Genomic DNA, 113,387 nt, shown 5'->3' with positions numbered 1-113,387 from the left:
CGACGGCCACTCGCTTCATACTAATAGCCAATCCGTGATTGCTTAGTCTCGCCGGCCAAGGCATGAATTCTCGGCGCAACTTTGCTGCTTCCGATCATTCGTCCGCGTCGGCCGGCAGCGAGTTTCATCGGTAAGCGCTCTGACCGGGCCAGCACTGATTTAGCTCAGCCCCCGGTCGGCGCCGGCCGCGATATGCTCCAGCATGGCCTGGCGACCGAAGGAGTGGTCATGGATATCACGACAATCTTGAGCAGCCCCACCGATCCGTTCGTTGGCCAACCTGACATGCTGATGGGTGGAATGGCGCACGACCTCGATAGAATGCTTGCGGTAATCGCGTCCGGTCTGGTCTCGATCGAGCGTGGGCCGAATCCGCAGCAACTGGCGCGCATCGTGAGCGGCATGAAGCACGCCATCCGGAATGCCGCCGCCCTGGCCGACGATATAGCGGATCTCAGCGCCCGTAGCGGCGTGACGACCAACCGGGTTTCGGTTGAAGCGGTGATCCAAGACATGCAACCACGGGTCCGCGAAATCCTTGGGGAGAGCGTGGACTTTCGGACAGAGATCGCACGTGATCTCTGGCCTGTACGCGTCTTCCCCGATTATCTCCAGTTTGCGCTCTCAAATCTCCTGGCTAACGCCGCCGACGCGATGCCAAGGGGTGGCGTGCTGGTCCTGCGGGCCAACAACACGTTCCGAAGCACGGCGAGCCGCGCAGGCGCAGCTGGCGACTTCGTTCGGCTTGAAATGATCGATTCCGGTGAAGGAATCCCGTCCGACGTTCTGACCCGCGTTCTCGATCCGTTCTTCACGACGAGGCAGTCGCTCAAGAGAACCGGTCTCGGGTTGGGCCAGGCCCGAAGGTTCGCGACCCAATTTGGCGGTGATATCGCGGTCGAGAGCGACCCTGGCGCTGGAACCCGAGTCATCCTGCATCTACCGCGAGCAGCGCGGGGCAGTTTCTGATCCGATACTACCGCGGAAGTATCGGGCGCTCTTCCAGACTCAGCCGCGCTGTGGCCGCGTGTCACGCCGCCCCTGACAAGCGGCTTATCCACGCATCACCATCCCGGTCCGCGTTCTATTGCCCTCACGGCCATCCCGACCTGGCTTCAACCGCGGCGGCGCGCATGGCGTCAGAGTTTGCCGCGCGCGTCGAGGTAGGAGCGTCGCAAGTATCCGAGCTTGCGCTTGCCCGTTTTTCCTTGAAAAACAGCCATTGCCTGAATTCATTGCCCTCTTCTCGCAACTTCGGTTCGGCTCCCTACTGACTCAGGTCAGAATGGGGCATATCGTAGAGTGGGACATTTTCACCGGCCCGAACATGCATTCGTGGGGAAATGAACCTGCTAACTGGCCACGCAAGAACGGTCGCGAAGAGAGGCAATCGTGCAAGGACCTACAAGCTCATGGGACTGGAGCAGCAACATGCGCGGCTTCTCCGATCGTCACCTTGAATGGCAAGCCGATGGGCCAAACAATTTTGCGATGAACCACTCGAGTTGCCGCTCGCTCGACTCAGCGGCTTTGGAAATCTGCGCACGCCGTACCGGTAAGGCGCGCTACCGCCCGAGCAGCACTTTCGCATCCGCGCGGCCGCTCCCGAAAGTCTTCGTCGCATGCGGCGTCAGTCGGCCAATCGCCTTCGGATGACCCCCGCGATCGCTCTTGAGTGGCTGTTTTCCGTGGCGCCATGGGCCATACGGCTTGGTGCACTGATCGTCGTGCCCTTCCGACGATCACCAGTCGCGACTCAGAGCTGGCTGCTTCTCTTTTTTGTGGCTCCGTGGATCGGGCTCGTGTTCTATCTTGCAATCGGCCGTCCATATCACCCCCAGTGGCGCCGCCTGCGGGTAGCGCAGCTATGGCCGATCATGCACCGGTCCGTCTCCAGCATCGCTCGGGTCGCTCGACCTGCCGCCCTCGCCCAAGACGTAGCATCGACTGCGTCGCTCGTCAGTTCGATTGGCCAGATGCCCCCGTTACATGGCAATGCGGTCGAATTCCTCACCGACTATGACGAGACGATCGATCGTCTCGTCGATGACATCGCGCGCGCCGAGCGTCACGTTCACCTTCTGTTTTACATCTTTGCCGCTGATCGAACGGGCAGGCGGGTGATGGCCGCTCTGTGTGATGCGGCGCGTCGGGGCGTGGTGTGCAGGCTGCTGGTAGACGCGATCGGCTCACGCAGGTGGGCGGCTCGCATCAGACGCGAGCTCCAACCGGCGGGTGTGGAAGTGCAAGAAATTCTGCCCATTCGAATCCTTGGTCGCTCCTCGCGTTTCGACCTGCGCAACCATCGCAAGATCGCTGTAATCGACGGGCGCGTAGGCTATATCGGGTCTCAAAATGTGATCGACGCCGATCATGGGTTCGGCTGGCCGAACCGCGAGGTCATGGTCCGGGCGCGTGGGCCGGTAGTCGGCGAACTGCAGGCCGTATTCGTCGCCGATTGGTTCCTCGAGACGCAACAGGAGCTTGTTGACCACCACCTTTACCCGCCCGCAGAAGATGCGGGAACGAGCCTTGGACAGGTTCTTCCGAGTGGTCCCGACATCAAGCAGGGAGGTGTCGATGAGCTATTTGTTGCCCTCATACACTCAGCGCGGAATCGCGTCGTGATCGCGACGCCGTATTTCATTCCTACTGACCCCTTATTGAAAGCATTGCAGATCGCCGTACGGAGAGGCGTGGAGGTGAGTTTATTGTTGTCTGCCTACTCAGATCACCCCCTGGTTCATCTCGCCCAGCAGTCTTATTATTCTGAACTCATCGACGCCGGTGTCACGATCCATCTTTTCAAGTCGGGATTCCTTCACGCCAAGCACATGAGCATCGACGAGACAGTGGCTGTCGTCGGATCGTGTAATGTGGACATTCGGTCATTCGCGCTCAATTCCGAGATCAGCATTGTGCTCTATGATCGGGCGGCAGCGCTTGCGCTTGGCCGAATCGAACGCGATCGATTACAACAAAGCGATAAAATCAATACATGTATGTGGGAGTGCCGTGGCCTGGCACGTAAGTGCGCTGAAAATATTGCCCGCCTCTTCAGCCCTTTATTATAATTTCCTTGCAACTTGTCGGCCACAAATAATCCAAACATCGCAAGATTCATCGTAGCCATACGGCGAAGGCCGCGGGGAAGTTATCTCTTGGCGATTTCCTGGTCGGCGATCAGCGTCTCGAGGTTCTCGATGCCGCAGTTGGTGAACGCCATGATGCCGCCTTCGTGCTCGGGGCTGTAGACTCAGATCAGCCCATCTTCCATATCCATGCCGAGAGCGAGAACAGTAATCTCATCTTCGGTCTTATCGAGTTCCTGGGCGACCAATCCGATGGTTCGCACAGAATGGACCTTGTTGACGTGGGCCATCAGGCAGCGAGCCCGAGCCGGGCGGTTTGCCAGTTCCACGGCAGAAGCTGGGGGCACCTCAAGGTTTGTCATATGGACAGCGGCAGTCGGAACAAATGGTCAACAAAAGCCTGAGCGTTGCCGCAAAGTATATTAAGTTTCGTGGGTTTGTGAGGTTGGACGAGTTGGAAGTTACCGGATCACCTCTCGTGATGTTTCACCCGCGGAGCTCGTAGTAGACGATCTGCCATCCATTCTTGGGACCGCGCCACTGGGTGATCTGAAAGCTATGGGCTTGTGCAGACCCGTCCAGGACGCGGCTACTCCACCGTAGCGTTTCATCGTAACTGCTTCCGGACGATAACGCACCCGCTATGCGCCGAATGGGCAGCTTGGCGGGGAGCCTGCGGATGCGTCGGCCATCGTTGCCGACAAAGATAACGTCTTCGGCCACGCTTCGTCTTGGAACAGCCAACCAGTCGACCTGTTTGCCGGCCTGCTCCTGTCGCAAAACAGACGCGATCTCTTTCGCATCGCTAACGGCTTGGATTTGGAGCTGTTCATTGGTGAGTTTTGCCGAGCACTCAGGTTCGATCGCTTGTAAACTTTCTGCCGCTAATGCCTTCGATCCATCCCGACGATAGTCGTCGATTTCCCAGCGCCACCCCTCAGCACTGTTCCGCCAAAGCGTCTTATATGATCCAACTCGATTTCCGCCATCGTACAGCCCGCCGATAACAACTGCCGACCCGCTCGGATCACAGGACGGAAAGACAAGTTCGGGTCTGCGCTCGGCATGGCTCTCGACACTCATCATTGTGAGCCACCACCTTCGGCTACTCTCGGCTGCTTGCAACATGCTGGCCACAGATGGAGAGCGCGCGGTTTCGGGCGCATGTTGTATTGGCCAGGGGTCGCTTTGTGGACCGAAACTGCGTGCCGCTGCCTGACGGCCACTGGCAAGTACAGCTTCCGAGTAGGCCCGCTCCGCCTCCAGCGCGGAATTCGGCGAACTTGCCGCTAGTAGAAGCGCGAAGATCATGGCGAAATCCTACTCCTCAATCAACGTGTCGAGCGATGTACGGGCATCTGCGCCGGATGGTTGAGCGCCCGATAGAGCGTGGCATGATGACACTTCAGCAGCTTCGCCGCTTCGCGCACCGATGTGCCTTCGCCGACGAGACGCTGTCCGAGCGCGATCTGGTCCGGAGTGAGCTTGGGCTTACGCCCGAACTTCACGCCGCGCGCCATGGCTGCCGCGCGGCCGGAACTGGTACGCTGGTGGATCAGCTCGCGCTCGAACTCCGCGATGCCGGCGAACACGGTGAGCACCATGCGTCCCGCAGGCGTGGTCGTGTCGGCCCAGGGCTCGGCGAGCGAGCGCAGCCCCGCTCCCGCCTCGTTCAGCTTCTCGGCGATGTCGAGCAGGTCGCGCGTCGAACGCGCTAGGCGATCGAGCCGGGTGACCACAACCACGTCGTCGTCGCGCAGCTGCTCCAGCATCCGGTCGAGTTCCGGTCGGGCGCGCTTGGCGCCGGACACCTTCTCCTCGAATGTCCGCCGGCATCCGGCCGCCTTCAGTGCCGTCTTTTGAAGCGTGAGATCCTGATCGTCGGTAGATACGCGCGCATAGCCGAGGAGCATGTCGCAGATGTGCATTGGAACACGGCTGATTAGCAACAGACATTTGCGACAGCGTCCGCCCTCGTGTGTAAACGCTCGCGCTAAGTGGCGGCATTCTGATCGCGCTATTTGTCGGCGAGCGTCGCTACGCGGCTACCGGCTTGGTCTCGGCCGATCGCACATAGGCGTAGAGTGTTGGCTTGGAGATGCCGAGCATCGAGCAAATCTTGGCGATCGGCATCGTGTTCTCGTGGTAGAGCCTGACGGCCAGGTCGCGCTTGTCCTTGCCGAGTGCGGCCGGCCGGCCACCCTTCTTGCCGCGAGCGCGGGCTGCGGTGAGACCGGCCTGGGTCCGCTCGCGGATCAGGTTGCGCTCGAACTCCGCCAATGCCCCGAACAGGTGGAAGGTAAGCTTGCCCGACGTGGTGGTCGTGTCGATCGCCTCGTGCAGGCTCAGCAGCCCGACCTTTTCCTCGTCGAGGTAGGTCATCCATCCGATCAGATCACGGAGCGAGCGGCCGAGCCTGTCGAGGCGCCAGACCACCAGTGTGTCGCCGGCGCGAAGCAGCTCCTTCACCTTTTCCAATCCAGGGCGAGCGGCAGTCGCCCCGGAGGCCTTGTCGGTGATGACCTTCTCGCAGCCGGCAGCCTTCAGCGCATCACGCTGGAGGTCCAGGTTCTGCTCGGCGGTCGATACGCGGGCGTAACCGATTTTCATGCGTAGGGCCGGTGGCGCCCCGATCGGGCGCGGTTTGGGAAGAAAGTCGTCATCGGCAGGTCTATGTTGCCCTAGTTTTCTTTACCGGGTAGATTTACGTCGAACAGGCCGGTTTGGCAACGCGAGCGGACTCGCATGGCGATGGGCAGGCAAATCTCCGTTTTCCTTACCTGCGACACGGACCGTCGGCGGTGACGCATCCGGCGCTTGTCCCGCCGCTGGCGATCGAGCGCTACCGCGTCCTTGAACCGCACCTCGCCGATGGCATCCCGCTCGCGGACCTCGCCCGCACCGGCACGCTGAGCGAGCGGACGTTGCAGCGCTGGCTCGGGCGCTACCGTGCCGAAGGACTTGCCGGTCTCGCGCGTCTGCCGCGCAACGATCGGGGCAGGCTGCACCTGCCGGAACATCTGGTCGAACTGACCCGCACTCTCGCCACCAAGCGCCCGCGACCCCCGGTCGCCGCCATTCACCGAAAGGTGCAGGAACTCGCCATCGCGCATGGACACCGAACCCCCAGCTATGCGGCCGTCGCGCGTGTCGTCAGGGCGATACCGGCAAGCCAGATCGCCGCAGCCTCCGATCCGGCCGTCTACCGCGACCAGCACGAGCTAGTGCATCGGCGCGAAGCCGCGACCTCGAACGAGATGTGGCAGGCCGATCATACCGTTCTCGACATTCTCGTGCTCGATGATGCCGGAACCCCGGTGCGTCCTTGGCTGACCGTCATCGTTGACGATCACAGCCGAGCCATCGCCGGTTACTTCCTCAGCCTCGATGCCCCCAGTGCCCTCAACACGGCGCTCGCCTTGCGGCAGGCGATCTGGCGCAAGCCCAATCCCGAATGGATCGTCAGCGGCATTCCCGAACAGCTTTACGTCGACAACGGCTCGGATTTCATCTCCGAGCATATCGAGCAGGCGTGCATCGCCCTCAAAATCCGCCTCATCCATTCGCTGCCGGGGCGTCCTCGCGGGCGCGGCAAGATCGAGCGGCTGTTCCGCACCATCAACGACATGTTCCTGCCCGACCTGCCCGGCCACCTGATCGCGGGCAAGCCGCTGTCGGCGCCAGTGCTCACGCTCGACGAGCTGCGCGCCCGCTTCGAGGCGTTCGTGTGCGGCGTCTATCATCGTCGCCCGCATGGCAGCACCGGCGAACCGCCGATCACGCGCTGGCAGAAGGGCGGGTTCCTGCCCGCAATGCCCGACAGCCTTGAACAGCTCGACATGCTGCTCGTGCACGTGCCCAAGCCCCGTAAAGTGCTGCGCGACGGCATCCGTCTGATGGGCAGGCGCTATGTCGAACCCACGCTCGCGGCCTTCGTCGGCGAGCAGGTCGAGGCGGTCTATGACCCCCGCGACCTGACCGAGATCCACGTCTACCACCAGGGCCGGTTCGTCTGCCGTGCGCTCAGCTCCGAGCACGCTGGGCACCCGTCGTTGCGCGCGATCCAGCGCGCCCGGCGCGGCGCGAAGGAGCGCGACAAGCAGGTGCCTGCCCCCACGGAGACCTTCGATGGCGACCAAGAGGATACGGCTTCCCGGCCCACCACCTACCGAGGGCTCCGGCTCTACGCCGCTGACGATTGAGTTCCTGGTCGAGCAGCCGTTCCTGGCGACCCGCGAACATGCCCGGTTCGTCGAGTTTGCCGAAGCCTGCGCGCACTACCGCTATATCGGCGTGTGTCATGGCCGGCCGGGCGTCGGAAAGACGCGATCGGCGCGCGAGTTTTCCAGCTTCCCCGACCTGGGGGAATATGCCGCGCTCCGTCCCATTGCCGCGCTCCTTGGCGAAAAGGTCGCTCGCTGCCGCGCCGTCTTCTACACCGTGTCGGTCAGCAACACGCCCAAGACGATCGACGCGGTGTTGGGCCTCAACCTCATTAAGCTGGGCTATGCCCGGCTGACGGTCGCGGGCGGCTCGCAGGACGAAATCACCCATGACGCCGCCCGCATCGCCTGCCCCCTCGTCATCGTCGACGAGGCCGACCGCCTGACCATAAAGTCGCTCGAACATCTCCGCGACATGGCCGATCGCCACGGCTTCGGGCTGATCCTGATGGGTATGCCGGGCTTGGAGAAGCGCCTCGCCCGCTATGCCCAGCTCTACTCGCGGATCGGCTTCGTCCACGAGTTCAAACCGCTTACCGAGACCGAAATGCGGCTGCTGCTCGCGACCCACGCCGGCGATTTCGGGATCAGCTTCGACCCGGCCCAACTCGACGCGATCGAAGCGCAGGCAGCCGTGATCCGCATCACGCGCGGCAACTTCCGGCTCATGGAGCGCCTGTTCGCGCAGATGCGGCGGATCATGACCCTCAACCGCGTCGAGGAGGTCACCGCTGACATCGTTCAGGCCGCGCGCGATTGCCTCGTCATCGGACCCGGCAACTGACAAATAGCGCGATCAGAACGCCGCCATTTAGCGCGAGCGTTTACACTCGTGGCGTGACCGGTCAGGGCCGCTGTCGCGAAACTTGAGAGTTACGCGACACCTCGCACGTGTCGGCCATAAACTATACGCTCCCGGACAGGGGGTGATCGATGGCCAGACGCGATCTGTTAACGGGCGACGAACGCCGCGCGTTGTTCGGCGTGCCCCTCGACCATGCCTCGCTCGCCAAGCATTACACGGTTGCCGATGAGGACCGGCCACTGATCGAAGCGAAGCGCGGCGACGCCAACCGGCTCGGCTTCGCGCTGCACCTCGCCCTGCTGCGTCATCCCGGCTTCGGCATACGCCACGACGATGTCGTCCCCGATTTTCTGATCCGGCACCTGGCCGCGCAACTCGACATCGCGCCCACAGCGTTCGAGGGCTACGCGCATCGCGCCCAGACCCGGCTCGAACACGCCTGGGAGGCGATGGAGCGTTTGCGCCTGCGCGCGTTCGAGGCGGCCGACGTCCCCGGCGCGCTCGGCGCAGCCACCCGCGCGGCGGAAGCGACCGAACGGGGCAAGCCGATCGCCGCGGCAGTGCTGGGCCATTTGCGTGCTGCCCGGATCGTTCTGCCCGCGCCCGCCCGTATCGAGCGGATCGGGGTGGCGGGGCGCGCCATGGCGCGCCGCCTCGCGGCCGACACGCTGGTCGATGCGCTTGCTCCGGAGCAGGTGACGGGGCTGGATGCGTTGCTGATCGTGGACCAGGATCGCAGCACGACGCCGCTCGCGTGGCTGCGCGACACGTCGGACAGCCCGACCGCGCGCAATCTCGCCGGCATTCTCGCCCGGCTCGCGCACGTGCGCCGGCTCGGGCTCGACCCGGGCATGGCCGGCCGCATCCACGAGCACCGCTTCGAGCAGCTCGTGCGCGAAGGCCACGTCGCGCCCGCGTTCCTCCTGTCCGACTACTCGCTCCGCAGAAGGCGCGCGACACTCGCCGCAGCCGTCATCGACCTGGAAGCGCGGCTCGCGGACGCCGCGATCGAGATGTTCGGCAAGCAGACCGGCCTCCTGTTCGCCAGGGCCAGGGCCGCGCAGAAGCGCGGCATCGAGGCGACCACACGCGACGTGAACCGGCTCATGCGGCTGCTGGGCGCCACGGTCGGCGCACTCCGGGTCGCGCGCGAGGACGGGTTGGACGTCTGGGCGGCGCTCGACGACGGGGTGGGCTGGACGAGGCTTCTGGACGCCGAGAGCGAGGCGACCGCGATCGCCGACCTGACTCGCGACGAGCCGCTGATCCGCGCGGCGGGGCGCTACATGACGATGCGGCGCTACGCGCCCGCGTTTTTTGACGCGTTCCGGTTCAAGGCGGCAGGCTCGCGCGACGGCGTGCTCGGCGCGATCAAGGTCGTGCGCGCGCTGAACGCGACCGGGCGGCGAGACGTACCGGCCGATGCGCCCATGCCGTTTTCCAGAAAATGGAAGGCGGCGATCACCGAGGGCGGCGTCATCGACCGCCGTCGCTACGAAACCGCCACGGTCGCGACCGTGCGCGAGCGGCTCCAATCGGGCGACCTGTGGGTGGAGGGTACGCGCGAACACCTGCGCTTCGACAGCTATATGCTCCCGCCCGGCAAAGCGGCCGAGATCGCGCTCACGCTGCCGTTCGACACCGACGTCGGCCGCTACTTGGAGGGGCGCGCCAGGCTGCTCGACTGGCGGTTGCGCCGGTTCGCAGGCTCGCTGAAGCGCGGCACGCTCGACGGCGTGGAGCTGCGGGGCGGTAACCTCAGGGTCAGCCCGCTCGCGGCCGTAACGCCCGCTGCGGCCGACAGGCTGGACGCGGCCGTCGACCGGCTCATGCCCCGCGTGCGCATCACCGAGCTGCTCGCCGAGGTGGAAGCCCGCACCGGGTTCCTGTGCGCATTTCCGGAACTGCGCTCGGGCCGCGCCCACTCCAACCCGCAGGCCGTGCTCGCCGCGATCCTGGCAGACGCGACGAACCTCGGCATCGAGCGCATGGCCAACGCCAGCCAGGGCGTCACCTACGCCCAGCTCGCCTGGACGCATGGCTGGTACGTATCGGAAGAGAATTACGCGGCAGGGCTGCGCCATCTGGTGGACGCGCAAGCCGCGCTGCCGCTCACGCGCGTGTGGGGCGACGGCACCGCGTCGAGCTCGGACGGGCAGTTCTTCCGCTCGGGCAGGCGGGGCGCGGCCGGCAGCACCAACGCGCGCTACGACCGGGAGCCGGGGCAGAAGATCTACGCCCATGTCGCCGATACCTACGCGCCCTACCATGTCCGGCTGATCTCGGCGACCGCGGCGGAGGCGCCCTATGTGCTGGACGGGCTGGTCGCGCACGGCTGCGGCATCGAACCCGCGACCCACTATGCCGATACGGGCGGCGCGTCCGACCACGTGTTCGCGCTCGCGCACCTACTCGGCTTCCGGTTCGTGCCCCGCCTGCGCGATCTAGCCGATCGCCGGCTCGGCCTGTTCCCGGGCACGGCCCGCCCCGAGGCGCTCGCGAAGCTGATCGGGCGCCCGTTCAACATCGCTGCCATCCGCGAAAGCTGGGACGAGATCGTCCGGCTCGCCGCGTCCGTGAAGGCCGGCGTGGTGCTACCGTCGGTCATGCTGAAGAAGCTGGCCGCGTACCGTCGCCAGAACCGGCTCGACTTCGCGCTCCAGGAGCTGGGCCGGATCGAGCGCACCCTGTTCACGCTCGACTGGCTAGAATCCAGGGCGCTCCGCCAGCAGTGTCAGGCTGGGCTCAACAAGGGCGAGGCGCGTCACACGCTCGCCCAAGCCGTGTTCGTCCACAAACAGGGCCGCCTGCGCGATCCGCAGTTCGAGAACCAGGCGCTGAAAGCGTCCGGGCTGACGCTGGTCACCGCCGCGATCGTGTACTGGAACACGCTTTACATGGGCCGCGCCGTCGAGCATCTGCGCGCCAGCGGCGAGCCCGCGCCCGACGAGCTGCTCGCCCATGTAGCCCCGCTAGGCTGGCGACACATCAGCCTGACCGGCGATTACCTCTGGCAAAACGCCGCTGCCGAGCTCGATCAAGACGGCTACCGCGCACTCAACATCGCCGGCGGACCCGGAGCCAAGGTGGCCTGAGCCGCCCTGTTCGCTACCTGTTCAGCTTACCGCTGTCCGTGTCACAAACCTTGAGGTGCTCCCAAGCTCATCGAGCCGGCTAACCGAGTGATCGGCGACGCGGGCGAGGACATCGGCGAGCCAAGCCTGCGGGTCGACGTCGTTGAGCCGTGCCGTCTGGATCAGCGAGTAGGCGATCGCGGCGCGCTGGCCACCGCGATCCGAGCCGCAGAAGAGCCACGATTTACACCCGAGAGGTACACAACGCAGCGACCGTTCCGCGGCTTTGCTCGAGAGGCAGACTCTGCCATCGTCGAGGAAGCGGGTGAACGCGCTCCAGCGGCGCAGCATGTAGTTGATGGCCTTGGCAACGTCGTGGTTGCGGGAAATCTTGGCGAGCTGCGCGTTCAGCCACTCGTGAAGTTCGGCCATTCCAGCCTGTCAGGCGCTGATGAGCATCCCGGGCGTCGGTGTGCAGACCTCGGCTGCGTTGTAAGCGTGGCGTGAGGACCGCAGTTTATGCGGCTTGGGCTGTTGGCTGATCTGTCTGGGGCACCCAGTTCCACGGCATCAGCTCGTCCCAGCGGGTGGCGGGCCAGTCGCCGGCGACCCTGGCGATGACATCGGCGATATAGGCCTGCGGGTCGACGCCGTTGGCCTTGCAGGTCTGGATGACGGTGTAGATGGCGGCGGCTCGCTCGCCGCCTGCGCGCGAACCCGCGAACAGCCAGTTGCGCCTTCCCACGGCGACGCCGCGCAGGGCCCGCTCCGCGATGTTGTTGTCGATCTCCAGACGCCCGTCACCCAGGAAGCGGCACAGCGCCGGCCAGCGTTTGGTGCCATAGGCGATGGCTTTGGCCATGTCGGACTTGGGCGACAGGCGGCGAAGGGCAGCGTCGAGCACCTCGCGCAAGGCGTCGACCAGCGACTGGCTTCGTTCCTGTCGCGCTCGACGGCGTACATCCGGCGGCTGACCACGCACCTCCGCCTCGACGGCATAGAGCGCGCCGATGCGCTCTAGGATATCGGTGGTCAGCGGCGTGGAGAGGCGCTCGTGCAGGTCGAACACCTTGCGCCGGAAGTGTGCCCAGCATGCCACCTCTGTGACGCCACCGCGGTACAGGGCGTCATAGCCCGCATAGGCATCGGCCTGGAGAAAGCCGCGAAAGCCGGCGAGATGCGCCTGCGGGTGCGCCGCGGTGCGGTCGGGCGTGAAGCGATACCATGTTGCGGGCGGTGTCGTGCTGCCGGACGCCTGGTCGTCGGCGGCGTACACCCACAGCCGCCCGGTCGCGGTCTTGCCACGGCCGGGTTCGAGCACCGGCACCGGCGTGTCGTCGGCGTGGATCTTGTCGGCCTTGAGCACCTCGTCACGGATACGGCTGACCACCGGGTCGAGCAGTGCTGCAGCTTGCCCGGCCCAGCCCGCGAGCGTCGAGCGGTCGATCTCGAGCCCCTGCGCGGCCATCATCTCGGCCTGGCGGTACAACGGCAGATGGTGGTCGAACTTGGAGACGACGACGTGCGCCAGCGTCGCGAAGGTCGCCTTGCCCCGCGCCACAGCGCTGACCGGCGCGGGTGCCTGGACGATCTTCTCGCAAGACCCGCAGCTGTATTTGGGGCGGACGTTGCGCACGACCCGCCAGCGCACCGGCACGATGTCGAGCATCTCGTGCGCGTCCACGCCCAGCCGGCGCAGCGCACCACCGCAGTCCGGGCAGGTGCAGATACCGGACGCCGGCTCGTGGACGACCTCCTCGCGCGGCAGATGCTCCGGCAGACTGCGGACCGGTGCCAGGCGCGGCGCTACTCCAGGCACCGCAGTCTCGACTTCCGAAACATCCCGCTCCGTTTCCAGCTCTTCCAGCGCCAGCTCGAGCTGTTCGATCTCGCGGCCCAACTTCTCGGAGGAGGCACCGAACTGCATCCGCCGCAGTCGAGCGATCTGCCCGCGCAACGTGTCGATGAGCAGATCGCGGGCGGCGAGCGCGGCATTCGCCCGGGCGAGCGATGCCTCCAGTGCGGCGATCCGCGCGGTGGCATCAGCAGGGGAAACAGGCGCTTCCAGCACCCGCATTTCATAACAGATCACGCATCGACGGGCGAGAAAAAGCGTCGCAAAACCGCCGTTTTCACCCCGCCAGCGTCGGCGTGAACGTCCGCTCTGGGCGACGCCAGTCGATGCCCTCCAGCAGCATCGACAATTGTGCCGGCGTCAGCGTCACCGTGCCCGTCGCGGTCACCGGCCAGACGAACCGACCCCGGTCGAGCCGCTTGGAGAACAGGCACAGGCCTTGCCCATCGAACCACAGCAGCTTGACCAGATGACCCCGCTTGCCCCGGAACGCGAACAACGCGCCCGAGTGCGGGTTCTGGGCCAGCACCTGCTGCACCAGTACCGCCAGGCCATCGAACCCTTTGCGCATGTCGGTGACGCCACACGCCAGGAACACCCGCGTCGGCAACGGCGTGGGGCTCAACGCAGCACCGACAACACTCGCGCCAGCGCGCCGGCGTCCACCGACCCGTCCACGCTCACTCGGACGCCACCCGGAAATTCGATGCAGATGAGGCCAGACGTGGATGTCGCCGGCTGCGGCGCAGGTGCGGCGACATCGGCCACGCGCACCTCGGCGAATGCCGGCAGCGCAGGCGCGACCCCGCCCAGCTTGCCCAGCCGCGCCTGCTTGCGCCACGTATAGATCAGGCTGCTCGACACCTCGCGCCGGGCGATGACATCACGGACCCGCACGCCCGGCCGGAACGCCTCGGCCAGGATCTCCAGCTTCTCCGCGTCCGACCAGCTCCGTCGGCCCGATACCCGGCCGACCACCTCCACACGACCAGTCGTACGAGCGCTCGTACGACCAGTCTCAGAACCGAAAACTTCCCGCACCGCCCGCGCCCTCGTCAAAGACGATAAGCATCCCGGCTACGGCCAAACGGGCAAGGCGGCCCTCAGGCCACGCTTACGCTGCGTTCGCCGCCGCCGTCGATGAAGCGGGTCGGTTCAAGCGGTCGCGGACAGCCGGCGCCTACTTTGGCCTCGTCCCACGTCGGCACCAGTCCGGCGAGCTCGACTGGACCGGCCGGATCACCAAGCAGGGCGACGGCACCGTCCGCGAGCTCCTCTACGAGGCGGCGAACTCGATCCTGACGCGCACGCGGCAGACCTTCGCGCTGAAGACCTGGGCGCTGAAGATCGCGAAGCGGCGCGGCCTCAAGAAAGCCCGGGTCGCGCTCGCCCGCCGCCTCGCCGTCATCATGCACGCCATGCTCCGCGACGGCACCTTGTTCGAGGCCTGAAATGCGATAAGTTCCCGTTCGCCAGCGGTGATGCTCTCCAGCTGACCCGATGGCGGTGTCCCGCGAGGGAACGCAGGGACGGACGATCTGCGAAGGTTATCAGATGGGCTCCCGAGCCCGCTTCGAGTCAATGCAACGTCCGGCCTTGTGAGACCCGATACAGCACGACCGATCCTCGGATCGGCGAGTGCGGACAGATCCTTGAGACCCTCAAGGGACAACCGCCGAGCGACTGCAAATTACAGATCTACGACCTAGTCGAAGCGCGGCGCAGGCTGGCCGATGGTCACGGCGTGACCGAGACAGCCTTCGCGATCGGCTATACCAGCGCCTCTCAGTTCAGCCGCGAATACAAGCGAGCCTTTAGACGAGCGCCGGTTCGGGACTTATTCATCCCAAATAGATAACACGGCAAGGCAGCACAACCTACTGACTATTTTATTAAGCTGCGTCAAGCTTGGCGTCGCGACTCGATCACGGGCTCGAAGAAAACGGGTTATTGCATGTAAGACTTGGGGGGTAAGCTCTCAGGCGACGTTCGATCATCTCGTTCGCGCAGAAGCCAGTAGGTCAAGCCAAGCGCCACCGTAGTGGCCGCCAGCGCGGCAATCTTTTCCGCGCCAACCTCCGGGTCCAGTATGACGAATTTGCGCGCAAGTGCGATTAGAGCGATCAGGAGGACGGTCTTGACCTGGATGATATTATCCTGGCGCAGCGCGACACGAACGATTGAATGCTTGAACTCCATCGCGATTAGCAAGTTCATGACCATGCCAAACACGCTCTGGAAGATCCTATGGTCGATCGGATTGAAGCCGCCCATGATGAGGAGCGTAAAGACAGCGCCGATTAGCTGGATCAACGAGACCACGATGATAACTGCGATTACCGCAGACAGGATGAGCGCGACGACCTGCTCGAAGCGTCCATAGAAGTTGAGCAATCGCCATTCATCCAGCAGGATCTGGAAAGACGTTTTGCGATTCACGTTCATGAAAGCGCTATCCTTATACCGCTGTCGGGAAGGGTGGTTGATCTAATGAGCTTCTCACAGCGAGGTCGTCCGCCTTCCCAAGATGCAACATTATCTGTCTCGCTATGCCGATAGCGGCGGCAAAGGATTCGCGATACAGATATACATTCGGGAAAGCGTTCAAGGCGCTAATCTCATTCTCGCGTGAGCACGTAACCACCAGATCGAGCGTCGGCCGGAACCGGTGAACGGTTTTTATTATGCGGCGTGCCGGCGAAATCCGGGCAAAGGTTAGAACGACCAAGCAAGCGTCTTCCAATCCTGCAGCTTGCAGCGTTTCCGGTCGGCTGGCATCGCCATGATGCACCGGGGCGCCAGTCGCTCGCGCCGCTGCCACCTCCTCGTCATCGGACTCCAGAAGCAGGTGACTGATACCTGCCTGCGTTAGTATGCGGCTCAAGTCACGGCCGAGTTCCCCCGCGCCGCATATGATCACGTGGTTCCGCAATGACTTGGCAGTCGTTGCAATGGCTCCCTCCTCTGCCTGCGGCGGCGGCTTGAGGCCACGCGAACGGCTCAGGAGAAGAGCCAGCATGTCATGCATTCGGATCAACAGCGGGGCCAGTGCCATGCTCAACACCAGCGCGAGCAGCATTGGTTGTACCACCGAAGCGGCGATCAGGCCTTGCTGTAAGACGATTCCGAGCAGCAACAGGGCGAATTCGCCACCATGCCCAAGGAGAATGCCGGTGCGCCAGGCATCGAGCGCGGACATGCGTGTGGCGCGCAGGGCTAGGGTGTTGAGGATGATCTTAATCGGAACCAGTGCCAGTAGCCAGGCCATTGTCGCGCCAGGCGTTGTCACTACCTGCGCGAAATCCAGGCGCGAGCCGATGCCAACGAAGAACACGCCCGAAAGCACATCACGAAAGGGGCGAAGATGCTTTTCCATTCGGTGCCGGAAGTCGCTCTCGCCCAGCACGATGCCCGCAAGAAAGGCGCCGAGCGCGGCCGACACGCCGATGGCATGCGCTCCGGCCGCAGACGCCACTACCACGCACAAAGAGCAGAGAACGAAAGATTCTTCGTGGTCGCGGCTGGCCACCCAACGGAGCAGACCATGCAAAAGGCGGCGCGACCCGAGGGCGCACACCACAAACAGCGCGAGAACCGCTAACACTTCGATAAGGACATTCTCGAATTTCGGATCCCCGCCCCGTGCCCATATTGCCATGATCGCCAGAAGGGGCACTGCGGCGAGATCCTGGAAAACGAGCACCGCGATGGCGCTGCGACCGTGGCGAGTTGTCAATTCGCCTTGATCCGCCAGCTGCCGACTGACCAGGGCCGTCGAGGACATTGCCGCCGCGACACCCAATAAGCTGGCATCTCGGGCGGGCAGCCCGAGCCAAGTCAGGCCAAGTGCCAAGGGGGCCGCCACGACGACCATCTGAAGGGCGCCGGCTGTCAGTACGGTTTTACGGATCAGCCAAAAATGACCGAGAGAGAATTCAAGTCCGACGAGAAACAACAACAATGCGACGCCAAGCTCTGAAAGAAAGTCAAGCGCGCCTCCTGGAATTAAGATTCCCGCGGCGGACGGACCAAGTAAAGCGCCAACCGCCAGATAGCCGGTAAGAGTAGGCATTCTCAGAATCGCTGCCACAACAGCCGCAAAAGTGCATGCCGCAAGCAGGCTGAAGGAAGTGATCAGCAGATCTTGCATCGGCCGTGCCAGACCGTTGGAGATAGTGCGCCGTGTACTGGCTTCGGCGGGCCCACGGCGCGGGGCCAACCCGGCAGGCAGTCGGCCAAAGCTCTTGCGCGCGTCGAAGGGTGGCGGCTGGAAAACGAGACTCGCCGGGACAGGGAGTTGGCATCGCCTAGCGCGCACATGGATGAGAGTTCCAGCAGACTGGCCACCTCGCGGAACAGCGTTGGCGTTTTATGTCTTGCCGCGTATGATTTAAAGGAGTGGCTGGACACTGAGAGACTTGGTCGCTTCATCGGCACGAAGCATTTTGCCAAGCCCAATCCGCCTAGATCTTTCTTAGACCGCGAGATGAGTTTTGCAGACGCTGACCGATCGTCACGCTCGAAGTGATTCACGGGAAGATACCCGTCTGGCCATAGCATGCGGCAATCTTGTCGATCGCAACGATCATTGCGGCGGTCCGCAGGTCTGTGCCATGCCGCCCTCTTGCTTCGAGCAATTGGGCTAAGGCGCTGGACATTGCGTCCTCAAGTGCCGAATGCACTAGATCAATCTCGTCTGCCCCCTTAAGTGTGGCGAGGACGGGTGGTTCGATTTTGCGACCACTCGCGCCGGCAATTCTGTGATAGGCCCCCTGATCAAATCTCTGCTCAATGCGCCCGAAGCGTACATGAGCGAGGTTCTTCAGCCACTCAAGGTAGGAGGCCGTAACCCCTCCTGCGTTCAAGTAGATGTCAGGTATGATCATCACACCGCGCTCGGACAGCGCGCGATCGGCGTCTGCGGTCACTGGACCATTGGCCCCTTCCGCAATGATGCGTGCTCGCAAGCGCTGCTGATTGCCAGGGTGGATTGTATTTTCGAGTGCTGCCGGCACAAGTATGTCACAGTCGAGCTCAAGTCCCAGCATCGACGAAGGCAGGTCTTGAGCGCCAGAAAACCCCATGATGGAACCAGTTTGGGTTCGATGTTCCATCACATCCGGTATATGCAGGCCAGCCTCCCTGAATATTGCTCCATCATGCTCGATGACACAGATGATCTTCGCGCCACCATTTTCAAGAAATGTCGCTGCATGCCCGCCGACGTTGCCCAATCCTTGCACGACGATTCTTTTACCTTCGAGGCCTCTGGTCAAACCCAGCCGCGCCATTTCGGCCTCTCGAGCGCAGGCTTCCCTCAGACCATAGAACACGCCAAGACCGGTCGCCTCGGTCCTGCCACGCAACCCACTCAAGGTTATAGGCTTGCCCGTCACGCACGCCAGCGCATTCAGATCCGAGTGGTTAATTTGCTGATAGGTGTCGGCGATCCAGGCCATTTCCTGCGGCCCCGTCCCGTAGTCGGGTGCCGGAACATCGCTGGCAGGGCCGATCATGTTGCGGCGGAGCAGCTCGAATGCGTACCGGCGCGTGATCCGTTCGAGTTCGGCTGCGGAGAATTCGTTGCGGTCGATCTGGATCGCCCCCTTTGCCCCTCCGAAGGGCACGTCCATCAGTGCGCATTTGTATGTCATGAGCGAGGCTAGGCCAACGACTTCCTCAAGCTCGACATTGGGGCTGAAGCGAATGCCACCCTTGGTCGGCAGCCGGTGGTGACTGTGCTCTGCGCGCCAGGCATTGATGACCCTGACGGTTCCGTCGTCTCTCCTGATCGGAAACGCGAACTGGCAAACCGTGTTGCAAGTCCGTATTTGCGAGAGCAGCAGGGGGTCGTGCAGGGTATGGCCGGCTGCCCGGTCGAAGGCCTGGTCTACTTGCTGATCGAGGCGGATACGAGAATTTTGGGAATCATTCATCTTCCGGAGGCTCCGTATCTCGACGCTGGCATCATGCGACCAGATCAAGACCCGGGGCACCTACGTCGCCCTTCCATCGAATCGCGACGATACAGGATTGCTCGCCGGAAGTCGCTAATCGCCAGCTTTCTGGTGAAGCGCCAATAGCGCTGGGTAACCCGACCACCGGACAGAGTCCGGATCATGGTACTCCTACGCTTTCGGGCGAAGAACCTGCTTTGGTCCCGATAGCGTCCAACTAGGAGGATCGCTGGCCGGAAACGACTCAATGATAGCTTCCTCCACCGGGTCCAGTTCATCAGCGGGCTGCTCGTCTCGCATCGAGGCTAATTCGGCCTGTGTCCTGTCATTCTCGGCAGCCTTCACAGGCTGTGTGGGTTTCTCGGAAGCAGACATCATATTGGTCCCTGGTTGGAGTTCAGTTCGTTGCTTTTTATTGGCTTCATTTTCCCGTGGCACGGTCAAGCTCGCCGAAGCTTCAGACCGAGGCCGATGAGAACAAATCCGGCAAACATTGCATAGGCCCCGATCACCCACGCGGCCGAAGGCAAGGTCGTCAGGGGATCAAGGACCAGCAGGATGAAGATCGCGATCCCAAGAAATACCGAGAGGGCGCCTGAGAGGCCCATCAACCACTCTCCCCTGATTTCCTTGCGAAGGCTCGTTGCGGCAACCATCTCAAGGGCGCCCGTCACGATCGCCCAGATCGCCAGCATGACAAGAGTGACGAGAGCGTAGCCGACGGTCATGACCTCGGGCATCAGCACGAACAGGATCGCGGTCGCGATGCCAATGATCCCGCGGATCACATAGGCCCACCAGCGCTCCTCCTTACGCCGGGCGCCGCGCACCGCCGCGACCATGGAAAGGATTCCATCGGCACCGGCATAGGCGGCGAATACCATCGCAAAGGCGAACAGGGCGCTGAGCGGGAACAGGAAGGATACCACGCCAAGCGCGAGCGCGAGGACACCGCGAAAGACGATCCATCCCCAGTTGCGGCGCAGTGTCCCCAACATCTGCTGACCGACCGCGTCGGACACGCCGGAAACGGCATCGACTTTGACTCCAACCATAAGGCCTCCTTTTTTGGCACCCTAAAGGGCGCATGATGTGACGTCGCTATGCTCGTTCACGCTCCCCCATGAGGTTGAGCAGGAGCTGGAACAGGTTTATGAGATCCAGGTAAAGGGATAGCGCCCCCATCACCGCGAGCTTCTCAGCTGATTCTGTCCCCGCATAGGCGAAATATTGACTCTTCAAGCGCTGGCTATCCCAGGCGGTAAGGCCGGTGAAGACCAGCACGGCAATGATCGAAACGGCGAACTGCAGCATGTCGGAGGCAAGGAACAGGTTGATAAGGCTCGCGATGACGACCCCAAAAAGCCCGACCATGAGGAAGGTCGACCAGCGCGAAAGGTCGACGTTGGTCGTATAACCCCACAGGCACATGGCGGCGAACAGGGCGGCCGCCGAGAAGAACGCCAGCGCGATGCTGGTGCCGGTGAATACGAGGAAAACGCTGGCCAGCGACAGCCCCATGACGCCCGCGAATGAATAGAATACGACCCGCGCACTGGCGGCGCTCATCTGCTCAACGCGGAACGAGAGGAACAGGACGAAGGCGAGCGGGGCCAGGATCACGACCCATTTGAGGGGCGTGCTGAAAATAGGTTGATAGAGAGCTGGTGTGCTGGCGACGAGGAAGGCGACAAGCCCGGTAACGACCAGTCCCAAGGCCATCGTGCGATAGACACCAAGCATGTAACGGCGAAGACCGGCGTCGTAAGCGATCGCGCGCGGCGAGGCGCCACGCAAATCCGCGCGAGAGCTGTCAAAAGGTGTGTTCATCTGCATATCTCCAACAGATGTTGCAGCAACCGAGGCAGCATGTGCCGGTCCGGTCCTGCGCCTTCCTGACACGGTGCGGCAGCCGGTTGAAACGTACCGGTCTTTTGTAAAGCTCATCTGTAAAGCTCATCAGGCGCTGCACGGCGACCGCGCTCACGATCGGCAACCCGATCGCGCCACCCTGCCTCTGGAGCACTGAACCAAGCGAGATCATGGGCTGTCCGTCCCTGCCGACGTTTTCCTCTTCTCTTGGACGGTCCCGTAGCGAATCGGTCGCAATCGCCTGCTGATCTATATCACCTCGTCGCCGCATTTCCTGAGGCAATGTCTGACCGCGCGCCATGCGATTGTGCGCGCATCGGCATTCACATGGCTGAAGCGCCAGGAAGTGCGGGAAATGTCTTGATGGTCGAAAATCGCCTTCCTAGCTATGCCGAAAACGACCGTTCCCCGCGAACGGGAGGGTCGTCACATCATGATCTGCTTTGGAGGTAATGCATGCATTTCCGTCCCCTGCACGACCGTGTCGCCGTGCGTCGCATCGAAGCCGAGGAAAAGACGGCCGGCGGCATCATCATCCCGGATACTGCCAAGGAGAAGCCCCAGGAGGGCGAGGTCGTCGCCGTCGGGCCGGGCGCCCGCGACGAGACCGGCAAGCTGGTCGAGCTGTCCGTCAAGGCCGGCGACCGCGTCCTCTTCGGCAAATGGTCCGGCAGCGAGGTCAAGATCGACGGCGAGGAACTGCTCATCATGAAGGAGAGCGACATCCTCGGGATCGTCGAAACCGAAGCGTCGTCCAAATAGGGCGGCGCACCCACAGAAATCCACGCGAACATAGGAGGAAACGATACAATGGCTGCAAAGGAAGTCCGTTTCTCGACCGACGCGCGTGACCGCATGCTGCGGGGCGTGGACACGCTTGCAGACGCGGTCAAGGTGACGCTCGGGCCGAAGGGCCGCAACGTCGTGATCGACAAGAGCTTCGGCGCGCCGCGGATCACCAAGGACGGTGTCACGGTCGCCAAGGAGATCGAGCTCAAGGACAAGTTCGAGAACATGGGCGCGCAACTGATCCGAGAGGTCGCGTCCAAGACCAATGATCTCGCCGGCGACGGGACCACGACCGCGACCGTGCTCGCCCAGGCGATCGTCCGCGAGGGCGCCAAGGCGGTCGCCGCCGGCATGAACCCGATGGACCTGAAGCGCGGTATCGATCTCGCCGTCGGAGCCGTCGTCGACGATCTCAAGGCGCATGCGCGCCGGATCAGCGCGAACAGCGAAATCGCCCAGGTCGCCACGATCTCCGCAAACGGAGACACCGAGGTCGGCCAGATCCTTGCCGAGGCAATGGAAAAGGTCGGCAACGAAGGCGTCATCACCGTCGAGGAGGCAAAGAGCCTCGCGACCGAGCTCGAAGTCGTGGAGGGCATGCAGTTCGACCGCGGCTATCTCTCGCCCTATTTCATCACCAATCCCGAGAAGCTGCGGGTCGAGCTGGAAGATCCGTACATCCTGATCCACGAGAAGAAGCTCTCGAACCTGCAGGCGCTGGTGCCCCTGCTCGAAAAGGTAATCCAGTCGGGCCGCCCGCTGCTGATCATCGCGGAGGACGTCGAGGGCGACGCCCTGGCCACCCTGGTCGTCAACAAGCTGCGCGGCGGCCTCCAGGTCGCGGCCGTCAAGGCGCCGGGCTTCGGCGATCGGCGCAAGGCGATGCTCGAGGACATCGCCGTCCTCACCGGCGGCAATGTCGTCAGCGAGGACCTCGGCATCAAGCTCGAGAACGTCACCGTCAACATGCTCGGTCGCGCCAAGAAGGTGGTGATCGACAAGGACGACACGACGATCATCGATGGCGCCGGCCAGAAGTCGGACATCGACGGCCGCGCCGCCCAGATCCGCCAGCAGATCGAGACGACCACCTCCGATTATGATCGCGAGAAGCTGCAGGAGCGGCTCGCCAAGCTCGCCGGCGGCGTCGCGGTGATCCGTGTCGGCGGCGCCACCGAGGTCGAGGTGAAGGAGAAGAAGGACCGGGTGGACGATGCGCTTCACGCCACGCGCGCCGCGGTCGAGGAGGGCATCCTGCCCGGGGGCGGCATCCCGTTGCTGCGCGCGGTCAAGGCGCTGGAAAGCCTCTCCGCGGCCAACGACGACCAGAAAGCCGGCATCGAGATCGTCCGCCGCGCCCTGAAGGCGCCGGCGCGCCAGATCGTCGACAATGCCGGCGAGGACGGCGCCTACGTGGTCGGGAAGCTCGGCGAGGGATCGGACTACAACTGGGGCTTCAACGCTGCCACAGGCGAGTATGAAGATCTCGTCCGGGCCGGCGTGATCGACCCGGCCAAGGTCGTGCGCACTGCGCTCCAGGATGCGGCGTCGGTCTCGGGATTGCTGATCACGACCGAGGCGCTCATCGCGGAGCTGCCGAAGGACGAAAAGCCGGCACCGGTTCCCGCTATGGACTATTAAGGATTGGGGGCCGCAAGGCCCCCATCCGAACACCGAGTACCTTTCGTCTAGGCGGAGTCACCGGTCGCGCTTTTCGCCGACCGGATCTCGGCCAGTTTCGCGGCCAGTTCGTCTTGCCGAAAGGGCTTCATGAGGCGCGGAAACTCCGGAGTGATCTCGCTGCTCTCGGCATAGCCCGAGACGATCAGGACGGGCGTGCGGGCCCGCAGCGCGCTGCCGAGGGCCGCGCCCGACATCCCTGTCATCAGATGATCGGTGACCACGACGCTCGGGTTCATGCCGCTGTTCACCAGCGCCAGCGCGTCCTCCGCCGATTTCGCCTCGGTCACCTCATAGCCGATCGCGGAGAGCATCTGGCTGACGCTCGAACGGACGAGATCGTCATCGTCGACAAGAAGGGCGGTTCCCTCCTGGGGCAGCGTTCCCTCGACCTTTGGCGCCGCGCGCTGCGGGGTCTCCGTCGACACGGGAAGCAGGATGTCCACCCGGGTCCCGGCATCGGGAACGGTCGTGATCATGAGGGTTCCGCCGAGTTGCCGCGCAAGACCGTGCGCCATCGAAAGGCCAAGACCTGTTCCCTTGCCCGGCCCCTTTGTCGAAAAGAACGGCTCGACGGCTCGCGTGGCTGTCTCCTCATCCATGCCGATCCCGGTATCCGAGACCGCGAGGCTGATATAGCTGCCTGGCCACCCACACCGACGAGCATATCGAGCAGATCGCCGAGCTGATCGCCCCGCAGGGACGTTTTGCGCTCATCGACGACCCCAAGACGCTCGATGTCGTACCGTTCAAACGCAAGTCGGTGTCGACCCACTGGGAGTTTATGTTCACCCGGTCCATGTTCGAGACTGCTGATATGGAAACGCAGGGTCAGATCCTGTCGGCCATCGCCAGCCTCGTGGACGCCGGCGAGGTGCGCACCACCCTCACCGAACGGTTCTCGCCGCGAACCTCAAGCGCGCGCACCAGGCGCTTGAGAGCACTACCGCACGCGGCAAGATCGTCATCGAGGGTTGGCAGTGATGCGGTTCACGCTCACTCAACGTCCGCCGCCCCCGTGGCCCCCGCTGCACCAACTGAAAGGGAACAAGCCTCGGCGTTATCGATGCCAGCCATGTGCGGTTGTGGGCGTCGCTTTCGCTGGGTCACTGATATCTACAATCGTAAAAGACCGTGATGTTTCGAGATAGCAGACGCGGTCCGGCGTGGCGCGGGATCTGGATATCGAGGATGAACCCAGTCTCGAGGTGCAGGGGCACGACCTGCACATCGAGGGGAACGGGCGTGATGCCATCCTGAATGAGAGTCTGCAGCCGCAGCGCGGTCTTGTCCGGATCGCCCGCGAGCGGCCGGAAGCCGTCGAAGCGGCCGCCCTTTTCCTCGACGCCCACGATGATGCGGGCTGCGCCCCGGTTCAGAAAGGCTACGACATCGTCGAGCAGCCGGGACTTGGCCTCCGGCTTGTCGATGTTCACCTCACGCTTGAAATCGAGGTCTTGCCCTTCCTGCAGGCCGCCCTCGGCGAGTTGCGCGACCGTGAGCGAGTCAAGAACCCGCCGGCGGCGCTCCGGCTTGGATGGTTCGGTCACACTGATCCTGACCATCGCTCAACGGCTCTCCTGAAAGCGCCGCGCGAGGCGCGCCGACGCCCCGCTCTTGGCCGCGAGCCGCGCACCGTAGCGCATGACCGTCTTGGGGTCCCGCCAGCGATAGGCCTGCATGATCGCCGGCAGGCTCTCGCCGGCGGCGAAATTGTCCTGCGCCACGCCAACCCTGATCGAGTGGCTCGACACCGCTTTCACCCAGCGCTCGAGCTCCGCTTCGCTCATTCCTCCGAGCAGCTTCTTCTCGAAAGCGGCGCGGATCAGCCGGCGGTAAATCAATGTGATCGTGTTCGGGTGAAGAGCCCCCTCCCCCACCGACCGAACCCCTCCGTCGAAATAGGTCTCGACCCGCCGGAAAAGCGGCCCGGTCTTTATCCCTCCTGCCTGCCGCCACTCCTCGATCGCCTGCATGGTCGCCGGTGACAGATAGGCGAGCGCGCCGGCCCGTTCGCGGTCGGTCTTGCTCGTGCCTATGAACAGGGTTCCGGATCCATCGGGGTCGGGCCCCTCGATCGCCTCGCACAGGATCGCGACCAGCTCGGAGCGGCGGCAGCCGCTGTCGTACGCCACGCGCAGGAGCGCGCGATCGCGCGCGCCCAGCATGTCGCGCCGGGAGGCCTTGAGCAGATGGGCGAGACAGATTCCGGTCGCCGGGTCGTCGAGGTCGCTCACCTCACCCTTGAACCGGATACCCCGCGCCTGCCGCTGTCGCGTTCCCAGAAGCTTGCGCAAGCCCTTGAGCTCGAGCCGCACCAGCGGCGCCGCGGTTGGGTCCTCGAGCCCGGCCATGCGGTAGGCCCAGCCTATATTCACCAGATAGCGCTCGATCGTCGCGGGCGCCCGCCGCTTCAGCGGATTGCGCGGATCCTGTTCGACTCCCGACAGAGCCCGCAGATAGGCAGCGACCGCATCAGCGTCGGCCCGGGCGGTCGTCAGGCCACGCCGCCGGCACCACTGATCCCAGATTCTCAGGTCCGACAGGAAGGCGCGGATCGTGTTGACCGACCAGGCCCGGGCGGCGGCTGCGACCAACTGGGGGTCGGCAAGCCGCCGCGCCGGCGCGAGCGCCTCGACCTGCGCAACGACCTCGCTGATCGGCGCCGTCTCGGCACGAACCAGGCCAGGCTCAGCCATGGCTACGCGCGAAGCGCAGGGTCTCGTCGGTGCGAACGAGCTGCACGGCCCGCCAGGGGGCGGAGGCGGGCGCGTGCCGCGCCTTGATGGCACCGGCCCGCTCGAGATAGCAGATGGCGCTGTTCATCCGGCGCGGCTCCCATCCCAGCGTTTCGGCGAGCTGCCGGGTGTCGACGGCCCGCTCCTCGCCTGTCACCATCCGGTTGGCGAGCGTGCGCGCGTCCTCGCTTGGGCTGAAGGGCATGAACGCCTCGTCGAAGTCCACAAACAGCGCCGGTTGCGGGGCATAGTGCCCGCTGATGTTCATCTCGCGCAGGTAACCGGCGTCCTTGAGGTCGAGCAGCCCGATCCGCAGGTCATCGGCAGCGATGCCGAGAGCCGCCGGCAGATCGGCGAGGGTCACGATGGGGTCGACGGCCGTCGCGTTCGCGCTGGTCTCCACAATGTGCTTGCCGATCGCGATCGCGGCGGGGGACCAGCCTTCGAGCCCACTCGGAGCCTTCTGCACGTAACGCGGCGCGTCCCCGAGTGGTGGCTTGCGGCTCACACCATGCAGCCGGTCCACCAGGCCCTTGAGGTCCGCCTCACTGGCGGGATCGATCTTGAGGAACAGCATCGCCTGGAGGAAGGGCGAGAGCTTCGCGGGATCGAGGTCGACGACCAGCGGCACGAACCGGCTCTTGCCGCCGACCTGCTGGACGAGGCCGACGTCGATCTCCTTGGCCACCCATGGCTTGGTGATCGACGTCTCGGTCAACACCACGACGAAGTGGGTCATCGCGCCGAGGCCCTCCTCCATCTTCTGCCGCAGGCTGTCGCCGGGCTCGATCTCCCACTCGTCGAACCAGACGTCGACGCCGTTCGCCATGAGATACTCGGCGACTGGACGGACCCGGTCCTTGTCCTCGCTGGCGTGGGCCAGATAGATTTTCGGGTGCTTTGCCCCGTCGGCGGCATTCATGACCTGAACATCTCCCGGGTCGACACCCAGACGCTTTTCGAGAAGACGCGCGAAGGCGGGCGACCCGGTCGTGCGGATCGCAACCCTGTTCCCCGACAATCGATCGACGAACACATTGGCGTGACTACCAGTCTCGGGATCGACGATCGAGGCAGCGGCGCCCCTCGCCTTCTCCTCGAGCGCCTGCATCCCGAGCTCGATCGCCTTGGCTTCAATGTCCGCGGCAAACTTGCGGGCGTCGAACGGCCTTCCATTGTGGGTCAACTTGATCATCCGCTGTTGCGCTGAACGTAGCGGCGCAGCTGGACCAGATCCTCGTCGGCGAGTAGGATCCCCATCGTCGGATAGTCGTCCTGCAGCGACTTGCGCACGCGGCCGTCGTGAACGCATGGGATCAGCAGCGCGAAGGCGGGGTTGAAGCGGCGGCGCTCCCAGCCCGCGGCCTCCTCGAGCTTCCTGGCGTTCCCGCCCAGTTCGGGCTGGTCGAGCAGCAACCGGGCGAGCACGACCGAATCCTCGACCGGGTCGTGCCCGGTGATCGCCGGATCGCTGGCGATGAACAGCTCTACCGTTGTGCGCACGCGCGGCAGGTGCGGCCCCAGCACGCGCGAGAGCGTCACGAGCCCATCGGCTTCGAGCTCGGCCAGCGCCATCCCCAGCGTCTTGCGGCTCTCCTGCGGGAACGCCTCGAGCAGCTCGTCGCCAAAATGCGTCGGCAGGCCCTTGGGGCTATGCTCGGCCATATGGCGGCCGAGCCGCTGCGCAAGGTCACTCAGATGATCGTACACGCCGCGTCTTCCCTGTTGCGCCCCGGTGCGGAGGCCCGCCGGCGCACGAACAGCCAGCTCCTATTCCTTACCGGGATATAGAAGCTTCAACAATGGGGTGTTGATAAGGGTTCATTATCAACACTAGGCGTGACTCCACGCTATACTCAAAGGGCGATCTCGGGATATGCTTGGGGATGGCTCGCCGCTCTTCCGCGCTGACATCGCTGCCGTGGAGCGACGGTCTCGCCGCGGCGCTCGAGCAGGCGAGCGCCGCCGTCGGGCGGCTCGATGCGCGGACTTCCGCCACTTCGGGTGCTCGCGCGTGGCAATTGCGCGCCGCCTGGACCGGCTACGCCGCCGCGCTCCAGCTCCAGGGCCACGAGATCGACGAAATCGATGTTTTTTCGTGGGGCTGCGCCCTCCCCGTCCCCGGCCGGCCACGGATCGCGACGCTCGACGATCCCTTCGAAGGCTTCGCCAGATGGCAGGCCCAGTTCGCCGGAAACACCCGGCGCCACTGGCGCGAGGACCTGGGCGCGCGGGTCGAACCCGACCCGAGCTACGCCGGCCCCCGGCTGATCCGCGCGCTCGAGGCTCTGCGGCAGATCAGCATCGCCGAGAAATCGAAGTGCAGCATACGCACGGCGGCTGTGCAGCGCATCGGCATGGGTCCAGAAAGCGCGGCTTAGCTCTATACTGGGTGCGATCTCGGGTGCAGTCATTCTCTTTCGCCGGAAAACCGGTGAAGGGGCCGTTCCTGGTAATGATCGTCGCAGGCGAGTATCCGGAAGCGCACGGCTACGCACCATTGCGCGCATTTGCCCAACCGATTTATTCGGGCCGTCGCTTCATCCCGGTCAATTCCGAGTTCGAGCGAGACGTTCTGCGCGCGCTTCTGGAAGCGAGGCGCGAGCTAGCCGAGGAGGGCCTTGATATCTTTGTCGAGAAGCCCGTCTTTGATCACCTCACTCCCGCCGGCCCCTGCCGCCCCGACTTCCTGATCGAAGCGCGTTCAGGCACGACCGGCGAGATCAGGCAATGGATCTTGGAGGTGCTGGAGTTCGGCGAGCCCGAGGTCCACCAACGCGAAAGGCTTCGGCGAGTAGCGCCACTGTTGACTGTCACCCCGGCCGACCGCAACGCGGCGCACCTGGTAGCCCGACTCTCAGACGCCTTCGCCCTTTAAACGATCAGCTCCACCTCAACGTGAATCCGAACGAACTGACGATCGCGAGCGTCACGGGCGTCGAAAGCAGATAAAGCTTCTGCCACCGCCACCAGGATTTGGGGAGGAACAGCGCCACATCCTTGGCGCTGCGAAGCTGCGCCCAGGCCTTCTCGCGCCAGAGGCGACAGGCGAGAACAAGGATCGCCAAGGCCATTGCGATCGCGCAGCACAGAGCGGTCGCAGTATAAAGCGCCATCCAGTTGATCATTTCAGCATCGCTCAGATGCGCCATGGTCTACCCCATCGCTGCCAAACGAAGTCTCGCCTGTTCAACTGCGTTCCAACCCGCCGCGCGACTTATCACTTTTCTTTATCATCATGCTTCTCCGGTTTCTGCCGGTCCGCTAGCCTGACGCGCTTGACCGACGCCGCTTCGGCCAACGCATGCAAAGAAGCACGGCCCCGCCAAGCCAAAGTCCGAGGCCGCCGAGCGCAAACCCTAGAAGCCATGGCGTGTTGAAGTCCTCGTGATTCTTCCAATCCATGATGTGAAGGCTCCAGAAGAAGTCATAAAGCCGCCACGTGCCTGTCCTCACCGCCGCAATCCGGCCGGTATCGGCCGCCACGAAGATCCGAGTGGAGTCCGGATCGGCGAACGTCACACGCCAGGCGGGAAGCGTGCCGCGATATTCGGGACTGGCGCGATCGATCAGTTCCACGTTCACACTTGGGTGATCGTTGCTCCGCCAGGCGGCCCTCGCTACCGCTTGGGCTTGCGCCGCAGTTGGGGCGGGCAACAGTGCGCCCGTTCTCGCGTCGAACAGCCGCGTCCCTCGGGCCGTTGTCGCCTCAGCGACCGGGCGGCCAAGCCACATGCGATAGCTCACGGTCTCGATCCGCGTCCCGGTCGCCGCGACGATCACTGATGGTGGGACGAGCGCCACGCCGCGAGGCAAGGGCGCCACGGCTTTGCGGTCCACAAGGTGATCGCCATGCACTCGATCGATGGGCAAGAAGCTCATCAACGCGCCGCTCGCGAACCACAAAAGAAGCTGCGCGCCGACAATGATCGCGAGCCACTTGTGAGTGCGGCTCGCGAGAAGGTGCAGCCGAAGTTTGGTGCTTCTCAGGGTCGAATCTCCATCCTTGCGTGTCTCATTTCGTGCCTGCCAGATTCTTCATCATCCCGCGTGGCCGACAGGTGCGCCCGCGACCAGCGCTTGTACGGCTCAGCCGTCATCCCCGAGAGTTAGCGCACGAACGCCACCGTGTCCCAGACAGGGGATCCGGTGCGTCTTGCCCCCCGCCGGCTCGGCCGTCAGCTTACACCATGCTTGATAATCCAGGGCTGCTGAGCGGGCGTGAGGCGTTGCGCCACCCCTCGCCAGTTCGGGGCTTGCCGTTAAGGGCCTTGGCTCACCTCCGATTCCTCCGCGCCGGGGCGATAGATGACAGCCGCTGCACATCTCTCCGTAGAGGCCGACACCGACTGACACCCGTTGCGCCGACGCAAAATCCGGCCGCGCCCTTGGCAATCAGCCCGCTGGCACGGCGGTCGAACAGGTCAGTTGCTTGTCCGGCTTACAGATAGCGCCCGATCGCACTGCCCGGGCTCGGTCACGTCCTGAACTTCGGTGACGTTCAGGACGTGGCTGCGATCTCGATCGGTGGGCGGCCCAGCTTTTCGAGGGCGATCGCGTGACGGGCTAACCAACGACGGGATCTTTGACCCACCCCAAGGCATCGTGCAGCTCTGATATGTCGGCGTCGATGATCGCGTACAGGTCTTTATCTTCCTCGCGAAAGAACATGCGCGCCTTCGCTTCGTCTTCGGCAGGGGGAAGCATCGCTCCCAGGCGCTCCGGCCATTTCGCGTCTATGAATCTCATGAGCCGCTTCCAGGCCGCGGATCGGGTCTGATGGAGGCTCAGGACGGGAACGCCGTTTACTACAATCGCAAGGATCGTCACCTGCATGGTCACATACGCCCCCTCGATTTCGTCATGTTCGTGATGATCTTGCGGAGGAGGACAACGTCTAACCTCCTGGCAGCATGTTGTCGTGTTCTCGAGAACCCTCGCTAACCGGCCCGTCCGTCTGATGGCCTGCCATTCGAGCATTTCCTGTGAAGGCCAGTCCTGCAATCTCCCGCTTCCAACGCAAGCTGGGGAAGAAGGCGGGAACATGGGCCATGTACTGGCGGTAGCTATCGCCGTAGGTCGCGAGCGCGTATCTCTCCTCATGCTTAGCCAAACGAATGTACATCACCACCAGCACCGGAAACATGGCAAGCGTCAGAAGCGTCGGCCATTGTAGCAAGAAACCGAGCATGACGAGGATGAACCCTACGTATTGAGGGTGCCGCACCCGGGCGTAGACCCCCGTCATTGCCAATTCGTTTTTGCGCTGACTCGTGTGAAGCGCCGTCCACGCGATCGAGATTAGCCAAAAGCCTACACCAATCAGCACAAAGCTGGCGATGTGGAACGGGCCGAAATGCGGATTGATGCGCCAGCCGAACATCATTTCCAGGATGTGGCCAGCATCGTGGCTCCACCAGTCGACGCCGGGGAAATGCGACTGGAGCCACCCCGACAGCAGGAAGATGGTGAGCGGGAAGCCATACATTTCGGCGAAGAGCGCGACGATGAACGCACTGAACGCGCCGAAGCTGCGCCAGTCGCGCCGCGTTGCCGGCTTGAAGAAGCTGAACGCAAAGAGGATGAAAACGGCGGCATTGACCAGCGCGAGCCCCCACAGACCATAGCCATAGTCGGCGTGCGTCATCGCGACTCTCCTTCGATGCGGCCGTTGGGATTGGCCGGCAAGCCGGCGGGTGCCTGGCCGGGCTCATGGCCATGCTGATGCCCACCTTGGCCGTGGTGCATGAACAGGTGCATGAGCGGGCAGGCGAGCAGGATGAGATAGGGCAGCACACCCAGGAAGTGCGCGGTATGCTCGGTAATGAGGAAGAAGCTGGCGACGAGCAGGAAGCCGATCAGAACGATCTTGCCGCGCTTGCGCATGCGATGGTCATGTTCGCCCATATGCCGTTCTCTTCTAGTCAACCTCCAGCCTGCATAGGCTCGAGTCCAAGGAGCAAGGTATAAGTAGAGAGCGAAGTCCGAAGGGCATCGCGCAAGCATGGGTAAGGTGATCGATCGGATCGGCCACCGGTGTTCGCGCGACGCAACTGTCGGGAGCAGCAGTCGTGCTGCGGCTTTTGCGTATAGGCGTGCGGCGTCCGCGAATCAAAGCTGCGCTCACGAACATAATCGTGAGAGGCAGGCCCGCGTCCATGCACAAGAGAAAGAAACGGCACCATTCCCGCAACCAGTCCGGCGTGACCGTCCTCGAGCGCGAAGCAAGGATCGATCTGGCTAAGCGCCCGGCCGATGGTCTCGGCGTCGCCTTTCTCGGCGCATCGGGAACGGTCACAGGGTCGCGTTATCTGGTGGACGATGGTGAAACTCAGATCGTTGTCGATTCCGGCCTGTTTCAAGGACCCAGGGATCTGCGCCGCCTTAATTGGGCGCCAATTCCACCCGAAGTCGCCGATGTCGGCCAAGTCCTGCTGACCCACGCTCATCTCGATCACTCGGGCGCGCTACCGCGCATGGCGCGCCTGGGCTGGGACGGTACCGTCCTTGCCACCCGGGCGACCGCGGCCCTGTGCGAGCTCCTTCTTCCCGACAGCGGTCATCTGCAGGAAAAGGATGCGGAGTTCGCCAACCGGCACGGCTTCTCCAGGCACCAGCCGGCGCTGCCGCTCTACACCCAGGCTGACGCGCGTCTGGCATTGCAGCTCTTCCGGCCGATCGAGTTCGGAGCGTGGCATGCAGTCACGGACGGCATCAGGGTGCGCTATCATCGCGCCGGCCACATCCTCGGCGCGGCGTCGATCGAGATCGACTGGAAGGGGCGGACAATCCTCTTCTCAGGCGACATCGGCCGTTACGGCGATTCGGTGATGAAAGATCCCGAGCCGCCCGCGCGCGCCGACTATGTCCTGGTGGAATCGACCTATGGCGATCGGCGCCACGAGCAGGTCGATCCGACAAAGACGCTTGGAGATCATGTCGAACGATGCGTCGAGAGAGGAGGGACGGTGGTGATCCCGGCCTTCGCCGTGGGACGGGTCCAGTCGCTTCTCTATCATTTCTCGCGTCTGCGCGCGCAGGGACGCCTCCGCGACATCCCGATCTTCCTCGACAGCCCGATGGCGATCAACGCGAGCGGGCTGATGTGCGATTTCATGGACGAGCATCGCCTGGCCCGCGCCGAGTGCGAAGCGGCGTGCAGCGTCGCGCACTATGTGCGCGAAGTGGAGGAATCCAAGGAACTCACCGCCAACCCCGCCCCAAAGGTCATCATCTCGGCCAGCGGAATGGCAACGGGCGGCCGCGTGCTCCACCATCTCAAGCGCTTCGCGCCGGATGGGAAGAACCTCATCCTCTTCTCGGGCTTCCAGGCGGCGGGCACCCGCGGCGCCGCCATGATCGGCGGCGCCCGGACGATCAAGATCCACGGCGAGTATATCCCGGTCGAAGCCGAGGTCGCCAACCTGACGATGCTCTCGGCGCATGCCGACAGCGACGAGCTCATGCGCTGGCTCGGCTCGCTGCACGAGGCCCCGCGCCACGTCTATGTCACCCATGGCGAGCCGACCGGCGCCCACGTCCTGGCGAAGCGTGTCTCGGAGGAACTGGGCTGGGCATGCAGCGTACCGGCGCTGGGTAGCTGGGGCATGCTCGCGTGAAGCCCGGGATCATCGAGAACGCCGAAGCAGAGTCTGTCGCGACGACGCTGCGGGCACGCCGCATCGGCCTGTCGGGTGCCGGTAGCGATCTGATCGCGGTCATGCGCCACGACTGTCCCGTCTGCCGCTCGGAAGGTCTTGCGTCCCGCGCGCAGGTCGCGCTGCGCGCCGGCGGGCGGGAAATCGTCGTCTCGCTGCTGCACAGTTCCGCGGAGGCTCCAGCGCCCGGCGAGATCGGCCTCTCGGAATCCGCATGGCAGCGGCTCGGCGTCAGCGAGGGCGATCCGGTCGAGATCGCGCACGCCCAGCCTCTCGCCTCGCTCGCCGAAGTGCGTCGGCGTATCTATGGCAATCGTCTCAGTGACGGGGCTTTTTCAGCGATCATCACCGACATCGCCGAGCGACGCTATAGCGATGTCCATCTCTCGGCATTCGTCACGGCCTGCTCGGCGGTCCCGCTCGATACGGACGAAACGATCAGCCTGACCAGGGCGATGGTCGATGTCGGCGAGCGATTGCAGTGGCCCGGAACGGTCATCGTCGACAAGCATAGCGTCGGTGGATTGCCGGGCAATCGCACCACGCCGATCATCGTCTCGATCATGGCCGCGGAGGGCCTGATCATGCCCAAGACATCGTCGCGGGCGATCACCTCGCCGGCCGGCACGGCGGACACGATGGAGGTGCTGGCACCTGTCGACCTCGACGTTTCCGCAATCCGCAAGGTGGTCGAGCGCGAAGGCGGCTGCATCGCCTGGGGCGGCGCCGTCAATCTCAGCCCTGCCGACGACGTGATCATCGGCGTGGAGCGCGTGCTCGATATCGATGCCGTCGGGCAGATGGTCGCCTCGGTGCTGTCCAAGAAAGTCGCGGCCGGTGCGACCCATCTGGTCATCGACATCCCGGTCGGGCCGACCGCCAAGGTCCGCGGAGCCGCTGCCGCCGACACCCTCGAGCGCGCGCTGAGCTCGGTCGCCCAAGCCTTCGGGCTTCGCACGCGCGTGATGCGCGGCCCCGGCGCGGAGCCGATCGGACGGGGCATCGGTCCGGCGCTCGAGGCGCAGGATATCCTTGCCGTGCTCCAGGGGCAGCCTGGCGCCGAGGATCTCGCCCACCGGGCCTGCGAGCTGGCGGGAGGACTGCTTGAGCTCGCGGACGCGGCCCCGGCCGGCGAAGGCTATGCGCGTGCGCGGGCGTGCCTCGAAAGCGGCCGGGCCTGGGCCAAGTTCCAACGTATCTGCGAAGCGCAGGGCGGCATGCGGGCTCCACCGGTCGCCCGGTTCCAACAGGATATGATCGCTCCCTATAGCGGCCGCCTGGTGAGTATCGACAATCGCAAGCTCGCGACGGTCGCGAAGCTTGCCGGCGCGCCGATGGCCAAGGCCGCCGGCGTCGCGCTGCAGTGTCGGCTGAACCAGATGGTGGATGCCGGGGCTCCCTTGAGCACCATTCATGCCGAGAGCCCGGGCGAGCTCGATTATGCGGCGGCCTATGCGGTGAGCGACGGGCCGATCTTCGGGATTGAAGCGCTATGAACCGTCCCGTGCTGTTCGCGCTGTCTGGCAGCGAGGCCCTGGCACAGCCGCTATCCGCCGCACTCGATGCAGAGGTCGGCACGATCGAGCATCGTCAGTTTCCCGACGGGGAAACCTATCTCAGGGTCGTAAGCGACATCAGCGACCGCGACGTCATCCTGCTGTGCAGTCTCGATCATCCGGACGCCAAGCTGTTGCCGCTGCTGTTCGCAGCCGACACCGCGCGCGATCTGGGCGCTCGCAGGATCGGGCTCGTCGCCCCCTACCTCGCTTACATGCGCCAGGACATACGCTTCCATGCCGGCGAGGCGGTGACGTCGCGAACCTTTGCCGCGATTCTGTCCCGCCATCTCGACTGGCTGGTGACGGTCGATCCGCATCTCCATCGCTATCATGCGTTGTCGGAAATCTACCGCATCCCGACCCAGGTTGTTCATGCCGCGCCACTTCTGGCCTCGTGGATCAAGCGCAATGTCGCTCGTCCGCTGATCATCGGTCCGGACCTGGAAAGCGAACAGTGGGTCTCGCAGGTGGCGGCCGATGCCGATGCTCCGTTTCTCGTGTGCGAGAAAATCCGGTCCGGCGACCGTGACGTCACCATCTCGATTCCGAATGCCCCAGCGTTTCTCGATCGCCAGCCGGTGCTGGTCGACGATATCGCCTCATCCGGCCGGACCCTCGCCGAGGCGGCGCGCCAGCTGGTCGGCATGGGGTTCGCGCGACCGGATTGCGTGGTCGTGCATCCGCTTTTCGCCGGCGATGCAGCGCAAGTCCTGGGTGGGCTCGTCGAGAGGATCGTCAGCACGAACGCTGTTGCGCATACCTCTAATGATATCGACGTGATGCCGGCGATTGCGGAGGCCGTTCGTCACGGAATTTGAACGGTGCGCTGCGCGTCAGTTCTTCAGTACTCAATGCTCAATGCACGATGAAAACGAACGCCCGGCAAACGCCGGGCGCATTCCCATCCATTGACCCTACACGAGCCCGAACCAATCTTCCGGGAACTTCGCTTTCGGAGAAAGTCGCGGCAGGAAAGGAGGATATGTCATGTCGCACACACGCTCTTTCCTTGATCCCTTCATCGTTGCTCGGACCCGCAGCTTGAGCCCGAAGTGAAGCCCGCCATCCTTGCATCCTGGGCGTCCGATCGCTCCGCCGTCGAGGGCCAACCGGCCCTCCGTCGCCCGCCAGCATCCCGGTGCCGGTCGACGATGTGATGGCAGCGCTGCGCTGGCTCGATCGCGCTGAGCGCGGCGCGGGCCTGGCATCCTTGGTTCGTCAGGAACAACCCGGTATCGGTGCCATCCTCGCCGGGAATATCGAAACTGCGACACGGAAGGCGGGCGATCTCTGCGATGATCAGCCTTCGATCTCAAAACCCTATGATCACCGGTTCGTGCTGAATCGGATTCGCCGTGCCGTAGCGGCGCGCGAGCGGAGCTGCGATCCGCCCCGGACATCGGCGTTACGGCGCGCTGCTGACACAGAATAGCGATTATCAGCTTCTTGCCATGACAACATGACGCGTCGAGCTTAGGAGCAACCAGCGCGCTCATCCCCCAAGAGGCGTGCCCACTCCCGGCGGCAGCGTCTTGCGGCGCCTTGCCGCCGGGAGACCAGAGGGAGCGCCGCCCCGTTCGCAAGAGCGGTCATCTCGCAAAGTTCGGCACATGATGCCGGGTCGCTTACCCCCCTCTCGCCGAGCACCTGCCTTGCCTGTTGTGATGCGGCGGTATTTCGGCCTTGACCTTGGACCATGGTCCTACCCGTAGAAGGTCTCCCCTTTGAAGCTGTGCCCGCTGGGGTGCGCAGCAATGCCAACACGTCCGGGGGGCCATGGAGAGCAAGCGCGTCGTTCATGTCATTGATGACGAAGAAACAATCAGGAAAGCTGTAGGATTCACATTAAGGACAGCGGGATTTGCCGTCGAGACCTATGGCTCGGGAGTCGACTTTCTGAAAATTGCAGATGAAGCTGAAAGAGGTAGCATCGTTCTCGACATGCACATGCCGGACATGAACGGTCTACAGGTTCAGGCAGCGCTGACGCAGATGGATATAAGCATGCCAGTCGTGATGCTGACCGGCAACGGAGACATTGCGCTTGCTGTCCAAGCGATGAAGGCGGGTGCTGTCGATTTCCTGGCCAAACCTATCGAACGGGCGCTGCTGCTCGATGCGATAGACCGAGCGTTCGCGCGCATCGACACGGCCGAGGGGCGCGCTCTCGAAGAAGCCGAGGCATGCCGACAGGTCGATCTACTGACACCGCGCGAACGGGATGTTCTCGAAGGCCTTGCGCAAGGCCTTCCGAACAAGACCATCGCCTATGATCTGGGCATTTCTTCACGGACGGTCGAAGTCCATCGCGCGAGCATCATGTCCAAGCTTGGAGTCCGTACCCTTGCCGAAACCTTGCGGATCGCCTTTGCGGCTGGAATGGGAAGGCCGCTGTAGGTAAAGGCGGCCAGGGCTGCTGCGGTTGAATCTCTGCGTGTCACCTGATGGCGCGGACATAGTGCCTGCCGGGATGCATCGACGTTGTTCATCAGCTTTTGGCGGAATTTTCGTGAGCCCAGGCGAAGGGTCGCGCTTGATTGCTATCGCGAAAGGAGATGAAACTCTTCCAACAGCTGGGCGATCTCTGTGCCTTCAAGCTTCTTCATCAACAGCTTGCGCAGGAAGGACGGGCCGGGAATGTCGATCCCTTTGCCATCCCTGAGCGGCCCGATTGTGGCCAGAAGCGTGCGGATATCATAGGTTGAGTTGAACACTTCCGGCACGCCGCGTTCGACCTTCATCAGCGTGTAGACGGCCTCCATCGGCGTGCGCACCGAATATTCCGTCGTGAAGATACAATCACGCTGCTTCGACTCGGCAAACTGGCCGACAAAGGCGAAGTTGACCGCGCCCTCGGGCACCACGTCCGGCCGGTCGCCGGCCTGGCGCGGCATGAAGAAGGCGGTGATGTAGGGCATCATCACCGGCACGGTCGTCGCCCCCGTCGCGGCGAGCCCAGGAATATCCTCGACCGGCACGCCGAGATGATAGAGCCATTCTTGCGTGATCTCCTCGCCCGTACAGTCCTGCATCGGCTTCTTCACATAGTCGCCGGGTCGGTCGACGAACAAGGCATAGAACCAGGCGACGATCTGGTCCTTCGGCTGCTTCCTGAAGTGGGGTTGCCGGCTCACCGTCCAGCTCAGCAGCCAGCTCGAGTCCTTGACCGTGATGATGCCGCCGGTCACCACCGTGCCGCTGAACGGATCGCGCCTGGCGATCTTGCGAATGTACGCCGGAATGCGCGCGTCGAGCGTGGTGATGGTCGCCGACGCCCATTTGGTTTCCGGGATATGGGATCCAAACACGTCGGGACGACCAAAGGCCGGGTCCTTGGCCGCGATCCGGCGCCACAGGTCCCAGGCCGGCGCCGGCCCCTCATTCAGCCTGGCCGGTGTATGATGATCGCCATTGTCGGAATTCTCGGTCAGCGATCCGATGGTGATGAAGACGAGGTCGTCGGCGCCGAGATCGACGCCGCCTTCGACCCCGTTTTCGATCCAGGCAATCCGGGTCGCCTGTTTGCGGCCGGGCCGGATGTCGAAATCGACGTCGGTGACCTCGACGCCGTAGCGAAACCTGACGCCGCGATCCTGCAGCCAGTTGACCAGCGGCAGGACCATCGATTCATATTGATTGTAGCGGTTGAACTTGAGTGAGGAGAAATCCGCCAGACTGCCGATATGGTGGATGAAGCGATGGAGATAGAGCTTCATCTCAAGCGCGGAATGCCATTCCTCGAAGGCGAACATGGTGCGCCAGTAGAGCCAGAAGTTGCTCCTGAGGAAATCATCGCCGAAGACTTCGTTGATCCGCTTGTTCTCCATCTCCTCCCGCGTCGCGAGGAAGACGGAGATCAGATCTCTTCGCGCGCGATCGCTGAGTGTCAGCAAAGCCTTGTCAGGCACATCCTGGCCCTGGTTCTGCGTGACGCGCTGCAGCGAAAAATTCGGATCGTCCTTGTTGAGCCGGTAGAATTCGTCGAGCACACTCGCATCCTCGATCTCCAGCGAAGGGATCGAGCGATAGAGATCCCAGAGGCATTCGAAATGCTCCTCCATCTCGCGCCCTCCGCGGATGACGAACCCCTTTTCGGGGACGTCGAGGCCGTCGAGCGCGCCGCCGGGAACATGCAGCTCCTCAAGGATGGTAATACGCTCGCCGGCGACGCCGCCGTCGCGGATCAGGAACGCCGCGCCCGCTAGTCCCGCAAGACCCGAGCCGACGAACCAGGCCGTCTTCCTGTCAGCGCCCTCAGGTTTGCGGGGGCGCACGAAAGCTTCGTAGTTTCCGCTACTATAGTGCATGGCGAACTCCCTCTTCGATCCCGACGACAATGGCGGTTCTGCGGTTTCTTGCTGAACAGCAGAAGTGCCTGCCCTGCATTCATTCTCGCCGATGTCGCCCGCCGCTCAGTTCGACGACTTCACTGGTGATCTGATCCTGACGCGTGAGGCGCTCCTCGAGGCGCAGGGCCTCGCCCTTGCGATCGATGTGGCTGCGGGCGGTCGCCATGGTGCGCAGCCGTGCCTCATTCTCGGCGACGAACGTCTCGACCGCAGCCGCGCAGATCTGGGCGAAGACATATTCCGCGGTCAGGTCGCCGATAAGGTCCGCCGCGTTGATATTGACGAGCGGCGGCAAATCCGCCGTGGACGCGGGGAAAGTGTCGAGGTCGAGCGGCAGGAGGCTCGCGCGCACGATCGAGACGCCCTTGCCGCTGCTCCAGACCGGATAAGCCATGGTGATGGGCACCGCGCCGGTCTCGTCCAGATAGTCGTACAGCGCGTCGATGATGCTTGTCGCGAGTGCGGGCAGCGCATCGGCCTTGCTCGGCATGCTCGCGCTCCATGCGATGCGCAGACCGCGCTCGGTCGCAAGCGTGGCCGTGCGCGCGCCAATCAGAAGAATATGCCTGTCCTGCATGTCGGCCGCGGCGCCGTCGAGCAGCTGCTCCGGAAAGGCCCCGGCAAAGCCTTGCTCCGCACCGAACAGGATAAGGCCGCCTCTCGCACCACCGACCGCCCGCGCCGGAAAACGCGCCAGTGGCTCGTCAAGGCGGCGCGCCTGGCCAATGGCGGTGCGGGCGGTCTCCGCATAGCGTCGCACCGCGGGCAGCAGCGCGCGCGCCTGCTGCGCCCGCTGCGCGGCGATGCCCTGCATGGCGTTGACCACCGCACCGAGCTGGCGGACGGTCTCGATCCGGTGGCCGATCTCGGCGAGGCGATCGCTCATGATGCAGAACCGGCCGGCTGGCTTTCGATCAGCGCTTTCACCGTCGTTATCAGAGCGGACCGCTGCGCGGTGTCGATCTGTCCAGTCCGCTCGATCTGCGCGCATAGATCGGGGACGTGATCGTCGATCCAGGCGGGCAGCCGCGCGCGGAGCGACGGTATCTCCGAGACCACCATGCCATCGAGCAACCCTTCGCCGAGCGCCACGGCCAGCGCCACCTGGTCGACGACCCGTAGGGGACTCGACAGCGGTTGCACGAGCAAGGCGCGCAAGCGCTTGCCCCGTTCGATCTGGGCGCGGACACGCGGCTCGGGCTGCTCGCCGAAGCGGGTGAACATCTCGAGCTCGAGGAACTGCGCATAGTCGAGGCGCATGGTCCCGCTCGCGTCGCGCAGGACGCGAAGCTGCGTCTTGCCGCCGACCCGGCTCACGCTCGTGCCCACGTCGATGGCGGGCTTGTGCCCCTGCGCGAACAGCTTCGCGTCGAGAATGATCTGACCGTCGGTGATCGAGATCAGATTGGTCGGAATATAGGCGCTGACGTTGCCGGCATCGGTCTCCGCGATCGGCAGAGCCGTGAGCGAACCGCCCCCCTTCTCCGTCGAGAGACGCGCCGCACGTTCGAGCAGGCGGGAATGGAGGAAGAAGACGTCGCCTGGATAGGCCTCGCGCCCGGGCGGCTGTCCGATCAGCAGGGCGATCTCGCGATGGGTCGCGGCATGCTTGGTGAGATCGTCGAGCACCACCACCGCATGGCCGCCACCATCCCGAAAATACTCGGCCATCGTGAAGCCCGCGAACGGCGCGATCCATTGCAGCCCCGGCGCCGCGGCGGGGCTCGCCACGACGAAGATGGTGCGATCCGGCGCGCCATGCCGCCGCACCTGATCGACCACGCGCGCGACCGCCGAGCTTTTCTGGCCGATCGCGACATAGACGCAGATCATGTCGCTGGTGCGCTGGTTGATGATCGTGTCGACCGCGAGCGCCGTCTTGCCGGTGGCGCGGTCACCGAGAATGAGTTCGCGCTGCCCCCGGCCGATGGCGAACATCGCATCGATTGCGAGCGTGCCGGTCTGCACCGGCTGGACGACGAGGTCGCGTTCGATGATCGCCGGCGCCGGCCGTTCGACAGGATCGAAGCGCCTGGCCCGGATCGGCGCGCCCCCATCGAGCGGACGGCCGAGCGGATCGACGACTCGGCCAAGCAATGCCTCGCCAACCGGCACGCGCACCACCTCGCCCGAGCCGGTTACGGTGTCTCCTGCCTCCACCTGTGCGGCATCGTCGAGCAGCACGCAGCCAATCCGGTCCCGGTCGAGCGTGTGGACGAATCCGGTCTGGCCCCGGGCGAGATAGAGCAATTCGTCGAGGCGCGAGTCCGGAAGGCCCGAGACCATGGCAACGCCGTCGCCGATCGATTCCACCCGGCCAATTGCATCGACACGCGGCCCGAGATTGGCGCGCGCGATGCAGCTCTGGGCCTGCGTCAGCCAGTCTTCAGGCGATCCGGGCATGATTGTCCTCATTGAGGCTCTCCACCATGGCGTCGAGATCGGCGCGCCAGCTGTTGCGCACGACGGCGTGGGGCGTGCGAAGCTCCGCGCCGGCGATGAGATCTGGATCGACCGCGAAGATCGGGGTCGCGGTATCCGGCAGGATTTCGCCAAGCGCGCGCGCTACCTGCGTCTGCAGATCGGCCGTCAGCGGCGCGGGCGTCGCGACGGTGACGGGCCCGGCGGCCGCCAGGCTGAGGCGATCCGCCTCGGAAAGGTCCCCGAGCCGCGCCTTGAGCGCGTCGACCATGGCCTGCACCGTCTGCTCGGGCGGGAGACGAGCGAGCAACGTGCCTGCCATCGAGGCGGCGAGGCTCGCTGCCTTTTCCCGCCACTGCGCCGCCACCCGCCCGCGTTCGGCATCGATCGCCGCATGGCCTTGCTCGACGACGGCGTCCGCCTCGAGCCTGGCCTGCGCGAGGAGGCGCTGGCGCTCCGCTTCGGCCTCGGTCCGGATCTCGGCGCGGCGAGCCGCCGCATCCGCGACGAAGCCGTCATTCTGCGTCTTGAGCGCCTGCGCTTCGGCCTGTGCCCGGTCCTTTGCCTCCCGCGCTTCGTCGAGCAGCGCCTGGGCCGATGCCTGGCGGGCAGCGATGGCATCCATCACCGGACGGAACAGGAAGCGTCCGAGCAGCCACACGAGGATGAGGACATTGACCGCCTGCAGCGCGAGCGTCCACCAGTCGATCCGCATGTCAGGCGAACGGGTTGGCGAAGAGCAGCAGCAGCGCGATCACGAGGCAGTAGATCGCCATCGTCTCGATCATCGCGAGGCCCACGAACAGCGTGCGCGAGATGGTGTTGGCGGCTTCGGGCTGGCGCGCGATCGCGTCCATCGCGGCGGCGACGGCCCTGCCCTGCCCGAGCGCCGGGGCGATTGCGCCGATCGAGATCGCGAAAGCGGCGCCGAGGATGCTGGCGAGATGGATCCAGTTCATGCGGGGGACTCCTGTTTGGATGGCGGGCGGGCGCCGTTCTCGCTGATAGCGCTGCCGATAAAGACCATGGCGAGCGCGCCGAAAATGTAGGCCTGGACCGCGCCGGTCAGCATTTCGAGCGCCATCAGCGGGATCGGGACGAGCAGCCCGGCCAGGCTCAGCACGACGCCGATCATGAAGACACCGCTCATGACGTTGCCGAACAGGCGCACCATCAGCGAGAAGCTGCGGGTGAAGAGCTCGACGATATTGAGCGGGGCGAGCAGGATCGAGGGGCGCGCGAAGGTCGCGAGATAGGCCCTGGGCCCGAGCGCGCGGACGCCGAACCAGAGCGTCGCGCCGAAGACGATCAGCGCCAGCGCCGCGTCGGTTTCGAGGGTCGCGGTCGGCGGCTCGACGCCGGGGATCAGCGACGACCAGTTGGCGACCAGCAGGAACAGGAACAGCGTGCCGATCAGCGGCAGATAACGCCGCGGCTCCGCCTCCATCGTCTCGCGGATCTGGCCGGCGACGGTCTCGACGACCAGCTCGAGCGCCGCTTGGGCTCGGGTTGGGCGTAACGCAAGGCGGCGGGTCAGCAGCCAGCTTCCGATTGTAAGGACGGCCATGATGCCCCAGGTCGTGGCGACCGGCTGGCTGATCGGCACCGGACCGATCGCGAACAGCACATGGCTTTCAAGTGGTGACGCGAATATCATCGGGCGCCTCCGAGCCGGTGGAGCATGATCTGGCGCCCGCCCATGAAGCCGGTTGTTGCGGCAAGAAGCGCCGGCCACCCTTGCCGGCTGGCGATGACAAGAACCAGAATAGTGACGGCGAGGCGCCCGAGCCTGAGCAGGATCGCGCGCGATGCCGGGCCGCCATGGGTGACGAGGTCGGCTTCTCTGGCGATGGCCGCGAAATGGGCGAGGCCGACCGCAAATCCGAGGGCCAGGAACAGAATGGGGGAGAGCTGGCTCATTGCCGGTGCATCCAGCGCCAGCCCGACCAGCAGCCGAGGGCGAGCCCGACGAGCAGGAGCGGCGCGGTCCAGAAGATGCCGCTATCCAGCCGGTGGTCGAGCCAGCGGCCGATCGCGAGACCGACCAGCGCGGGCAGGACGATCTGCCAGCCGAGCACGCCGATCTGGCCGAGATTGCGGGCGACGGAAGGAAGCCGCTGCGCAAGCCGCCGCCGTTCCGCGCGGGTCCGGATGGCTTCGACGATCGGCTGCTCGGGCTTGTCCGTGCTCACAGGCCGATCTCCCGGCCACCACCCTGCAGGGCCTCGACCATATGGCGGATCGCCTGCATCCTGAGCTTCGCCGACGCGGTCCGTTCGGATCGTTCGCCCTCGTCGCGCTCGCGGTAGCGCGCGAGCACGTCATGCTCGAGCGTTCCAAGGTCATCGCCGACATGGCCTTCGCGCGTCGCGACCGCGACCTCCGTGCCGTGGCTCACGGTCAGAATGCCGTTGCGCACCGCGCAATAGCCGGGAGCGCCATCGGGGCCGCGCCAGGAGACGATCGAGACGCCAAGCGCGGTCAGGAAATCGGCATGGCCCGACAGGATGCCGAAACTGCCGCTGGCATCCTCGGCGCGAACCGACGCGACATCGGCGTCGACGAGGATCGCGGTCGGATCGGTGATGCGCAGCTTCATGCGCCCTGCCCCACGCGAGAGCGTGCCTCTTCAATATCGCCCACCATGTAGAAGGCGCTTTCGGGCCAGTCGTCGGTCTCGCCCGACAGGATGGCCGCGACGCCCTTCAGGGTATCAGCCAGCGCCACCGAGCGGCCGGCCTGTCCGGTGAAGGCCTGGGTCACCATGAAAGGCTGGGTCAGGAAGCGCTGGAGCCGCCGCGCCCTGCCGACGATCAGCCGGTCTTCGCGGCCCAGTTCCTCGATGCCGAGCAGCGAGATGATGTCCTGGAGCTCGCGATAATGCGCGATCGTCTCGCGGGCCTGCTGGGCGAGCGCGTAATGATGATCGCCCACGACCTGCGGATCGAGCAGGATCGACGAGGACCCCAAGGGATCGACCGCGGGATAGATGCCTTCGGCCGCCATGGCGCGCGAGAGCAGAATGGAACTGTCGAGATGGGCGGAGATGGCGGTGACTGCCGGGTCGGTGAAATCGTCGGCGGGCACATAGACCGCCTCGATCGCGGTCACCGCAGCCCCATGCACAGAGGCGATGCGCTCCTGCAGCGCGGCCACCTCGCTGGCCAGCGTCGGCTGATAGCCGACGCGCGAAGGCATGCGTCCAAGCAGGCCCGACACCTCGCTGCCGGCCTGGACGAAGCGGAACACATTATCCATGAGCAGCAGGACGTTGCGCTTCTGCTCGTCGCGGAAATGTTCGGCGATGGTGAGCGCGGTCAGCCCGACCCGCCAGCGCGCGCCCGGCGGCTCGTTCATCTGCCCGAAAACGAGCACGGTCTTGTCGATCACACCCGAGCCGCGCATGTCGGTGAGCAGCTCATGGCCCTCGCGCGATCGCTCGCCGATGCCCGCGAACACTGAGACACCCTCGTAGCGGGCGACCATCGCGTTGATGAGTTCCATCACCAGCACGGTCTTGCCCACCCCCGCGCCCCCGAACATGGCGGCCTTGCCGCCCTGGGCAAGCGGTGCGAGCAGATCGATGACCTTGATGCCGGTCTCGAACATCGCCGTCGCCGCGCTCTGCTCGTCGAGCGGTGGGGGTGCGCGATGGATCGGCCTCAATGGCACATCCGGTCCGAGCGGCGCGCCGCCGTCCCCCACCTGCCCGGTCGGCGTAAGGAGCCGCCCAAGAACCTTGTCTCCGACCGGAACCGCGATGGGTGCGCCCAAGGCCACCACGCCGACATTGCGCGCCAGACCGGAGGTCGGCTGAAGCGCGACGGCGCGGACGGTCCGATCATCAATATGGCTCTGCACTTCCGCGACCAGCGGGCCTGACGCCGCATCGATGCGCAGTGCTTCATTGACTGCGGGCAGCGGCCCTTCGTCGAACTCGACATCGAGGACGGGACCGCGCAGCGCCGCAATCCGGCCGAGCCTGGCTATGGACGGTATCACGCCCATGCCGGTTGCCGGGTCAGACCATAATCATGCCCGACCGTGCCGCGATCATGACGGGACGGGTAGAAGTCGCTGCCCGCGGGCACGACATGGACGACAAGCCAAAAGTGCATTGGCTGAGCGTCGCAGGCAAGCCGCAGATTCGGCATACGTAGAGTTACCGATTCTCTCTGATTCAGCCTCGCCGAATATCGGCGGCGCGACGCGATGAGCCTCAGGCCAGGGCTGCATGCCCGATACGCTGGAGCTTAGACGCGAAGAGAAAGGTTCATCGTCCCATGCCCTATCCGGTCGATCAACTTGCCGCGCTCGCCAAAGCGAATGTCGGCCTGATGCTGAAGCTCGCCGAAGTCGCCCGGAAAGGTGGCGAAGAGTCGCTCGAGGTCGGCAACCGCGCCGCCGGCCGCTTCGCCGAAGAGGCGCGTGCCTCGATTGCGGGCGCGACGGACAAGACGTCGGACGCCGGCGCGGTCAGCCCGGCCGGACCGCGGGCACTGTTCGAGGACATGGCCACGGTCCGCGAGCATATGATTGCCGGCACAAGATCGGCGTTCGAGGAATGGCAGCAGGCCTGGCAGGCCGTCGCGAGCGCTCCGACGGCTCCCGGGGCGCTGGATGCCTTTGCTGCCATTGTCGGACCATGGTTCGGGCAGAAAAGCCCGGGCGACGGCGAGAAGCAGGCCACCAGCGACAAATAGGATAGCCCCCGATCGCGGCGAGCCGCCCTAGCCGAGCAGGTGCTGACCGCCATCGACCGGAATGATCGTGCCGGTGATATGGCGGCCGGCATCGCTCACCAGGAAGGCGGCGAGCCCTCCGACATCCTCGATGGTCACGAGCTGGTGCTGCGGGACCGTCGCCGCGGCCCGTTCGAGCAGCTCGTCGAAGCGGTCGATGCCGCTGGCAGCGCGGGTCGCGATCGGGCCTGGCGAGATCGCATGGGCGCGAATGCCCTTGGGGCCAAGCTCAGCCGCGACATAGCGGGTCGCGCTTTCGAGGGCCGCTTTGACCGGCCCCATCAGGTTGTAGTGCTCGACCACCCGCTCCGACCCGTAGAAGGTGACGCACAGCAGGCAGCCGCCATCCGACATCAGCGGCTCGGCGAGACGCGCCATGCGCAGGAAGCTGTGGCACGAGACGTCCATCGCCAGCGCGAGGCCTTCGGCCGAGCTGTCGACGACGCGGCCGTGCAAATCCTCGTTCGGCGCGAAAGCGATCGAATGAAGCAGGAAATCGAGGCCGCCTTATTCGGACTTCACCCGCTCGAACAGGGCCTCCAGTTCGCCCGGCACCCGGACATCGCACGCGGCGAGCCATTCGACTCCCAGGGTCTCCGCGACGGGCGCCACGAGCGGCTCGGCCTTTCCGTTGAGATAGGTCGCCGCCAGTCTCGCGCCACAGTCGTGGAAGGCCTGGGCGCAGCCCGCCGCGATGCTCTGCGCGTTGGCGATGCCGATCACCAGGCCGCGCTTGCCAGTAAGATCGACGAGAGGTTTCATGGTTTCGGCTCCTCACGCAGAAGATCGGCGGTGTGGATGGCGATCATCCACTCCTCGTCGGTCGGGATGATGCGCACCGTGACACGGCTGAACGGCGCGCTGATGACCGACGCTCCGCGGAGATTCGCGTCCGTGTCGAGCGCCACGCCGAGCCAGCGGAGCCGATCGGCGACGCGGGCGCGGATTTCAGGCGCATTCTCGCCGATCCCGGCGGTAAACACGAAGCTATCGAGCCCCCCGAGCGAGGATGCGAGGGCGCCAGCCTGGCGCGCGATCTGCCAGACGAAGAGGTCGATCGCTTCCCCAGCGGCGGGCGTTTCGCTGCCGAGAAGCGCGCGCATGTCGCTCGATGTGCCGGACACGCCCAAAAGGCCGGACTCACTGTAGAGGAGATGCTCGACTTCGCGCGCCGTCATGCCCCTCTGCTGGAGAAGATAGAGCGCCGCGCCCGGGTCGAGCGCTCCGCACCGCGTGCCCATCACCAATCCGTCGAGTGCGGTGAACCCCATCGTCGTGTCGATGCTGCGCCCCCCGTCCATCGCACAGAGGCTGGCCCCGTTGCCGAGATGCGCGGCGATCGTGCGGCCACCGCCTGTATCGGGATCGATCAAACGCAGCTGCCGCGCGATATATTCGTAGGAGATGCCGTGAAAGCCGTAGCGCCGCATGCCCTCTTCGCCAAGCGCGCGCGGCAGCGCGAGGCGCGTCGCAACCGGGGGCTGGCCATGATGGAAGCCGGTGTCGAAGCAGGCGACTTGCAGCAGAGCGGGGCGCAGCCTGGAGACGGCGCGGACCGCGGCGAGATTATGGGGCTGATGCAATGGCGCCAGTGGGCAAAGCGCCTCGAGTGCGGCGAGGAGTGGCGCGTCGACCCGCGCCGGCGCTGAATAGTCGGCGCCCCCATGAACGATCCGATGTCCTACCGCGATCAGATCCTCGCCGACCGAAGCTTCGATCTCCCGCAGCAAATCCTTGAGCAGCGTCTCATGCGTGATCGTGACGTCTTTCGTCCAGCGCCGGTCGGCAAGGACATCCCCCTTCGCATCGCGCGCGATCAGGTGCGGCTCAAGGCCGATATTCTCGATCTTGCCGCTCGCCAGCAAAGAGGGCTCATCAGTGCCCGGCTCGGCGTAGAGCGCGAACTTAAGGCTCGACGAACCGGCGTTGAGGCACAGGATTTCAGCCATCGCGGCGCTGTCCCGCAACGCCGGGAGACGCCTTGGTTGCAGCCCGCGCCAGCAGCACCGCGAGCGCGCAGGAGGCGAGGCGCGTGCGCACGCTGTCTGCCCGGCTGGTGAGGATGATCGGAACGCGCCCGCCGAGCACCACGCCTGCGGCATCGGCGCCGCCCAGGAAGGTCAGCTGCTTTGCGAGCATGTTGCCGGCCTCCAGATTGGGCACCAGCAGGATGTCCGCCCGGCCGGCGACCGGCGAGACGATACTTTTGTCGCGCACGGCCGCCTCGCTGATCGCATTATCGAGGGCGAGCGGTCCATCGAGCAGCGCGCCTTCGATCTGGCCCCGGTCCGCCATCTTGCAGAGCGCCGCGGCATCCAATGTGGTGCGCATCCTTGGATTGACCGTCTCGACGGCGGCGAGGATCGCGACCCTGGGTTGTTCGATCCCGATCACATGGGCAAGGTCGATCGCGTTGCGCGCGATGTCGGCCTTGTCCTCAAGCGTCGGCTCGATGTTAATCGCGGCGTCGGTGATGATGAGCGGGCGCGGATAGCCGGGCACATCCATCACATAGGCGTGGCTGATCCTGCGTTCGGTCCGAAGGCCCATGTCGGACGATACGACCGCGCCCATGAGCTCGTCGGTATGAAGCGAACCCTTCATCAGCAGCGCGGCTTCGCCGGCCCGTACGCGCGCGACGGCTTCGGCGGCGGCGGCGTGGCTGTGCGGGACCCCGATCACCCGGAAGGCGGCAATATCGACACCGGCGTCCTTCGCCGCATTCGTCATACGCGCCGCAGGTCCGATGAGAATTGGAACGACGATGCCGGCGTCGGCGGCCTCAGCCACCGCGCGCATGGCGTCGGCGCTGCACGGATGGACCACGGCCGTGACGCACGCGGATCCGTCCTTGGCGCGCTCCATCAACTGGCGGAAGCGGTCGTGGCTGGCGATCCGCACGTCGGGAAGCGGCATGCGGGGCCGGCTGACTTTCTCGGTGGGCGCCTTGACCTCGGCCTGGCCGCTGATGACGGTCTCGCCCTTTTGGTTCACGCAGGCGCAGTCGAGAACGATGACATGATGCTCGGCGCGCTTCTGCGCGACGGTGACGCAGGCCGTGATGGTGTCGCCGACGCCCACCGGGCGGGTGAAGCGAAGCGATTGGCCGAGATAGATCGCACCGGGCCCTGGCAGCTCGGTTCCCAGGATCGCCGAGATGAGCCCCGCGCCCCACATGCCATGAGCGATGACCCTGTGGAACATGTCCGTTTCGGCATAGACAGGGTCGAGATGCGCCGGATTCACGTCGCCTGACACCGCCGCGAAGAGCTGGATGTCGTCGGCGGTCAGCGTGCGGGTGAGGCTGGCCGTGTCGCCGACGGCGATCTCGTCGAACGTGCGGTTCTCGATGAGGTTGGCGGTGGCCATGGCTCAGCGCTCCAGCACGTAGCGCCCGGGGGCATCACCGAGCGGCGGATAGTTCCGTTCGGGCGCGCCCATCGACGGTGGGGCGGCCGCCTTGCCCGAGTGCGATCCAAGCCATGAACTCCATTCCGGCCACCACGACCCTTCGCGCAGCTCGGCCCGCTCCAGCCAGGTATCGGGACCTGGCGCCGGGCCATCCTGCATCCGTGTCGCGACGCGAAAGTGGCGATGAGGATGCCCGGGCTCGGAGACGATCCCGGCATTGTGGCCACCGCTCGTCAGCACGAAGCGGATCTCCGCGCCCGTCAGCATGTGGAGCTTGTGGGTCGAGCGCCACGGCGCGACGTGGTCGGTTTCCGTGCCCACCATGAAGATCGGCATGCGCAGCCCCGAGAGCGAGACCGGGTGGCCGCCGGCCTCGTAGCGCCCTTCGGCCAAGTCATTGTCGAGGAACAAGCGCCGCAGATATTGCGCGTGCATGGCATAGGGCATGCGGGTGCCGTCGGCATTCCATGCAATGAGGTCGGTCATCGGCTCGCGCTCGCCCATGAGATAAGTCGAGAGGATGCGCGACCAGACCAGATCGTTGGATCGCAGCATCTGGAAGGCGCCGCCCATCTGACTGCTGTCGAGAAAGCCGCGCGCCCACATCATCGCATCGATCAGGTTGATTTCCGCCTCGTCGATGAACAGGCCAAGTTCGCCCGGCTCGCTAAACTCGGTCTGGGCGGCGAACAGCGTGACGCTCGCCAGACGCTTATCTTCATCGCGCGCCATCGCGGCCGCGGTGATGGCGAGCAGCGTGCCGCCGATACAATAGCCGGCCGCGTGGATCTTCTCGGTGCCGGTAATCGCCTGGATGACATCCACGGCGGCCATCGGCCCAAGCAGGCGATAATCCTCCATGTCGAGATCGCGGTCGGCGCTGTCGGGATTGTGCCAGGAGATGCAGAACACGGTGTAGCCCTGCCCTACCAGCCAGCGGATGAGCGAATTTTCCGGGGAGAGGTCGAGGATGTAATATTTCATGATCCATGCCGGCACGATCAGTATCGGCTCCGGACGCACCGTCTCGGTTGCGGGCGCATATTGGATCAGTTCCATGACCCTGTTGCGAAACACGACCTTGCCAGCCGTGGCTGCGACCTTCTCGCCGACCCGATAGGCCTCCGTGCCCGCTGCGGGCTCCCCGCGTACCAGGCGTTCCAGGTCGTCGCAAAAAAATCGCGCACCCTCGACAAGGCATTGTCCTCCGGTTTCGAGGATGCGCTGCTGGAGCACGGGGTTGGTCGGGATGAAATTGGTCGGGGACACCATGTCGAGCATCTGGCGGGTCGCGAACTCGACGATCGCTTCGTGGTGCCCGGTGACGCCGCTCACGCCGGTCGTCGCGGCATGCCACCATTGCTGCTGGAGCAGGAAGGCCTGCTCGATCAGGTCGAACGGATAGCGCTTCCAGGCTGCGTCGGCGAAGCGCCGATCCTGGGGCAGCGGATCGATCGCCGGCTCGGGATCGCTGCCGGATGCGCTGCGCATGGCATAGTCGGCGAGCCGCATCAGCTTGCGCCCGCCCTTGGCGGCGAGCTGCAGCTGCCTGCCTGGCGAGCAGAGAATGTGCGTCCACCAGTCGGAAAAAGACTGCGCCAAAGTGGCGGGCGACTGGCCTGAAGTCAGCTGCGCGATGGCGGCGAAGCTCGACCGATCCAGCGTCGTGGCCAGACCGTCCAACGGGTCAGGGATATTGCTTCGACTCTGCACATTTTCGCTCCTGCTGCGGTGCAACAAGCCCTGAAGCGCAGGAAGCCTCTGCGCACTCCGTAGTCCTACGGAGGGATTGCCTCGCATATGCCAGCCCCAGAAGTCAGAGCTCAGCACGACATTGCTGTATGAAAAGCGGCCAAATACGATCAGGAGGCTCAGTGCGGTCGCACGGGCGAGCCAGCTATCCCGCCGAACCAGTCCCGCAATACCGGCGAAAGGGTCTGCGGGTTGCCGCCGATATGGCGAAGATCCTCCGCCAGCAGTGGCGGGCGGACTGCGAGGAAATATATCGCGAGGCCCGTCGTGAGAATGCCAAGTGCGATCAGCACCCCGGCCGCCAGAGCGGGTCTGGTCCGAGAGGCGGCCGGCGCTAACATTTTCTGTCGAGACTCAGTTCGGCGATGATGGGACAATCTGGCCGCTCGTCGCCATGACAGCGCTCGGCGAGATCGACGAGGGTCTCGCGCAGGGTCGTCAGCGCTTCGGCCTTGCGCTGCAATTCCTCCGCCCGCGCCAACGCGACCCGCTTTACATCGGCGCTGCTGCGGCCCGTGTCGGCCCACAGGCCGAGCAGGGTCCGGATCTCCTCGATCGGAAAACCGAGATCGCGGGCATTGGCGATGAACCGCAGGCGATGGAGGTCACTCTCGCCATAGTCGCGATAACCCGCTCCCCGGCGCGGCGGCGCCGGGATGAGGCCGATCTTCTCATAATGGCGGATCATCCGCTCCGAGACCCCGCTTTGCTTCGACGCCTCCCCGATGTTCACAGCGCTTTCCGGTTGAGGCGCAGCGCGTTGGTGACCACGCTGACCGAGGAGAGCGCCATGGCGGCGGCCGCGATGATCGGCGAGAGCAGGATGCCGAACAGCGGATAGAGCGCGCCCGCCGCCACCGGCACCCCGGCGACATTGTAGATGAAGGCGAAGACCAGGTTCTGGCGGATGTTGGACATGGTCGCCTGGCTCAGCCGCCGTGCCCGCACGATGCCCATGAGATCGCCCTTGAGCAGCGTCACGCCCGCGCTCTCGATCGCGACGTCGGTGCCCGAGCCCATGGCAATACCGACATCGGCGGCAGCCAGTGCGGGGGCGTCGTTGACCCCGTCGCCGGCCATCGCCACCACGCGCCCCTCGCTCTTCAACCGCGCGACGACGGCACTCTTCTGGTCGGGCAGTACCTCGGCTTCGACATCGTCAATGCCGAGCCGCCTTGCCACCGCCTCTGCTGTGGTGCGGTTGTCGCCGGTCAACATCACCACGCGAATGCCTTCGGCCTTGAGTGCGGCCAGGGCCTCCGGCGTCGTCTGCTTCACGGGATCGGCGATTGCAAAGGCGCCGCCGACGGTGCCGTCGACGCCGATGAAGATCGCGGTGGCGCCATCCCGGCGCAGGGCGTCGGCCTGCTCCGCCAGCGCGTCGGTTGCTATGCCCTCTTCCGAGAGGAACCGCGCATTACCGAGCACGATCCGGCGGCCGTCGACGGTGCCGAGCGCGCCGCGTCCGGTGGGGGAATCGAAGTCGGTGACGTCGCTCGTGGGGATGCCGCGATCCTTGGCGGCCTCGACGATCGCCAGCGCGAGCGGATGCTCGGAGGCCCGCTCGACCGAGGCGGCAAGCCGCAGCAGTTCGGCTTCGTCGAAGCCGGGCGCCGGCACGATCTGGGTGACGGCAGGCCGGCCTTCGGTCAGCGTGCCGGTCTTGTCGACGACGAGCGTGTCGACTTTTTCCATATGCTCGAGCGCTTCGGCATTCTTGATGAGGACGCCGAGCCCGGCGCCGCGGCCAACCCCGACCATGATCGACATCGGCGTGGCGAGACCCAGTGCGCAGGGACAGGCGATGATCAGCACGGCGACCGCCGCAACCAGCCCGTAGGCGAAGCGCGGCTCGGGGCCCCAGATGCCCCAGGCGATGAACGCGACCACCGCGACCGCGATGACCACGGGCACGAACCAGCCCGACACCTGATCGGCCATGCGCTGGATCGGCGCGCGCGAGCGCTGCGCCTCGGCGACCATCTGGACGATGCGCGCCAGCATGGTGTCCCGGCCAACCTTGTCGGCGACGATAACGAGCGCGCCGGTCTGGTTGAGCGTGCCGCCGATCACCGTGTCGGCCTTGGCCTTGGTGACGGGCATGGACTCACCGGTGACCATCGACTCGTCGAGCGAGGAACGGCCGTCCTCGACCACGCCATCGACCGGCACCTTCTCGCCGGGACGCACACGCAGGCGGTCGCCGACCGCAACGAGATCGAGGCTGATTTCCTCTTCACTGCCATCGGAACCGATCCGGCGCGCGGTCTTTGGCGCAAGGTTAAGCAGCGCCTTGATCGCGCCCGAGGTCCGCTCGCGCGCGCGCAGTTCGAGCATCTGGCCGAGCAGCACGAGGACAGTGATCACCGCGGCCGCCTCGAAATAGACGGCAACCATGCCGTCCTCTCCGCGGAAGGCGGGCGGGAACAGCTGGGGCGCGAGCGTCGCGACGACGCTGTAGATCCAGGCGACCCCGGTCCCCATCGCGATCAGGGTGAACATGTTGAGGTTGCGGGTCTTGAGCGAGGCCCAGCCACGCTCGAAGAAGGGCCAGCCCGCCCAGAGCACGACGGGTGTCGCCAGCACGAACTGGATCCATACCGAGATCGACATCGGCACGAGGCGATGGATCGCGGGAAAGAGATGCGCGCCCATCTCGAGGATCAGCACCGGGAGGGCCAGCATCAGGCCGACCCGGAAGCGCCGTGTGAAATCGACCAGCTCATGGCTGGGGCCGCTGTCGGCAGTCACGGTCGCGGGCTCGAGCGCCATGCCGCAGATCGGACAGGATCCGGGATGGTCCTGCCGGATCTCTGGATGCATCGGGCAGGTCCAGATCGTGCCTTCGGGCGCCGCGACCGGCGGCGCTGGCGGGCCGAGATAGCGCTCGGGATCGGCGATGAATTTGGTCCGGCAGCCCGCGCTACAGAAATGATAGCGTTCACCGCCATGCTCGGCTTGATGCGCCGTGGTCGCCGGGTCGACGGTCATGCCGCAGACCGGGTCCTTGACGCCGGTCGCCGCTTTCGCGGCGCTGTGGCCGCCGCAGCAACCGCCGCCATGCGCCGCTCCATGTGTCTCGTTCATCGCCTTGCTCCTTTCGACGCCTGACGATCTAGGGTCTGACACCGTGTCAGGGTCAATACGTAATCGCCTAAGCGGACAAATCGGCGGGCCCGTTCGCCTGGCCGCCATCAGCCAAGGTCATTGGCAACCGTAAGGCCGTGGTCCTGCGCCGGTCGATGCGCCGTAAACAAGTCGATCGCGCCGGTGATGGTCAAAAGCCGAAACGTCTCGGCCACATGCCTGAAGCCGGCCGCCGCGATCAGGCCGGGGAGCACGCCGTCGGCATTGGGCCGGGTATCATCGATGCCATCGAGCCGCTGCACGGTCAGGCGGAAGGCAAGCCGCATGAAACCCTGCTGGCGGCCATAATCGGCGATCACCAGGCGCCCACCCGGGCGCAGCATGGCGAACATGGCGCGCAGGGTTGCCGCCTTCTCCCTGACCGGCATCTGATGCAGCACGAGACTCGACACGACAGCGTCGGCGGTACCCGGGGCCACGTCCCTGGCAAATCCCTGACGCCAGTCGATATCGGCCCGCCGCACAGCGGCCTTGTGCCGCGCGATGTCGAGCGCCTCGGCATCGGGATCGAGACCGATCACCTGCGTCCTGGGCTCGGCTTGCTTGAGCATCAGCGCGAAGCTGCCGGTGCCACAGCCGACGTCGACGACCGTCTCACCGGCTTTGGGCGCCAGGGCGGCGAGCATGGCGGCACGCCACCGCTTCTCCCGCGTCCACAGGCGGATCGCGCGATCATAGTCTTTCGTCGATCCGGTCCCGAGCGGCGGGGTGTAGGATTGCATTGGCTTCTCCCAACGCGAGGCGTCCGAAACGATAAGCTACATCGACATGGGCGGCGATAGTGTCCCCAGCCAGGCGACGAGCCCGAGAATGACGATCGCAAGACCGCCTTCGACGACGAGGCTCGCGCGCAGCAGCGCCTGCGCCCGTGGCGCGTCCTCTTCCTCGATCGCCTGCGCAAGTGCCGGGGTCAGGCGATAACGGTTGAGCGCGGCCAGGCCCAGCATGCCGGCGAACAGCAGCAGCTTGGCGATGAGCAGCAGGCCGTAGGTCGACTGCCCGAGCGAGGCGATGTTGCCCGGACCGACGAGGAACCAGCCGTTCACCGTCCCGGTCAGGATCAGCAGGGCGACGATGATCGTGCCGACGAGGGAGAAGCCCCGCAACGCTTCCTCGGCGAGCGTGACCCGGTCCATGTCTTGAGCGGCGAGATCGTCGGTTGCGAGCCTGGGAAGTACCAGCGCGAGGAATGCGGCAAGCGCGCCGACCCAGGCGCCGGCGGCGAGCAGATGGATGAGATCGGCCCCCAGTTGCAGCCAGCCCGCCTCGCCTTCGCCAGCCGCGCCATGCCCACTCCAGGCGAGGGTCGCGAGTGCGACCGCGCCTGCCAGAGTGGAGGCGATGAAGGCAGGACGGGATTGCCGGCGATAGAAGGGGATGGAGAGCAGAAGAACGAGGAGCGCGACGAGGCGCGCCTTCAGCGCCGTTCCCATGGACGTGCCGTTGAACAGCTCTGCGACCATGGAAAGATCAGGCTGGGTGAGCGGCAGCCCGGTCATGGCCGCTGCCTGCAACGCGAACCCCAGCGCCGACAGCAGGAGGGCGAGACAGGCGAGACCGGCCACCATTGCTACCATCGGCAGATGCCGCTGTACCATCCGGCCGCCGCCGGGCGCATAGAGCGCGAACAGCGGCAGGCCGAACAACAGGCCGAGATCGACGTAGAGCGCCCAGCGGACGGCGACGAGTGCCACGTCGTTCATGGCGTCACTTGACGGTAAAGGCGAGATTGCCCTGGATGCGGTGCGTGTCGGTCGAGACGACGTGCCAGGCGACCTGATAGCTGCCCGCCATGAGCGGCTTGGCGAGCGTCAGCACGAGCGTCTTGTCGCCTTCGACGGACGTCTTGAAGCCGGTTACCGCCATGCGGTGGTTGGGCATGCCGGGCATGCCGGTCATCACGATCTCGGCGCCCGACAGCTTCGGCATCAGACCTTCACTGAAGGTGAGCGTTATACGCGACGGCGCCGGGACGCTGGCGTTGGCGGCGGGCGTCGAGGACACGAGCTTGGGATGGGCGTAGGCCGGAGCCGAAACACTCAGGCCGACGGCGGCGATGGCTGCGAGCGGCGAAAAGAAGCGCATTTGGACATTCTCCTGTCAGTGACATGAGAGAATACGCAGCCGCGACCTGCACCCCTCGCAATTTTCTTTTTGTTCCCGGACAAGGGTTGCCGGACCATCCTGCGTATTGAGAAGTGAAGACGGAGAAACATCATGGACCACCTCGACGACATGCTCAGCCGGTTGCGGGAAGCGCCGCTCGATCCCCGGCTTGCCGGGCTGGACAGCCGCGTCATGGCCGAGATCGCCCGGCTCCAGGCCATGCCCCGCCTGAGCGCCACGACATTCGGTATCGCCGCGGCAGCAGCCTTGTTCCTGGGAATTGCCGGCTCGGCCGTGCCTGTGCGGTCGACCGAAGCCGGGCCGATATCGCCCTTTGACGCGCGGCTCGCGCTCGCTCCTTCGACGCTGCTGAGTTCACAATGATGCGCGACCGCCGGCTCCTGCTCCTCGTCCTGCTGACCTTTGCCGCGGCGATCGCCGGTGTGGTCATCGGCCGCGTCTATGTGGTTCCGGTGCGCCCGGTCGAAAATGAGTTGCACGACCTGCTCCATCGCGATCTGAAGCTGGACACCGCGCAACATAGCCGTCTCGAGACGATCGAGAAGAACTATGCGATCCGGCGTCAGGCACTGGAGGCCGAACTGCGCGCCGATAACGCGCGGCTCGCCGAGGCGATCGAGGCGGAGCATGGCTATGGTCCTCGGGTTGCAGGGGCGGTGGATCGCTCGCACCAGGCGATGGGCGCGCTGCAGAAGGAAACACTCGAGCATATCTTCGCGATGCGGGCCGTGCTGCGCCCGGATCAGACGGACAAGTTCGACGACGCCGTGGTGAAAGCGCTGACGGCCAAGTCCAAATGACCGCGTGCCTCCCCGACTGCTCGGACGGGGAGCTCGCGGCTCTGGCGCTTGGAGGCCGGCAAGCGGCCTATGGCGAGCTGGTCCGCCGGCATCAGGGCTGGGTGCACCGCCTCGTGCGCAGCCATGTCGGGAACCGCGACGAAGCGCTCGACGTGACCCAGGCGAGCTTCGTCGCCGCCTTCGCCGCACTCAACCGCTATGACGCTGCGCGACCTTTTCCGGTCTGGATGTCGCGGATCGTCATCAACAAATGCCATGACTGGCGCCGCCGCCGCGCGGTCCGCAACTTCTTCTCCCACGCGCTGGCGCTGGGGGAAGCCGAACATGTCGTCGACGAGGCGCCACTACCCGACCAGGCGATCGGCGCCGAGCAGCAGCTGGCAGAGGCCATGAAAGCGATCGCCGCCCTGCCCGCATCGCTCAAGGACACGCTCGTCTTGCGGACGATCGATGAGAAATCGGAAGCCGAAACCGCCGAGATTCTCGGCATCTCCCAGAAGGCGGTCGAAACACGCCTCTACCGCGCCCGGGCGCGCCTCGCGGAAATTTTGAAGAAAGTTTGAGGGGCACGCGGGCGGGCTGCGTATTTCCAGTAGGCCCGCCCTCTTTCCGCAAGCTGAGACAAACCGAATGATTTCTGCTCTCGACCGCCGCCAGTTCCTTCGCGGCGCGGCCCTCGCCGGTGGCGGCGCCGCCTTGTCAGCCTGGCTGCCGGCCTGGGCGCAGACGATCTCGCCGGGGATGCGGCCGACGCTGCCGACCGTGTCGGGCGAAGACATCACGCTGACGATCGCCCGGCAGTCGATGAGCATCGATGGTCGCCAGTTCCGGGCAATCGGCGTCAACGGCACGGTCCCTGCGCCACTCATCCGGCTGCGCGAAGGCCAGCGCGTGCGGCTCAACGTCATCAATCAGCTGGAGGAGGACAGCTCGATCCACTGGCACGGGCTGATCCTGCCGGCCAATATGGACGGTGTGCCGGGCGTGTCTTTTCCGGGCATCAAGCCGGGCTCGAACTACCTCTACCAGTTCTCCGTCGTGCAAAGCGGCACCTACTGGTACCACAGCCATTCAGGCCTGCAGGAACAGGAAGGCCATTACGGCCCGATCATCATCGATCCCGCCGGTGCCGATCCGGTCGCCTATGACCGCGAGCATGTCATCGTGCTCGCCGATCACAGCGCGCTCTCGCCGCAGGCGATCTTCCGGCGCCTCAAGGTCAACCCCGGCCATTTCAATTTCCAGCGCCAGACCCTGGCCGGGCTCCTGTCGGGCAAGGATCAGCCGCTCAAGGACCGGCTCGACTGGGGCCAGATGCGGATGGACCCGGCCGACATCTCCGATGTGACCGGATCCACCTACACCTATCTCGTCAACGGCCATGGTCCGATGGACAACTGGACCGCGCTCTTCACCCCGGGCGAACGGGTGCGGCTGCGGGTCATCAATGCGTCGGCGATGACCACCTTCAACGTCCGCATCCCCGGCCTGCCGCTGACCATCGTCCAGGCCGACGGGCAGAATGTGGTGCCGGTCACCGTCGACGAGTTCCAGATTGGTGTTGCCGAGACCTACGACGTCGTTGTCAGCCCAGGCGATGACAAGGCCTACACCCTTGTCGGCGAGGCGATCGACCGCTCGGGCATGGCGCGTGCCACGCTCGCGCCGCGCGCCGGCATGGCCGGCGAGGTTCCCCCCTTACGCAAACGGCCGCTCGCCGACATGAAGGACATGGGCATGGACATGTCCTCGATGCCGGGCATGGAAGGCATGGACATGTCGGGCGGCGCTATGCGGGGCGTCGATCCGACGGCCGAGAAGAACGCGTCCGCGCGCCTCGCGACCGGCGCGGCGGCAGCGATGGCGACCATGGACAATAGCGCCATGGCAGGCATGGATCATTCGGGGATGGATCATGGATCGATGGCCGGCATGGACCACGGCGCGATGGGCGCCGATGGCCAGATGGCGGGGATGGATCATGGCGGGCACGCGATGGGCTCGATGAAGATGCGCGACTTCTCGAACGCGCCGCAGGTGAAGCGCGACCCGAGCGTCCAGACCATCTCGCCGATGCCCGTAGACCGCACCGGCGAGCCCGGCCAGGGCCTCGCCGACGTCGGCCACAAGGTGCTTGTCTACAGGGACCTGATGGCGCTCGATCGCAATCCGGACGTGCGCGCGCCGAGCCGCAGCATCGACATTCACCTCACCGGCAACATGGAGCGGTTCATGTGGTCGTTCGACGGCGAAAAAATGTCGGACCATCACGAGCCGATCCCCTTCATCGAAGGCGAGCGGGTGCGCGTCAATCTCATCAACGACACGATGATGGGGCATCCGATCCATATTCACGGGCATTTTTTCGAGCTGGTGACGGGGCATGGCGATCATGCGCCGCGCAAGCATACGGTGATCGTCCAGCCCGGCGGCAAGGTGACCTGGGACTTCACCGCCGACGCGGTCGGCGACTGGGCCTTCCACTGTCATCTCCTCTACCACATGCATGCAGGGATGATGCGGGTCGTGAGCGTCCGTCCGAAGGGAGACGCGTAATGACCCGCATCCTCACGCCGCTGGTGAGCGCGATCGCCCTTTTCGCTGCCGCGCCCGCCTTTGCCCAGGATCATTCGATGCACGGCATGCCCGGCATGGCGCCGCCGGGCGAAGTGGCGCCGGCGCAGGAGAAGAAGAAGGACAAGGCCGCCGCCAGGCCGCGCGCTCAGACACCAGCGCCGGACGCCACCTCGGCGATGGACCATTCGCAGCACCAGGCCAGTCCTGCGCCGCAGGGAGATGCGGCCGGTCAGCCGCAACCCGCGTCTCCCGCGATGCCGGAGATGCCGGGTATGGACCATTCGCAGCATGGCCAGACAACGATGCCGGGAATGCCCGCCATCCCCGGCATGCAAATGACCGGCACGGCGCTTCCGGCCGGCAATGCGCCCCCGCCGCCTCCCCCAAGCGACCACTTCGCCGATCGTGATTTTCCCGGCGGCGAGATGGCGCGCTCGCGCGACATCATGATGAAGGATAGCGGCGGCAACAATTTCGGGCAGGTGCTGCTCAACCTGTTCGAGTATCAGGCGCATAGCGGCCGCGATGGCTATCGCTGGGATGGCGAAGGCTTTTACGGCGGCGACATCAACCGGCTCTGGCTCAAGAGCGAGGGCGAAGGCGAGTTCGGCCGCGGCATCGACAGCGCCGAGGTGCAGGTGCTCTACAGCCGGGCCATCGACCCCTATTTCAATCTTCAGGGCGGTATCCGCCAGGACTTCGGCCGCGGGCCCGACCGCACCTACGCGACGATCGGCGTCGAGGGCCTGGCTCCTGGCATGTTCGAGGTCGAAGGCGCGCTGTTCCTCTCGACCAAGGGCGATGTTCTGGGCCGGGTCGAGGGCTATTACGACCAGCGCATCACCCAGCGCCTGATCCTCCAGCCGCGCGCCGAGGTCAATTTCGCCGCACAGGATATTCCGGAGAACGACATCGGTTCGGGGCTGGTCAACATAGAGCTCGGCGCGCGCCTGCGCTACGAATTCAGCCGCCAGTTCGCGCCTTACATCGGCGTTTCCTATCTGCGCAAAGCCGGAGACACGGCGCGGCTGTCGAGGCTTGCGGGCGAGGACGTCCATGCCACCAGCTTCGTCGCCGGCGTTCGCTTCTGGTTTTAGCATCAGGACGGCTGATGGCGGGGGCGAACAAGAGAGCGGGGCGTTACACTCATACCCAGGTCGGCCGGCGCCGAGCGAAGGAGATACGCCATGGACCATTCGTCCCACATGAACACCCGGAAGATGGGCGCCTATTGGAGCCTTGCCGTTCAGACCGTCATCAGCGGCGTCATCATGTATCTGGTGATGTTCGTCATGATCGACGGGCTCGACAGCTTCTACAACAACCTCAACATGCTCTACATGACGCTGATGATGGTCGCGCCGATGGTGGTGCTGATGATCCTCGCCATGCGGCACATGTTCGCGTCGAAGGCCGCCAACATCGCGCTGATCGCCGCGTCGCTGGTCGCCTTCTTCGGCAGCTTTGCACTCATCCGCACCCAGACCACGATCGGCGACACGGCCTTTCTGCGCTCGATGATCCCGCACCATTCCGGGGCGATCCTGATGTGCCAGGAAGCAAAGCTCAGCGATCCGGAAGTCATCCGGCTTTGCGAATCGATCAAGCGCTCGCAGCGGCAGGAAATCGACGAGATGAAGGCCATACTCGCGCGGCGCTGAGTGGCACGGTCGGGCTACGCCCGGATACGTGCGCCCGGCCAGGTATGTGAGCCGGCCGATGGTCGACACGAGGCGCGGGGCGGACGAGATTGCAAGCGACGTAGCGCGGCTTGCGCCGCTGTTCCTGCGACAGGCTGGCGGCCACGTCCTGACGCTGCTCGATCCTTCCGGGATCGTGCTGAGCTATAATGAAGAAGGCGAGCGTGCCGAATGCTGGCCGCTCGATCGCGTTCTGGGACAGCCCCACGACCTGTTCTACCCGCCTGACGAGATTGCGGCGCGTCGTCCAGGCGCAGACCTGGCGGCCGCCCTTCACGAGGGCACGCTGGAGCGCGAAGCGTGGCGGGTCTGCGAGAACGGCGCGGAATATCTCGCGCGCCTGACGATCAGCGCCCTGTTCGAAGGCGACACACATCGAGGCTTCGCCTGCATCAGCCGCGATGTCACCGACGAGGCGGCGGTCCGCGCATCGATCGAGACCCGCGAGCAGCATCTGCAATCGATTCTGGCGACGGTGCCGGATGCGATGATCATCATCGACGAGACCGGCGCCATCACGTCGTTCAGCGCAGCGGCACAACGCCTGTTCGGCTACAGCGAAGCCGAGCTCGTCGGCCGCAACGTCTCCTGCCTCATGCCCCAGCCCGATCGCGACCGGCATGACGAATATCTCGCGCATTATCTGCAGACCGGCGAGCGCCGGATCATTGGCCTCGGTCGCGTCGTGGTCGGCCAGCGCCGCGACGGCTCGACTTTCCCGATGCAGCTGTCGGTCGGCGAGGCCGGGCAAGACGGACAGCGGTTGTTCACCGGCTTCATTCGCGACCTGACCGCCAAGGAGCAGGATGAGCTCAGGCTCAAGGAACTGCAGGCGGAGCTGGTCCATGTCTCCCGGCTGAGCGCGATGGGCACGATGGCCTCGACCCTCGCCCACGAACTCAACCAGCCGCTTGCCGCAGTCGCGCTCTATCTCGAGACGATCCGCGACATGCTCGACGAGCGGGACGACGAACCCTTCGTGTCGCTACGGTCGGTGATGGATGATGCGGCACAGGAAACGCTGCGGGCCGGCCATATCGTCCGGCGCCTGCGCGATTTCGTCGCCCGCGGCGAGGTCGACAAGAGCCTCCACGAGCTGCCGCAGGTCATCGCCGAGGCGAGCCAGCTCGCGCTGGTCGGCGCACGCGAGCGCGGCATACGCAGCTTTTTCGCGGTCGATCCCGCCGCGACGCCGGTCCTCGTCGACAGGGTGCAGATCCAGCAGGTGCTGGTCAACCTGATGCGCAATGCCATCGAGGCGATGGCGGAGTGTCCGGTTCGCGACCTCAAGGTGGCGACCAGGTTGCGCCCTGACGGGCTGATCGAGGTGACCGTGGAGGATACCGGCCCCGGCATCGCCGATGAGGTCCGCGAGCAGCTCTTCACGGCGTTCAACTCGACAAAGGCTGACGGCATGGGCCTCGGCCTCTCGATCTGCCGGACCATCATCGAAGCGCATGGCGGCCGTATCTGGATGGAGCGCCCCGACCGCGGCGGCGCGCGCTTTCATTTTACCTTGATCCATGCGCGGGCGGAGGAGGAACATGGGGGATAGACGCGTCATCCATCTGGTCGACGACGAGGAGAGCATCCGCAAGGCGGCGAGCTTTGCGCTCAAGACCGCGGGCTACGACGTCGTGACCTATGCCTCGGGCGTGGAGTTTCTCAAGGAGGCGAAGTCGGCGGCCGTCGGCTGCGTCATCCTCGACGTGCGCATGCCCGAGATGGACGGTCTCGAGGTTCAGGCCGCCATGGCAGCACGCGGGGTCAACATGCCGGTCATCGTCCTGACCGGCCATGGCGACGTGTTGGTTGCGGTGCAGGCCATGAAAGGCGGCGCGGTCGACTTTCTCGAGAAACCCTTCGAGAAAGCCGCCCTGCTCGGCGCCGTCAGCCGCGCGTTCGCACGTCTCGACGATGTCGACCTTCGTACCCTGGAAACGTCCGAAGCAGGGGTGCGGGTCGCTGCACTGACGCCCCGGGAGCGGGAAGTGCTCGAAGGGCTGGCCAACGGCCTGCCCAACAAGACGATCGCCTATGACCTGGGCTGTTCATCGCGAACGGTCGAGGTCCATCGCGCGAGCCTGATGGCCAAGCTCGAGGTCCGCAATCTGTCCGAAGCCCTGCGGATCGCCTTTGCCGCGGGCATGGGCCGCAAGCCGAAGTGACTGCGACCTCTACGTAGCGACGGGACGAGGCGCGATATGCGATCGATGGTGCAATCGTCACACGGGTGTCCGCTTCTCGCAATGCCATCGGTCCGTTCCACCCAGCATGATGGCAGATACACCATCCTCATCTCCGACGACGATCCCGGCGTGCGGCGTGGCCTCCAGCTGCTGCTGAGATCGCGCGGCTATGCCGTGTGGGGATATACGACCGGCCACGCGCTGTTGGCCGACCCCCGCGCGAAGGAGGCAGACTGCGTCATCCTCGACTATCGCATGCCCGACATCGACGGATTCGCGATGCTGCGTCACCTTCGCGAGATCGGATGGTCGGGACGCGCCATCATGATCTCAGGCTTTCACGACACGCTGCTGGCCTCGCGGGCCGCCGAGGCGGGCTTCGATCACGTTCTCGCAAAGCCTTTGATCGGCAGGGCTTTGCTCGATGCGTTGGACCGGCACCGCGCCGAGACGCTTCGAAAGCATTGAATTGTGGCAACCTACCCCCGGCGGCCTCAGCCCTGCGCGATGTGGACAGCGGTCAGCGACGTCAAAGCCAGTGGTTGCGTTTGAACCGGATGTAGAGTCCGATGCAGACTGCGGCGATGACGCCGAGGATTACGCACACGAAGTCATCCTCGGCGATATGCTCGCACACCGAATCGATCAGGGTCACCGGCCGTAGCCGTTTGCCCTCATGATATAGAAAGGCGGCGACGACGCTCATGCCACTTTCCGGTGCCACCACCTGCGGCGGCGACCGGAAGCCGTGTGCCTCGCCCATTGAGACGCGTGCGCAAGCAGGCGCGCCTCGCCCTTTAACCCCAGTCGCAGGAAGACAAAGGCGGCGCGCAGCAATTCGAGCGAGAGCTTATAGAAAATGCGGCGGAGCGTTGGGTTTCGCAGAAGGCCGCTCCCGTTCATGACGCGCGTGGCTGGGCGGCGCGCTGCCAAATCAAGGGCACGCAGACTGCGAAGGTCCACGCACCCTTGATTGGCGACCGCGAGGGTATTTTCCTCTCTTGCGATGGTACCAGGTGATTGCCCGTGTGGCGCCTCTGCAATCGTGTCGGATGACTATACCTAAGTATCGGATAGCGGCGCTGACGACAGTGAGCAGCCCCCACCGGGTGGTCCGGGTAGATAGTTAGTGCATCGTGGTCTCCGCCGCCATTGCCGGTCGTAGGTGGAGCGAAGCGGAACCGGAGGCCGGCAATGGCGGTCTGGCCGCTTCTGGTGCCGGCGGGCGGTAGCCCAGGCTGCTGTGCGGTCGGACGGTGTTGTAGTGACGTCGCCACGCCTCGGTCAGCACTTTTGCCTCAACGAGGCTATAGAAGATCTCGCCATTGAGCAGCTCGTCGCGAAGCGAGCCGTTGAAGCTCTCGTTGTAGCCGTTCTCCCAAGGCGAGCCTGGTGCAATGTAGAGCGTCGTCACGCCGACCTGCCCGAGCCATTTCTGAACCGCGGTAGCGATGAACTCGCTGCCATAGCACATTGGGAAGCGGCCCCTCGAAGGGGCGCACCGCCTTGATGAAGGCAAGGGCGCGTAGCGCCCGCAGGCTTCATCAAGGCGGTCATGATCGGCCCGCAGGTCTCTAAAGTGAAGTTGTCGACTCAACCCTTTGGAGACAGACCGACCATGACCAAGCGTAGCTCTAATCCCACCGACGCCGTGCTGGTAGCCATCGATATGTCCAAACACCGCCAGGAGGTCCTGATCGAACGTCCAGAAGGCGGACGCCGACGTCGCATGACGGTGATGGCGACAAAGGCAGATTATGATCGCTTGGCCACGGATCTTAGCGACATCGGGCGTCCGATCATCGTCGGCTTCGAGGCTACTGGTAACTACCATCGCACGCTGGCGCATCGCCTGCTGTCCGCCGGCTTCGAGTTGCGCTTGATCTCGTCCGTTGCCTTGGCTCGAACGCGCGAGGCTCTGCACAATGGCTGGGACAAGAACGATTCCAAGGATGCGCAAGTGATCCTGCACATGCTGCGGATTGGCGCCACCCAGCGATACGTCGATCCGCTCGCCGCCGGGATCAACGACCTGCAGGAGATGTCGAAAACGCACGAGGCGATCTCCAAGGCTAAGACGCAGACATGGCATCGCATCCTGACCCACTACCTGCCGCTCTATTTCCCGGAGATTGAACGCTTCGCTGGCAACAGCCGATCCGACTGGTTCCTTGCTCTGCTCGAACGATTCCCGACCCCAGCCAGCATGACTGTGCTCGGCCAGGAGACTTTCTCCCGCGAAGCATGGGACTTGGTCGGCCGCAAGGTGTCCAAAGCCCGGCTGATCAACGATATCTACGAGACCGCCTGCGCCTCCGTGGCGCTACCTGTCGACGAGGATTCCGTCTCGATCGCTATGTTCCGCATGGTGATCGCCCAAGCACGCAACCTGATCCGACAGCGCGACGAGATCGAGCGAACGGCGCATGCCATGCTGGCCGAAAACCGCGATTATCAGCTCTTGCGCATGATCCCCGGCATTGGGCCCATCAATGCGTTGACCATTCTCGCCGAGGCAGGCGATCTACGCCGCTTCAGCCATCACCGCCAGTTCCTGAAGTTCTGCGGTCTTGATCTTGCGACCCGGCAGTCCGGCACATTCCGAGGCCGCACGATGCTGTCCAAATACGGTAATGCGCGATTGCGGCGGACCTTTTGGATGGCTGCCCAGGTCGCCGCACGTCAGCGCAACAACAGTTTCCGCGACAAGCTCGGACGATACACTGCCGGGCACGCGGACGATGCCGATCGTCGCCGCAAGGCGATGACGGCGCTCACCGCCAAGATGGCGCGCGTTGCCCATGCCGTCATCAAGACGGGGACAGAGTACCGACCGTTCCTTGAACGGTCGGATGCCAGGTGGAAGGACCCCTCTCTGCAAGTGCCGTGAGGGCGCGAAAGCGACCCTGTAGATAATGTTCGGGCCTTCCACCTGGGTGCGTATCTCGTTCTAAGGACGGTGAGGACCACGGCCGCTTCGGCGCCGCTGGATCCTGTGTTTGCTATGGCAGGGAGCGATCCCGTTGACGGTGGAAGCCATCTGGCTCAGAATGCATGCCTCGCCGCTCAATGTCGGCGCATAGAGATCTGTTGACCAAATCTCGCTTTCCTTCGTGACCCAGGACGTTGTCCGACCGGATATGCGCGGGCGGCCCCCGCTCGATGAACAGCTCGGCTAAGGCCGCCAGCACATCCTCGTGCTTGAGCTGGCGCGCAACGATGAGCGCCAGACATTCACGGCTAGCCTCGTCGATGATGGTTAGAATGCGGAACTTGCGCCCGTCGTGTGTTCGGGCCTCCACAAAGTCGTATGCCCAGACATGCCCCGGATACTCAGGCCGTAGCCGGATGCACGAGCCGTCGTTCAACCACAGCCGGCCACGTTTAGGTTGCTTCTGCGGCACCTTCAGCCCCTCACGCCGCCAGATCCGCTCCACACGCTTATCGTCTAATCGGTCAAGCCGTTTGCCAAGGTGCTCGTAGTCGATCTTCTTTTGCGCATCGTTGTCGTCTTCGAGGTCAGGACGGGTCCAGCCTCAGCATGGCGCCAGATCGCCGGCCTCTCGATGTGGTTCCCGTGTTCCAGATGGTCACGAAGCGGGTCACGAGATGGCCGTGGCCGCACCCTGGCGGGGCGGCAGCTCGGAAAGCAGATATCAGGCCATGGCAGTCACCTTTGGGTCAAAGCCTCGCCCGTCGATCCACATCCGGTGCAGGATCACCGCCAGCTTGCGGGCCAGCGCAACGCGCGCCTTCCAGAAGCCCGATCTCCGGCCGATGGCGGCAGCCCAGTCCTTCAGCGCCGACGCCTGCGAGGTCCGCGACAGCATGACATTGGCCGCTTCGAACAGCAGCTTGCGGGTGAGACGATCTCCGCACTTGGAGATGCGGCCGTTGATGTCGACCTCGCCCGACTGGTAGCGACGCGGAGTGAGACCGAGATAGGCGCCGACATCCTGCGAGCGTCGGAACCGGTGAGGATCCTCGATGGTGGTCATGAAGCTGACGGCCGTCAGCGGTCCGACGCCGGGCATCGTCATCATCAAGCGGCAGGCGCCGCTTTGCCGGGCAACCCGGCCGAGCTGCTTGGCAATGGCAAGCTGTTGCTCCCGCAATGTGCTCAGCATCGCCAGTAGGCTCTCGAACAGTGCGGCGACCACCGGATCGTCCGGCAGCGTTGCCCGGACCTGACGTTCGAAGGTGCCACCCTTTCCGGGTCCGACCAGAATGCCGAAAGTCTTCGCCAGGCCGCGTATCTTGTTGATGAGCGCGGTGCTCATGCCGACCAGCTGGTCTCGCGTGATCAGGAGCGCACGCAACCGGTGCGTATCCATCGAGCGAACAGCGACCGGCCGGTACCAGCCCGAGCGGACCAGCCGTGCCAACCCAAACGCGTCGTTGCGGTCCGTCTTGTTCATCTGCAGCTTCAGCGCTGCCGCAGCATGCCTGGCATGAAGACACACCACCGGCAGCTCTCGCTCGGTCAATGCGTGCCACAACCACACGGTCATCGGGCCCGTCTCGATACCGATCCTCACGGCTCCTGCGGCCCTCCGCGCCAGCACGGCCGCAATAGCGTCCGGGTCCGTTCGCGACTTACCGTCCCATATGCGATCGCCCGTTTCGTCCACGACGCAGATCGCGGTCTCCTTCATCGACACATCTAGGCCAACATAGCAGGTCATCTTCCGTCCTCCTCTTCAGGGGACGACAGGCTATCCCAACGAGCACCGCTCCTGATTACGCCATGTGGTTCACTGACCAACCCGCCGCGTGCAGCAATGCGGTCACCCGGCGGTAGCCGTATCGGCCGTACTGCTTGGCCAGCGCGACGATGTCTTCGGTCAGCGCTTGCTCGTCATCTGCCCCGCACGGCATCTTGCGCTGCGTCGACCGGTGTTGGCCGAGCACGCGGCATACGCGTCGCTCGGATACGTCCAGCACCTCTTTCACCTGGTCGATACAGCGCCGACGCCGCGCAGGGCTCAGAAGTTTCCCCGGGCGGCCTCCTGCAGGATGAGCTTGTCCAGCGTCAGGTCCGAGATCGCGCGGCGCAGCCGCAGGTTCTCCTTCTCCAGGTCCTTCATCCGGCGAGCCTGATCCGTCTTCAGACCACCATATTCCTTGCGCCAGCGATAGTAAGTCTGCTCGCTGACCGCGATCCGCCGGCACGCCTCCGCGGTCGTGCCGCCCTGGCCCAGCATGATCTCAACCTCACGCAGCTTCCCGATGATCTCCTCGGGCTTGTGCTTCTTCGCAGGCATTCGTCGTCCCTTCCTCGATCCAGACTGTCATAGTCGATGGACCACTCAGAAGGGGGCAGCTCAGTACGCCAGACAACGCTAAGCGAGAACATTTCAAGAACCGTATGATGGCCGTTACCGCCGGAGGTCGCTAAGCCCCAGTTCTTCCCACATCCATGTAAAGTCATAGGTGCCCATCGGATCGGCGGTGCCCGATTTTGCCGCGCCATTTTCGATATATTTGAGCCAGTCGGCTACCTTTACCCGCCCCGCCTTTGTACAGGCCAGAACGCGTGGCGTCTTGTGGCTGAGGGCTGGGACCGGCTCATCGAGCGTTTTCGTATATTCACGGGTCAGCATATCGTGAACGATGCGCTCCATTTCATGCGGTGGAATATCCAGCGCCTCGTCCTGTGGCGTGCGGGCGGCATCGTCGGCCATAACCTGATCGAGCGTCCGGATTTCGGCCATAGGCGCGCTCACGCAATCACCAAGCCATTCGCCCATCTGGGTAATTGCTCGCTCCGCGCGGGCGGCACTGTTTACCTCGACGATCAGCTTGCGCCCTGCCAGTTCCACATTGGCAAAAACCGGCGTGCCGTCATCCATGGTCGTGACGAAGGCCCGCTTGCCTTTGGTCGCTTGCGGCTTCTTGTTCTTCGTCGCTGGTGCCAGCCAGTTCCAGAAACTGTCGCTGGCAGGTTCCAGCCATTGTGCCGCGTTCAGCCTTCGGATCAGGCTCTTGCCGACCACGCCTTTCGCCAGCGGAAAAACGATACGGTGGAACACCAGGTCATCGCCGTCGGCGTTGACCATATCCGGCGCGCTGCCGGGCATGGCCTTGCCCAGACAGTCGAGCAGCCACATGTTCGTGAACATCGGTCCCGATGCTCCCAGAAGCGCGTCCCGATCGGACGGGTCCAATTCCGCAGTGTCCTGAGTTTCGTCGGCAAGTCGGGAAAATGCATCGACCACTCGCACGGCGCCCTCAGCGCTGAACGGCAACAGCGCTCCGGAAATGCCATGGCGCCCGTTCACGTCGACAACCCTTGCGGCGATCTTGTCCCAGTTGACCAGGGTCTGGGTTGCACCGTGTTCGCGCACCGTCACCGGAGCAACGTCGCGCAGCAGATCGCGCAAGGTCATCGACTGACCAGGCACGACTTCGCTGACCTCATAGAGCGACATGACCGTATCGCGTAACGCGCGCATATAGGCCTTGTTCGGCGCCTTTTCGTTCCAGCCCCGGCGCTTGAGATAGTCATCGACCAGATTGCGACCGTCGGGTTCCAGTTCCTGCGTAAGCAGATCTTCAAAGGCGCAGCCCCATAGCGGCCCTTGCCAGTGATCGCCAATTATCTCGAATATGGCGTCAGGCTCGAGTCCGGTCGCTTCGCTCGCCGGATCGAGATGCGCGGACAGCATTTCGGCCAATGCCTCATCCCATGGCGCGCGATCCGCATATTTCATCAGGCCGGAAAGATCGTGAGCCGATTTCGATCTGGACATTCAGATGGGCCTTTCCACGCCGAGGCGGCGCATTTCTCGATAGATGGTCGATCGGCCGATGCCGAGTTGTCGTGCTGCTTCTGTCGGCGAGATGCTCGCTTCGACCAGTTTGATGGCGGCATGTACCTTGGACATGTCGAGCGGCTGACGGCCGGGCAACTTGCCTTTGGCGCGCGCGGCGGCGATCCCATCCCTGGTTCGCTCGGAGATCAGTCTCCGCTCGAAATGGGCGATGGCCCCGAACACATGGAAGATGAGTTCGCCGGCGGCCGACGATGTGTCGATCTTTTCCTCAAGACTCAGGAGCGCGATGCCCTGGCCGCGTAGCGTCTCGACCGTGGTGAGCAATTCGGCGAGCGAGCGCCCAAGCCGATCGAGGCGGACCACCGCCAGCGTGTCGCCCTTGCGGGCATAGGCGATCAGTTCGGCCAGACCGGGCCGCTCCATGCTCTTGCCCGACATGACGTCGGTGAACACCTTGATCGCGCCGGCCTCCTCCAGACGCATGGTCTGTCCAGCCACGTCCTGATCGCCGGTGCTGACGCGGGCATAACCCAGAATATCGCCCATCCCGTGCGTCTCCCAAACGGTCGGTTTGTGGACAAGCGGGCCGGCGCTCGCAAAATCGGGCGCCGACCGTCTCTAAATACTGTCCACAAACCCGCCGTGTCCAGAAAATCTGAACCGCATTTTGTGGACGATTTCTGGATCGCAGCGGATTACCCAGCGCGCCGCCACCTTGGTTCGAGCATGGCAACGGGCGTCGGTCATGTTGCGGAGCCGGCGGATCGACTGACCGGTGCCGCTCGACAGGCGTTCCAGCAAGGCTTGGGGCGGATCGTCCGCGCAGCGGTCAAGATCGCCGACATTGCAGCCAAGGCCATATCGACAGAAGGTCGCTACACCCATGCCGTAGGTGTCGGCCAGTCTGCGGACGTAAGTGTCCAGCCTCTCCAACGGACGCGGTTGCGGATGCAGCGGCCAGCGCGGGCGCGGTAGGTCGCCCATCAGCTCGACTTCATCGAACACGGGGGAAGGACGCTTCGAACAGGGCGCGCCGTTCGTCCGGCCCACGAAAGTCGCACCCTTCAAGCATCACGCGGTCGATCCGTTCGCGTCCATGCAGCAGCGCATGAACCGTCGCGGCAGTGAGCAAGGCCGCGACCTCGCCGATCAGGCCGGTCGACCGGCGCAGCACCATACTGCGTATTTCAGGAGCGTCCGCCAACGCCGATCGTTCGCGCAAAGGCAACGCGCGCTCGAAACTGGCGAGGAGGCGCGCGAACACACCGTCGTCCTGCCATGCCGGTAGCGGGATCGGCTCGAAGCGGTTCTCAAGCTGGTCATCGCTGCGCACCGCGATCTGAGCCTGTTTGGTGCCCAGGCCGACGATCGGGATGCGGAGCGTGTTGCCGAGAAAGCGGAGCATGTTCAGGAATTCGGCGCGGCGACGGTGCGTGCCGGCGAGCAGGTTGTGCAGCTCGTCCACGATCAGCACCCGCACCTCGACCGCGCGCAGAAGGTCGAGTGCATAGCGTTCGAGACGTTCGCCGGGGAGGTTGAACGACACTGGCGCGTTGAGCGCCGTCAGGATCGCACCGTAGAAGCGTCGGACGCTTGGTTCGGTCGGCATCTGCATCACCACGACCGGCACGACTTCGCGCTGGCCGCACGAACTTGGTGACGGCGGATGCAGGCGCCGAAACTTCTCGGCGATCATGCTCTTGCCGTTATTAGTCGGCCCCACGATCAGCAGGTTGGGCGGCCGGACGCGGCCTGGCCCAAATCGGAAGGCGTCGTCGAGCCGCGCCAGGGCCGCTTCCGCGTGGGGATGAGCGATCCACCATTGGCCGTGCATATGCGCCAGGCGCTCCGACGATGGCAGGTCGGCGATAGGGCGGGCAGCGGGCGAGAGATGATCCGGCTCGCCCATCATGCTCACCACTCCTCTACATCGAAAGGCTCGGATGATGCCGTGCCATCGACCGCTCGCACAGGCCAAGGCGAAGCAGGTTCGCTCAACCGTGGGGCGGGATCGGTGATGACACGCAGCCCAAGCCGGCGGGCCTGATTGCGCCGGGTCGTGCGCGTCGCGGTTCGCGCTTGGACCTCGATCTCACGCATCTCCTCGATCCCGGCGAACAGTATGCCTTCGTCTATCTCACTTTGCCGTTGGCGACGCAGGCGGGATCGGGCGAGACGGTGTTCCCATAGCGAGACGGGTGGCCGGGAAAGTTCACGGTAGCCGACTTCGAGATAGCCACCGTCGTCGGGGTCGTGGACATAGATGCGGCTGAGGTCGCGGGGATCGCGGCGGATGAGTATGCGCCGGGGTGGTCCGTCCCGTTCAATCCAGGGCTTCAGCGCATCCGAAAAATAGTGGATGTGGTCGATCACTACCCCGTCGCGCCGCAAGGTCCGCCGGACCACAGGCAGAAAGTCGATCAGGAACGCGCGCGGATCACGCGGCGACGGCGGTGCCAGTCCTTCGGTGGCAAGGGCGCGCACGCCTTCCTGATAGCGTTGTAATGGGGCTTCGCCGTCCAACCCGGCATGGGGACGCAGATGGTAGAGCTTGGCGATGGCGACGGCCAACCATCGTTCCAGCTCGGCGAGCGTCAGGCACGCGGCCTTGTCGCTGTCGTAGCGTCCACGCTGCATGACGTTGGAGAAGGTCGTGCCGGGCAGGCCATGCACCAACTCCATCAGCGTGCCGATCACCCGTTCCACGACACCACCGACCTGCGGTCGCCCGAATGGTCGCCAGTCGATCGTGATGTCGTGCTGGGCGCAGCCGCGTTCCAGAGCTTCGGAGTGGAACTCGGCGGCATTGTCCACGCCGATCTGCCGGGGGCGTCCCATCACCGGCCAGTCCGCATCGACCCCGATAGCTGTCAGCCACGACCGCTTGTCCGACGCGACATGCGCCAGGCACAGCCCGACGCTGGTAGCGGACGGTGCTTCCAGCGTCACGAGGAGGCCGGCGATGCAGCGGCTGAACACGTCGATTGCGACCGTCACCCAGGGGCGGCCGATCGGGCGGCGCTCGATCGGATCGACCAGGATGAGGTCCACTGGCGTATGGTCTATCTGCACCACGTCGAGCGGCGCCTGGGCGGTCACGGTCGATCCCAGCACCGCTTCCGGAACAGCCACGTCACCGCGTCTACGCCGCTCTTCCTGCGACAAAGCCGCGATCCTGCGCCGGACGGTACTCGCCGATGGCGGGCGCACATGCTGGTCGCGGGCGCGCCGGCGAACCTCGACCACGATCTTCTCGGCCGACAGCCGCTGCGGCGTCAGGTACAGTTCGGCTACGGCATCGCGGATCAGGGCCTCGCGGCGCTCCTCGATCCGCCTCTTGCCGCGCCCGCCATCCGATCCGCTGCTGACCAGCGTGGTTACCGTACCGCCGCCCTCGCGGCATTTTCGGAGCAAGCGGTAAACCTGACGCTCGGACACGCCCAAGACGACTGCGGCTGCGCGGGCCTGCTCGCGGGGACAGGCCGGCAGCGCCGCCAGTGGCCGAAGCACCGCCGCACGTCGCTCTGCCTCCTGCCATGACGGCCCGGGAACGAGGCTCAGGTCCGAAGCTGCTTCCGCCAACTGCCGACCTCCACTTCGAGGGAAGTGCAAGCTGCTGACATCGACTCCGATCACCAGCGACGCCGAGTGTGACAAACGCCGGCCCCGCTTAGCAAGCGTTCATTCGGCTTTCGCTGACATTGGCTTCGAAAACTGACAGTTATGCCCGCGTCAGCACCGGCGATCAGGACGTGGCTGGACAGACCATGCGTCTGGAGGAGGCCGGCGCGATCAAGGTGTTCACCGACGTCATGTCGGGCAAGAGCATGGAGCGGCCCGGTCTGGCCGAACTGATCGCCTATGCCCGCAAGGGCGACACGCTGGCGGTGGTCCGCCTCGATCGGCTTGGGCGCTCGCTCGCCGAATTGCTCACCACGGTCGAGACGCTACGCGGCCAGGGCATCGCGCTCCTGAGTCTTGAGGAAAAGATCGACACATCGTCGGCCGCCGGCGAACTCATCTTCCATGTGTTCGGGGCCATCGCCCATTTCGAGCGGAGACTGATCTCCGAGCGAACCAGGGATGGGATCGCCGCCGCGCGCGCCAAAGGCAAGTTGCCCGGCCGTCAGCCGCTCGACATGTCCAAGGTACATGCCGCCATCAAACTGGTCGAAGCGAGCATCTCGCCGACAGAAGCAGCACGACAACTCGGCATCGGCCGATCGACCATCTATCGAGAAATGCGCCGCCTCGGCGTGGAAAGGCCCATCTGAATGTCCAGATCGAAATCGGCTCACGATCTTTCCGGCCTGATGAAATATGCGGATCGCGCGCCATGGGATGAGGCATTGGCCGAAATGCTGTCCGCGCATCTCGATCCGGCGAGCGAAGCGACCGGACTCGAGCCTGACGCCATATTCGAGATAATTGGCGATCACTGGCAAGGGCCGCTATGGGGCTGCGCCTTTGAAGATCTGCTTACGCAGGAACTGGAACCCGACGGTCGCAATCTGGTCGATGACTATCTCAAGCGCCGGGGCTGGAACGAAAAGGCGCCGAACAAGGCCTATATGCGCGCGTTACGCGATACGGTCATGTCGCTCTATGAGGTCAGCGAAGTCGTGCCTGGTCAGTCGATGACCTTGCGCGATCTGCTGCGCGACGTTGCTCCGGTGACGGTGCGCGAACACGGTGCAACCCAGACCCTGGTCAACTGGGACAAGATCGCCGCAAGGGTTGTCGACGTGAACGGGCGCCATGGCATTTCCGGAGCGCTGTTGCCGTTCAGCGCTGAGGGCGCCGTGCGAGTGGTCGATGCATTTTCCCGACTTGCCGACGAAACTCAGGACACTGCGGAATTGGACCCGTCCGATCGGGACGCGCTTCTGGGAGCATCGGGACCGATGTTCACGAACATGTGGCTGCTCGACTGTCTGGGCAAGGCCATGCCCGGCAGCGCGCCGGATATGGTCAACGCCGACGGCGATGACCTGGTGTTCCACCGTATCGTTTTTCCGCTGGCGAAAGGCGTGGTCGGCAAGAGCCTGATCCGAAGGCTGAACGCGGCACAATGGCTGGAACCTGCCAGCGACAGTTTCTGGAACTGGCTGGCACCAGCGACGAAGAACAAGAAGCCGCAAGCGACCAAAGGCAAGCGGGCCTTCGTCACGACCATGGATGACGGCACGCCGGTTTTTGCCAATGTGGAACTGGCAGGGCGCAAGCTGATCGTCGAGGTAAACAGTGCCGCCCGCGCGGAGCGAGCAATTACCCAGATGGGCGAATGGCTTGGTGATTGCGTGAGCGCGCCTATGGCCGAAATCCGGACGCTCGATCAGGTTATGGCCGACGATGCCGCCCGCACGCCACAGGACGAGGCGCTGGATATTCCACCGCATGAAATGGAGCGCATCGTTCACGATATGCTGACCCGTGAATATACGAAAACGCTCGATGAGCCGGTCCCAGCCCTCAGCCACAAGACGCCACGCGTTCTGGCCTGTACAAAGGCGGGGCGGGTAAAGGTAGCCGACTGGCTCAAATATATCGAAAATGGCGCGGCAAAATCGGGCACCGCCGATCCGATGGGCACCTATGACTTTACATGGATGTGGGAAGAACTGGGGCTTAGCGACCTCCGGCGGTAACGGCCATCATACGGTTCTTGAAATGTTCTCGCTTAGCGTTGTCTGGCGTACCTTCCACGCGATGCCCTCAAAAGCAGCGGCCCGGTTATCAATATTTCGAGATCGCCGGAACTGACGATCTGCGTCTCCACGGCTTGGAGCTGCTGCGCGAGATCAACGCACGGCCCGCACCAGCGGCAGATTCTCGTCCTCCCTTCCCCATCCCGTTTCTAGCCGGCATCCATCACCGGGTCCGCGAAAGCACGAAGATCAGCTACAATCGGTGGCCTGCCCTCTTCTCGTGCCGGAGATGGCCTCTTTCTTTCGTGCTTTCACGGACCTACCTTCCGCGCTCGTCAATGATTTGGGCGTCCGAGGCGGAGATTGCTCATCAGAGCCGTAGCCCGATCCGCGGGGCAGCCCATACCATGAGGAAGTAGAGCGCGATCGTAAGCGCACAGCCTGCGACCAGCGCGGCCCAGAACGGCACCCCCCGGTTGAGCAGCGCTGGGATCAGGAGAAACATCGGCAGCGACGGCAACACGAACCAGAAGGTCGCGCGGGCGTGCGCCGCCATGCCAACTGGATCGTGCGTGTCTCGCCACAGCCAGATCATGCCGAGCACCGAGACCAGCGGCAGCGCTGCGACCAGCGCGCCGAAGCCGGGACTGCGCTTCGCGATCTCCGACACGGCCGCGATGATGATACCCGAGATGAGGGCCTTGATTGCAAGATAAAGCATGGTTCCCCTCAGGCGATTGCCGGTTGCGGGATGGAGGCGCGTCGCCTGCCTCGGCCGGCGTAAGCGCCGACCATCAACGCGACGCCGCCATAGGCGACCATCTTGATCGCCATCGCCATCGCCGCGCTTCGCCCGTCGTCGTCATACGACACGGCGAATGGCGGAATAGCCGCCGTTAGTGCGCAGAACTACGGTGACGGGCGCTCCCGAACGGTTGCGCCAGAACCAGCCGTGCGAACCGTCGAAGGCGGCGATGAGGGTTCCGCGTTCGCCCGTAGACCGCTGACCCTTGCCGTAGCGGTGGTAGGAGATATCCGGCGCATCGGCGTGCGTGTCGTAATTTACGTGGCCGCCGGACACGGACCATTCGAAGCCGATCCGCGCGCCCTTGACGGCCACGACCTTGATCTCCGCGCCCACGCCCGGCGCGAGGGTGACGCTCATCTCGTCCCGCCGCTCTGCCATCGCCGGTTCGGCAGCCTTGGCGAGCACCGGAGCCGCGGTCGCTGCCGCGACCGGGGTGGCGGCACTCGATGTAGGCGGAGCGACCGGCGCGCTTGCGTCGGCCGCGGCATCGGTCGCGGCTTCCCGCGCGAGCTGGACCTTGATCTCCCCCATCTCCGTCAGGTCGAGCACGCGGCCGACGCCGGTCGGGTCGACACCGTATTCGGACGGCAGTACGACCGTGACCAGGATCGCGGCGGCGGCAGCGAACGCCACAAGCGTCGAGCGGACGAGCTGGCGCGACGTCGGGAGGTCGGAGAGGTCGGGCATTTGCGAATTGAACATGGAACTTCTCCTCAGGCGACCGCGAGGCCAGTCAGTTGGAAGCCGATGAGCACGAAACCTGCAGTCATCAGCAGCACATTGGCGGTGTAGGCGTGGCGGGCGAAGCCGCGGCTTCGTCGCCAGAATCCCATCGCGATCAGGATCGCCGACAGGGCGAGCAGCTGGCCCAGCTCGACGCCGATGTTGAACGCGATCAGATTGGGCAGCAGGCCGTCCGGCGACATCTCGAACTCGAGGATCTTGGTCGCCAGGCCGAAGCCGTGGAAGAAGCCGAAGATTAACGTCGCCGCCTTGGTGTTCGGCTGCACTCCGAACCAGCGCCGGAACGCGCCCAGATTGTCGAGCGCCTTGTAGACGACCGACAGGCCGATGATCGCGTCGATGACATAGGCGTTGGCGGTGACGCCGGTCAGCACGCCGAACAGCATCGTCGTCGAGTGGCCGATCGCGAACAGCGTCACATAGGTAGCGATGTGCTTGAGCCGGTAAAGGAAGAACACAACGCCGAACAAGAACAGCAGATGGTCATAGCCCGTGACCATGTGCTTGGCGCCGAGATACATGAACGGGATGAACTGCACCCCGCTCACTTCCTGGACGTAGCCCTGGTCGCCTTCTTCTATGCCGTGTGCCTGCGCGCCGGTGGCGAAGGTGAAGAGCATGACGAGCATCCATGCGAGCGCAAGTAGCGCAGGCCGGGACGGCAAGCGCCAAGCCGGTTTGGTCAGCATCATATCGGTTTTGTCTCCGGGCTTGAGTCTACGACGGGAAGGGCGCTCGCGCGGGCGGCTTTTGCTTCCTCGCGCCCGTGCATCATGCGGTAGAGCGCCGGCAGAACGATCAGCGTCAGCAGCGTCGACGAGATGATCCCGCCGATCACCACTGTCGCCAGCGGCCGCTGCACTTCGGAGCCGAGCCCGACGTTGAGCGCCATCGGCACGAACCCGAGGCTGGCGACGAGCGCGGTCATCAGCACCGGCCGCAGCCGGGTAAGCGCCCCTTCGCGGATCGCGTCATCAAGGCCCGCGCCTTCGGCCCGGAGCTGGCGGATGAAGGTGAGCATGACGAGCCCATTCAGGACCGCCACGCCCGACAGCGCGATGAACCCGACGCCCGCCGAAATCGAGAACGGGATGCCACGCAGCAGCAGCGCAGCAATGCCGCCAGTAAGCGCCAGCGGCACGCCCGAGAACACGATGAGCGCGTCCTTGGCCGACCGGAACAACGCGACGAGCAGTCCGAAAATCAGCAGCAGCGCGAGCGGAACGACGATCTTCAACCGCGTCGATGCGGACTGAAGCTGTTCGAACGTGCCGCCATAGTCGATCCAGTATCCCGCCGGCAGGGGCACTTCCCGGCCGATCCGCGCTTGCGTCTCGGCGATGAACGATCCGAGGTCGCGTCCGCGCACGTTGGTGGTGACGACTGCCCGGCGCTTGCCATCCTCGCGGCTGATCTGGTTCGGACCCGTCGTGCGCTCGATCGTGGCGACTTCGGATAGCGGCACCGACCCCGCGCCGTTCGGCAGCGGGATAGGCAGGCGCTGGAGCACAGACGGGTCCTGGCGCAGCCGTTCGGGCAGGCGCACGACGATATCGAAGCGTCGATCGCCATCGAAGATTTGCCCCGCCTGCGTTCCCCCGGTCGCTGCCGCAACCACGGCCTGCACGTCGGCGATGTTGAGGCCAAGCCGGGTCAGCGCGAACCGATCGGGCAGGATCTGAATGAACGGCAGGCCCCTCACTTGTTCGGTTTGTGCGTCCTGCGATCCTTCGATGCCCGAGACGACGGCCAGCACGTTCGCGGCTACTCCCGCGAGTTGTTCCAGATCGTCGCCATAGACCCGGATCGCCACGTCCGACCGGACGCCCGCGATCAGTTCGTTGAACCGCATCTGGATGGGCTGGATGAACTCATAGCGCGAGCCCGGCACTTGTTGCACCGCCGCGTCCATTTCGGCGACCAGCTGCGCCTTGGGCTTGCGCGGGTCGGGCCACTGGTCCCGAGGTTTCATGATGACGAACGTGTCGGCGACAGAGGGCGGAACAGGATCGGTCGCCACATCGGCGGTGCCGATCTTGGCGAACACCTGTTCGACTTCCGGGAACCGCTTGATGCGTCGTTCGAGCGCCAATTGCATCGCCACCGCCTGGCTGAGACTCGTACCGGGGATACGAAGCGCGTGGAGCGCGATGTCACCTTCATCGAGATTGGGGATGAATTCCGACCCTAGGCGGGTCGCGGCGAAGCCGCTGACCACGACCAGCGCGACCGCGCCGGCGACGACCGCCACCCGCATCCGCAGCGCCCAATCGAGCAGCGGACGATAGCCCCGCCCGGCCGCGCGCATCACGCGGTTTTCCTTCTCATCGACGTGGCCGGTGACGAAGGTCGCGACCGCGGCGGGAACGAAGGTGAGCGACAGAAGCAGCGCGGCCGTGAGGGCGAGGACGACGGTGAACGCCATCGGGTGGAACGTCTTTCCTTCCACGCCTTCCAGCGCGAAGATCGGCAGGTATACGATGGTGATGATGGCGATGCCGAATAGGCTGGGGCGGATGACCTCCGCACTGGCCGACGCGGCCAGATCGAACCGCTCCTCCCGCTCCAGCAGGCGTCCGAGCCGGTGCTGCGCTTCGCCGAACCGGCGCAGGCAATTTTCCACGATGATGACCGCGCCATCGACGATCAGCCCGAAGTCGAGTGCGCCCAGGCTCATCAGATTACCCGACGTGTCCGACGCCACCATGCCGGTGATCGTCATCAGGAAGGATAGCGGGATGACGGCTGCGGTGATGAGCGCCGCGCGGATGTTGCCGAGCAGCAGGAACAGCACGACGATGACGAGCAGCGCGCCTTCGGCAAGGTTCTTCTCGACGGTGCCGACCGTGGCCTCGACCAGCTTGGAGCGGTCATAGACGGTGTTGACCACGACCCCGCCCGGCAGGGACCGGTTGACTGCCTCCAAGCGTTCGGCGACCGCCACGCTGACATTGCGCGGGTTCTCGCCCACCAGCATGTAGATGGTGCCGAGCACGACTTCGCGACCGTCCTTGGTCGCGGCGCCATTGCGCAGCTCCGACCCGATTTCGACATCGGCCACATCGGCGACGCGGATCGGGGTATTCTGGCGGTAGGCGATAATGATGCCTGACAGGTCGCGCTCGTTCGCCGCCTGACCGGGGACACGGATCAGATATTGCGAGCCGGATTGCTCGATATAGCCAGCGCCTACATTGGCGTTGTTCTTCTCCAGCGCGGCCACCAGGTCCGACACGCTCAGGCCGAAGCCGGCGAGCCGTTCGGGATAGGGGGCGACGACATATTCGCGCCGGTAGCCGCCGACCGAATTGACTTCCGTCACGCCGGGAACGGTGCGGAGCTGAGGACGCACCACCCAATCATGCAGCGTGCGCAGGTCCTGCGCCGTGTAGCGCTTGCCCGCATCGTTGACCGCGCCCGGTCGCGCCTCGACCGTATACATGAAGATCTCGCCCAGGCCGGTCGCGATCGGCCCCAGCTCGGGTTCGATGTTCGCCGGCAGCGTGCCGCGGACGCCTTGCAGCCGCTCGTTCACGAGTTGCCGCGCGAAGTAGATATCGGTCCCGTCCTTGAACACGACCGTGACCTGGCTCAGCCCGTAGCGCGAGACCGAGCGGGTGTATTCCAGCCCCGGCAGGCCGGCGATGGCGGTCTCGACCGGAAAGGTGACGCGCTGTTCGGCCTCCAATGGCGAGAAGCCCGGCGCCTCGGTGTTGATCTGGACCTGAACGTTGGTGATGTCCGGCACGGCGTCGATCTTGAGGCGACCGAATGCCCAGACGCCTAGTGCGGCGAGGAGAAGGGCTATCGCGAGGACGGCGAAACGCTGCCGGATCGACAGCCGAATGATGCGTTCGAGCATGACGATTCCTAGTGGTCGTGGCTTGCGCCGGACTTTTCGATGTCGGCTTTGATGACGTAGCTGTTCTTCGTCACGTAGGTCGTTCCGGGCTTCAGTCCGCCCAGCACCTCCGTCCATTCCGGCCCCTCGCGGCCGAGCTGGAGCATCCGCACCTCATAGGTGTCGCGCACCCTAGCGAACACGACGCGGAAATCACGGAACTGCTGGATTGCCTCCGTCCGCACCGCAAGCGGCTCGGTACGGCGATCCACGGTGACGATGCCGCGCACCGCCATGCCCGGCCGCCAGAAGTCGCCCGGGTTGGGCAGGCCCGCGCGCGCCGTCACCGTCTGCGTCTGGACTTCGGCGAGCGGCAGGAAGTCACGGATGGTCGATCCTTGCGAGCGTTCGCCCTCAAGGCCCCTGATCTGCACCGCCTGCCCGGGTCGGATGCGTTCGATGTCGCGCGGGAAGATCGGGAACGTCGCAACCGTGCGCGACGGGTCGGAGATGACGAAGACCGGATCGTCCCCGGTCACGTCGCCGACATTGGTGCTCCGCTGCGTGACGACGCCGGCGATCGGCGCAGTGACGGGATAGGTCTGGAGCGAGTTGCTGCTTTCCACCCGTGCGAGCAGCGTGCCGACGCCGACCCGATCGCCGACGTTCCGATGGACCGACACGACACGGCCCGGGAACTTGGCTCCCACGTCCGCGCTCGCCGAAGGGTCGAGCTCAACCCGGCCGACGATTTCCAGCGTCTCGCCGATCTCGGCAGGCCCGGCGACCGCCGTCTCGATGTTCGCCGCGCGAGCCGCGGCGGGGGCGATCGTCGTGCGGCCCTCATAGGATGGGAACTTCCAGGCGTGCCGCCGTCCGCCTTCATTGACGGTGACCGCCACATCGAAGCTGTGCGGCTCGACCAGCGTGGCTTGCCCGCGCAAATAGTCTTCTTCGGGCCGGAACGCGAAGGTCGTAACCTCGCCGTCGAGACGCCGGATGGTGATGCCCGCCTGGACCTGGGCGGGCGCGACCGGCTTGTCCCCGCGATAAGCGAAGAGCCGGTATTCGGGTGGCACGCCATCCTCGAACACCGTGACCTCGATGGCGAAATCGCCGTCGCGCAGCATCCGGCCATTATGGGGGCCGCGCTCATAGTCACCGGCGGCCGGCGCTTCATGTTCCGCGGTGTTGTTTCCGGCTCCCTCGCCACAGGCGGCGAGCGGCAGGGCGAGAAGCAGGGCGAGCGTGAACGTCCGCATCATTGTGTTCCTTGCGCAAGGGCGGCGAAGCGGCCGGTCAGTCGATCGAGATCGGCGCGGGCTTCGTGGTGACGAGCGGCTGCGCGGACCATTCGGGCGCGGGCTTCATGGAGCGCGACTTGCGCCGTAGACACGTCGAGAAAGGTGAACCCGCCGCGGTTGTAACCGGCGCGTACTTCGGTAAGCGTCCGCTGGGCACCGGGGACTACCCGGTCCCTGATCGCTTCTACCTCGTGGCGCGTCTCCTCGACCTTTTCGGCCGCGAGCGCGATGGCCTGGGTCCGCTGGAACCGCTCCACGGCAAGATCGGCCTCGACTTCCCTCGCTTCGGCTTCCGCGCGCGCGATATTGGCGCGGTTGAGGCCACGGTTGGCGAGCGGTAGCGACACGCCCGCGACGATCGCCACGTCGCCCGTGCCGATGTAGCGCGGCCCCGCCGACCACGTCGGATCGGTGCGCGCACCTGCCTGTTGGAGCGTCAGCCCGGCCGCCGCACGTCGTCGCCGCGCCTCAAAGATGGCGAGATCGGCGGGGGCGGGCTGGAGCGCACCCGATGAGGGCTCCAGCATCAGGAAGCGATCGGCCGGGATCGCCATTCCGGCCACGTCACCAGCCCACAAAGACGCTAGCCGCTTCAACGCGGCATCGCGCGCGTGCTCGGCAAGCTCCAGATCGACCTTGGCCTCCGCCAGCTGCGTTCGTGCTCGCGTGCCCGCGAATAGCGGGTCACGCGCCTCGGCGACGCGGCGGCCGACCTCGCGCGCCAGTTGCTCGGCGATGGTGACGCGCTCGCGCGCGATGCCGATCGCGGCTTCGGCTGCCTGCACCTCGACATACAGGCGCTGCACTGCCGTCGCGGTTTCAAGCCGGCGTACTACCGCTTCGGCGCGCGCCACGTCGAGATCAGCATCGGCCGCCGCGACCCGTGCGGCGCGCTTGCCCCCGCGCTCGATGCGCTGGCTATAGGTCGCGCCGATCTGAATCTGGCGGTTCAGATCGTCGCCGCCGACCCCAAAGTTTTCGGCCAACACGTCGATCGACGCGGCCGGCCGCGTATCCGCACCAGCGCGGGCGGCGGTGAGCGCGTCGGTGCGCGCGGCAGTCGCGGCACCTTGCGGTGAGGCGGCAATCGCGCGCGCGATCGCATCCTCCAGCGTCAGCGTCTGGCCGTGAACGACGGCCGCGGACGACAGCGCCACCGCCATAATGGCGGCACGCAAACAGAATGACATGAAATTATACTCCTGATCCTCACGACATAGCGCGGCCCACATCAGGGCGCGCGAACGCGACGATCAGGCTGAAGGTGGTTCCAGTAGGGGCGGTATGCCCCGCGAGGGCGGAGCGGAAACGGACGCCATCACCAACTCGGGGCCGACGCCGAGCAGGGGTGCGCGCGCCCATTCTGTTGGACGGCTGAGATCGCCGGTGACGTGGACGTGGACGGCCAAAGTCGTGCCATCATCCGAGCGGTTGCTGCCTCCTGCATCCGCGATCTCCATATCAGTCTCGCCACCATGGTGAGAGACAGCTCCATCTCCATGATGAACATCGGCGTGCGCCAGGTCATGGGCATGAAGATGCGGAACGGCCTCGCCCATGCTTCCGTGAGAAAGAAGCAGGACGCAGAGCATCAACAAGGCGAGGCACTGCCGCATCCGGGTTGCGTAACATCCGAAGCTGAATCGAACAACTTTCGAATGTCGACGAGCTTGGTGTTACAACCAAGAAGTTGCGACACTCTAGGAGGCTGTCGCGATGCTCGACAGGTCGGTTGTGGAGTCGATCGGCACCCCGGCTTCCTTTCGTTCGGAGTAGCGATCGACGAGCTGAGCCGCGTGCGGCCGCAGCAGCACGGTGAACCGCACCAGCTCCTCCATCACGTCCACGATCCGATCGTAATAGCTGGACGGCTTCATGCGCCCGGCATCGTCAAACTCCTGAAACGCCTTGGCGACGCTCGACTGGTTCGGAATCGTCACCATTCGCATCCAGCGGCCGAGGACGCGCAGCGTGTTGACGCTGTTGAACGACTGCGAACCGGCCGACACCTGCATGACCGCAAGCGTGCGGCCCTGCGTCGGTCGCATCCCACCTATCGAGAGCGGCAGATGGTCGATTTGCGTTTTGATGATGCCCGTGACCTGTCCGTGTCGTTCAGGGGAACACCACACATGGCCTTCCGACCACATCGACAGCTCGCGCAGTTCGTGGACGGCGGGATGATCGTCGCCGGCGACCTGATCGGGCAGCGGCAGCGCCGAGGGATCGTAAATGCGGGTCTCGCACCCGAAAAATTGCAGCAGTCGCGCCGCTTCCTCCACGCACAGTCGCGAGAACGACCGCTCGCGCAGGGAGCCGTAGAGCAGCAGAATGCGCGGCGGAGGATCACCCGCGCCAAGGCCGAAGGCGGGGCGGCCGATCACATAGCGTCGATCTAGCGCGGGCAGGTTGTCGGGATCGGAGAGCTGGCGCAGTGGCATCAGAGGGCTTTCACGAGATAGGCGGCAGATGCCGGGCAGAGCGCGGTGAACTCGCGCGAGCCGGCGATCGACGCCGGGGCCGTCGCGCGATCGGCGGCAGCATAGCTATTGGCGGTGAAGAATGGCGCGGCCGTGTTGGTGAGAAGATGAAGGCGGGCGACGCTCAGCTTCCGCGCGCGGGCTTCAAGCAGGCCGAGCATGGCGCGGCCCAAGCCGTCGCCGCGCCGATCGGCGACGACCAGGAGCAAGCGGAGCAGGCGATCGGCTCCATGCCCTTCAAGCCCGCCATAGCCAACCAGGCCGGCGTCATTATCGAACCGGAAGAAGGCCCGGTTAGAGTCGACCAGATCGGCGACGGGTAGGCCCGAGGCGGCGAGCGCGTCGCGCAGCCCGCCCAAATTGTCGGGATCGAGCGCGGTGACACGCAGCGCCGTCATGCGGTTCGTGGTCCGAGAAGAATGACGCATGTTCCGACCAAACAGAGCGCCGCGCCGCCTACGTCCCAGCGATCGGGTCTCACCCCTTCGACAGCCCACAGCCAGATCAACGATGCGCAGATGTAGACGCCGCCATAAGCAGCATAGGCCCGCCCCGCTGCATCGCTATCCACGCGCGTCAGCAGCCAAGCGAACAGCATAAGCGATACCACGCCCGGGGCCAGCCACAGGGGCGATTTGCCCAGTCGCAACCATGCCCAAAAAGCAAAGCAGCCTGCAATTTCTGCGACCGACGCGGCCAGATATACGAGTGCCGTCATGCCATGCTGATCCTGATCGCGAGTGCGGCAAGCGTCACCAGCAGCACCGGAATCGTCAGCGTCGCGCCAACCTTGAAATAATAGCCCCAGCCAATCCGGATGCCCTTTTGTCCGAGGACGTGCAGCCAGAGCAGCGTCGCGAGCGAGCCGATCGGCGTGATTTTGGGGCCAAGGTCGCAGCCGATCACGTTGGCGTAGATCATCGCTTCCTTGATCGCCCCTGTGGCGTGCGTCGCGTCGATCGACAGCGCGCCCACCAGCACGGTCGGCATGTTGTTCATCACCGACGACAGCAGCGCAGCGATGATGCCGGTGCCGAACGCTGCGCCCCACACGCCGCCTTGCGCGGTGCGATCGAGCAGGCCGGCAAGGTGATCGGTCAGGCCAGCATTCCGCAGGCCGTAGACGACCAGGTACATGCCGAGCGAGAAGATCACGACCTGCCACGGCGCGCCGGCCAGCACCTTGCGCGTCCGGATGACATGGCCGCGCGCGGCGATGACGAGCAGGAGGACCGCGCCGGCAGCGGCAACGGCGCTTACCGGAACGCCGATAGGTTCGAGCAGGAAGAAGCCGGCGAGCAGCAGTGCGAGGACGACCCAGCCCGCCTTGAACGTGGCAGGATCGCGGATCGCGTCAGCGGGCGTGCGGAGTTGCGCCACATCATAGCTGGCCGGTATGTCGCGGCGGAAGAACAGCAGCAGCGCGACCAGTGTCGCGGCGATCGAAGCCAGATCGACCGGCACCATCACCGAGGCATAATCGGCAAAGCCGATCCGGAAGAAGTCGGCCGACACGATGTTGACGAGGTTGGAGACGATCAGCGGCAGGCTGGCGGTATCGGCGATGAACCCCGCCGCCATGACGAACGCCAGCGTCGCCTTGTCCTTGTATCCCAGCGCGCGCAGCATCGCGATGACGATCGGTGTCAGGATCAGCGCCGCGCCGTCATTGGCGAACAACGCGGAAACCGCCGCGCCGAGCAGTACGATCAGCACGAACAGCCGGCGACCATGCCCCCCGCCCCAGCGTGCGACGTGGAGCGCTGCCCATTCGAAGAACCCGGCTTCATCGAGCAGCAGGCTGACGATGATGATCGCAACGAACGTCGCGGTCGCATTCCAGACGATACCCCACACCACAGGCACGTCGGAGAGCGAGACGACCCCGACGAGCAGCGCGATCACCGCTCCGCCCAGCGCGCTCCACCCGATGCCTAAGCCCCTGGGCTGCCAGATGACGAGCGCGATCGTGGCGACGAAGATCAGGACGGCGAGGAGCATCAGGCGATGCGTTGGCCCGAAGCGTCCACGACCTGTTCGCCGTCTTCCTTGGCAAACGCGCCTTGTTGAGCTTCGGGCAGCAGATCGAGGACCGCTTCGGACGGTCGGCACAGCTTCACGCCGAGCGGCGAGACAACCAGCGGCCGGTTGATGAGGGCCGGATGCGCCATCATCGCGTCCACCAGCGCGTCGTCTGACAGCCCATCGTCACCAAGGCCCAGCTCCGCATAGGGCGTGCCTTTCTCACGAAGCAGATCGCGGGGCGTGATCCCGGAGCGATCGATCAACTCGACCAGCAGCGCGCGCGAGGGCGGCGTCTTCAGATATTCGACAACGTGCGGCTCGATGCCGGCATTGCGGATCATCGCCAGCGTGTTGCGCGACGTGCCGCACTCGGGGTTGTGGTAGATCACGATATCGACGGCCACGGGGCGTCCTTTCAGCAGCAGGGGGTGAGTTCGGCCAGGAGCGGCGCGCACAGCTCGGGAGAGGCGGCGCAGCAGTCTTTGACGAGGAACAGGGTTAGCGCGCGCAGCCCGTCCAGATCGGCGCGATAGATGATCGATCGGCTATGGCGTTCGGAGCGCACGATGCCGGCGCGCGCGAGAATGCCGAGGTGCGCGGACATGGTGTTTTGCGGCACATCGAGCTGGCGGGCGATTTCGCCCGCCGCCATGCCCTCCGGTTCGTGCCGCAGCAACAGGCGGAACACATCGAGCCGCGTGCTTTGCGCGAGCGCGCCCAATGCGGAGATAGCCGACTCATTTTCCATATATCCAGCTTAGAGGATACATGGAACGGCAGGCAACCCGGCCATTTCGGCGAAACCAGACCCGGGACGCCTTCCGGCTTGGAACAGGATATTAGGCGCAGCTCGCCGGCCTTTCCCGAGGACCAGCAGCATGATTGATTTGGACGACCCCCAGGCCGTCAAGGAAGCGTCGCGCCATAACCGCCGGCGTCGCCTTCGTGGCCTCCTAAGACCAGTACGCCCTACCCCGCCGACTGACAGTTAGGACATACGGTGTCAAAACCGGTCGGGCCTGTTGAAAAATGCCGGACATGCCGGGTTGCTCCTTCGTTTCACCCCTGCCGAAAGGAGCGTCGCTATGATGGGACCAGCCTGTCGCGGTGGGCGGGGAGGGGCGATCCACCGCGCCATAGAAGCCATATTGCCCACAGACCACCTGCTGCGTCGCATCGACCAGTGTCTCGACATGAGCGAGTTGAGGCAGGCACTGACCGGTCATTACAGCGCACGGGGGCGACCATCGATCGATCCCGAACTCCTCATCCGCATGACGCTGATCGGCCGAATCTACGCGATCACGTCCGAGCGGCGCCTGTGTGAAGAGCTGTGCTACAATCTGGCCTATCGCTGGTTCTGCCGTCTTAGGCCGGGAGACAAGGTTCCGCACCACTCGACGTTCAGCAAGAACCGGCATGGTCGCTTCCGCGATGCCGGCGTGTTCCGGATCCTGTTCGAGAGCACGGTTCGACGCTGCATCAGTGAAGGGCTGATCGGCGGAAAAGACGCCGCGATCGATGCGTCGTTCATAGCGGCTGATGCGAGCTGGCAGCGCAAGACCGTTCCTGGCTACTTGCCGTATGTCGCCAACGCGTCGCGCGCGGTTCGGGAATGGGTGCAAGACACAGGTGATGCCGTCTGGGAAATGGCGCGCTCGAAAAGCTGCCAAGGCGTCTCTCGAACCGACCCTGCCGCGGCTTGGTCGGCGGGAACGGTGCGTGGCCGTTTCGGCTACGCCCTTAACACGCTGGTAGACACCCCGAGCGGCGTCGCGCTTGATGTTCAGGCGACGCCGGCTCGCTTTGCGGAGGAGGTCGATGCAGGCCGCGTCATGCTCGAGCGGTCGGCCGATCGGTTTGACTATCACCCAAAGCGGGTTGCTGCCGACAAGGCCTATGGCAGCGCCGTCTTTCTCGGCTTCGTGCGGGACCACGGTGCAATCCCGCACATTCCCGTGATCGATCGGACGCACCAGACCAATGGCAAGCTGCCACGAACGGCCTTCAGCTATGACCGGGATACCGACAGCTTTACCTGCCCGACTGGCAAGCCGCTTCGGCACCACGCCTTCCATCCACCCACCGGCGTACATCGCTATGCTGCCGACGCCCGGGACTGCGCGGCGTGCGTGCTTCGGAAGAAATGCACGACGGCACGGCGTCGTACCCTGACCCGTCTGGACGATGAGGACGTCCGCGATCTTGCCAGAGCCGAAGCACAAACCGGCCTGTACAAGCGGTCGATGCGGTTGCGGCGTGGGGTCGAACGGTTCTTCGCTGACGCTAAGGGGAAGCATGGCATGAGGCGGCTTCACCTGCGCGGCATCCGCGGAGCGGAAGAAGAGTTTCTGATCGGTGCGGCGGTGATGAACCTGATGATACTGGCGCGACCACGTCGGCTGATCGGCAAGCCGCGCCGGGGTGTCTGCGTTCCCGCGGCATTGACCTCGGCTACCATCTCGGCCCGGTCGATCGAACATGACGTGATCGTGCCGCCATTTAGGCGATATACCTGACCGTTGCAGCGTGGTCCGGTTCATCATGCGGCGCGCAGTCGTTCTTTACGGTACGGTACGCCGTCGAGCAGTGCCTGGCCCGGCGCCTTGGGCGTGCCGTCGCCATTCACATACATATAGAGCGTCGTGGTTGTCATCCCGAGACGGCGCGCGACATCGGCTGCGATCGCGTTGCGATCGGACATCGCAGCCATCGCCATTGCAAGGGTGGCCTTATCCATCTTCCGCGGCCGACCCCCCATCCGTCCCCGCGCGCGTGCCGCAGCAAGTCCTGCCTGGGTGCGCTCGGCGATGAGCTCGCGCTCGAACTCGGCGAACGCTGCGAAGATGCCGAAGGCGAGGCGGCCGTTGGCAGTCGTGGTATCGATCTGCGCGCCGGCCCCTGTCAGCACCTTCAGGCCGATGCCGCGTTCGCGCAGCGCCTCGGCTGTGATGACAAGATGGCGGAGGTCGCGCCCAAGACGATCGAGCTTCCAGAGGACCAAAGTGTTGCCGGGCTGCAGTGCCTTCAGGCACGCGGTCAGGCCGGGCCGGGCGTCGTGCCGCCCCGACGCGAGGTCTTCATAAATCCGCGAGGAATCGACGCTGGCAGCGAGCAACGCATCGCGCTGGGGTGCCAGGGTCTGCGAGCCGTCAGCCTTGGACACCCTCACATATCCGATGAGCATCGTTACCCCGCCAGAAAAGACATCCGGCACCCTGCAATGTGCCGGTGGTTTCCGCAACGGGTTTTCCGATTGCCGGGATGCGCTGATGAGGCAAAATCAGCGATCGCCAGAAAACCGGTCGTTTTTCTGGCGGTCTGGCTTTCCGTTTTGCCACGCTCGACAAGCAGTTCGGAAACGGCACCCGCCTTGCCGTCTGTCGTGCAACTCGCGCATTGGTCGTGCTGGCCGCCCTTTCCAATCGGGATGGGACAAACTGAAAGTCAGGCGATCGTATCCACCACACCGCCGTCAACGCGTAGCGCCGCACCGGTGGTCGCGGACGCCTGCGGAGAGGCGATATAGACGCACAGGTTGGCGACTTCCCCGACCGTGGCAGCACGCCGAATAATCGAGGACGGTCGGTGCGCTCTGACGAAATCGGCGCCGGCCTCTTCCAACGATTTGCCCGATGCGACCGCGTCCGCCAGCATCTCGGTCACGCCCTCCGACAACGTTGGACCGGGAAGAATGGCGTTCACCGTCACGCCCGTGCCCGCCATGCGCTTGGCCAGCCCACGCGACAAGGCAAGGTCGGCCGTTTTGGTCACGCCGTAGTGGATCATGTCCGCCGGGATGTTTAGGCCGGATTCCGAGGACAGGAACAGCACCCGACCCCAGCCTTTGTCCCGCATCCCCGGCAGATAGGCCCGGGACAGGCGTACGCCCGACAACACGTTGACCCGGAAGAAGCGCTCCCATTCCTCATCGAGTGTCTCGAAAAAGTCCTGCGGGCCGAAGATGCCGGCATTGTTGACCAGGATGTCGACCTCCCGAAGCGCGGATACGATGGCATCACATCCGGCTTCCGTGCCGACGTCTCCGGCCACACCGCGCACATCGGCATCCCCGACCTCACGCTTTAGCTCGGCCACCGCCGCCTGGGTGCGGCTCTCGTCGCGCCCGTTCAGGACGACGATCGCCCCGGCTGCCGCCAACCCCTTCGCGATCGCAAAGCCGATGCCGGCGGTCGAGCCGGTCACGAGCGCCGTCTTGCCGGAAAGGTCGATGTTCATGCGCTATCTCCAGGGATGGTCGTTATCGGTCGGAGTTGTCCGTAACGTCAGCCCTGCACGGCGAGTTGCGCCCGCACGGCGTCGGCCAGCGGCGTCGTCGGACGTCCGATCAGCTTCGAGAGCTGATGACCGTCATCGAACAGCGCACCGTTTGAGGCATCGACGTCCCACGCCGCAAGCCCCTCGGCGAACCCCTCGGGCAGGCCGACCTGCTTCAGGATTGCAGCGTATTCGGCCTGCGGTAGATCGCGGTACGGGATGTCGCGACCGGTCTGGCGCGAGATCTCGGCGGCAAGGTCGGCAAGCGTCACCGCGTCGTCACCGGCCAGCTCATACGTCTTACCCTCATGACCCCCGCTGGTCAGCACGACGGCTGCGGCCTCGGCATAATCGGCGCGGGTCGCAAGCGACAGGCGTCCCTCGCCAGCGCTGCCTACGAACGCGCCGTTCTCCAGAGCTGCCGGGATCGAGGCGGTGTAATTCTCGGTGTACCAGCCATTACGCAGGAGGGTCGTCGCGATACCTGAAGACGCCAGCAACGCTTCGGTTGCACGGTGCTCTTCGCCCAGGCTGATCGGCGAAAGGTCGGCGTGCAGCAGGCTGGCATAGACGATACGCTTGATGCCCGCCTGCTTGGCGGCCTCGATGACGTTGCGATGCTGCGCCTCGCGCTGCCCGACCTCGCTCGATGAGATCAGCAGCAGCGTGTCGATCCCGGCCAGTGCCGGAGCAAGCGTCTCGGGCTGCGCGTAGTCGAAAGCGCGTGCCTCGACGCCCAGAGCGCTGGCCTTCTCGGGCGAGCGCACCAGCGCGACGATCGGCTCGCCGGTCGACTTGCGCTTCAGGCTCTCGATGACGAGGCGGCCAAGCTGGCCGGTCGCGCCGGTGACGGCGATGGTCATGACAATTCTCCTTCGGTGACGCGGTGAGATTAGTTGAAACGGAAGCCGGAGATGGCGGTCGACAGCACTTCCTCGGCATAGACCCGGGCGCCTTCGCCTTCGGCCGCGCCGGCCGCGACCATAAGGGGCAGCAGATGCTCCTCCTTGGCCGGGGGATGCGCGAACCGCGCCGAGGGCGCATCCGCCCAGTGCGCCAGACGCTCGGCCCGCTGCGGGCCGTCCAGCTCCATGCTTTCGGCCAACCACTGGTCGAACGCCTGCGATCCCGGTGTCGAGCGCGGGTCGCCATAGGCACGCATGTTGTGGAAGCTCATGCCCGAGCCGAGGATCAGCACGCCCTCCTCACGCAGTGGCGCGAGGGCGCGGCCCGCAGCAACATGGAGGGCCGGGTCCAGCCCCCGCTCGACGGACATCTCGATCAGCGGAATGTCCGCATCCGGAAAAGCCACTTTGAGGGGGACGAACACGCCGTGATCCAGGCCCCGCTTCGCGTCGACAGTCGAGGGGATACCCGCGTCCTTGAGCAGGGCCGCGGCACGAGCGGCGAGCGCGGGTGCGCCCGGCACGTCGTAGCGCAGCTGATAGGTATGGGGCGGGAAGTTGTAATAGTCGTAGATCAGTTCGGGCCGTTCGGCGCCGGTGAAGGCGAAGCCGTCCGTCTCCCAATGTCCCGAGACGACGAGGATGGCCTTGGGCTTCTCGGCGAGCGTGATCGGCAGGTTGCGCAGGAACGCTTCCATACCGGTCCACACGCCGCGCGGATCGTCCATGAAGAAGCAGGGGCCGCCGCCATGCGGGATGAAGTAGGTGGGCTGGACGCTCATGGTCATACACTCCGGTGCAGGCGCCACGGAGGCGGCCTGGATCATCGATCTGATGGCCAGAATATGTGCCCGCTATCGCGCAATGATAATCGCTCGCGTAGAAGGATCAGCTTCAACCACGGGTAGGAAGTCATGGCGGATCGGTTGACGGGTATGGACGTGTTCGTGCGGGCGATCAGGCTCGGTGGCATCTCTGCTGCCGCCCGTGATCTGCACATGTCGCCTGCGATGGCGGCCAAGCACTTAGACGCCCTCGAAGCGCGGCTTGGCACAACGCTGGTCCAGCGCTCGACGCGTCGGCTGTCGCTGACCGAGGCAGGCACCGACTATCTCGAAAAGGCCGAACGTATCCTGATGGAGATCGGTGAAGCCGAGGCGGAGGCATCGTCGCGATCGATCACCGCGCGGGGACTGCTGCGCGTCAGTGCGCCCGCCACCTTTGGCGTCCTGCACCTTGCCTCGCTCGTCCCTACGTTCTCCGCGCGTCATCCCGAGGTGACGATCGAACTGGGCTTCAACGATCGCTACGTCGACCTGCTGGAAGAGCGATGGGATGTGGCCGTGAGGATCGGGCGCCTTGCCGACAGTGCGCTTGTTGCCCGCAAGCTCGTGGCGATGCGCGTCGTGCTGTGTGCCGCCCCCGCCTACCTGGAGCGGCGCGGAACGCCCACCCGCCTGGCCGATCTTGGCGATCACGATTGTTTGGGCCACACCAACGCGTCACTTGCAGGAACGACATCGTGGGCGTTCGGCAAAGACGGGACGATCAAGGTGCCGATCTCGGGATCGATGTGTTCCGACAATGGCGAGGCCTTGGTTCGCGCTGCCATCGCGGGCCAAGGGCTGGTCTATGGGCCACGCTTTATTGCGGCAGAGGCGCTTCGCGCCGGCCAATTGAGCGAGCTTGAGCTGGACGAGCCGCCTATGATGCTGGGAGCGGCATATGCCATCACACACCCGACGCGGCGCCCCGCCGCCAAGACGCGGGCGTGGATTGACTTCTTAGCCGAAGCACTCCCCGCTCTTGGCACCGACTGGTGAGAGGCCGAGCTAGCAGAGGTCCCGAGTTTTCACCCGAGGACCGCGTCTGCTATCTCAAAACATCACGGTCTTTTATGATTGTAGATATCAGTGACTCAGCGAAAGCGACGCCCACAACCGCACATGGCTGGCATCGATAACGCCGAGGCTTGGTCCCTTTCAGTTGGTGCAGCGGGGGCCGCGGGCGCGGCGGACGTTGCGGGTGAGCGTGAACCGCATCACTGCCAACCCTCGATGACGATCTTGCCGCGTGCGGTAGTGCTCTCAAGCGCCTGGTGCGCGCGCTTGAGGTTCGCGGCGTTGATGGGGGAGAGCCGTTCGGTGAGGGTGGTGCGCACCTCGCCGGCTTCCACGAGGCTGGCGATGGCCGACAGGATCTGACCCTGCGTTTCCATATCAGCAGTCTCGAACATGGACCGGGTGAACATAAACTCCCAGTGGGTCGACACCGACTTGCGTTTGAACGGTACGACATCGAGCGTCTTGGGGTCGTCGATGAGCGCAAAACGTCCCTGCGAGGCGATCAGCTCGGCGATCTGCTCGATATGCTCGTCGGTGTGCGTGGTCGAGAAGACGAAAGCCGGCGCGCCGATGCCCAAATTCGCCACTTGCCGAGCCAGCGGCTGACGATGATCGATGACATGGTGCGCACCGAGTTCACCCACCCAGGCCTGCGTTTCAGGGCGCGAGGCCGTCGCAATGACGATCAGCTCGGGTACTTGGCGAGCAAGCTGGATTGCCATCGAGCCTACCCCGCCGGCACCCCCGACAATCAACAGCGCATGTGCTGCACCGGCTACAGGAGTACGCACGGACAATCGCTCGAAGAGGGTTTCCCACGCGGTGATCGCCGTCAGCGGCAACGCCGCTGCCTCTGCCCAATCGAGGCTGGCCGGCTTCTTCCCAACAATGCGCTCGTCGACCAGGTGCAACTCGGCGTTGGTCCCATCGCGGCCGATGCTGCCCGCGTAGAACACCTCGTCGCCCGGTTCGAAGCCGCGCACTTTAGGGCCAACAGCGCGAACGACACCGGCGGCATCCCAACCCAGGACACGCCAATCACCGTGGATCGAACCCGAGCCAGCGCGCACCTTCGTGTCAACCGGGTTTACCGAGACAGCCTTGACCTCGACAAGGAGATCACGGCCGGTAGCGTTGGGATTGGGAAGTTCGATATCGACGAGAGCTTCCGTGCGATCGATCGTTCCGGGCTGCTGGTAGCCGATTGCGCGCATGATAAAACCTATTGTCAGGGGCTGTATAGCGAACTTTGTCGTGTACGGGATACGCACAAGCGACGTCGCGGTTCGGCATCGTCCTCAGGCTGGCGACGGCGTGGCTGCCGCTGCCGTCTTCCCCGTGAGGTCGGTGATGACCGCGCCGATCAGCGCCCGTAGCCAGCGGTGTGCGGGATCATGCCGATAGCGGACGTGCCAAGCCATTTCCACGGGAAAGCTGCCAAGGTCGACCGGAGCCGGCAGGATCTTCAGCCGGGGGTCGTGCATCAGCCGCCTGCAGATGAGCGAGGGCAAGGTGGCGCAATAGTCGGTCACCGCCACCATCTCGGCTACCGCGAAGAAGTTTGTCACGGAGATTGCGACGTCACGCTTCAGCTGCTGCTGCGCCAGCGCCTGGAACAGCCCGGCGCGCATCCGTCCGGGCGGCACGATGTTGACGTGCTTCATCGCCTCGAACTGCTCGCGCGTCATGGCATCGCCGACGCCCGGATGGTCGGCGCGGACGGCGCAGGCGAGCCCTTCGTCCATCAGGTGCTGGACGACGAGGTTGTCGGGCGGATCGACGATGCGGCCCAGTACGAGCGCCGTCGTGCCCGATACGACGCCTGTTTCCACAAGATCGTTGCCGTAGGGCGTCAGACGAAGCTTTATGCCGGGGGCGACCTTCTCCAGGCGCGCCACGACAGCGGGGACGAGGACGAACTCGACATAGCCGTTCGGCGCGATCGTGAAGAGCCGTTCGGCCTGTACGGGGTCGAAGGCCTGCTGACCGAGGACCGCGTTGTCGAGCTGCGCGAGTGCCTCGGCGATCAGCGGTGAGAGTTCAAGCGCGATCGGGGTCGGCTGGATGCCGTAGCGCTCGCGGACGAACAGTTGGTCCTGAAGCATCAGTCGTAGACGCGATAGGGCGTTAGACAGGGCGGGCTGTGTCATGCCCATGCGCTCGGCGGCCCGCGTGACGCTGCGCTCCTCCATCAACGCGACGAAGATCGGCAGCAGGTTCAGATCGTAGCGCATGCAGTCATCCTGTTAGCGTTATATCTGAAATCAAAAAGATAAACTTCTGGAATATGTCAACGAGGCCCATTTCCCATCCATCGGCGACGGACGCCGCGAACATGGAGGTTCAGATGAGCAAGGGACAGGTTCTCGTTCTTGGATCGAACGCGACGCAGATCGGTCTGCGTGGCGGCGGTACCGCGACGGTCGGTCAGTATCTCAACGAGACGGCGGTCCCCGCGCTGGCTCTGCTCGACGCCGGCTATGACATTGTTCTCGCCACGCCCAATGGGGCCAAGCCGCACATCGACGCCGTCTCCGTTTCGGTTGATCATTTTGGCGGCGATCAGACGGCATTCCAGCGCGCCAAGGACTTTTTTGCCAGCCACCCGGCGATGAACGACGTCCGCAGCTTGCGCTCTGTCGTCGAGGGCGGCCTGGACGGCTTTGTCGGAGTGTTCGTGCCGGGCGGCCACGCTCCCGTCGTCGACCTGATGCAGGACCACGACGCGGGCACGATCCTCCGTCACTTCCACACGGCGGCCAAGCCGACCGCGCTCCTCTGCCACGGACCGGTAGCCGTTGTCGCTACGCTCGACGATGCTCCGGCCTTCCGCAAGGCGCTGGAGGAAGGCGATGACGCCGGGGCGGCCAACCTGGCGCGAGACTGGATCTACTCGGGCTACCGCATGACCGTCTTCTCGGCGAGCGAGGAGAAGATCGCCGAGGAGCAAGTGCTGAAGGGCGAGCTCTTCTTCGACATGGAAAAGGCGCTGCGCTCGGCCGGTGGCGACGTCTCGGTCACTGACAAGAACTTCGCTTCGAATGTCGTCGTGGACCGGGAGCTGATCACGGGTCAGAATCCGGCGTCGGACCAGGCCATGGCCGACGCTTTGATCGAAGCCCTCGATCGCGCCGCTGCGTGAGTACCAGGATGACGGGCGGGGCGCTCAGGATGCGCCCCGCTTCGCATATAACCATGACAAGGAACGGTGCCATGACAGCCAACGTGAAGATCGTCGCCGTGCTCACCGCCCGTGCGGATACCGTCGACCGCCTGCACGCTCTGCTCGACGCCATGTTAAAGCCGAGCCGTGCGGAGCCGGGCAATTTGCGCTACGATCTCTGGCAGGACCAGAGCGATCCGAACCGCTTCGTCCTCGACGAGCTGTACGCGGACTCGGATGCGGTTGCCGCCCACCGCGCGACGCCCCACTTCCAGAACTACCTCTCTCAGATCGGCGATCTGGCCGAGCGCGGCGCGTTCGTCCTCAACCCCGTCTCCGCGACCTGAGGGTGCTGCCATGGGCAAGCTTAAAGAATGGGTGGGGTCGGCGCTGCTGGCACAACCGTTCTATGTAGAGGAGCTGCGGATGATCGGCCTGTTGGCACCTGCGCTTCGCCTGGGCCTTATTGGCCTCGTTTATCCACGCGGCGGCTACCGCTGGCGCGGGGCCGCGATCCAGCGGAAAATCAACATCTGAAATCAAGGACACACAGTCATGACCAAAGGTATCGAAGGCAAGGTTGTTCTCATCACCGGCGGCAGCACCGGTATCGGCGCGGAAACCGCGCGGCTTCTCGCTGAACGCGGCGCCAAGGTGGCCATCGCCGCCCGTCGCAAGGACAGGCTCGACGAGGTTGTCGCGGACATCGCCTCAAGCGGCGGCACGGCACGTAGCTACGCGCTCGACGTCACCGACAAGTCGGCGGTCCAGTCCGTCGTCGCCGCGATCATCGCCGACTTCGGTCGCCTCGACGTGCTGATCAACAACGCCGGGCTGATGCCGATCCGTCCGATGGCCGAGGTCAACACCGACGAGTGGGACCAGATGATCGACGTCAATCTGAAGGGTACGCTTTACGGCATCGCCGCGGCCCTTCCCGGCTTTCTCGAGCAGGGCAGCGGCCACATCATCAACCTGAGCTCGGTTGCGGGCATCAAGGTCTTCGCACCAGGCGGCACGGTCTACTCCGGCACCAAGTTCGCCGTCAGCGCGATCAGCGAGGGCCTTCGCCAGGAGGTGGGCGAAAAGGTCCGTGTCACGTCTATCGAGCCCGGAGCCGTCGAAAGCGACTTGAAGTTCACGACGTCGGGCACGGCTGCCGAGACGGTACTCGACTTCTATAAACAGGCCATCCCTGCGGCGTCGGTGGCGCGTGCTATCGCGTTCGCTGTCGAACAGCCTGATGACGTCGACATCAACGCGATCGTCATCCGGCCGACCGCACAGCAGTTCTGACGATGGAGAGGAGGCGGAGCGGTGTGTGCTCCGCCTTCGTTACGTCAGTCAATCACACCGCCGTTCAGCTAAAATTGCGGCGTAGCGACAAACGTGCTGACGATGGTGTATCTCACACTTCAAATTAGTCCTTGGTCGGCGCAGCGAGCCTTCCGGAAAGCAGCCCATTTCATGCCGAACGCGAACCCTATCGATGGGGCGGCTCAACCCGATACTGACGCTGGCTTCCGCCAGCGTCCGCATGGACATGATAGCGCCAAGGACGCTCCTTCCCCATCAACGCCGTCCGAGGGTCCTGCAGTGGGCAGCCCCCCTTGGAGCGATCCGGGAGCAGCGCCAGAGCTTGCAGGTAACAAGCCGGCCGGCGGGGTGGATGCTGACCATCCGCACCTGTTTCATCTGGCCGAAGCGCCTGCCAATGTATTTGACGGCGGGGGTCTGCAAGGCGGACACGAGCACAATTGGCCAATCCTTGTCCGTCGTCAGAACATTCGGCACAACTCGCGGCGTAGATTAGCGGAGTGCGGACCTCGTCAGGGGGTTGATGTTAGGCGGCGAACTTGCGGTGCTGCAAGCGCCGATGTTCGATGGTCTGTCGCTTGATCCTTTCGCGCAGTTTGATGATTGCCGGAGCCCTGCCGAAGTAGGCGTCGGCAGGCGTCACATTGGCCAGGCTCTCGTGGTATCGCTGGTGATTGTAGTGCTCGACGAAGGCCTCGATGTGAGCTTCGAGGTCGCCGGGCAGGAAGTAGTTTTCCAGCAAGATGCGGTTTTTCAGGGTCTGGTGCCAGCGCTCGATCTTGCCCTGGGTTTGGGGATGACACGGGGCGCCGCGGACATGGCTCATCTTCCGGGCCTCGATGTATTCCGCCAGCTCACCCGCGATGTAGCTGGGGCCATTATCGCTGAGTAGCCGGGGTTTGTGCAGCACCGTGGCGCTGTCGCAACCAGAAGCCGCCAGGGCGAGGTCCAGCGTGTCGGTGACGTCCTCGGCTCGCATGTTGGTGCACAGCTTCCAGGCGATGATGTAGCGCGAGAAGTCGTCGAGCACGGTCGACAGATACATCCAGCCCCACCCGATGATCTTGAAGTAGGTGAAGTCGGTCTGCCACATCTCGTTCGGCCGCGTGGTTTTCGTGTGGAACTGATCGGCAGCCTTGATCACGACATAGGCCGGGCTGGTGATCAGGTCGCGGGCCTTCAACAGGCGGTAAACCGTGGATTCCGACACGAAGTAGCGCTGCCCATCGGTGAAGCGCACGGCCAGTTCCCGGGGGCTCAGCTCAGACTGTTCCAGCGCCAGCTCGATGATCTGGTCGTGGATGCCCGCCGGGATGCGGTTCCACACCCGGCTCGGCGCCGATGGCCGATCTTCCAACGCCTCCGGCCCGCCTTCGAGGTAGCGATCATACCAGCGGTAGAATGTCCGACGAGGGATGCCGAGTTGGTCCAGCGTGCGCTTGGCCGACAGGTGCGACTGCTCGACGGTTCTGATGATCTCGAGCTTCTCGGATGCGGGATACCTCATTCGTCGTTGCCCCCATCCGCGATCATGCTTTTTTTGAGCAGACGGTTTTCCAGTGTCAGATCGGCCACGCATTCCTTCAGGGCCCGGGTTTCGCGGCGCAGGTCCTGGACCTCTCCGGTGGTCGCGGCACGGGCGGTGTCGCCGGCCAGGCGGCGCTTGCCAGCTTCCATGAACTCCTTCGACCAGGTGTAATACAGGCTCTGGGCAATGCCTTCCTTGCGGCATAGCTCGGCGATGCTGTCTTCCCCGCGCAGGCCATCCAGCACGATGCGGATCTTGTCCTCGGCCGAAAAGTGGCGCCGGGTCTGTCGGCGGATGTCCTTCACTACCCGCTCTGCTGGGGCCTTGGCGGGCGATTTTACATTGGAGGATCTGGGCTTCATCTTCGTTCCTTCGTCACTACGACGAAGCCCAGATCCTCCTTAGATCACAACCTCAAATCTGTGCCATTGGTGCTGACGGCGGACAGGCGGACGGTGCAGACTCGGTCGTAGGTCCAGGTTCGACCCAAGGGATCTCGGCTGCCGGGCGCGCGGAACCAGGTGGCTTTACCTCTACACTGCAAACACAGCTTCAAAAGATCAATGAAATCAACGCTCGCGCCGGAAAGTTGACGGTTGCCTATGAACGCGGCGAAGAGGTCGATATTGCAAAGGTAATGCTCGCGCGGCAGGAGTCGTCGATCGCGTTCGAGGCGACGTTGCAAGTTCGCAATAAGTTGCTTTCCGCGTATAAGGACATCATGAGCATGCCAGTCTAGCGAAAACCTTGTCGATCATATCATTGTAAGGAAGTCAGATACGAGCATCCCACCGTATCAGCTATGATGGGTTCAGATCGGCATCGAAGGGCATTCTGTTATGAGAAGATCGAGGGCGATTATCACAGCCATGTTTCTGTTACCTCTGGCCGTAACGGCTTGTGGCAGCAGCGAGGAAACGTCGGACATCTCCGAGGATCAGATGAACCATTATGCTGGCATACCGGAGCACGATCACCCGACGAATTCTACAAATGCGACACCGCAGTCGGCTACGCCGAATCCAGCGAAGAAGCAGTAGCGGCCATATTGCCGACCCCTGAAGCTGGGTCCGGGCGCAATGTGATCTTGACCGATCAGGAGCCTTTCGGCTTGCGAGCGCTACTGTGCATGCTGATGATCTTCCAGCTGCTCCCCGAGCGCGTTAAGACGCTGGTTGCGACGCCAATACGTTCGGCAACAGCCCCGTTCTTCGGCTCGATCCGATAGCGGTAGGTCTCGGTGGCAAGTGCGACCGGACCCTCAAAGCGAACCTTCACCTTGTAGTCGGAAAATGTAAACGACTTGAAGGCTGCCAGCTCTGGCCCAAGATGATGGGCGAGGTATGTCGCGTAGGTTCCCTCCGAGCCACCCGTTTCGAATATCTGGGAGTCGGCCGCGAAGAGTCGCTCTGTTCCTTTCGCATCGAGCTTTTCAATCGCCGCCTTGTACTGCGACAGTACTGCCTCCACGGCCTTCGTATCCGCGAAGCGCGATGCAGGCTGGGCGGCGACCGCAATCGGCATCGCCAGTGCTGTGGCCATTGCCACCCTAAACGCCAAAATCATGTTTCCCCCTTCAAAATGCCAGATGGTTGAGGCCGCCATGCATGAAGGCGCGCCCCAGGAACCCTTGTAGTTGTCTGGCGCACAAACCTTGAGGTGACGCCTTCTATCCGGAAGTTCGGTCCACACGAGCGGCTGACCGACCGCATTCAGGACCATTGCATGCATCGCATGCCTCCCAGCATCTGACAGCTGCACCAAGACGAGCCTGCCGAAACAGGATCGTCTTCGAACCTCTGCCTCAGTTAAAGACCATGCCGCCGTCGATAATCAGGGCTTGCCCTGTCATGTAATCCGAGTCCGGGCCAGCAAGGAAGGATACGCAGGCTGCCACGTCTTCCGGCTCAGAGATGCGCCCGAGCGTTACGTTCTTCGCCCATTGCTGCAGGCCCCATTCAAGGGTCTGGCCATTTTCATCAGCGACCTTCTGAGCAATGCCCTCCATCATGGGCGTGCGCACGATACCGGGACAATAGGCATTGCTGGTGATGCCAAGGGGTGCGAGATCCTTGGCTGCTGTCTGGGTGATGCCGCGGATCGCGAACTTGGTCGCGCCGTAAACCGCCAGATCGGGATTGCCAACCTGTCCCGCCTGTGACGAAGCATTGATGATCTTGCCGACGATATCGCCGGCCTTCTCGGGCTTACGTGCCTTGAAATGCTTGAGCGCCGCCTGGATGCCCCAATAGGTGCCGCCGACATTGACGTCGAACACCTTGTGGTAGATTTCGGGCGTGATCTCCTCGATCGGTGTGGTCGGTCCGAGGCCTGCGTTGTTCACGATGACATCGAGCCGGCCAAACCGCTGAACGACCGCATCCACCGCCTTGAAGACGTCATCGCGCTGAGCGACATCGACCTTGACCGCGAGTGCTTCACCGCCTGTAGCGATGATTGCATCGGCTGCCGCCTCTGCCGTTTCCGCATTATAATCGAGACAGCCGATGGCGAAGCCTTCCCGGGAGAGACGCACCGCGATGGCCAAGCCTATGCCCTGGCCGGCACCTGTGACGATTGCGACCTTCTTGCCAGTAGTCATGATAATCTTCCTTCGTCTGTTCAGGATGGCGCCTCTCCTCCACCGGCGCGTCTCCTCCCTCCTAAGGGTGAGAGGAGACGCGTTCAGAAAGGCAATTGACCTCCGGCCCCGGCGGTGACCGGCTGATCGACGAAGACACGCCCGATCGAAAAGCGGCTCGTTATTGCTCGAAATCGATGACGACGCGGCCCTGGATGTCGCCCTTGTGCATCCGGGAGAAGATGTCGTTGATGTTCTCGAGTTTGTCGGTTGAGATCGTGGCCTTCACCTTGCCGTCACCGGCGAAGTCCAAGGCTTCCTGTAAATCGAGCCGCGTCCCCACGATCGATCCCCGCACGGTCACGCCGTTCAGCACCGTGTCGAAGATCGGCAGCGGGAAGTCACCGGGCGGCAGGCCGTTGAGCGCGACCGTGCCGCCGCGTCCCACCATACCCATCGCCTGTTCGAAGGCCTTGGGCGACACGGCGGTGACCAACACCCCATTCGCGCCTCCGATCTGCTTCTTCACGAAAGCGATCGGGTCTTCCGAACGGGCGTTGACTGCCAACGTGGCCCCCAGCGACCGGGCGAGGTCGAGCTTCCTGTCATCGACATCGACGGCGACGACGTTGAGGCCCATCGCCTTGGCATATTGCACGGCGAGATGGCCGAGACCTCCGATGCCGGAGATCACCACCCAGTCGCCCGGTTTGGTGTCGGTTACCTTGAGGCCCTTGTAGACGGTGACGCCGGCGCACAGGATCGGCGCAATATCGACGAACGAAACGTTGCCGGGCAGATGCCCCACATAATTGGGATCGGCGAGAACATATTCGGCAAAGCTGCCGTTCACCGAATACCCGGTATTGTGCTGCTCCTCGCACAGCGTTTCCCAGCCGCCCAGGCAGTGCGTGCAATGGCCGCAGGCATCATATAGCCATGGCACGCCCACCCGGTCGCCCTCCTTGACATGCTTCACACCTGCGCCAACCGCGACCACATGTCCGACGCCCTCGTGACCAGGAATGAAGGGTGGATTGGGCTTGACCGGCCAATCGCCCTCAGCGGCATGCAGGTCGGTGTGGCACACACCGGTGGCTGCGATCTTGACGAGGATCTGGCCGGCGCCAGGTCGGGGCACCGCGACTTCCTCCATGACCAATGGCTTTCCGAATTCACGGACGACCGCGGCTTTCATCGTGCTTTCCATGGCGATGTTCCTCTCTCAGAAATGCGCGTCGATATCGACGACATCGATCAGCTTGTGATTGACGAACTCCTTGAGGCCGAGGCCCAGCAGTTCGCGGCCATAGCCCGAGCGACGGATGCCGCCGAACGGCAGGTCGGCCTCCACCTTAGTCGGGTGATTGACGAAGACCATGCCGGTGGAAATCCGCTTCGCCACTTCGGCGCCGTGGACAGGATCGGAGGTGAAGACGGAGCCGCCCAGGCCAAAGGGCGAGTCGTTGGCGATGCGCACGGCATCGTCCTCATCCTTCGCACGGAACAGCATCGATACCGGACCGAAGAATTCCCAATAACGGGCCGGATTGCCCTCATCGAGGTCGGTCAGAAAAGTTGGCTGCACGAAAGCCCCCTTGTTCGGCACTGTAGGACCGACTTCCTCAGCCTTGGCGCCCAGTTCGACGGCCTTGCGGATCTGTTCCTTGATGTCGTCGGCCGCCTTTTGCGAGGAGAGCGGCGCGAGAGTGGTGCCGGGGTCGGAGGGGTCGCCCATGACGAGCTTGGCTACGCCCTTGCGATAACCGTCGAGGAAGGTGTCGTAGACTTCATCGACGACGATCATGCGCTTGGACGAAACACAGACCTGGCCACCGTTCCAGTGCCGGCCGAAGACGGCCCAGTCGATCGTCTTGTCCATGTCGGCATCGGCGAGCACGACAAAGGCGTCGGCGCCGCCCAGTTCCATGGTCGACTTCTTGAGCGCCTTGCCGGCCTCGGATGCAACCACCGCGCCGGCAGCTTCCGAGCCAGTCAACGCCACGCCATGAACGCGCGGATCGTTGATGATGAGGTTGATCTGATCGCGCGTTGCATAGAGATTCTGGAACGCGCCTTCCGGCAGACCCGCTTCGTTCATCAGTCTCTCGAACGCCGCGGCGCTCTGCGGAACGTTCGAGGCGTGCTTGAGGATCAGCGTGTTGCCGGCCGAGAGTTGCGGCGCGAGAATGCGGGCAATCTGATAATAAGGGAAATTCCATGGCTCGATCGCCAGGAGGACGCCGAGCGGCTCGTGCACCAGCATCGCCTCGCCTTCGGCGGGATCGAGCACCGGCAGCTTCTCCGGCTTCAGCAGGTCTTCCGCATGCCGAACATAATATTCGAAGATCTTGGCGGAGAGTTCCACCTCGGCCTTCGCTTCGGCGACCAGCTTACCCATTTCCAGCGTCAGCAGGCGGGCAAAAGCATCGCTGTCCCGGCGCAGGATATCTGCGGCATTCTGCAGGATACGGCCGCGCTCGGCGAAGGAGGTTTCGCGCCAACTGAGGAAAGCCGCGTCTGCTTTGTCCAGCGCGGTCTTCACCTCCTCGTCCGTTGCGTCGGGAAAGGTCGCAACAGTGTCTCCGGTATAGGGATTGATGGTCGCGTAGGTCATTGTCCATTCTCCTGTGGTGAATCAGATTTCGGGGGTAAGGGGTACGGTCACGCGCCGAGATCCTTCACGGCCTGCACCATCTGCGTCAGCACCGCCTGGGCATCCCCATAGACCATGCTGCAATTCTCGTTGAAGAAGAGCAGGTTCTCGACGCCGGAATAACCTTTGCCCTGACCGCGCTTGACGACATAGACCTGGTGGGCCTGGTCGGCATCGAGGATGGGCATGCCGTAGATCGGCGAGGATTTGTCGGTGCGTGCCGCCGGGTTGACGACATCGTTGGCCCCGATGACCAGCGCGACATCGGTGTTGGCAAACTCGGCGTTGATATCTTCCATATCGAAGATGATGTCATAGGGCACGCCGGCTTCGGCGAGCAGCACGTTCATGTGACCGGGCATGCGCCCCGCAACCGGATGGATCGCGAACTTCACGCCGACGCCTGCGGCCTGGAGCAGCTTCACGCGAACTCGTTCATCTCGGCATACTCGGCCGCTCTTGACCCGGCCATCGGCAACCGCACCGCCATAATCGACGGCCATATAACCGCCTGAATGACCGCCCGGATAGAACTCGGTACCTGGACTGCGCCATGCTGTGCCCCTCCTCTCTGGAGGCGAGTAAGGCCTCAAATTACGTATTTGTCCCAGCTCGCATAATGTTCGGGGCTGCGCTTGCCGCGCGGCAGGCTGAGCCCGATGAGCGCGATTCCCACGACCACCGACACGATCGCCCCAAGGGGGCCGGCCCCTGTCAGCAGGAACGGGGCAGCGACGAGCCATGCCCCGAACGCGACATTGATGAAGCGGAGAGCGCGGGCCACCTCTGCGGTGGCAATGATCGCGACTGTGATCACGAGGGCGCCGACGACATGGTCGCTGTTCGCCATCTCGCCTTCGTTCCCCAGGATCACCCGCGTCAGCATCAGGAAGGCGCCGAGCACGATACTGGCCGCCAGCGTCCACGGCAGCGTCAGCCCGCGCTTCGCATCCGCCCAGAAGGTAGAAGGCGAGGCCATCACGTCGGATGCGTCCTCGGCCCCCGCCTCGACCGCGTCGCCCTGGAAGAAGGTGCGGATCAGCGGCTTGCCGCGGCGCTTCGCCCAGGCGAGGAACTGGCCCATGGCAATGACCTCGTCCAATGCGAACGGGATCATGATCAGCATGGCGAGCGCGGCGATCAGCGCCAGCGTGCTCCACGTGCCGATGACGATCGGCTGGCTGATGATGAAATAGATGCTGACGACGCCGAGCGGAATGACGAGAATGCCGAAGAAGGTCACCATCCACGGCATGGTCCGCCAGCGGTCGCGGGTGCCCATCACCGCCATAAGAATTTCGAGCACGTAGCTGACTGTACCAAGACCGCCGTCGGGGATCGGCCAAGCCTTCGACATGTCGGATGTAATGATCTCCTCGGTCCCATTGCGCGGGTCGGCCAGCGATCCAGCAAAGAACGGCTCCCACACAGTATCGATGTGGCCTAACTGGTAGGCCGTCAGGATACGCGAGGTCAGAAGCCCAATCAGCGCCATGGCGACGATCGGCAGCCGCTGCGCGTCCGTCGATGGCGAATAGGTCCAGCCAGGCGGGATGTTCTTGGGGTCCATCATGCCCGCCATGCTCATGCCCGGCATCATTGGCACGAGCACCGACAGGGCGATCACGGCCGAGCCGATGAGCAGGTTGTTGTTGTACTGCGCGGCGCTCGGGCTCCAGAAGATCAGCGGCGCGAAGAACAGCCAGATGCCGATGAACGCGACAGCCCACTGCGCCCATGTCTTGGTGCGCGGGGCGAGCGACAGCGCGCCGAACAGCGCGATGGCGAGCCCGCTGACGACATCGCTGATAGCCAGTGCGCTGGCCCGCCATTCGATCGAAGGCAGCCCGCGATCGACGGTTACGAAACGCGCGGCTTCGCCGACGCTCTGCGTGGTCATGGAATCATAGATGAGCGGGCTGGAGGCGAGCCACAGACCGAGACCGATGTTGGCGTAAAGCGCCCAGCGTGCGCGGCGCTCATCGCGGTCCATCAAGGCCATGTGATCGCCGTGCCCGCCGTGGTCCGACATGGCCGCGACCGCGGCGCCGGACCCGTGCCCCATCGCCGCGTGGTCCATTTTGCTGTGATCCATCCCGCCGTGATCTATGCCGCCCGTTCCGGCGGCCGCTGCGGGCTGGTGGTGGCCAGACCCCGCAAGCTCGGCCTCTGGCTCTTCATCCCACGCGACCAGGTTCTCGTTGAGCTTGTTGTTCCGGTACCAGGCCCGCGGATGCCGCTTGAGCGCAGCGACGATCGCCGGGAGCGTGTCGCGAAGGCTGTGCTTCGGTTCCCACCCGAGCAGCGACCGTGCGCGCGAGATGTCGAGGATATAGTGGTCGTTGCTGCTGTCGATCATCCAGGGCTGGATAAAGTCGTCGCTGCCGAGCGCTTCGTTCTGCAGGATGATCCCGGCCTTCGCGAGCGGCTGCGGGATGCGGATCGTCTTCCAGCCCTCGCCGTGGAGCGCCTCCCCGACGATGTCCTGGATCTCGGCATAGCCGGGCGGGTCGGGTTCGCCGACGAGCAGCGGCAGTTCTGACGGCAAGTCGTGCCGCCGATCGACGAGGCGCACCACGGCGTCGGCCAAGTCCTCGCGGTGCACCGATGACTGTGCCGCGCACAGCATGCCGGGATAGAAATGCGAGATCAGGCGGTGCTCGTAGATCTGCGATATCTGCTGCGCGAGAAACGCCGAGCGCCCGTCGTCGTCGTAAACTCCTGCGGCGCGGAGGAAGACGACGGGGATGTTCCCGTGGCGCTCATGCAGCAATGCCTCGGTGTCGACCTTGGACTGCGGATACGCCCAGGACGCACCGATTGGCGACTCCTCGCTGATGCGCTCCTCCGGAGTGGCGGTCGGCTTATGGACCAGCATCGTGCTGGCGAAGACGAATTGCTCGACCTCGAACGATTGCAGCCCGTCAATCAGCCGGCGGGTGCCCTGGACTGTCACCTTGTCATAGAGCGGGTTAGGCTTGCCGGTTATGTCGTAATAAGCGGCTAGGTGGATAACCGACGCGATGCGGGCGCCGTATCGTGCGCGCACCTCCTCGAGCGCGGCGCGGACCGCCTCGTCGGACCCGAGATCGATGGCGACCGCGGCCGCAGGAGGCGGCGGGTCCGGAGGACCGGCACGATCGAGTCCGACGACCGTGTAGCGTTCGCCGAGCCGGGCAATGAGCGCGGCGGCTATGAAACCGCTCGCACCCGTGATGAGGACGATCTCAGGAGCACCCTTGCCGCTCCCGGGCTCGCTGCGTTCGACGTCGGTCATGACTCTGCCACCCTCGTTCGTTCACCTTTGAATACATCAACAGACCCAGCAGAGCTAACCTCACCTACATGCCCGATGCGGGCGGTGCGAGGGTGCCGAGCCATGCTACGAGCGCCAAGATACCAATCACGCAGGTTGTCTCGACCGCCAGGCTGACCCGCAGCGTCATAAGCGCTCCGTCATGATCGTTCATGGCAATCGAGCGTTCGAAGGCCGGCGTGAGGCGGAACCGATTAAGCGACGCGAGTCCCAGCATCGCTGCGAACAAGACCAGCTTGGCGAGCAGCAGCAAGCCGTAGAGCGTCGTGCCCAAGGCCGTGAAATTGGCTGGGCCCACGAGCAGCCAGCTGTTGATCAAGCCGGTGATCACTAAAATGGCAACCACGAGCGTGCCCACCGCCCCGAAGCCGTGCAGCGCCCGATGGGTAAGCTGAAGGTGCGCGGCATCGATCGCCTCGGCGCGGCGCATCATCAGGAGAAGCAATCCGAACAGTGCGCCAACCCATATACCGCCTGCGAGGAGATGGAGAATGTCCGCGCCCAGGTGAAGCCATCCGGTGCTTCCCTCGTCCATGGCACCGTGCCCGTTCCACGCGAGTGTCGCCAACGCCGTAGCGGCGGCAATCATGGCCATCGCCAGCCATGATGCTCTGCCTCGCGCCAGTAGGACCGCGCCCCCGGCAATGACCAGCGCTACCATGCGCACCTTCCAGGCGGAGCCAACCGGTGGCCCTCCGAGCAAGGCAGCCACCGCGGCCTCGTCGACCGGCCAGAATGGAGATCCGGCCATCGACGAGGCCATGAGGATCAGGCCAGCGGCTGAGAGCAGCAACCCGAGCACAGCACTTCCCGAAAGCCAAGGCCGCAGAGCGATTGCATCCTCGCGCTCGCCGAGCCGAAGGCCATAGAGGCTGAACGCCGACAGGCCGAACAGCACCGCCAGGACGAGGTATAACGCCAAGCGGATGGCGACGGTCGGCCAGTCAATCATCCGCTCACTTCACCGTGAAGGTGTAGCTGCCAGTGATTTTGTGCGTGTCGCCGGAAACGACCTGCCAGTCGACGTTGTAACGCCCACGCGGGAGACGCTGCTTCGGGATGATCGTGAGCGTACGCCCGTCGGAGCCGACCGCGGCGCTGCTCGGCATCTTCATGGCCGCCATGCCAGGCATCGCGGCCATGATCAGTTCGGCCTTGGAGAAAGCAGGCACGAGTTTCTCGCTGAACTGGAGGCTGATCTTCTCCGGGGTCGCAACCGCCGCGTTGGCGGCGGGGCTGGCGGATACCAGCTTCGGGTGCGCGTTTGCGACGCCGCCTGCGAAGAACAAGGCGGCGGCGGCAGTCGTGATGAACAAGCGACGCATCTGGGCAATCTCCATTTCCATTGGGTTCACTTGTATTACGCAGCCGGACGTTTCACCCCTCACGATCTTTTTCGTGCCGCCGCGCCTCTCGATGAGGGGTTAGCGGGGGAGGCGCGTATTCAGAAGGGAGTACAGAGCGCTTTTCACTGCGCCTTCCCGTCCGGACGAGCTGTCGCCGCGGGCCTGACGGGCGCTTGCGCGGGGTAATGATGAGGTTGCGGTTGACCAATCAAGGCTGGACTGGCGATCCCGAGGAGGTCATCGACTGTCTGATTGTGGGCGGCGGTCCCGCAGGCCTCACGACCGCGATCTATCTGTCCCGGTTTCTCAGGAGCTGCGTCGTCTTCGACACGGCGGCAGGGCGCGCCGCCTCCATCCCGCGCTCGCACAACCTTCCAGGATTTCCCGGCGGCATTTCCGGCGTCACGTTTCTTGCGCGCCTGCAAGCTCAGCTGCACGAATATGGCGGTACGATCCAGAGCGGTGAGATCGACGCGATTGTCGCATCAGGCGACCATTTCTCGGCAAGCTGCGGACTGAACGTCATGTACGCGCGGACCGTGGTCCTCGCGACCGGGGTCGTCAATCGACGTCCAGAGATGCCCGATGCGATGCATGACATCGGCGTCGCGCGTGGTCTTATTCGCTACTGCCCGATTTGCGATGGTTATGAGGCTCGGCGGATGAACGTGGCGGTGCTCGGCTGCGACGGCCATGGCGCTGAAGAAGCCGAATTTCTGCGCGCTTATGGCGCCAAGGTCACGCTTCTCGCCGAACGGTCGCTCGACCTCGCTCCAATGGAATTTGCCAAGCTGAACCAGCAGGGCATCGATGTCGCGCCTTCGCCTGTCGAGCAGCTGCGTCTGGGCGAGTGTGTCGAGGTGCGGTTGGCCAACGGCCTGGGGCTACAATTCGACACGCTTTACCCTGCGCTCGGCTCGTCGCCTCGAACGCGGCTTGCCACTTCGCTGGGCGCGAAGCTCAGCGAATCAGGTTGCGTGCTGACCAACGCCCACCAACAATCCTCTGTTGCTGGCCTCTACGCGGTTGGCGACGTTGTGGAAGGGCTCGATCAGATCAGCGTCGCGACCGGACAAGCAGCGATCGCTGCGACCGCAATCCATAACCTGTTGCGCGACAGCGACAGCGGATTGGCATCCGCCATGGCCGGGCTGTGTCCCGCTCGGGGCGTACTGCCGACCTAGCGCGAGCTATTGGCAGTGCAACGAGTAAAGCCGCCACCCAGCGCTGATTCGTACCCACACGACGATCGGCGACACGGCCCTTCTCCGTTCAAATTCCCGCACTACGATCCCGGGCTCGCTCACGCAGGCGGCATGGGCGTCGAGACGGTGCGCTACCACCAGCGCCAGAGGTTACTCGACACGCCAAAGCGGCCGCACGGTCCAACGCAAAGGCCGGAACATTCAGGTTTGTAACCTCTTGCTTCGACAGGTGGTGAGACCACTGCCTGAACAGGAGAGAACGATGCACCACATGAAAGAGATGATCGCGACGCATCCGGACGTGAAAGGAAGCACGAACGATGCACTGATCCGCTGTCTCGAGGAGTGCTACTCATGTGCTCAAACCTGCACGTCGTGCGCTGATGCCTGTCTGGCGGAAGAGATGGTCGCGCAGCTTCGCCAGTGCATTCGTCTGAACCTCGACTGCGCCGACATCTGCTTGGCGGCAGGCTCGCTCGGCACCCGCCGCACCGGCAGCAACGAGCAGGCGCTGGTCGCGGCTCTTCAAGCCTGCGCCATCGCCTGCGGGCTGTGTGCGGAGGAGTGCGAGAAGCATGCGAGCATGCACGAGCATTGCCGCATCTGCGCTGAACACTGTCGCCGCTGCGAACAGGCTTGCAACGAAGCGGTTCAGTCGATCCGCTGATCAGCCGAGGACGCGTCCTTGGCGGAGACGCGTCCTCGACGGTCCCTGTTCAGGAAACGACCGCTTCACGCACACAGCCGGACTGGGTCAGAACGCCAAGTGGTTTATTCCGCCATGCATGAAGGTTCCGCCAAGGAACCCCTGGATGGAGATCGCCAGCGTCATCAGGCCAAGCAACACCCAGTACAACGTCCGCGACCGCTCGGGACCCTTACGGTGGCGCGCTGCCATCCAAGCCAGCGCAACGCCGAAGACCGCGATCAACGTTCCGAGCCAGCGATGCGTCATCAGGATCGGGTTGCGGTCGGTCAGGTAGAACCCGCCTGCGAACCAGCCCAGGAACGCCGCCGCGATTGCTCCCAGCGCTCCGACGACCAACATTATATGTGCGACATGCTGATAGTCCCGGTTGCGGCGCCACAACCCGAACAGCTCCAC

General features: G+C 64.4%; 111 protein-coding genes and 9 pseudogenes (1 of these 120 running past the window's edge). 39 read left to right on the top strand and 81 right to left on the bottom strand.

The genetic code is table 11. From position 1 onward, the window contains the following. Positions 1-228 precede the first annotated feature (228 nt). Together EDF69_RS17915 and cls are read left to right on the top strand one after the other, a co-directional pair. Entirely contained in the window at positions 229-969 is a 741-nt protein-coding gene (locus tag EDF69_RS17915) for a sensor histidine kinase (protein WP_204991463.1), read from the top strand. 683 nt (positions 970-1,652) lie between these two features. Further along, positions 1,653-3,074, top strand: coding sequence for a cardiolipin synthase (gene cls / locus EDF69_RS17910; RefSeq protein WP_075153429.1), 1,422 nt, complete (start codon positions 1,653-1,655; stop codon positions 3,072-3,074). 182 nt (positions 3,075-3,256) lie between these two features. Here cls and EDF69_RS17905 read toward each other — a convergent pair whose 3' ends face one another. The 4 genes from EDF69_RS17905 to EDF69_RS17890 form a co-directional block, all read right to left on the bottom strand. Further along, positions 3,257-3,421 carry a hypothetical protein gene (locus EDF69_RS17905; protein ID WP_204991462.1) on the bottom strand — a complete coding sequence of 55 codons (165 nt, stop codon included), beginning with the start codon at positions 3,419-3,421 and terminating at the stop codon, positions 3,257-3,259. 157 nt (positions 3,422-3,578) lie between these two features. Further along, positions 3,579-4,403: a hypothetical protein gene (locus EDF69_RS17900; RefSeq protein ID WP_126014483.1), complete on the bottom strand. Its 825-nt coding sequence runs from the start codon at positions 4,401-4,403 to the stop codon at positions 3,579-3,581. 20 nt (positions 4,404-4,423) lie between these two features. Continuing rightward, positions 4,424-5,005, bottom strand: a complete 582-nt coding sequence (locus EDF69_RS17895) for a recombinase family protein (protein WP_007406331.1) — start codon at positions 5,003-5,005, stop codon at positions 4,424-4,426. Between the two features lie 124 nt (positions 5,006-5,129). Beyond that, entirely contained in the window at positions 5,130-5,702 is a 573-nt protein-coding gene (locus EDF69_RS17890; RefSeq protein WP_007407197.1) for a recombinase family protein, read from the bottom strand. Between the two features lie 191 nt (positions 5,703-5,893). Here EDF69_RS17890 and EDF69_RS17885 point away from each other — a divergent pair, with 191 nt between their 5' ends. The 3 genes from EDF69_RS17885 (at position 5,894) to EDF69_RS17875 (ending at position 11,215) form a co-directional block, all read left to right on the top strand. Further along, positions 5,894-7,294: a Mu transposase C-terminal domain-containing protein gene (locus EDF69_RS17885; RefSeq protein ID WP_004212864.1), complete on the top strand. Its 1,401-nt coding sequence runs from the start codon at positions 5,894-5,896 to the stop codon at positions 7,292-7,294. Further along, positions 7,221-8,099: an AAA family ATPase gene (locus EDF69_RS17880; protein ID WP_009824028.1), complete on the top strand. Its 879-nt coding sequence runs from the start codon at positions 7,221-7,223 to the stop codon at positions 8,097-8,099. The genes EDF69_RS17885 and EDF69_RS17880 overlap by 74 nt, the downstream gene beginning before the upstream one ends. A gap of 149 nt (positions 8,100-8,248) precedes the next feature. Further along, positions 8,249-11,215 (top strand): Tn3 family transposase, encoded by a 2,967-nt coding sequence (locus EDF69_RS17875; RefSeq protein ID WP_018250482.1) that lies wholly within the window; start codon positions 8,249-8,251, stop codon positions 11,213-11,215. Positions 11,216-11,236: 21 nt separating this feature from the next. Here the strand turns inward: EDF69_RS17875 and EDF69_RS17870 are convergent. The 4 genes and pseudogenes from EDF69_RS17870 to tnpA all read right to left on the bottom strand — a co-directional run. Then, positions 11,237-11,626: pseudogene (locus EDF69_RS17870) on the bottom strand (IS66 family transposase); the annotation flags it as partial. An 85-nt stretch (positions 11,627-11,711) separates the two neighbouring features. Next, complete coding sequence (tnpC, locus tag EDF69_RS17865) at positions 11,712-13,271, bottom strand: IS66 family transposase (RefSeq protein WP_037447103.1); 1,560 nt, start codon at positions 13,269-13,271, stop codon at positions 11,712-11,714. 55 nt (positions 13,272-13,326) lie between these two features. Further along, on the bottom strand, positions 13,327-13,674 hold the full coding sequence (tnpB, locus tag EDF69_RS17860; protein WP_025292355.1) for an IS66 family insertion sequence element accessory protein TnpB: 348 nt from the start codon (positions 13,672-13,674) through the stop codon (positions 13,327-13,329). Continuing rightward, the gene (gene tnpA, locus EDF69_RS17855) at positions 13,671-14,027 is read right to left on the bottom strand and encodes an IS66-like element accessory protein TnpA (protein ID WP_086011137.1); all 357 of its coding nucleotides are present in this window, start codon (positions 14,025-14,027) and stop codon (positions 13,671-13,673) included. Before tnpA ends, tnpB begins: the two co-directional genes overlap by 4 nt. Before the next feature lie 143 nt (positions 14,028-14,170). Here tnpA and EDF69_RS17850 point away from each other — a divergent pair. Then, positions 14,171-14,500: pseudogene (locus EDF69_RS17850) on the top strand (transposase); the annotation flags it as partial. 496 nt (positions 14,501-14,996) lie between these two features. On the opposite strand, the gene EDF69_RS17840 reads toward EDF69_RS17850, so the two are convergent. The 5 genes from EDF69_RS17840 to EDF69_RS17820 form a co-directional block, all read right to left on the bottom strand. Continuing rightward, positions 14,997-15,494 (bottom strand): phosphate-starvation-inducible PsiE family protein, encoded by a 498-nt coding sequence (locus tag EDF69_RS17840; RefSeq protein ID WP_047867076.1) that lies wholly within the window; start codon positions 15,492-15,494, stop codon positions 14,997-14,999. Positions 15,495-15,507: 13 nt separating this feature from the next. After that, complete coding sequence (locus tag EDF69_RS17835) at positions 15,508-17,199, bottom strand: cation:proton antiporter domain-containing protein (protein WP_047867075.1); 1,692 nt, start codon at positions 17,197-17,199, stop codon at positions 15,508-15,510. 379 nt (positions 17,200-17,578) lie between these two features. Further along, on the bottom strand, positions 17,579-18,985 hold the full coding sequence (locus EDF69_RS17830; RefSeq protein WP_132884347.1) for a Glu/Leu/Phe/Val family dehydrogenase: 1,407 nt from the start codon (positions 18,983-18,985) through the stop codon (positions 17,579-17,581). 461 nt (positions 18,986-19,446) lie between these two features. After that, on the bottom strand, positions 19,447-20,061 hold the full coding sequence (locus tag EDF69_RS17825) for an HdeD family acid-resistance protein (RefSeq protein ID WP_053058596.1): 615 nt from the start codon (positions 20,059-20,061) through the stop codon (positions 19,447-19,449). A gap of 46 nt (positions 20,062-20,107) precedes the next feature. Then, positions 20,108-20,749, bottom strand: a complete 642-nt coding sequence (locus EDF69_RS17820) for a Bax inhibitor-1/YccA family protein (protein WP_132884349.1) — start codon at positions 20,747-20,749, stop codon at positions 20,108-20,110. Between the two features lie 585 nt (positions 20,750-21,334). Here EDF69_RS17820 and groES point away from each other — a divergent pair. Both groES and groL read left to right on the top strand, forming a co-directional pair. Next, positions 21,335-21,640, top strand: a complete 306-nt coding sequence (gene groES, locus EDF69_RS17815; RefSeq protein ID WP_007406608.1) for a co-chaperone GroES — start codon at positions 21,335-21,337, stop codon at positions 21,638-21,640. Positions 21,641-21,688: 48 nt separating this feature from the next. After that, positions 21,689-23,308, top strand: a complete 1,620-nt coding sequence (gene groL / locus EDF69_RS17810) for a chaperonin GroEL (RefSeq protein ID WP_047867072.1) — start codon at positions 21,689-21,691, stop codon at positions 23,306-23,308. A 47-nt stretch (positions 23,309-23,355) separates the two neighbouring features. On the opposite strand, the gene EDF69_RS19910 is transcribed toward groL, so the two are convergent. Then, a complete protein-coding gene (locus EDF69_RS19910; protein WP_339538979.1) occupies positions 23,356-23,982 on the bottom strand; it encodes a response regulator in 627 nt (208 codons plus the stop codon). Between the two features lie 8 nt (positions 23,983-23,990). On the opposite strand from EDF69_RS19910, the gene EDF69_RS17800 reads away from it, so the two are divergent. Continuing rightward, positions 23,991-24,485, top strand: a complete 495-nt coding sequence (locus EDF69_RS17800) for a zinc-binding dehydrogenase (RefSeq protein ID WP_339538977.1) — start codon at positions 23,991-23,993, stop codon at positions 24,483-24,485. Here EDF69_RS17800 and EDF69_RS17795 read toward each other — a convergent pair. The 4 genes from EDF69_RS17795 to EDF69_RS17780 are packed head-to-tail and all read right to left on the bottom strand — an operon-like array spanning position 24,454 to position 27,795. Further along, positions 24,454-24,897 (bottom strand): RNA-binding domain-containing protein, encoded by a 444-nt coding sequence (locus EDF69_RS17795; protein WP_165890078.1) that lies wholly within the window; start codon positions 24,895-24,897, stop codon positions 24,454-24,456. The genes EDF69_RS17800 and EDF69_RS17795 overlap by 32 nt on opposite strands. An 18-nt stretch (positions 24,898-24,915) precedes the next feature. Further along, the gene (locus tag EDF69_RS17790) at positions 24,916-26,046 is read right to left on the bottom strand and encodes a tyrosine-type recombinase/integrase (RefSeq protein WP_132884345.1); all 1,131 of its coding nucleotides are present in this window, start codon (positions 26,044-26,046) and stop codon (positions 24,916-24,918) included. After that, positions 26,039-27,280 (bottom strand): toll/interleukin-1 receptor domain-containing protein, encoded by a 1,242-nt coding sequence (locus EDF69_RS17785; protein ID WP_132884344.1) that lies wholly within the window; start codon positions 27,278-27,280, stop codon positions 26,039-26,041. Before EDF69_RS17785 ends, EDF69_RS17790 begins: the two co-directional genes overlap by 8 nt. Further along, positions 27,277-27,795 (bottom strand): hypothetical protein, encoded by a 519-nt coding sequence (locus EDF69_RS17780; RefSeq protein WP_132884343.1) that lies wholly within the window; start codon positions 27,793-27,795, stop codon positions 27,277-27,279. Before EDF69_RS17780 ends, EDF69_RS17785 begins: the two co-directional genes overlap by 4 nt. A gap of 176 nt (positions 27,796-27,971) precedes the next feature. Between EDF69_RS17780 and EDF69_RS17775 the strand changes: the two genes are divergently transcribed. Together EDF69_RS17775 and EDF69_RS17770 are read left to right on the top strand one after the other, a co-directional pair. Then, positions 27,972-28,466: a hypothetical protein gene (locus tag EDF69_RS17775; RefSeq protein WP_053000798.1), complete on the top strand. Its 495-nt coding sequence runs from the start codon at positions 27,972-27,974 to the stop codon at positions 28,464-28,466. A 74-nt stretch (positions 28,467-28,540) separates the two neighbouring features. Further along, positions 28,541-28,963, top strand: a complete 423-nt coding sequence (locus EDF69_RS17770; RefSeq protein ID WP_174521976.1) for a hypothetical protein — start codon at positions 28,541-28,543, stop codon at positions 28,961-28,963. A 4-nt stretch (positions 28,964-28,967) separates the two neighbouring features. Here EDF69_RS17770 and EDF69_RS17765 read toward each other — a convergent pair whose 3' ends face one another. The 5 genes from EDF69_RS17765 to EDF69_RS17745 form a co-directional block, all read right to left on the bottom strand. Further along, complete coding sequence (locus EDF69_RS17765) at positions 28,968-29,237, bottom strand: hypothetical protein (protein ID WP_037448046.1); 270 nt, start codon at positions 29,235-29,237, stop codon at positions 28,968-28,970. Positions 29,238-29,349: 112 nt separating this feature from the next. Continuing rightward, positions 29,350-30,054, bottom strand: a complete 705-nt coding sequence (locus EDF69_RS17760) for a PepSY domain-containing protein (protein ID WP_331386562.1) — start codon at positions 30,052-30,054, stop codon at positions 29,350-29,352. Between the two features lie 597 nt (positions 30,055-30,651). Next, entirely contained in the window at positions 30,652-30,927 is a 276-nt protein-coding gene (locus tag EDF69_RS17755; RefSeq protein ID WP_030541607.1) for a hypothetical protein, read from the bottom strand. A 55-nt stretch (positions 30,928-30,982) separates the two neighbouring features. Then, complete coding sequence (locus EDF69_RS17750) at positions 30,983-31,732, bottom strand: methyltransferase family protein (protein WP_082731805.1); 750 nt, start codon at positions 31,730-31,732, stop codon at positions 30,983-30,985. After that, the gene (locus EDF69_RS17745; protein WP_013039078.1) at positions 31,729-31,992 is read right to left on the bottom strand and encodes a DUF2933 domain-containing protein; all 264 of its coding nucleotides are present in this window, start codon (positions 31,990-31,992) and stop codon (positions 31,729-31,731) included. The genes EDF69_RS17750 and EDF69_RS17745 overlap by 4 nt, the downstream gene beginning before the upstream one ends. 251 nt (positions 31,993-32,243) lie before the next feature. Between EDF69_RS17745 and EDF69_RS17740 the strand changes: the two genes are divergently transcribed. The 6 genes and pseudogenes from EDF69_RS17740 to EDF69_RS17720 all read left to right on the top strand — a co-directional run bounded on the left by EDF69_RS17740 (position 32,244) and on the right by EDF69_RS17720 (position 37,699). Further along, positions 32,244-33,704, top strand: a complete 1,461-nt coding sequence (locus EDF69_RS17740; protein WP_021245239.1) for an MBL fold metallo-hydrolase RNA specificity domain-containing protein — start codon at positions 32,244-32,246, stop codon at positions 33,702-33,704. Continuing rightward, on the top strand, positions 33,701-35,239 hold the full coding sequence (locus EDF69_RS17735; RefSeq protein ID WP_030541610.1) for a thymidine phosphorylase family protein: 1,539 nt from the start codon (positions 33,701-33,703) through the stop codon (positions 35,237-35,239). The genes EDF69_RS17740 and EDF69_RS17735 overlap by 4 nt, the downstream gene beginning before the upstream one ends. Continuing rightward, on the top strand, positions 35,236-36,120 hold the full coding sequence (locus EDF69_RS17730) for a ribose-phosphate pyrophosphokinase (RefSeq protein WP_132884342.1): 885 nt from the start codon (positions 35,236-35,238) through the stop codon (positions 36,118-36,120). Before EDF69_RS17735 ends, EDF69_RS17730 begins: the two co-directional genes overlap by 4 nt. 169 nt (positions 36,121-36,289) lie before the next feature. Next, positions 36,290-36,485 (top strand): annotated as a pseudogene (locus EDF69_RS19980) (hypothetical protein); the annotation flags it as partial. Continuing rightward, entirely contained in the window at positions 36,459-36,734 is a 276-nt protein-coding gene (locus EDF69_RS17725; protein ID WP_140159542.1) for a hypothetical protein, read from the top strand. The pseudogene EDF69_RS19980 and the gene EDF69_RS17725, both read left to right, overlap by 27 nt. A 344-nt stretch (positions 36,735-37,078) precedes the next feature. Next, the gene (locus EDF69_RS17720; RefSeq protein ID WP_030541612.1) at positions 37,079-37,699 is read left to right on the top strand and encodes a response regulator transcription factor; all 621 of its coding nucleotides are present in this window, start codon (positions 37,079-37,081) and stop codon (positions 37,697-37,699) included. Between the two features lie 143 nt (positions 37,700-37,842). On the opposite strand, the gene EDF69_RS17715 is transcribed toward EDF69_RS17720, so the two are convergent. The 10 genes from EDF69_RS17715 to atpD form a co-directional block, all read right to left on the bottom strand. Next, entirely contained in the window at positions 37,843-39,609 is a 1,767-nt protein-coding gene (locus tag EDF69_RS17715) for an oleate hydratase (protein WP_030541613.1), read from the bottom strand. A gap of 79 nt (positions 39,610-39,688) precedes the next feature. Beyond that, positions 39,689-40,537, bottom strand: coding sequence for a F0F1 ATP synthase subunit gamma (locus EDF69_RS17710; protein WP_046408699.1), 849 nt, complete (start codon positions 40,535-40,537; stop codon positions 39,689-39,691). Continuing rightward, complete coding sequence (locus EDF69_RS17705) at positions 40,534-42,054, bottom strand: F0F1 ATP synthase subunit alpha (RefSeq protein WP_030541615.1); 1,521 nt, start codon at positions 42,052-42,054, stop codon at positions 40,534-40,536. Before EDF69_RS17705 ends, EDF69_RS17710 begins: the two co-directional genes overlap by 4 nt. Beyond that, entirely contained in the window at positions 42,038-42,787 is a 750-nt protein-coding gene (locus EDF69_RS17700; RefSeq protein WP_030541616.1) for a F0F1 ATP synthase subunit B family protein, read from the bottom strand. Before EDF69_RS17700 ends, EDF69_RS17705 begins: the two co-directional genes overlap by 17 nt. A gap of 1 nt (position 42,788) precedes the next feature. Next, complete coding sequence (locus EDF69_RS17695; protein ID WP_046408697.1) at positions 42,789-43,031, bottom strand: F0F1 ATP synthase subunit C; 243 nt, start codon at positions 43,029-43,031, stop codon at positions 42,789-42,791. Further along, a complete protein-coding gene (locus EDF69_RS17690) occupies positions 43,028-43,729 on the bottom strand; it encodes a F0F1 ATP synthase subunit A (protein ID WP_030541618.1) in 702 nt (233 codons plus the stop codon). Before EDF69_RS17690 ends, EDF69_RS17695 begins: the two co-directional genes overlap by 4 nt. Beyond that, the gene (locus tag EDF69_RS17685) at positions 43,726-43,992 is read right to left on the bottom strand and encodes an ATP synthase subunit I (RefSeq protein ID WP_017501319.1); all 267 of its coding nucleotides are present in this window, start codon (positions 43,990-43,992) and stop codon (positions 43,726-43,728) included. The genes EDF69_RS17690 and EDF69_RS17685 overlap by 4 nt, the downstream gene beginning before the upstream one ends. After that, positions 43,989-44,264, bottom strand: a complete 276-nt coding sequence (locus EDF69_RS17680; protein WP_030541619.1) for an AtpZ/AtpI family protein — start codon at positions 44,262-44,264, stop codon at positions 43,989-43,991. The genes EDF69_RS17685 and EDF69_RS17680 overlap by 4 nt, the downstream gene beginning before the upstream one ends. Continuing rightward, positions 44,261-44,671, bottom strand: a complete 411-nt coding sequence (locus EDF69_RS17675; RefSeq protein ID WP_030541620.1) for a F0F1 ATP synthase subunit epsilon — start codon at positions 44,669-44,671, stop codon at positions 44,261-44,263. Before EDF69_RS17675 ends, EDF69_RS17680 begins: the two co-directional genes overlap by 4 nt. Next, positions 44,668-46,080, bottom strand: a complete 1,413-nt coding sequence (gene atpD, locus EDF69_RS17670; RefSeq protein ID WP_046408695.1) for a F0F1 ATP synthase subunit beta — start codon at positions 46,078-46,080, stop codon at positions 44,668-44,670. Before atpD ends, EDF69_RS17675 begins: the two co-directional genes overlap by 4 nt. Positions 46,081-46,355: 275 nt before the next feature. Here atpD and EDF69_RS17665 point away from each other — a divergent pair, with 275 nt between their 5' ends. Next, positions 46,356-46,775 carry a hypothetical protein gene (locus EDF69_RS17665; protein WP_017501314.1) on the top strand — a complete coding sequence of 140 codons (420 nt, stop codon included), beginning with the start codon at positions 46,356-46,358 and terminating at the stop codon, positions 46,773-46,775. A gap of 27 nt (positions 46,776-46,802) precedes the next feature. On the opposite strand, the pseudogene fabI reads toward EDF69_RS17665, so the two are convergent. From fabI to copC (EDF69_RS17620), 9 genes and pseudogenes are all read right to left on the bottom strand, one after another. Further along, positions 46,803-47,576: pseudogene (gene fabI, locus EDF69_RS17660) on the bottom strand (enoyl-ACP reductase FabI). Then, positions 47,573-48,763 carry an acetate/propionate family kinase gene (locus EDF69_RS17655; RefSeq protein WP_132884341.1) on the bottom strand — a complete coding sequence of 397 codons (1,191 nt, stop codon included), beginning with the start codon at positions 48,761-48,763 and terminating at the stop codon, positions 47,573-47,575. Before EDF69_RS17655 ends, fabI begins: the two are co-directional and overlap by 4 nt. Next, positions 48,756-50,183, bottom strand: coding sequence for a bifunctional enoyl-CoA hydratase/phosphate acetyltransferase (locus EDF69_RS17650; protein WP_030541622.1), 1,428 nt, complete (start codon positions 50,181-50,183; stop codon positions 48,756-48,758). The genes EDF69_RS17655 and EDF69_RS17650 overlap by 8 nt, the downstream gene beginning before the upstream one ends. A gap of 3 nt (positions 50,184-50,186) precedes the next feature. Next, the gene (locus tag EDF69_RS17645) at positions 50,187-51,908 is read right to left on the bottom strand and encodes a PHA/PHB synthase family protein (RefSeq protein ID WP_132884348.1); all 1,722 of its coding nucleotides are present in this window, start codon (positions 51,906-51,908) and stop codon (positions 50,187-50,189) included. A 403-nt stretch (positions 51,909-52,311) separates the two neighbouring features. Next, positions 52,312-52,710, bottom strand: coding sequence for a Cu(I)-responsive transcriptional regulator (gene cueR, locus EDF69_RS17640; RefSeq protein WP_007406402.1), 399 nt, complete (start codon positions 52,708-52,710; stop codon positions 52,312-52,314). Then, positions 52,707-55,064, bottom strand: a complete 2,358-nt coding sequence (locus tag EDF69_RS17635; protein WP_004206948.1) for a heavy metal translocating P-type ATPase — start codon at positions 55,062-55,064, stop codon at positions 52,707-52,709. Before EDF69_RS17635 ends, cueR begins: the two co-directional genes overlap by 4 nt. Before the next feature lie 107 nt (positions 55,065-55,171). Beyond that, the gene (locus EDF69_RS17630) at positions 55,172-55,846 is read right to left on the bottom strand and encodes a class I SAM-dependent methyltransferase (protein ID WP_017501308.1); all 675 of its coding nucleotides are present in this window, start codon (positions 55,844-55,846) and stop codon (positions 55,172-55,174) included. Between the two features lie 36 nt (positions 55,847-55,882). Continuing rightward, the gene (gene copD, locus EDF69_RS17625) at positions 55,883-56,827 is read right to left on the bottom strand and encodes a copper homeostasis membrane protein CopD (protein ID WP_007406374.1); all 945 of its coding nucleotides are present in this window, start codon (positions 56,825-56,827) and stop codon (positions 55,883-55,885) included. A 4-nt stretch (positions 56,828-56,831) separates the two neighbouring features. Beyond that, positions 56,832-57,209, bottom strand: coding sequence for a copper homeostasis periplasmic binding protein CopC (gene copC, locus EDF69_RS17620; RefSeq protein ID WP_007406420.1), 378 nt, complete (start codon positions 57,207-57,209; stop codon positions 56,832-56,834). Between the two features lie 132 nt (positions 57,210-57,341). Here copC (EDF69_RS17620) and EDF69_RS17615 point away from each other — a divergent pair, with 132 nt between their 5' ends. From EDF69_RS17615 to EDF69_RS17575, 9 genes are all read left to right on the top strand, one after another. Then, positions 57,342-57,614, top strand: coding sequence for a hypothetical protein (locus EDF69_RS17615; protein WP_007406394.1), 273 nt, complete (start codon positions 57,342-57,344; stop codon positions 57,612-57,614). Next, positions 57,614-58,051, top strand: a complete 438-nt coding sequence (locus EDF69_RS17610; RefSeq protein WP_025550099.1) for a periplasmic heavy metal sensor — start codon at positions 57,614-57,616, stop codon at positions 58,049-58,051. Before EDF69_RS17615 ends, EDF69_RS17610 begins: the two co-directional genes overlap by 1 nt. Then, the gene (locus EDF69_RS17605; protein ID WP_030541625.1) at positions 58,048-58,614 is read left to right on the top strand and encodes an RNA polymerase sigma factor; all 567 of its coding nucleotides are present in this window, start codon (positions 58,048-58,050) and stop codon (positions 58,612-58,614) included. Before EDF69_RS17610 ends, EDF69_RS17605 begins: the two co-directional genes overlap by 4 nt. A 67-nt stretch (positions 58,615-58,681) precedes the next feature. Beyond that, the gene (locus tag EDF69_RS17600; RefSeq protein WP_030541626.1) at positions 58,682-60,607 is read left to right on the top strand and encodes a copper resistance system multicopper oxidase; all 1,926 of its coding nucleotides are present in this window, start codon (positions 58,682-58,684) and stop codon (positions 60,605-60,607) included. Beyond that, positions 60,607-61,725: a copper resistance protein B gene (locus EDF69_RS17595; protein WP_132884340.1), complete on the top strand. Its 1,119-nt coding sequence runs from the start codon at positions 60,607-60,609 to the stop codon at positions 61,723-61,725. Before EDF69_RS17600 ends, EDF69_RS17595 begins: the two co-directional genes overlap by 1 nt. 90 nt (positions 61,726-61,815) lie before the next feature. Then, positions 61,816-62,289 carry a DUF305 domain-containing protein gene (locus tag EDF69_RS17590; RefSeq protein ID WP_013039091.1) on the top strand — a complete coding sequence of 158 codons (474 nt, stop codon included), beginning with the start codon at positions 61,816-61,818 and terminating at the stop codon, positions 62,287-62,289. Positions 62,290-62,347: 58 nt separating this feature from the next. Beyond that, complete coding sequence (locus tag EDF69_RS17585) at positions 62,348-63,883, top strand: sensor histidine kinase (protein ID WP_132884339.1); 1,536 nt, start codon at positions 62,348-62,350, stop codon at positions 63,881-63,883. Beyond that, positions 63,873-64,496: a response regulator transcription factor gene (locus EDF69_RS17580; RefSeq protein ID WP_132884338.1), complete on the top strand. Its 624-nt coding sequence runs from the start codon at positions 63,873-63,875 to the stop codon at positions 64,494-64,496. Before EDF69_RS17585 ends, EDF69_RS17580 begins: the two co-directional genes overlap by 11 nt. Positions 64,497-64,577: 81 nt before the next feature. Next, positions 64,578-64,985, top strand: a complete 408-nt coding sequence (locus tag EDF69_RS17575) for a response regulator (protein ID WP_132884337.1) — start codon at positions 64,578-64,580, stop codon at positions 64,983-64,985. Positions 64,986-65,046: 61 nt separating this feature from the next. Here the strand turns inward: EDF69_RS17575 and EDF69_RS19715 are convergent, their stop codons facing one another. Both EDF69_RS19715 and EDF69_RS17565 read right to left on the bottom strand, forming a co-directional pair. After that, positions 65,047-65,280, bottom strand: coding sequence for a hypothetical protein (locus EDF69_RS19715; RefSeq protein WP_239556201.1), 234 nt, complete (start codon positions 65,278-65,280; stop codon positions 65,047-65,049). A 363-nt stretch (positions 65,281-65,643) separates the two neighbouring features. Continuing rightward, positions 65,644-65,982 (bottom strand): annotated as a pseudogene (locus tag EDF69_RS17565) (integrase core domain-containing protein); the annotation flags it as partial. A gap of 153 nt (positions 65,983-66,135) precedes the next feature. On the opposite strand from EDF69_RS17565, the pseudogene EDF69_RS17560 reads away from it, so the two are divergent. Beyond that, positions 66,136-67,429, top strand: a pseudogene (locus EDF69_RS17560) (IS110 family transposase). Between the two features lie 213 nt (positions 67,430-67,642). Here the strand turns inward: EDF69_RS17560 and EDF69_RS17555 are convergent. From EDF69_RS17555 to EDF69_RS17520, 8 genes and pseudogenes are all read right to left on the bottom strand, one after another. Then, positions 67,643-67,969 (bottom strand): annotated as a pseudogene (locus tag EDF69_RS17555) (DDE-type integrase/transposase/recombinase); the annotation flags it as partial. A 204-nt stretch (positions 67,970-68,173) separates the two neighbouring features. After that, positions 68,174-69,202 (bottom strand): IS110 family transposase, encoded by a 1,029-nt coding sequence (locus tag EDF69_RS17550; protein ID WP_204991311.1) that lies wholly within the window; start codon positions 69,200-69,202, stop codon positions 68,174-68,176. A 67-nt stretch (positions 69,203-69,269) separates the two neighbouring features. Beyond that, positions 69,270-69,781: pseudogene (locus EDF69_RS17545) on the bottom strand (transposase); the annotation flags it as partial. Positions 69,782-69,895: 114 nt separating this feature from the next. Beyond that, positions 69,896-71,269: a hypothetical protein gene (locus EDF69_RS17540; protein ID WP_062734668.1), complete on the bottom strand. Its 1,374-nt coding sequence runs from the start codon at positions 71,267-71,269 to the stop codon at positions 69,896-69,898. Next, entirely contained in the window at positions 71,270-71,839 is a 570-nt protein-coding gene (locus EDF69_RS17535) for a recombinase family protein (RefSeq protein WP_013849886.1), read from the bottom strand. It lies immediately after the preceding gene. Between the two features lie 72 nt (positions 71,840-71,911). Further along, complete coding sequence (locus tag EDF69_RS17530; RefSeq protein ID WP_021245551.1) at positions 71,912-72,298, bottom strand: TniQ family protein; 387 nt, start codon at positions 72,296-72,298, stop codon at positions 71,912-71,914. Then, complete coding sequence (locus EDF69_RS17525) at positions 72,288-73,127, bottom strand: TniB family NTP-binding protein (protein WP_239556241.1); 840 nt, start codon at positions 73,125-73,127, stop codon at positions 72,288-72,290. The genes EDF69_RS17530 and EDF69_RS17525 overlap by 11 nt, the downstream gene beginning before the upstream one ends. 80 nt (positions 73,128-73,207) lie before the next feature. Next, a complete protein-coding gene (locus EDF69_RS17520; RefSeq protein ID WP_165890091.1) occupies positions 73,208-74,875 on the bottom strand; it encodes a Mu transposase C-terminal domain-containing protein in 1,668 nt (555 codons plus the stop codon). 119 nt (positions 74,876-74,994) lie between these two features. On the opposite strand from EDF69_RS17520, the gene EDF69_RS17515 reads away from it, so the two are divergent. Together EDF69_RS17515 and EDF69_RS17510 are read left to right on the top strand one after the other, a co-directional pair. Then, a complete protein-coding gene (locus EDF69_RS17515) occupies positions 74,995-75,567 on the top strand; it encodes a recombinase family protein (protein WP_204991461.1) in 573 nt (190 codons plus the stop codon). After that, positions 75,568-76,941, top strand: coding sequence for a hypothetical protein (locus EDF69_RS17510; RefSeq protein ID WP_062734668.1), 1,374 nt, complete (start codon positions 75,568-75,570; stop codon positions 76,939-76,941). Positions 76,942-77,311: 370 nt separating this feature from the next. Here the strand turns inward: EDF69_RS17510 and EDF69_RS17505 are convergent, their stop codons facing one another. The 13 genes from EDF69_RS17505 to EDF69_RS17445 form a co-directional block, all read right to left on the bottom strand. Beyond that, on the bottom strand, positions 77,312-77,662 hold the full coding sequence (locus EDF69_RS17505; RefSeq protein ID WP_132884512.1) for a DUF3147 family protein: 351 nt from the start codon (positions 77,660-77,662) through the stop codon (positions 77,312-77,314). Positions 77,663-77,670: 8 nt separating this feature from the next. Beyond that, entirely contained in the window at positions 77,671-77,814 is a 144-nt protein-coding gene (locus EDF69_RS17500; RefSeq protein WP_165890086.1) for a hypothetical protein, read from the bottom strand. Further along, positions 77,804-78,451 (bottom strand): transmembrane anchor protein, encoded by a 648-nt coding sequence (locus EDF69_RS17495; RefSeq protein ID WP_132884511.1) that lies wholly within the window; start codon positions 78,449-78,451, stop codon positions 77,804-77,806. The genes EDF69_RS17500 and EDF69_RS17495 overlap by 11 nt, the downstream gene beginning before the upstream one ends. A gap of 11 nt (positions 78,452-78,462) precedes the next feature. Further along, positions 78,463-79,113 carry a HupE/UreJ family protein gene (locus EDF69_RS17490; protein ID WP_239556237.1) on the bottom strand — a complete coding sequence of 217 codons (651 nt, stop codon included), beginning with the start codon at positions 79,111-79,113 and terminating at the stop codon, positions 78,463-78,465. Between the two features lie 68 nt (positions 79,114-79,181). Next, positions 79,182-82,355, bottom strand: a complete 3,174-nt coding sequence (locus EDF69_RS17485; protein ID WP_132884509.1) for an efflux RND transporter permease subunit — start codon at positions 82,353-82,355, stop codon at positions 79,182-79,184. A gap of 8 nt (positions 82,356-82,363) precedes the next feature. Then, positions 82,364-83,596 (bottom strand): efflux RND transporter periplasmic adaptor subunit, encoded by a 1,233-nt coding sequence (locus EDF69_RS17480; RefSeq protein ID WP_339538902.1) that lies wholly within the window; start codon positions 83,594-83,596, stop codon positions 82,364-82,366. Next, positions 83,596-84,828 carry a TolC family protein gene (locus EDF69_RS17475; protein ID WP_165890085.1) on the bottom strand — a complete coding sequence of 411 codons (1,233 nt, stop codon included), beginning with the start codon at positions 84,826-84,828 and terminating at the stop codon, positions 83,596-83,598. Before EDF69_RS17475 ends, EDF69_RS17480 begins: the two co-directional genes overlap by 1 nt. 510 nt (positions 84,829-85,338) lie before the next feature. Beyond that, complete coding sequence (arsH, locus tag EDF69_RS17470; RefSeq protein WP_132884506.1) at positions 85,339-86,079, bottom strand: arsenical resistance protein ArsH; 741 nt, start codon at positions 86,077-86,079, stop codon at positions 85,339-85,341. Continuing rightward, a complete protein-coding gene (arsN2, locus tag EDF69_RS17465; protein ID WP_132884505.1) occupies positions 86,079-86,516 on the bottom strand; it encodes an arsenic resistance N-acetyltransferase ArsN2 in 438 nt (145 codons plus the stop codon). The genes arsH and arsN2 overlap by 1 nt, the downstream gene beginning before the upstream one ends. Then, a complete protein-coding gene (locus EDF69_RS17460; RefSeq protein ID WP_132884504.1) occupies positions 86,513-86,836 on the bottom strand; it encodes a YnfA family protein in 324 nt (107 codons plus the stop codon). The genes arsN2 and EDF69_RS17460 overlap by 4 nt, the downstream gene beginning before the upstream one ends. Then, positions 86,833-88,119, bottom strand: a complete 1,287-nt coding sequence (locus EDF69_RS17455; RefSeq protein WP_132884503.1) for an arsenic transporter — start codon at positions 88,117-88,119, stop codon at positions 86,833-86,835. The genes EDF69_RS17460 and EDF69_RS17455 overlap by 4 nt, the downstream gene beginning before the upstream one ends. After that, entirely contained in the window at positions 88,119-88,547 is a 429-nt protein-coding gene (arsC, locus tag EDF69_RS17450; RefSeq protein WP_132884502.1) for an arsenate reductase (glutaredoxin), read from the bottom strand. The genes EDF69_RS17455 and arsC overlap by 1 nt, the downstream gene beginning before the upstream one ends. A gap of 11 nt (positions 88,548-88,558) precedes the next feature. Further along, positions 88,559-88,891, bottom strand: coding sequence for an ArsR/SmtB family transcription factor (locus EDF69_RS17445; RefSeq protein ID WP_132884501.1), 333 nt, complete (start codon positions 88,889-88,891; stop codon positions 88,559-88,561). 337 nt (positions 88,892-89,228) lie between these two features. On the opposite strand from EDF69_RS17445, the gene EDF69_RS17440 reads away from it, so the two are divergent. Beyond that, positions 89,229-90,662: a transposase gene (locus EDF69_RS17440; RefSeq protein WP_239556200.1), complete on the top strand. Its 1,434-nt coding sequence runs from the start codon at positions 89,229-89,231 to the stop codon at positions 90,660-90,662. A gap of 23 nt (positions 90,663-90,685) precedes the next feature. Here the strand turns inward: EDF69_RS17440 and EDF69_RS17435 are convergent, their stop codons facing one another. The 4 genes from EDF69_RS17435 to EDF69_RS17420 all read right to left on the bottom strand — a co-directional run bounded on the left by EDF69_RS17435 (position 90,686) and on the right by EDF69_RS17420 (position 94,114). Further along, complete coding sequence (locus EDF69_RS17435) at positions 90,686-91,330, bottom strand: recombinase family protein (RefSeq protein ID WP_132884500.1); 645 nt, start codon at positions 91,328-91,330, stop codon at positions 90,686-90,688. A 260-nt stretch (positions 91,331-91,590) separates the two neighbouring features. Then, positions 91,591-92,382 carry an SDR family NAD(P)-dependent oxidoreductase gene (locus EDF69_RS17430; RefSeq protein ID WP_132884499.1) on the bottom strand — a complete coding sequence of 264 codons (792 nt, stop codon included), beginning with the start codon at positions 92,380-92,382 and terminating at the stop codon, positions 91,591-91,593. Between the two features lie 47 nt (positions 92,383-92,429). Beyond that, positions 92,430-93,284, bottom strand: a complete 855-nt coding sequence (locus tag EDF69_RS17425; RefSeq protein WP_132884498.1) for an SDR family oxidoreductase — start codon at positions 93,282-93,284, stop codon at positions 92,430-92,432. A 29-nt stretch (positions 93,285-93,313) separates the two neighbouring features. Continuing rightward, positions 93,314-94,114 (bottom strand): DODA-type extradiol aromatic ring-opening family dioxygenase, encoded by an 801-nt coding sequence (locus EDF69_RS17420; RefSeq protein WP_204991466.1) that lies wholly within the window; start codon positions 94,112-94,114, stop codon positions 93,314-93,316. A 126-nt stretch (positions 94,115-94,240) separates the two neighbouring features. On the opposite strand from EDF69_RS17420, the gene EDF69_RS17415 reads away from it, so the two are divergent. Beyond that, a complete protein-coding gene (locus EDF69_RS17415) occupies positions 94,241-95,149 on the top strand; it encodes a LysR family transcriptional regulator (protein WP_132884496.1) in 909 nt (302 codons plus the stop codon). Positions 95,150-95,367: 218 nt separating this feature from the next. Here the strand turns inward: EDF69_RS17415 and EDF69_RS17410 are convergent, their stop codons facing one another. Then, on the bottom strand, positions 95,368-96,384 hold the full coding sequence (locus EDF69_RS17410) for a zinc-binding alcohol dehydrogenase family protein (protein ID WP_132884495.1): 1,017 nt from the start codon (positions 96,382-96,384) through the stop codon (positions 95,368-95,370). A gap of 84 nt (positions 96,385-96,468) precedes the next feature. Then, entirely contained in the window at positions 96,469-97,404 is a 936-nt protein-coding gene (locus tag EDF69_RS17405) for a LysR substrate-binding domain-containing protein (RefSeq protein WP_132884494.1), read from the bottom strand. 113 nt (positions 97,405-97,517) lie between these two features. Here EDF69_RS17405 and EDF69_RS17400 point away from each other — a divergent pair, with 113 nt between their 5' ends. From EDF69_RS17400 to EDF69_RS17385, 4 genes are all read left to right on the top strand, one after another. Continuing rightward, a complete protein-coding gene (locus EDF69_RS17400; protein ID WP_132884493.1) occupies positions 97,518-98,312 on the top strand; it encodes a type 1 glutamine amidotransferase domain-containing protein in 795 nt (264 codons plus the stop codon). 71 nt (positions 98,313-98,383) lie between these two features. Beyond that, on the top strand, positions 98,384-98,680 hold the full coding sequence (locus EDF69_RS17395; RefSeq protein ID WP_132884492.1) for a putative quinol monooxygenase: 297 nt from the start codon (positions 98,384-98,386) through the stop codon (positions 98,678-98,680). 10 nt (positions 98,681-98,690) lie between these two features. Next, positions 98,691-98,870, top strand: a complete 180-nt coding sequence (locus EDF69_RS17390; protein ID WP_066781563.1) for a hypothetical protein — start codon at positions 98,691-98,693, stop codon at positions 98,868-98,870. Between the two features lie 18 nt (positions 98,871-98,888). Continuing rightward, positions 98,889-99,629: an SDR family oxidoreductase gene (locus EDF69_RS17385; RefSeq protein ID WP_037528221.1), complete on the top strand. Its 741-nt coding sequence runs from the start codon at positions 98,889-98,891 to the stop codon at positions 99,627-99,629. Between the two features lie 547 nt (positions 99,630-100,176). Here EDF69_RS17385 and EDF69_RS17380 read toward each other — a convergent pair. After that, positions 100,177-101,540, bottom strand: a protein-coding gene (locus EDF69_RS17380; protein WP_409592734.1) for an IS3 family transposase whose coding sequence is annotated in 2 segments (ribosomal slippage) — positions 100,177-101,190 and positions 101,193-101,540 — 1,362 coding nt in all. Because the reading frame shifts where the segments join, the coding sequence is not laid out codon by codon here. Here EDF69_RS17380 and EDF69_RS17375 point away from each other — a divergent pair. Then, positions 101,492-101,917, top strand: coding sequence for a flagellar hook-basal body complex protein FliE (locus EDF69_RS17375; protein ID WP_425336693.1), 426 nt, complete (start codon positions 101,492-101,494; stop codon positions 101,915-101,917). The two genes, EDF69_RS17380 and EDF69_RS17375, sit on opposite strands and share 49 nt — an antisense overlap. Positions 101,918-102,273: 356 nt before the next feature. Here EDF69_RS17375 and EDF69_RS17370 read toward each other — a convergent pair whose 3' ends face one another. The 8 genes and pseudogenes from EDF69_RS17370 to copC (EDF69_RS17335) all read right to left on the bottom strand — a co-directional run bounded on the left by EDF69_RS17370 (position 102,274) and on the right by copC (EDF69_RS17335) (position 111,056). After that, entirely contained in the window at positions 102,274-102,909 is a 636-nt protein-coding gene (locus EDF69_RS17370; RefSeq protein WP_239556198.1) for a YybH family protein, read from the bottom strand. 73 nt (positions 102,910-102,982) lie between these two features. Then, a complete protein-coding gene (locus tag EDF69_RS17365; RefSeq protein WP_088184705.1) occupies positions 102,983-103,780 on the bottom strand; it encodes a (S)-acetoin forming diacetyl reductase in 798 nt (265 codons plus the stop codon). A gap of 160 nt (positions 103,781-103,940) precedes the next feature. Then, a complete protein-coding gene (gene adhP, locus EDF69_RS17360) occupies positions 103,941-104,969 on the bottom strand; it encodes an alcohol dehydrogenase AdhP (RefSeq protein WP_037475973.1) in 1,029 nt (342 codons plus the stop codon). Between the two features lie 15 nt (positions 104,970-104,984). Then, positions 104,985-106,376: an NAD-dependent succinate-semialdehyde dehydrogenase gene (locus EDF69_RS17355; RefSeq protein WP_037475975.1), complete on the bottom strand. Its 1,392-nt coding sequence runs from the start codon at positions 106,374-106,376 to the stop codon at positions 104,985-104,987. Between the two features lie 47 nt (positions 106,377-106,423). Next, positions 106,424-106,834, bottom strand: a pseudogene (locus EDF69_RS17350) (NAD(P)(+) transhydrogenase (Re/Si-specific) subunit beta); the annotation flags it as partial. A gap of 170 nt (positions 106,835-107,004) precedes the next feature. After that, positions 107,005-109,692, bottom strand: coding sequence for a vitamin K epoxide reductase family protein (locus tag EDF69_RS17345; RefSeq protein ID WP_037475977.1), 2,688 nt, complete (start codon positions 109,690-109,692; stop codon positions 107,005-107,007). Between the two features lie 64 nt (positions 109,693-109,756). Further along, the gene (gene copD, locus EDF69_RS17340; RefSeq protein WP_037475979.1) at positions 109,757-110,683 is read right to left on the bottom strand and encodes a copper homeostasis membrane protein CopD; all 927 of its coding nucleotides are present in this window, start codon (positions 110,681-110,683) and stop codon (positions 109,757-109,759) included. A gap of 4 nt (positions 110,684-110,687) precedes the next feature. After that, positions 110,688-111,056, bottom strand: coding sequence for a copper homeostasis periplasmic binding protein CopC (copC, locus tag EDF69_RS17335; RefSeq protein WP_037475981.1), 369 nt, complete (start codon positions 111,054-111,056; stop codon positions 110,688-110,690). A gap of 221 nt (positions 111,057-111,277) precedes the next feature. On the opposite strand from copC (EDF69_RS17335), the gene EDF69_RS17330 reads away from it, so the two are divergent. Both EDF69_RS17330 and EDF69_RS17325 read left to right on the top strand, forming a co-directional pair. Beyond that, the gene (locus EDF69_RS17330; RefSeq protein WP_338112977.1) at positions 111,278-112,261 is read left to right on the top strand and encodes an NAD(P)/FAD-dependent oxidoreductase; all 984 of its coding nucleotides are present in this window, start codon (positions 111,278-111,280) and stop codon (positions 112,259-112,261) included. 283 nt (positions 112,262-112,544) lie between these two features. Then, positions 112,545-112,949: a four-helix bundle copper-binding protein gene (locus tag EDF69_RS17325; protein ID WP_047100480.1), complete on the top strand. Its 405-nt coding sequence runs from the start codon at positions 112,545-112,547 to the stop codon at positions 112,947-112,949. Positions 112,950-113,036: 87 nt separating this feature from the next. Here EDF69_RS17325 and EDF69_RS17320 read toward each other — a convergent pair whose 3' ends face one another. Further along, positions 113,037-113,387, bottom strand: the 3' portion of a protein-coding gene (locus EDF69_RS17320; protein WP_084718461.1) for a DUF2231 domain-containing protein. It continues 186 nt past the right edge of the window; the window shows 351 of its 537 coding nt (coding positions 187-537); its start codon lies beyond the right edge, outside the window — the gene reads right to left on this strand; its stop codon occupies positions 113,037-113,039.

Source organism: Sphingomonas sp. JUb134 (genome assembly GCF_004341505.2).
In the GTDB taxonomy this organism is placed as follows: Bacteria; Pseudomonadota; Alphaproteobacteria; order Sphingomonadales; family Sphingomonadaceae; genus Sphingomonas.
The sequence above is the reverse complement of the archived record's forward strand: the minus strand, read 5'-3'. Positions and strand labels throughout refer to the sequence as shown.

Coding starts and splice junctions, on each gene's coding strand:
- EDF69_RS17915 (WP_204991463.1), top strand. CDS start 229: ATGGATATCACGACAATCTTGAGCAGCCCCACCGATCCGTTCGTTGGC.
- cls (WP_075153429.1), top strand. CDS start 1,653: ATGACCCCCGCGATCGCTCTTGAGTGGCTGTTTTCCGTGGCGCCATGG.
- EDF69_RS17900 (WP_126014483.1), bottom strand. CDS start 4,403: ATGATCTTCGCGCTTCTACTAGCGGCAAGTTCGCCGAATTCCGCGCTG.
- EDF69_RS17895 (WP_007406331.1), bottom strand. CDS start 5,005: ATGCTCCTCGGCTATGCGCGCGTATCTACCGACGATCAGGATCTCACG.
- EDF69_RS17890 (WP_007407197.1), bottom strand. CDS start 5,702: ATGAAAATCGGTTACGCCCGCGTATCGACCGCCGAGCAGAACCTGGAC.
- EDF69_RS17880 (WP_009824028.1), top strand. CDS start 7,221: ATGGCGACCAAGAGGATACGGCTTCCCGGCCCACCACCTACCGAGGGC.
- EDF69_RS17875 (WP_018250482.1), top strand. CDS start 8,249: ATGGCCAGACGCGATCTGTTAACGGGCGACGAACGCCGCGCGTTGTTC.
- tnpC (WP_037447103.1), bottom strand. CDS start 13,271: ATGCGGGTGCTGGAAGCGCCTGTTTCCCCTGCTGATGCCACCGCGCGG.
- EDF69_RS17840 (WP_047867076.1), bottom strand. CDS start 15,494: ATGAACGTGAATCGCAAAACGTCTTTCCAGATCCTGCTGGATGAATGG.
- EDF69_RS17835 (WP_047867075.1), bottom strand. CDS start 17,199: ATGCAAGATCTGCTGATCACTTCCTTCAGCCTGCTTGCGGCATGCACT.
- EDF69_RS17830 (WP_132884347.1), bottom strand. CDS start 18,985: ATGAATGATTCCCAAAATTCTCGTATCCGCCTCGATCAGCAAGTAGAC.
- EDF69_RS17825 (WP_053058596.1), bottom strand. CDS start 20,061: ATGGTTGGAGTCAAAGTCGATGCCGTTTCCGGCGTGTCCGACGCGGTC.
- EDF69_RS17820 (WP_132884349.1), bottom strand. CDS start 20,749: ATGCTTGGTGTCTATCGCACGATGGCCTTGGGACTGGTCGTTACCGGG.
- groES (WP_007406608.1), top strand. CDS start 21,335: ATGCATTTCCGTCCCCTGCACGACCGTGTCGCCGTGCGTCGCATCGAA.
- groL (WP_047867072.1), top strand. CDS start 21,689: ATGGCTGCAAAGGAAGTCCGTTTCTCGACCGACGCGCGTGACCGCATG.
- EDF69_RS17790 (WP_132884345.1), bottom strand. CDS start 26,046: ATGGCTGAGCCTGGCCTGGTTCGTGCCGAGACGGCGCCGATCAGCGAG.
- EDF69_RS17785 (WP_132884344.1), bottom strand. CDS start 27,280: ATGATCAAGTTGACCCACAATGGAAGGCCGTTCGACGCCCGCAAGTTT.
- EDF69_RS17775 (WP_053000798.1), top strand. CDS start 27,972: ATGGCTCGCCGCTCTTCCGCGCTGACATCGCTGCCGTGGAGCGACGGT.
- EDF69_RS17770 (WP_174521976.1), top strand. CDS start 28,541: ATGATCGTCGCAGGCGAGTATCCGGAAGCGCACGGCTACGCACCATTG.
- EDF69_RS17765 (WP_037448046.1), bottom strand. CDS start 29,237: ATGGCGCATCTGAGCGATGCTGAAATGATCAACTGGATGGCGCTTTAT.
- EDF69_RS17750 (WP_082731805.1), bottom strand. CDS start 31,732: ATGACGCACGCCGACTATGGCTATGGTCTGTGGGGGCTCGCGCTGGTC.
- EDF69_RS17745 (WP_013039078.1), bottom strand. CDS start 31,992: ATGGGCGAACATGACCATCGCATGCGCAAGCGCGGCAAGATCGTTCTG.
- EDF69_RS17740 (WP_021245239.1), top strand. CDS start 32,244: ATGCACAAGAGAAAGAAACGGCACCATTCCCGCAACCAGTCCGGCGTG.
- EDF69_RS17730 (WP_132884342.1), top strand. CDS start 35,236: ATGAACCGTCCCGTGCTGTTCGCGCTGTCTGGCAGCGAGGCCCTGGCA.
- EDF69_RS17725 (WP_140159542.1), top strand. CDS start 36,459: ATGGCAGCGCTGCGCTGGCTCGATCGCGCTGAGCGCGGCGCGGGCCTG.
- EDF69_RS17720 (WP_030541612.1), top strand. CDS start 37,079: ATGGAGAGCAAGCGCGTCGTTCATGTCATTGATGACGAAGAAACAATC.
- EDF69_RS17715 (WP_030541613.1), bottom strand. CDS start 39,609: ATGCACTATAGTAGCGGAAACTACGAAGCTTTCGTGCGCCCCCGCAAA.
- EDF69_RS17710 (WP_046408699.1), bottom strand. CDS start 40,537: ATGAGCGATCGCCTCGCCGAGATCGGCCACCGGATCGAGACCGTCCGC.
- EDF69_RS17705 (WP_030541615.1), bottom strand. CDS start 42,054: ATGCCCGGATCGCCTGAAGACTGGCTGACGCAGGCCCAGAGCTGCATC.
- EDF69_RS17700 (WP_030541616.1), bottom strand. CDS start 42,787: ATGCGGATCGACTGGTGGACGCTCGCGCTGCAGGCGGTCAATGTCCTC.
- EDF69_RS17695 (WP_046408697.1), bottom strand. CDS start 43,031: ATGAACTGGATCCATCTCGCCAGCATCCTCGGCGCCGCTTTCGCGATC.
- EDF69_RS17690 (WP_030541618.1), bottom strand. CDS start 43,729: ATGATATTCGCGTCACCACTTGAAAGCCATGTGCTGTTCGCGATCGGT.
- EDF69_RS17685 (WP_017501319.1), bottom strand. CDS start 43,992: ATGAGCCAGCTCTCCCCCATTCTGTTCCTGGCCCTCGGATTTGCGGTC.
- EDF69_RS17675 (WP_030541620.1), bottom strand. CDS start 44,671: ATGAAGCTGCGCATCACCGATCCGACCGCGATCCTCGTCGACGCCGAT.
- atpD (WP_046408695.1), bottom strand. CDS start 46,080: ATGGGCGTGATACCGTCCATAGCCAGGCTCGGCCGGATTGCGGCGCTG.
- EDF69_RS17665 (WP_017501314.1), top strand. CDS start 46,356: ATGCCCTATCCGGTCGATCAACTTGCCGCGCTCGCCAAAGCGAATGTC.
- EDF69_RS17655 (WP_132884341.1), bottom strand. CDS start 48,763: ATGGCTGAAATCCTGTGCCTCAACGCCGGTTCGTCGAGCCTTAAGTTC.
- EDF69_RS17650 (WP_030541622.1), bottom strand. CDS start 50,183: ATGGCCACCGCCAACCTCATCGAGAACCGCACGTTCGACGAGATCGCC.
- EDF69_RS17635 (WP_004206948.1), bottom strand. CDS start 55,064: ATGAACGAGACACATGGAGCGGCGCATGGCGGCGGTTGCTGCGGCGGC.
- EDF69_RS17630 (WP_017501308.1), bottom strand. CDS start 55,846: ATGCAATCCTACACCCCGCCGCTCGGGACCGGATCGACGAAAGACTAT.
- copD (WP_007406374.1), bottom strand. CDS start 56,827: ATGAACGACGTGGCACTCGTCGCCGTCCGCTGGGCGCTCTACGTCGAT.
- copC (WP_007406420.1), bottom strand. CDS start 57,209: ATGCGCTTCTTTTCGCCGCTCGCAGCCATCGCCGCCGTCGGCCTGAGT.
- EDF69_RS17615 (WP_007406394.1), top strand. CDS start 57,342: ATGGACCACCTCGACGACATGCTCAGCCGGTTGCGGGAAGCGCCGCTC.
- EDF69_RS17610 (WP_025550099.1), top strand. CDS start 57,614: ATGCGCGACCGCCGGCTCCTGCTCCTCGTCCTGCTGACCTTTGCCGCG.
- EDF69_RS17605 (WP_030541625.1), top strand. CDS start 58,048: ATGACCGCGTGCCTCCCCGACTGCTCGGACGGGGAGCTCGCGGCTCTG.
- EDF69_RS17600 (WP_030541626.1), top strand. CDS start 58,682: ATGATTTCTGCTCTCGACCGCCGCCAGTTCCTTCGCGGCGCGGCCCTC.
- EDF69_RS17595 (WP_132884340.1), top strand. CDS start 60,607: ATGACCCGCATCCTCACGCCGCTGGTGAGCGCGATCGCCCTTTTCGCT.
- EDF69_RS17590 (WP_013039091.1), top strand. CDS start 61,816: ATGGACCATTCGTCCCACATGAACACCCGGAAGATGGGCGCCTATTGG.
- EDF69_RS17585 (WP_132884339.1), top strand. CDS start 62,348: ATGGTCGACACGAGGCGCGGGGCGGACGAGATTGCAAGCGACGTAGCG.
- EDF69_RS17580 (WP_132884338.1), top strand. CDS start 63,873: ATGGGGGATAGACGCGTCATCCATCTGGTCGACGACGAGGAGAGCATC.
- EDF69_RS17575 (WP_132884337.1), top strand. CDS start 64,578: ATGCCATCGGTCCGTTCCACCCAGCATGATGGCAGATACACCATCCTC.
- EDF69_RS19715 (WP_239556201.1), bottom strand. CDS start 65,280: ATGGGCGAGGCACACGGCTTCCGGTCGCCGCCGCAGGTGGTGGCACCG.
- EDF69_RS17550 (WP_204991311.1), bottom strand. CDS start 69,202: ATGACCTGCTATGTTGGCCTAGATGTGTCGATGAAGGAGACCGCGATC.
- EDF69_RS17540 (WP_062734668.1), bottom strand. CDS start 71,269: ATGTCCAGATCGAAATCGGCTCACGATCTTTCCGGCCTGATGAAATAT.
- EDF69_RS17535 (WP_013849886.1), bottom strand. CDS start 71,839: ATGGGCGATATTCTGGGTTATGCCCGCGTCAGCACCGGCGATCAGGAC.
- EDF69_RS17525 (WP_239556241.1), bottom strand. CDS start 73,127: ATGCACGGCCAATGGTGGATCGCTCATCCCCACGCGGAAGCGGCCCTG.
- EDF69_RS17510 (WP_062734668.1), top strand. CDS start 75,568: ATGTCCAGATCGAAATCGGCTCACGATCTTTCCGGCCTGATGAAATAT.
- EDF69_RS17505 (WP_132884512.1), bottom strand. CDS start 77,662: ATGCTTTATCTTGCAATCAAGGCCCTCATCTCGGGTATCATCATCGCG.
- EDF69_RS17495 (WP_132884511.1), bottom strand. CDS start 78,451: ATGTTCAATTCGCAAATGCCCGACCTCTCCGACCTCCCGACGTCGCGC.
- EDF69_RS17490 (WP_239556237.1), bottom strand. CDS start 79,113: ATGCTCTTCACCTTCGCCACCGGCGCGCAGGCACACGGCATAGAAGAA.
- EDF69_RS17485 (WP_132884509.1), bottom strand. CDS start 82,355: ATGCTCGAACGCATCATTCGGCTGTCGATCCGGCAGCGTTTCGCCGTC.
- EDF69_RS17480 (WP_339538902.1), bottom strand. CDS start 83,596: ATGCGGACGTTCACGCTCGCCCTGCTTCTCGCCCTGCCGCTCGCCGCC.
- EDF69_RS17475 (WP_165890085.1), bottom strand. CDS start 84,828: ATGTCATTCTGTTTGCGTGCCGCCATTATGGCGGTGGCGCTGTCGTCC.
- arsH (WP_132884506.1), bottom strand. CDS start 86,079: ATGCCACTGCGCCAGCTCTCCGATCCCGACAACCTGCCCGCGCTAGAT.
- arsN2 (WP_132884505.1), bottom strand. CDS start 86,516: ATGACGGCGCTGCGTGTCACCGCGCTCGATCCCGACAATTTGGGCGGG.
- EDF69_RS17460 (WP_132884504.1), bottom strand. CDS start 86,836: ATGACGGCACTCGTATATCTGGCCGCGTCGGTCGCAGAAATTGCAGGC.
- EDF69_RS17455 (WP_132884503.1), bottom strand. CDS start 88,119: ATGCTCCTCGCCGTCCTGATCTTCGTCGCCACGATCGCGCTCGTCATC.
- EDF69_RS17445 (WP_132884501.1), bottom strand. CDS start 88,891: ATGGAAAATGAGTCGGCTATCTCCGCATTGGGCGCGCTCGCGCAAAGC.
- EDF69_RS17440 (WP_239556200.1), top strand. CDS start 89,229: ATGATGGGACCAGCCTGTCGCGGTGGGCGGGGAGGGGCGATCCACCGC.
- EDF69_RS17435 (WP_132884500.1), bottom strand. CDS start 91,330: ATGCTCATCGGATATGTGAGGGTGTCCAAGGCTGACGGCTCGCAGACC.
- EDF69_RS17430 (WP_132884499.1), bottom strand. CDS start 92,382: ATGAACATCGACCTTTCCGGCAAGACGGCGCTCGTGACCGGCTCGACC.
- EDF69_RS17425 (WP_132884498.1), bottom strand. CDS start 93,284: ATGACCATCGCCGTCACCGGCGCGACCGGCCAGCTTGGCCGCCTCGTC.
- EDF69_RS17420 (WP_204991466.1), bottom strand. CDS start 94,114: ATGACCATGAGCGTCCAGCCCACCTACTTCATCCCGCATGGCGGCGGC.
- EDF69_RS17415 (WP_132884496.1), top strand. CDS start 94,241: ATGGCGGATCGGTTGACGGGTATGGACGTGTTCGTGCGGGCGATCAGG.
- EDF69_RS17410 (WP_132884495.1), bottom strand. CDS start 96,384: ATGCGCGCAATCGGCTACCAGCAGCCCGGAACGATCGATCGCACGGAA.
- EDF69_RS17405 (WP_132884494.1), bottom strand. CDS start 97,404: ATGCGCTACGATCTGAACCTGCTGCCGATCTTCGTCGCGTTGATGGAG.
- EDF69_RS17400 (WP_132884493.1), top strand. CDS start 97,518: ATGAGCAAGGGACAGGTTCTCGTTCTTGGATCGAACGCGACGCAGATC.
- EDF69_RS17395 (WP_132884492.1), top strand. CDS start 98,384: ATGACAGCCAACGTGAAGATCGTCGCCGTGCTCACCGCCCGTGCGGAT.
- EDF69_RS17390 (WP_066781563.1), top strand. CDS start 98,691: ATGGGCAAGCTTAAAGAATGGGTGGGGTCGGCGCTGCTGGCACAACCG.
- EDF69_RS17385 (WP_037528221.1), top strand. CDS start 98,889: ATGACCAAAGGTATCGAAGGCAAGGTTGTTCTCATCACCGGCGGCAGC.
- EDF69_RS17370 (WP_239556198.1), bottom strand. CDS start 102,909: ATGCATGCAATGGTCCTGAATGCGGTCGGTCAGCCGCTCGTGTGGACC.
- EDF69_RS17365 (WP_088184705.1), bottom strand. CDS start 103,780: ATGACTACTGGCAAGAAGGTCGCAATCGTCACAGGTGCCGGCCAGGGC.
- adhP (WP_037475973.1), bottom strand. CDS start 104,969: ATGGAAAGCACGATGAAAGCCGCGGTCGTCCGTGAATTCGGAAAGCCA.
- EDF69_RS17355 (WP_037475975.1), bottom strand. CDS start 106,376: ATGACCTACGCGACCATCAATCCCTATACCGGAGACACTGTTGCGACC.
- EDF69_RS17345 (WP_037475977.1), bottom strand. CDS start 109,692: ATGACCGACGTCGAACGCAGCGAGCCCGGGAGCGGCAAGGGTGCTCCT.
- copD (WP_037475979.1), bottom strand. CDS start 110,683: ATGATTGACTGGCCGACCGTCGCCATCCGCTTGGCGTTATACCTCGTC.
- copC (WP_037475981.1), bottom strand. CDS start 111,056: ATGCGTCGCTTGTTCATCACGACTGCCGCCGCCGCCTTGTTCTTCGCA.
- EDF69_RS17325 (WP_047100480.1), top strand. CDS start 112,545: ATGCACCACATGAAAGAGATGATCGCGACGCATCCGGACGTGAAAGGA.